The following is a 115,343-nucleotide window of genomic DNA, read 5'->3' on the forward strand; positions in this document are numbered from 1 at the left end:
AAGTTGTCTGGGTACAAAAGGTGTAAAAAATGAGAAAATCACTTGGAAAAAAATTAGTATTGTTTTTTCTATTGGTTTTGTCTTATTCTTTCTAAACGCAATCCTTTTACAATTTGCCAGCAGCTTTACTCCTGTACTTTATATTCTATCTACCGGTTCCGGTTACATCTTCCTGATGCAGGCAGGAATCTGGATAGGCCGTTTACTCAAAACAAACTTAATGACCGATGTTTTTAACAATGAGAATGAAAGCTTTCAGCAGGAAACCCGATTACTCTATAATGAATACTCCGTTAACCTTCCTACACAATTCTATTATCATGGGAAGTGGCATCAGGGATGGATTAATGTGGTGAATCCTTTTCGTGCCACAATTGTCTTAGGAACTCCAGGCTCAGGAAAATCCTATGCTGTTGTCAACAACTATATAAGGCAACATATTGAAAAAGGATTTTCCATATATATCTATGATTTTAAATTCGATGATTTGTCTACTATTGCTTACAACCATCTTCTCAATCATTCTGATGCTTATACCGTGAAGCCGAAATTCTACATCATCAACTTTGACGACCCAAGAAAAAGTCATCGATGCAATCCCCTAAATCCCGATTTTATGACAGATATATCGGATGCATACGAAGCTGCCTACACCATTATGTTAAACCTTAACAGAAGCTGGATACAAAAACAGGGCGATTTCTTTGTTGAGAGCCCTATCATACTGCTAGCTGCCATCATATGGTTTCTTAAGATGTATAAGAACGGCAAATACTGCACTTTTCCACATGCTATTGAACTGCTTAACAAAAAATATGAAGAGGTATTTACGATATTAACCTCTTATTCTGAGTTAGAGAACTACCTATCTCCTTTTATGGATGCATGGCAAGGGGGTGCCCAGGATCAATTGCAAGGACAAATCGCTTCCGCAAAGATTCCTTTGTCAAGAATGATCTCACCGCAATTATACTGGGTAATGACCGGAGACGATTTTTCTTTGGACATCAATAACCCCAATGAGCCTAAAATTCTTTGTGTCGGAAATAATCCTGATCGTCAGAACATTTATTCTGCTGCTCTTGGGCTATACAATTCAAGAATTGTTAAGTTAATTAATAAAAAAGGGCAATTGAAGAGTTCAGTGATTATTGATGAGTTGCCTACCATTTATTTTAGAGGACTGGATAATTTAATTGCTACCGCAAGAAGTAATAGAGTTTCCGTATGTCTCGGATTCCAGGATTTTTCTCAATTGACAAGAGACTATGGAGATAAGGAAAGTAAAGTCATTCAGAATACGGTCGGCAATATTTTCAGCGGTCAGGTGGTTGGGGAAACAGCCAAAACCTTATCTGAACGTTTTGGAAAAATACTGCAAAAAAGACAGAGTATATCTATCAATAGGAATGATACGTCCACCTCTATTTCTACTCAATTGGACAGTTTGATTCCTGCTTCGAAGATCTCTACCCTGACCCAGGGATTTTTTGTCGGTGCTGTATCTGATAACTTTAATGAAAGGATTCAGCAGAAGATTTTTCATTCCGAGATTATTGTAGACAGTGTTAAGCTTTCTGAAGAAATGAAAAGCTTTCAGCAGATACCACCGATTCGGTCCTTTATTGATGAGGACGGCAATGATTCTATGACCAGGCAGATTCAGGATAATTACAGAGAAATTAAGTCAGATATTCTCAATATCATCACAGATGAAATGGATCGGATAAAAACCGATCCTGGTTTGCAGCATTTATTGAAATCGGATTAAAGAATGAAACCTCAAATACCATACGATTTGAGGTTTCTATTTTTTTTTATGTTACTCAGCATCACTGGTTAAAAAATATTGATTCAAATTATCACTCACCAATTGAAGGAATTTGGTTGGCCCCTGTTTTCGGTTACGGATTTCAAAAATGGTTTTATGAAAGTTACCTAAATCGCAATCCAATGATTTTTCTGTAAATTTTATCACTTCGCTTAACTCTATATTACCACCGTTAAAACAACGCATCTGGTAGAGCGCATAGATAAGCTCTATAAGTCCGACCTTTGATCCCGACCAGCTCAAAGGAGAAAATACTTTTGTGGTAAAGGTATCATTCGAATTTCCGATTTGCTTCTTTAAATACTGATCGAATTGCTCATTGGAAATAAATCTGGCGATCATATGATCGTGGGAAGTTGTAAAACTCGTATCATAATTATAAAAACCGGATGATAGTTTCATTTTTAGGTCGTAGGAATTACGAACAAATATTTTATGATCAAGATAGGTTGCTTCCCGTTTATAGTAACTGTAAAATTCAGAATGCTCTAAATAAAAGTCTTTCAATTTTTCCTGTTCTGCTTCATAATATTTTTTTAAGGTCTTATTTCCGGCAACCGGTTTATGAGATTCAATATCCAGTACTGCAGAATAATAAATAAATTTTGAGATAAACTGTGGTTTAAGTTTTTTAAAAAACAATACTTCTTCAGCAATATGATCAAAATGATGGTTGGAAACCAGAAGTTTTAATTTCCTAATCGACTCATCAATAATAAGTAATGCCTTTTCTGAAATTTTGATCAGATCATTTCCGTCAGCATTGACTTCGTTAATCTTTAGGTCCAGATCCTCCAATAACTTCGAAGTTCTTTTAAAAATAGTTTTTGTTACCATGTCCTTTTTTAAGGAATTTACAAAAATTACCTAAAGCACGACTTAATCAACTAATACCCAGCTCCTTTTTCCGATTCTTTATATAATCAGTAGGTCTGATCCCATTGATATCAAAGAACAGATTTGAAAAGTTCTGGCGTGCCGCTATACCGCATTCATCAGCCAGAGCCTCGATAGTATAATTTAAATATTTACTGTTGGTATTAAGTAGGTTAGTGATATAATTGATTCTCAGTTCAGCCATGTATTTATTAAAATTCATCCCTTTTTGTTCATTGATGTAAACCGAAAGATAGTGGGAATTGGTTCCCAGCTTTAAAGCAATACTTTTCTGCGTAATTCCTTTCTTTTTGAAATGTTGCTCCTGCTCGAACTTCTGAAGTTTTTCTTTTATTTCTAAGGCCATTTCCGGGGTAAGAGAAGTCTTTCTTACAGGCAGTTCTATCATTTCTTCTCTTAAAATATCATTCATATTATATTTTCCTTCAGCAATTCTCTTTTGAAGAAGCTGATATTGTTTTTTTATCTTTTGATCTCTTCGATACCGGACTACAAAAAAACCAAGAACTACACTTCCTGAAGCAATCAGTATCTGAGCCAATATTATTTTTTTAGTACTGGATCTCTCGATTTCTTCTTTTGCATCCATCAGTGTACGTCGGTCAAAATCTTTATGAAGTTTCAAAGATAAATAAGGAAAGTCTTTACTGATTAAACTGTCAGCTTTTAAAAGCTGATTGGTATAGTACAGTTGCTTTTCGACGTCCTTATCTTTATAATGATCCATAAGATAGTGATAACTCTTATAGACCTCTGGAAGTATAAAATCATGTTTATTGAAAATAGAGTCTATTTTGTTATAACATCCTACAGCCCTATTTATATTATCCTGTGCTTCATACGTTTTACCCAGATAATAATATACTACAGAAGCCCAGGCGAAATCATTTCTCTTTAGAATATTGGGTAAAGATTTTTGCAAGTGATCCTGAGCACCAACATAATCTTTATGATGAAATCTGGAAATTCCGATGCATTTTAGGAAATAGCTTTTTTCAAGCACAAAATCATTATTATTGGCAGTTAGCCGATAACCTAAATTGCTTAAACTATCACTCTTGGCAAAATGATGCAGATATCTGTTGAGGACAGTCAATTGATGTAAGCAGTTGAGATACGCCTTCTCATAGTTAAACTGTTCATTTTCATGATGGTTTTCATTCAGCTTTGACCTGTAAAATGAAGTACATTCAAGAAAATGCTTCATAGCGTCATCATAATAGCCCAAATGACTTTTTACAATTCCTAAATGGTAAAGGACTTTATACCTATGGTACTCATCTTTTGAGCCTTTTGAATGCGTATATGCTTTAATGTATTCATTTAAAGCCAGCTTAAATTTTTTTTGATAAAAATAATAGATGATTCCCTTGCTTAAATATTCTTTACTGATGTCATCTTGGCTTCCATGGCGCAAACTGACAGTAAGTGCGCTGTCAGCATACTTCATCTTGTTTTTATAATCAAACTGTCTTGCATCTCTATACCCTTGAATCAGCTTTGGAAAATTATTTTCGCTTTTTGCTTTCTCAATGTACAGTTTTACATAAGGCATTGCATGAATGTCATCTATTGCCATTTTTTCATAATGCTTTCTAATTTCACTGAAAGTTTTTTCCTCCTTCTTTTGTGAAAATAAAAATTGTGAAAAAACAGGAAATAAGATGAGAAAGCAATAAAACTTTTTCATAGACTGATATTTAGAACCTCACCATCTCAAAAATAAACATTTATGTTTTAAATAAATCAAATTTCAATGAATTAAATAACAGAAACATAAAAACCCTGTAAAACATGCAAATACAGCCACTTAAACTCTGATACCCGCATGTAGTAATTTTAAAATTGAGACGTAACAATTTTAAAATAGAGCCATATAACAGTTTTTTTTAGCTCATAAGCCGGATAATTTTGACATCAGAATTCTAATATAATCCGGCCGGGATAACCCAATTAAAATTATCAAAATGAAAAAGTTTATCCCATTTTTAAGCATAATCATCGCAGCAGTTTGTCTACAAAGCTGCACCCATCGAGATGAAGATATGATTTCAAATAGTGAATATATTGAAAGATCAGAGCCCATAATAAATGGCGTAGTAATGAAACAGGATTCTGCTAAATCCATAGAAGTCATTGAAGATCCTGGAACAAAAGATCCTCCTGTCAGAGACGGTGATAATTGGCGGCTTATTCAGGATTAAAAACAAAAAATATGATTCCCCATATCTCCATATCAGTTGTTACAGGCTTACCATGTCCAAAGAGTGGCATCTGGGAAAGTATGGGGAATTTCAAAACAACTGTGACCCTCTTTAAGGGTGAACCGATGCCTGAATATTGCGGATGGAAAATCAAATGGAGACTGGTTCAAATCTGTTAAACATAATGACAACAAAGCATGAAAAATTTTTCCAACATATTCCCTACTATTGTAAGTTACTTTTTTATTGTATTATTGGTGTACGCGAGTGTAAGTAAACTTTTTGAATTTGAAAGATTTCAGATTCAATTAGCACAATCACCACTTCTCAGCGCTTATGCAGGTTTTGTTTCTTACGGCGTCATTATGATAGAATGGATTGCTTCCATCTTACTGTTGGTTCCCATCTGCAGACGATCAGGCTTATATCTCTCACTTTTTTTAATGTCAGCATTTACAACCTATATTTTCATCATTCTCAACTATAGTGACTTTGTTCCCTGTTCCTGTGGAGGAATTCTCGAAAAACTGGGCTGGACTGAACATTTAGCTTTTAATGTAATATGTGTATTACTTATAATTATTGCCTTATTCTTAATGGAAAAAAAGATTCCTGTCCAGAAATCAAAAACTACTATAACGGTATCAACATCAATCATACTGAGCATTATTTTAATCATTGGTATGTTTCTTTCTTCGGAGCATGTAATTAAAAAAGAAAATAATTTTACAAGGCGGTTTATCAAGCACCCTGTCATCGAGCATCAATCAGTACGTTTGGAGAATAGTTTCTATTATTTTGCTGGGTTTGATGATCATAACATTTATCTGTCTAACCAGAAATATCCGCAACAGCTCCTCACAATGGACTCTTCAATGCACCAAAAAACGATTACCTCTGCCCGAATAGAAACAGATCATCCTTATAAAAATATCAGGCAAATAGTATCTGACAATCATTTCTATATTTATGACGGGTCGGTACCTATCTTATTTAAAGGTAAACTTGGGACCAAATCTACTATAAGAATAAGTTACAAAGATGCTTATTTTAATGATCTCAAGGTCATTGACTCTTCCCGTTTTGCCATTAGGACACAGATACGTCCAAGCAATCACCTGGTTCTGGGATTACTTGATATTGACAGTCCTGAGAAATTACAATTAAAAACAACTGTTTTAAAGAAACAGACCGATGGTCTGTTTGACGTCGACGGAAGCATGGCCTACGAATCGCATACGAAAAAACTATTATATACATATACTTACAGAAATCAGGCAATTGTCATGAACAGCAGTATGCAGGTGCAAAAATTTCTAAAAACTATTGATACCGTAAAAACTGTCCAGATTAAAACAACAAAACTTTCTGACGGCACTTACAAGATGAAAGCACCAGCACTAAAGGTCAATATCAGATCCGTGGTGTACAAAAATTTACTTTTCGTTCAATCCAACCTGATGGGCAGACACGAATCGAGAAAAGCCTGGAAAAAATCAGATGTATTGGATGTCTACGACATTGATTCCCAAAGCTATGTAGGCAGCATCTATATTTTCAAGAAAGATGATCATACACTCAATGATATCATTGTAACCGAAAAATATCTATACACCATCCATAATAATGAACTCACCCAATATAAAATGACAAAAGCATTATCTCAATATATTAAATCGGGGAAGCCGAAAACCGATCAACAGAGTAGGCAGCACTAAATATTTCATTCTATGAAAAAAATCCTTTTCCCTGCTTTACTAGTGGTACTAGGAACAGGAACAGCATTTGCCACTAAGATGGCAAATCAGACAAACAAAGCTATTGTACCGGGATACGTTATGGTTCCGGATGGTAATGGAAATTTCACTTGTGAGCAAGCAGGTAAAAACTGTAGTGACATTCCGACAGGACCGATCTGTGAACTATCAGACGGCACCCAGCTGAAAGAACAGGTCTCAGAAACTTTCTGCGATAATGTTCTCAGAGAAATTCCACAGTAAAAAAAGAGGATGCCTTACAGGGCATCCTTTTTCATTTCTTTATCAATCCAGGGAATATCTTTTTTATCTTTCAAAAAGTAATCCCACCATTCCAGGATTCTTAAATGCAGATCTATGCTCTCCACACTGTTTTTTGCCAGGTCATGATCCTGATTTTTATAATACAGTACCACCGCCTTTTTTTGATTTCGCAGCAAACCCGTATACAATTCTTCGGTATGAGTATAAGGGACATTTCCATCTTTCAGTCCTGTCCACAGAAGGATCGGCTTATTAGCTTTCTCTACATTGGCAATAGGGCTGTTATCATAGTAAAGCATTTTATTCTTAGAAAACGGCACCTTCATATCAAACTGCCCATTTTCAAAGCGGGGGTAATTGGGAAGCTTTCTTTCCTGACTGAAGGAAAAATAAAATTTAACAAGATCGGTAACGGCTGCTCCAGATATATAGGCCGCAAAACGATGGGAATGGGTCGCTATAAAACTGGTGCCGAACCCGCCAAAGGAATGCCCCATCAGTCCTACTCTATTGCTGTCAATATTGGCATATCCTTTTAGGACATCCAATCCTGAATGCACACAATCCAATGCAGCGAACCCAGGTCCCCGGCTATCCAAAACCACATCGGGAAGAAAAACAAAATAGCCATTATCAATGAGTGACCGGATATTAATTCCTATTCCCGAAAAATAAGGATAGGGATATACCGATGCACTTTTATTCTGAACTTCATAGATCGACAAAATCAGGGGATATTTCTTTCGGGCATCAAAGTTAAGTGGATAATACAATACACCTTTGATTTGTACTCCCAAACTATTCTTGTATGAAAGTGTTTCCTGCCTGGCCATAGTGATCTCATGATCATGCCTATTGCTTTGATACACTTCTTTCTTATGACCGCTATGATATTGATAAATTGCCTGAGGGCTGTTAAAATTCTCTTCCAGACTGAAAACCGCCTGGCTCAGGAGATTTATTTTGAAATCACTTACCCTATTTTTAGTAGACGGAAGAAGTACTTTTATTTTATTCTGAAACCATTGAGCATATGATGTTTCATTGTTGTTTTGATCATACTGCTCAAGGATAATAGGCTTCCTGGCATTAATGCTGCGGATTCTAAAATCTGCGCCTAACGTGCCATAGATCACATCTTCTTTGACATTGAGAATAGCAATTTTTTTATTCGCTGTTAAGGGCAGTTGTTCCAGATTTTTCGTCCGTACATTAAGCCTGTATATTCCACTCTCGCTCTCAAAAAAAACATAATGATTGTCATCGCTAAAAGTTGGCCTCCCAATATGAGGGTTTTCAATCGTCATTTTTCCGGATAGTAAAGTATTATACAGAATCCATCGCTTTTCTTCTTCACTGAATCCCACTATATATTTACCCTGTCGGCTAACTACAAGGTTGGAGATCTGAGAGAGTATCTTTTTTGAAGTTTTACTATAGCGGTCATACAAATAAATGTCAAACCAAGAAACAGAACTGACGTAGGCATTCCTTTCCTTTCTGTCAAAGCTCAGAAAATATCGTTCATGATCCATAGCAGCCACAAACGCAAAACCAGTATCTACCTTTTGAGACTGCTCTGACTTTACATCATACACCCAATACTCATGATACTGCTCTCCCATTCTATAAAGCCATAAATCGGGATCGGTACCATATTTTACTTCCGGCTGGGCGGTAGGAGCAGGTTTTGGCCGGCTCTTAAAATCCAGAAAAAAAGCAAGTCCGTTTTTGATCTCACGAACCTCAATATAATCAGACTTAATAAAACCATTGCCAACTCTTGAAACTTTGAGTGATTTGGTATCGATTATTACAAGCTGTAATCCATCAGAAGATTTCTCCTGCTCTGTAACTGCCAGAAATTTCTGCGAGGGTGAGAGCATGATTTTTTTTATATTCTGTTCAGAGGTATAGACTTTATAAAATTCTTTGGATTGCAAAGACCAAACCGATGAGAGATTGCTTCGGTTAACTATTACATATAATTTATCCTGTTTATTACTAGCCAACTGTGTCACATCAGAAACTGAGGCAACAAGTTTGTTATTGCTGTCAAATACTTCCAGAAAACGGCTCTTGTACCAAACAGCATAATATCCCGGAGCAGGCAGTATTTCTATTTTGCTAACTTCCTTAAAATCTATCGTATCTCCGTTTCGAAGATTGATAAGTTGTGCCTTGCCATTACCCAGCCAGAAAAAATGATTATCCTTCAAAAAGTAGCTTTCGGAAACTCCAGTCAAAACAGCTTTGACAGATTGCTGTTTGTCCGCAGTGGCAATAATGGTGGTATCTGTATTTTTCTTGTAAATCTTTGAAAAGGAAACCCATCGGTTATCATCTGATACTTTTAAATGAGCAATAGTATAGAATGCAGCATATCTCTGTTGTATAGAATCAATATTATATTGTCCCAAAAGCCTTTGGCTGCATATACAGATAATCATTATGCATAACAGCGCTTTGATTCTAATAGCCTTCATTTTGAGGTTTTAAATTGGGATTTAACAAAATATCCTGCTGGGGAATTGGCCATAGTTTATGAAAAGACTTCCAGTTAGGCTTTCCCTGTATAGATGTATCCAGCTTTCCGACTCTTTTTAAATCGAAGAAACGATGTCCCATTTCTGTAAAAAACTCTCGCCGGTTTTCCCGTATGATCTCACTGAGTGCTTCTTCTTTTGATAAAGGCAAAGCTAATGGTGCTATTGCTGCCCTCTGTCTGGTTTTATTGAGGTAAAAAAGGGCTTCATCTATTTTATTTTGCTGTACCAAAGTCTCGGCTAAAAGAAGATATACTTCTTCCAGCCGGGCAATAATTGAATACTCCGTTGTATTGGCTGTCCTGTTTTTATATTTCTCAGCTCTGTACCAGGTTGTTCCGTTAAATGTTACCGGTGCCATCCAGTATTGTTTTCTGAGATCTGTGGGATAAAATGCATTGACAAGGCCAGTACTGAGAGCGGTCATCGAAGGTGCTGAGTTGTTAAAATAATAGATTCCGGACTCTTTGGTGCCGTCACCAGAATTTTTAGGTTTCAACTGCCAGAGAATATGCGAACCGGATTTGTTAAAGACCTTGGTAATATCATTCTGAAACTGGTACAGCGGACTTTGAATAATGCCCTTTAACAGTAATTCAGCCTCTACCCATCTTCCCTCCAGCAGATAGACTTTCGCCAATAGCAGTTCAGCCATTTTACGGTTAGGAAAAATCCTCTCCGTATTTCTGTAGCTGTCCTGAAGCAGGCTGATGGATTCTTTAAGATCTTCACTCAGCTGTATAAGCACCTGTACCTTATCACTTTTTGAAATCGACTGATTAACCTGATAATCGGTAGTAGTCGGATAAGGAATATCTCCATATACCTGCTGAAGGTATAACAGAAGCATGGATCTGACCATTAATGCCTCTCCTTTTATTCGGTTGCGGTCTGCCTGGGAAATAGACTTTGACTTTTCAATGCCTTCCAGTATGGCATTGGCCACATAGATCTGCTTATATGAAGTTGACCAGTCTGTATAAATACTGCCATTGGAATCGTTCTGAAGGTTTTGGGATATCTCCGGTAGTCCATTGTTTGCCGTAGTGGAATAAAAATCCAAATCATCAGCGTAAAGCCCTAATAGTCTGCCCGATTGATCTCCTGCAAACGGTGAGTTGTCGCGCAGTCCAGAATATAATCCAGCCAGAGCAGCATCCGCCGTCTGTACATCTACAAATACCTGATCTGAAGCAATCTGATTGGAAGGCAGTTCTACTTCGATCAGTTTTTCACAGGAACTCATATTGTTTAGTATTAAAAATCCTGTTATGATATAGAATTGTTTATAAAGTTTCATTGTACTGGTTTTAAAAGTTAATCTGCATGCCGAAAGAATACGTTTTTAGAGGCGGCAGAAATCCTAAAGATGAAAACTCCGGATCCAGCCCGAAATACTTGGTCCAGGTATAGAGGTTCTGGCCCTGAAAATAGATCTTAGCTTCTCTGATGAGCTTCCCCTGCAGAGGAATCCGATAGCTGAGCTGAATATTTTTCAACCGGATGAATGACCCATCGGACACGGTGGCATCACTCATCTGAAATAAACTGTGCAGTGGTGATGCGGTAGCATGATACGGCATATACAATCCATTCGGATTATCAGGTGACCAGACATTCAGGGCCTCTACCGGAAGATTCCGCATCAGTCCGGGGGAAGACATCTGATAATTAAAATTGCGGCTCTGCTGTTTGACAAACTGGACAAGAAGTGACAGCGACCAGTTTTTATAGCTGAACTTATTGCTCCAACCCCCGAAAAACTCTACGCCTATATTTTTAATAATCTGCCTGTCATCAGGGGAACTGATCCTGCCGTCGCCATTGTAATCCGAAAAGATATACTGACCGTTCTGAGGATTGATACCTTCCAGATGATACAATTTTATAATATTAACGGACTGCCCTATGGCATATGAGTTGGCATAGGTTGATCCTTCCAGCCCCGGAAACGACAGAAGTTTATTCTTCGGAATGCTCAGATTGGCAGATGTTTCCCATTTAAAAGCTCCGGTAAACGGACGCCCTGCGATCTCAAATTCCCAACCCGTATTTTGAATGGTGGCATCCAGATTGGCCAGCACTGAAGTAAACCCTGTTACCGATGGAAGCTGATAACCTACCAGCTGGTTCGATGAACGGTTGCGGTAATGGGATGCCGTAACATGAAATCTGTCCTTAAAGAATCCCATTTCGAGTGCGGCTTCTAATTTGACGGTTTTCTCCCAGCTGAAATTAGGATTGAAAAGTTTGGAAGGAACCAGTCCTGTTACATTATTATATCCTAAGGTAGAAGTGATAAACGTATCGTTATACTGGTAGTTCCCAATATTATCAGTTCCGGATGAGCCATAACTTCCTCTCAGCTTTCCAAAGGAGAGCCAGGACAGTTCTTTCATAAAGTTTTCGTTGGAGAACAGCCAGGCCGCTCCCACCGCCCCGAAGTTCGCAAACTTACGGTTGGTTCCAAAACGGCTGCTTCCGTCTCTTCTGCCCGTAATATTAATGATATAGCGATGGTCAAACTGATAATTAAGTCTTCCGAAGACGGCTGTATACTTATATTCTGTTTTGGTCTGGTCCGAGATCAGTTTTGTGGTAGCTGCGGCAATATTTTCAATAAATGCATTACTGGTAAAACCATATCCCTGTATGGCACCCTGAGTATTCAGATCGCTCTGATAGGTACCTCCGGCCAGGACATCCACCTGATGGCTACCTTTTTTAAAGCTCCAGTTCAATTGCGGTTCCAAAGTGTAGGACATTCTGCTTTTATTGCTTTGTAACGCCCTGGAATTGGCAGGGCCTATACCCAATGATGGGTTATAGGTCGTACTGGGCTGCAATGACAGTTCATCAAAGGTCTGGTAACTGATTCCTCCATTGAGTCTGACCTGTACATTTTTCATAAGTTCGTAATCCGCCGTGAAATTATTCATGAACTGAATATTGTTGTTGGAATAGGTACTGTTATAGGCAGCCAAAGGATTATCAAAGGTATTGTTCTGCCAGTTGATATTCCCTTGTGAATCATACAGAGCCGGAGCGTTAGGTGCGAGAAATAAAGCACTGCCGGTATTGTCAAGGCTGATTACATTATGTTCCAGCTTGGAAAAAAGTGTTGACATGGTAAAGTTCAGCCGGTTGTCTAATGAGCGGTGTGACAGGTTACCCAGTAAGGTATTGGTTTTATACCTGAAATCTTTGGCAAATACTGTAGTCTGCTCATTGTGTCCGTAACTTACCAGAAAAGAGGTCTTTTCCCCGCCACCCGATAAAGACAGTTGGACATTGGAAGTTACCGATGTATTACCGAGAAGTGTTTTGAACCAATCCGTATAACGGGACTGGTCCCATGTTCCGTTGATATCATACGCAGTGGCCGGATATACGGTAATTCCATCATTCGCATAAGCCTGTCTGCGCATTCCCAGATATTGCTCCGTATTCATCATGGTAAGATTGGAAAGGCTGTTGCTTAGTGCATACGAAGTATTAACGGAAAATCCTAAAGAACCCTTCTTCGCCCGTTTAGTGGTCACGAGTACCACTCCGTTGGCTCCTCTTGAACCGTAGATCGCGGTCGCATCTGCATCTTTTAAAACCTCAATGCTTTCAATATCATTGGGGCTGATATTGCTTAAAGGATTCAGGTTGGCATCTGACAAAATATTGGCACCATAAGTAGCAGTCATTCCGCTTCCCACGGGGACACCATCCACTATATATAAAGGCTGGCTGCCATCGACTTCACTGTTGGCATAAGTTCTCAGGCTGTTACGTCCCCGGATTTGGATGCTGTAGCCACCTCCCGGAACTCCTGAATTCTGGGTGATATTTACCCCTGCCATTCTTCCCTGTACGGTTGATAAGACATTGGAGACAGGCTGGTTTTCTATATCTTTTGCTGAAACTTTGGCGATACTACCGGTTCTTTCTTTGTCTTTAACCTTGTAGTAGCCAGCGTTGAGAATAACTTCTTCGATTCCCTTTACTTTTTGTTCTAAGCTGATATTAACGACCGTCTGATTAGTGACTGTGAATTTTTCTTCAGCATAATCAGGGTGTCTGAACAATAGGATGGTATTTTCTGCTGAAACCTGTAAAGTATAGGTTCCGTTGTTGCCGGTCTTCGTTACCTGATCACTGCCCTCTTGGGAGATTATAACTCCCTGTAAAGGTTTGCCTGATGAGGTTACGGTACCGGAAATGTTGCGTGTCTGGGCTTTTACAGTAATGCTTACAGTTGTAAACATGAGCCCAAAGAAAATGCCTCCTATATTGTAATAGGAATTTTTCATAGATTTGTAAAGGTTTTTAATTTAATTAATTACTGAATTATGCTCTTTCCCGTAAGTGTCCAAACTGCATGGGAAGGGGCTTTTTTCTTTCTTCTGATTTTTAAGTTGAGTAGTTTTTTGATTCATTTTTAAATAAAGACTTTCCTGATGCCCTTTGGTGTGAAAAAGGACTGGTGAGGTTCTGTAAGCAGTGACCTTTAGTGCACCGGAAAGAATTTAATATGAATGAAATCTGTGTTCCCGTGAAAGCTTTTTAAAGCCGCAATAGGTTGTACCCTCCTATTGTATCGTGTAGTCTGATACTATGTTTAGGAAGCGGGCTTAGATTTTAACGTAAAGATAAAGCGTACTGCATTGAAAAAAAACGGCATGGGTACTCTACATTATCCAATTCGGGGTACTGGTATACCTTGTATACAGATAAGAGAGCCCACGCCTAGGTCGTGAGCTTTCTGCTTATCATCTCGTATACTTAAATTACCAGTTTTCGAATTGAGATTCTAAGCAATAGCTTCTATTATTCTTTGAAGTATCGCAAAGTTACATTTTCTGTAACCTATTTTACAAATATAATAAAAATTTAGCATTTGTTATAAGAACTTATAACATTTATTTTATTAAAAATTCCGCCTTTTGTAAAAATATAGTAATGGGAACAAAAAATGAGGAATTAATCAGATTTGGTATTCACATAAAAGATTTAAGAAAAAGTAAATGTCTTAGTCAAGATGATGTTGTTGTTAACAGTAATAATCTTACAAAATCTACAGTAAGTGATATTGAAAACGGAAAAAGAAATTTAGCATTCACAACTTTTTTAGATTTAGCTCGAGGTTTGAATGTATCGCCTTTAGAATTAATAAAATATTTTGAAAAAGAAAATAGTTACAGTTAAAAATAAACTCCTGACGAAACGTCAGGAGTTTATTTTTACTTTTTAATCTGTTTGTAGTAGCGGCCAGAACTTTGCTGAAGAATCTCTTCTGTTTCTGTTAAGAGTTTTGTTTTTTGTTGCAATTCCATTTCTTTTTGTTTTAGGTTCTTTTCAACATTACTAAGTTTTGTATTATTTTGATAAAGAAATACTGATAGTGTGATGATTGCGAGTACGCTGTAGATTTTTAATGTTTTCATATTTGTGGTTTTTGTAAAGTCAATAACAATCACAAATATCTATAGAATGCTAAAATTTTGTATATTTAGACAAACTAAACCATGATGATCACATTTTTTGTTGGGACTTCGACTCATATTCGTAATAGAAGAAAATACGAGCTTCCACACGTTATTTTATCACATAACTCTTGGAATGACTGGTGGGAATATCAGACTCTATATTATGCAGAACTTATTGATAATGATGGAAATTCCCATGATTTAGGAGGTATTAAAATTGGCAAATTTAATCTACAAAATGGGGCACCTCCATTACCTAATATATTTAATGAATTACCTGCTGATTTTTTCTCTCTTGGACAAGATGTAAGTTATTATGAAGAAATCCAAGAGCGAGGAGATGACTTTCGTGAAGAAATACTTGAAGCATTGAATGACATTTCTTATAACGAAGATTTATACAATGAAGCACTTAATGAAAAAGTTACGTACCGTTCTTTACTAAGATCTGTGTCGACGAGATCTGTTATCGGGCAGTTTAATAGATTAGCTAATGGGAATGCAACATTAACAAATTATGATTTCACTTATAAATCTTTTTCTAATCGAAGAGGAGTACCAGCATTAAATATGAACTTTCGTGTCGATCCTCAATCATATCCACCATCTAACATACATGTTATTATTGGTAGAAACGGTGTTGGCAAAACACATTTAATTAATAATATGATTGAGTCATTACTAGATGATAACGCATTAAAATTTGGTAAGTTCACTTCTCCAATTTCTGATCTGTCATCAGAAATTTTTGCAAATTTAGTATCTGTAACATTTAGCGCTTTTGATGAGACTGAACCTAAACCTGAGAGAAGAGATAAGAGAGCTGGAATTTCATATTCCTATATTGGTTTGCGTGAGGAAAGACGTGACGTAAGATTTGCAAAAGAAAATTTAAATGATGAAAATAAACCTCAAAAAAAATATTATACAACCAAAAGCCCTACAAAACTCAAGAATGAGTTTGTAAAAAGTGCAATAGCATGTAAAATATCAGGCAAATTGAAAAGGTTAAAGTCTGCAGTTCATGCTCTTGAAACTGATAGTATTTTTAATGATTCAGATCTTAATTCTATTTTTGACATTAAAAATACAGATGATTTTGAAGAAAAAGCAGGCATTGTTTTTAAAAAATTTAGTTCGGGTCACAAAATAGTCTTAATTACGATAACACGATTGGTTGAAACGCTTCAAGAAAGAAGCCTAGTACTTTTAGATGAACCCGAGGCACATTTACATCCACCACTATTATCCGCATTTATTAGAGCTTTATCTGATCTTTTAGTAAAACAAAATGCAGTTGCAATTATCGCAACACATTCTCCAGTGGTTTTGCAGGAAGTGCCTAAATCATGCTGCTGGAAACTTAATAGAATTGGTAGCTTTGCTAATGCTGAAAGATTGGAGATAGAGTCCTTTGGAGAGAATGTGGGGTCACTTACTCAGGAAGTTTTTGGACTTGAAGTAACTGACGCAGGTTTTCACAAGATATTAAAAGATTCTGTAAATGAACTTGAAACATATGAAGATATTGCTGAAAGATTTAACAACCAACTTGGCTTTGAAGCAAAGGCAATTCTTAGAGGCATGATATTAAACAATAATCGATAATCAATGCGACATATTCCTTTACCAAAAGATGAACATTCTGAAGCATTTGATGCTTGTCTAAGTAATATGACAGATCAAAATAGCATCAAAAATCTTCAAAATTCTAAAAAATATATTTTAGAAGCTGGGGATATATTTATTGAGAAAATTAATGCTGGTACTCTATCAACAATATTGCCGTCGCCTATAATAAATGGAATTAGGCTGAAAGAGTCGATGGTAAAACTTTACAAAGATAAGCTTTCTAAGAAAGGACAACCTGGCAGGGAATTTTATGATAAATGGCGCTCAATCTCTCCGAATAATCGCTGTCCTTTGTGTAGTGTTCAAAGAGTATATACACTTGATCATTATCTTTCTAAAGCGGATTTTCCTATATATGCAATTTTTCCTTTAAATCTCATTCCAGCCTGTCGAGATTGTAATACGGAAAAATTGTCACATATTGCTACAAAATATGCCGAAGAAACATTACATCCATATTTTGACAATATTGATAATGACAGATGGTTACATTCTAAAGTTAACGAAACAATTCCAGCAACATTTTCTTTTTATGTATCAGCATCGCCCAATTGGAATAGTGAAATGATACATAGAGTTAACAAGCATATGGAAGTATTTAACTTACATGAACTATTTACAGATCATGCGGCAGAAGAATTATCAAATATTATTTTAAGACTTAACAATTTATTCTGTATCGGTGGAGCGGAAGCAGTTAGAATACACTTAGGTGAATGCTTAGCGGGTTGTGAGAATGCTAATCTTAATTCATGGCGATCCGCAACTTACAGAGCAATGTATAAAAGTACATGGTTTCATTCAAATGGTCACCAGGTGTAAATCTAAATATAGTACTAAAAGAAAATGTGTTTATGAAAAATTCGAGAAATCGCAAAATTTACTATATATATGGGAAGTAGGTGAATTAAAATTGCAAGTTGGAAAAATATTTCAATTTCATAGATTGAAGGGTAAACCTTCGCCTTTACAAATTGAAGCTTCTTAACTAAACTTATAATTTTGAAAAAACATTTATGTACGTGGCAAAATATAAGTTAGAATTTTAGCAGAAATATCCAGGGAATATACTGAATATTAATAAAGAATTCTTATTTACTTTTGTTTATAAAAAACTAAACTAACATTTCTAAAACTGTATGCAAAATATAACACGAGAAAATTACAATGAGATACTTCGCAATTTTATTTTTGAGCATAACTTGAACAAAAATAAAATTTCAAAAGTCATCGGCTGCTCTTCAGCAACATTAGAGCGTCTTTTAAATGGCAATAGCCTTCCAAGTGATGAAATGTTAAAGCAGACAGGAGTACTAATAGCCATAGGCATTGATAGATATCGTAATTTAACTCGTAAAGAAAAAGGTAAAATTTCAGAAGTCATAGGAACAGTTTGTGGTGGAGGTTTAGGGCTTGCATCTTTAACGGCTATTGTTGGCGAATTGGGTTTCGTAGGACTTTCTGGAGCTGGTATCATGTCCGGCCTAGCGGTTTTGGGAAGTACAGTTGGTGCTGGTGCAGCGGCTGGAATTGTTGTGGCAGCGGCAGTTCCAATTGCAGCAGGTGTCGCAGGCTATGGGATTGTTAAAGGCGTAAAAGCGCTAACTAAGAAATATAAAAACAAAAGTAGTTTCATTGACAATAGATGGGAAATTGCAAAGGTGGTTTTTATATCATAAAATTATTAACATACTGTCATATTAGAATATTAGCCACTTTAAATTATACCAAATGGAAGAAAACTTAATAGCTTATTTTGATTTATTGGGATATAAGCAATTTATTGAAAACAATGAGGAAGAATTAACTGCATTACGAGTTGGTCATATACTGAGAGATATTGAAAGCTCCCTTTCATTAAGGAAAACAAAACCAATTAATCCTGGAAAAGTAATTCCTGATCTTGAACATAGTAAAGTTAACTGTCTAAATATATCGGATACCATTATTCTATGGACCAATAATTATTCGGATGATAGCACTGAGAATTTTTTGGATGTCTGCTTTAACTTAAATTTTATGCTTAACAAATATACTTTCCCCTGTAGAGGTGTGCTGATGTCTGATAAGTTTCAAATGATCAGTGGAAAAGAACATAATTCATCTGGATTTTCTTATAGCCCAAATATAATGTATGGCCGAGGTCTATTAAATGCACACGTAAAATCAGAAAGCTTTAATTTAGCAAGTACAGTTATTGACAAGTCATTTGTTGAGAAATTCGCTGGTAATTTTAAAGTGATTGAAAAAATAGAAAGTTTAGCGCTTAAATATTTAGTTCCTTATAAGGAAACGTATGATGATCAAGAACTTGAATATGTTCTTAAATTCTCAACAGGTAATATAAATCAAACTTATTTTGACAATGTAAAAAAAGAAATCGTTCATAATTTTCATAAAGATAATAAGCGAGTATCTGCAAGTGTACAGGAAAAAATAAATAATACCATTGACTTTTTAAATCATCATCCTTGGGAGTAATAAGTTCTATAATTATTGATTTAAATCGAATTAATTCATTAACTGATCAAAGCTAAAACTTTTAATATCTGACGGATAAACTATTCTTTTGTTGATATTAATACAAATTATAAACTTCGAAAAAACATTTATAATTTTATCTAGCGACTAACCAAAACGTATTACATATGCAGTATCTTGGAGACATTCCGGACATCCTTTATAAATATAGAGACTGGAGCGATGATTACCACAAAAAGGTAATTACTGAAAATCAACTGTTTTTATCATCTAGAAGAAGGTTTAATGATCCTTTTGATTCATCAATACCTTACCGATATGATGAAAATGAACTTACACCAGAAAATATATTCCTCAAACTACGAGAAATTGAAAAAAAAATAAACCCATCTCTTTCCGAGAATGAGATAATCAATCGCTGTTATGAAATACAGAAAAATGATCGTTTTACAAGTGGGGCATACTGGAAAGATAATTACGAAAAATATTTAAATGATATTGATGTAAGATTTGGAATTCTTAGTCTCACGACTAAGCGTGATAATTTATTAATGTGGTCACACTATACAAATTCGCACAAAGGTTATTGCATAGGCTTTGATAAAAAGATTCTTTTTGAACTCATTGAAGGCACGTTGGGTAAGATAAACTACGAGAAAAAAATGCCATATATCCCTTTGTTCGATGATACGGGATTGGGAGCAAACAATATTTTGTTTACAAAATCTAAGGACTGGGAATATGAAGATGAATATAGAATCAAAAAACATTTTGCAGCGGATAAAGTATATATATTTCCTAATGAAGCTGTTAAAGAAGTTATATTGGGTATGAAACTGACCGAGGAAGAAAAAGACGATATACTAAAAATTATTAAGAGTAAATTTTTGAATGCTAAATTTTACGAATCGACAATGGATTTATCAGAATTTAAGTTAAATATTATTCCAATTCTTTAGTAATCATACAGAATAAATTTAAAAAAAAATAACTAATGAATCGAGCATATATAAATGCGGCAAATGATTTTGAAAAGGTAGAAAGGTTAATTATTTACTTCAAGACGAGTAAATATTTAATCAACAAAGATTTTTAAATTGCGCAAAATACAATAACCGAATTAAATAACTCTCTTTAGATTCCTGATACAAACGAAAGCAATTTCGATAAAGAAACTTTAGATATTAATTTCTATGAGATGTCATTGGGCACTATGATGTATATAAAGATAGTAGATAATTTTCAAAATTACTTTAAAGAAATCTTATCTGAAATTGTAAAAATTAGACCTGAAATTTTAAAATCGAAGGAGACAGAAAAATTGGACTTTATTTTATCATTCAATTCCCGAGAAGAGATGATCAACGCCATTTCTGAAAAGAAAATTAACAGCCTTTTTTATTTAGGAATCAATGATCTAAAAAAATATTTCTCTAAAAAATTGAATGTCGAAATATTTAAAGATAGAGAGTATGAAATTAATTTGATAGTCAAACAGCGGAATTTGGCAGTCCATAATAGAAGTGTTATCAATAAAGAGTTTATTACAGAATTTCCTAATGAGAAAGATTTGACATAAGGTCTTTCCTTAAAATTTGATTTTACTTATGTAGAAAAAATTAATCATATTATTTACAGTATTATCAATGACATTGATAAAAAACTATCCCAAAAATACAACCTCACGATTTTAAAATTTTAAATCTACAATTAAAGAAATTAAAAGCATGGGCTCCTACTCACAAGTCACCGTAGCAGATTACCCGATATTCTCTGCTAAAAACAGTTTTTTCGATGAGATCATAAGTCTACTTTTTCTTCCAGAAGATTTTATTATTGAACAGAGAAGAAATTCTTCAAAAAATGAAATTGTTTGGGGTGACATCTATACAGACGATAGTGATGATTTTGTTTTTAACGGCTATAAGCAAAACGTTAAAGTTTGCAAAGAGCGACTTGAAATATTCGGGATGACAGCTGAAAAGGCAAGAAAAGAATTTCATGCGGCGAAGAAAATTGCTAAGGAAGAAGGATTTTATGATTTTCCACTGTCTAAAATCACTTATCATCAATATCTTGAAGAGATATCAGATATTATCAGAACAAATGATCACAATTACGATCAATTATATACAAATTTTAGAGACGCTTTAATTGCTGGAGAATTAGGTATTTTTGGACAAGCTTTGAAAAGCCATATCTATTCCATTCTGAGTGTAGCTCCTGAAGATGCGATAGTCGAATATGATTTATCAGATGTAATAAACAATGGCTGGGTTACTGAAAGGGAAGCAAGAAAGATAGATTTTCAGAAAATGCTAGTATTGACCGAAGGCAGGACAGATGTCGAATTTATTGGAGCCTCCATTAAAAAGCTACATCCGCATTTATTTCCTTATTTTCACTTTATTGATTTTGATGAATATAAAGTCGAGAGCAATGCTTCGGCATTAGTTAAATTAGTGACCGCATTTGCTGCGGTTAATATTACACATCCCATAATTGTACTTTTTGACAATGACACCACAGGTCTAATGGAAATGAAAAGATTAATGCAAGTACAAATGCCAAGTAATATCAAAGTTTTGAAACTTCCGGATTTGAAATTAGCAAAAAGATATCCTACTTTAGGTCCAACAGGTGTCAAGAGGATGAATATTAACGGATTAGCTTGCGGTATTGAGATGTATTTAGGTTCTGATGTTTTAATTGAACAAGAAGCTTATATACCTATCCATTGGAAAGCATTTAATGAGAAAGAAAATAAATATCAAGGAGAAATTTCAGATAAAAAATTGGTACAAGAAAAATTTCGTAAAAAGTTAAAATCCGAAGGATCTTCAAATTTCGAAGAGATGGAGCTCATTTTAAAATCAATATTTACAGCGTTTCAGCTTCGAGGAAATGAAGAAATGTAATGATGTAAGAAAGAAGTTTCACAACAGTGATTTTCCGGCGGCAACCTGAGTATAAATTCTAAGGTATATATGTTAGATTCTAAACTAGATGTTGAACGATTGCGCACTTACCTAAAATCAAAGAGCAAACTAGAATTATTGAAAAATATTTGAAAATTTATCTACTTTTTAAATAGGATTTATATGAATTTCGGCTTAGGAACAATGTTTTCTGGTAAAGTCTGAGCAGCATTTCCACAAATGTAATATATAATTGTAGCAATAAATATTAGAACGAGCACTACAATCCAAAGAGTAGTATACCATTTTTTCTTTTTCTTGATATATAATAAATCAGAATTATGTTCTTCATCATTATTAAGAATACGTGTGATATCTTCCTCTGTTAATAAATCAGTATACCTCTTTTTAAAATCTTCGTAACTTTTTTTAAATCTACTTTCTTGCTCATTCAGTTCATATCTTGAAATTATCATGTAAACCAGCGTTATTCCAATAAAAACCAACGTTATCAAAGTACTGTACATGATAAAATCTGAATTATTTTTTGGTGTAGCAAGAATTCTCGTGACTATTAAAGAAGAGAAAAATGTAACTAACGAAAGTGCAGACTTTTGAAAACCATTTGCAAAATTGTCTGTAAAACTTGCTACTCGCTTGCCATAATCTAATATCTGGTCAGACATTTTATTTCTGACTTCAATGTATTGCTTTACATTCTGTTTTTCATAAATCTTGTAGCTAGATTTTAACGATTCAAATACGTCGCCTTCAAGCTCTAAGGTAGAATTCTTTCTTAGATGTAAGGATATTAGGTTTCTAGCTAATCCAATTTTATCTAATATACTACCGCTACTATATATCCATAAATATATATTGTAAAAATCATCTAAATTTTTAATATTAATATTATCGGCGTCTACTGATTCACTTATTGACTTATAGCCATTTAATTTATAGTAAAAATTTTCTTTTGTTAAATCTGTGATATCAAAAATTGATGATATCACAAGAATTTTGCCTACCCTTTTAAATCGCTCCAATGTTGACAATTCCATTTCACCATTACCGTTGAAAATGAAATCTTCTGGAAGAACCTTTAGTTTACCAAAAAATGATGAATGATTATTAGAAGTAATATTAGTAATTCTCTTTTCACGATAATCATAATCCTCTTCTTCTACTTGATATTGTGCAGCAATAAAGAATTTACTACTATTTAATGTACCAACAAAATCATTTATTAATATATAAATCTTTGAAGTATGATTAAAAACACTGCTGGAGAAAAAGTTTGCTAAACTTAAACTGTCAAATGAATTTATATAATTGAAAAAACAGTCTTTTGAATAAAAGTGGAATTGGTTATTGGTTGAAGTCTTATAAATATTGATTTTAACGTTGATTTTTTCTCCCTCTTCATGACTTGACAATAAATTATTTAGATCATTGAAACTTGATGAAAAATTATTATCATCTTTGATTATAATAGGTTCACCTTGATCAATAGATAAATAGACAGAACAAATATCCGAGTTTTTGACTTCCGCAAGAATATTTTTGACAGTTTCTTCTGTAGGCAATCGGATTGTCGAATATGAATATTCTAGTGTAAATTCATTGAAATCTTCTTCAAAAATTTCAATTTTGTTAGCAGTTCCAATGCTATTAAAAAAATCATGATACCTCATACTTTTGTAGATTAACCACCAAATTCGTTGAAGCCCGTTGAGGTCTTGATAAATATACCTTTTTCTTGTCTATCATTACGAGCACTTTCTATGGTACCAGGATTTATTTCTCCTTTGAGAACCAAATCGATACTTTCATGTAAAGTAATAGTTCTTTTTATTTTTGCAGTTATGGCATTTTTAACTAAGCTAAATTGTGGGTCAAAAGCAAATTTTGCAGGAAGTTCTCTAGCTTTATCTATATATTGAACCATATTTAAACCTTCTTTTTCCGGATCATATCCTTTTAAACATCTTTCAATATAATCTTCCATCACAAATTCTTCATTTGAACGAAAATAATGAATTGTAGTATTTCTTAAGTTCCAAAAATCAATATTTGATTCTTTTCTTATAGCATTAAGAATTTTCGATTCAATTACAGTAAAAGCTTTTTTTGTATTTTCCTCATCTTCATACTTTTTTGTAAGTTCTAAGAAACTCTCACTCCAATATTTTGATATTGATGGATTAATATCATTAACATAAATATCTCCTATATTTTTGTCCTTGTCAAAAGTAATTTGAACAGATTTAAAAATCTTTTTCTTTAATGGAAATCCATCTTGTTGAGTAAAGGTTTTGCTTTCTATATAGGAAAGCGTTTCAGCTTTACAAATTATTATTTTTTCAATATCTCTATCAGTAATGTGTGAAATGATAAGCAACCCTTCATGCAATTGCTTACCTAATTTCAAAATTTTTTCCTGAGCCTCCACTTCAACTCTTAGTAATCTGTCGGCAATTGCATCTACTTCACTGAAATCTATATTACCATTCACAATTTGGCTGACAATATTAATAACCTCAGTATGCATACTATTATATATGAACTGCCTCCCCTCTCTAGTTGAAATTTCATGAACAATACCATGTATAAAACTCATATAATCCCCTTCATTGTCATTTACTTCCAAACTTGTATGGTTGTTAGCGTTTAAATCTAAGGTATAGGAACCAATGTTATGAATCTGAAGGTCACGTTGTGGAAAAGCTCCTTCCTGCTGTAAATCGTTGTTGTCTGCCATTTAATTAATAGAATACAATTCTATTGTATATAGTTAATAATTTTTTCTAATGTTGTCATTAATAACATTATTGCCAAATATATTAAAAATACATTATCGGTAGTTACGTGTTTCCGTAAATAAATGGAGTCAATAAATAAAATACTGCTATTAAAATTCAAACAATTTCCTCTCTATATCACTTAAGAAAATCAAATGATCTGGTTCAGACATAAACCAGGCAAAACTACCCCAGGCTAAATCAGGAATTGTTTTACGAAATGGTTGTACCTGCCTCTCTTTATAAGCTGTAACAAATGCTATATGTTTACGATCAAATCCAGCCTTATCACTTATTTCATATAAGGCAGATTTTCGTCTTTCAGAAATAGGGCCATCTGTTGCTACAACTTCAATAAAAATTAACAGAGGTTCAGTAGTTCCAAGATCAACTAAAATAACATCCGGCAGGTTTTTATCCACTTCAATATCAAGACCAATAGCTTTGGCTACTACATCATCAACAAAGGTAACTTTAGCATCACTTGTACTCAACCACAATACAGCAGGCTTTTTAAGAAATTTATGAGCAAACACTTCCACCACAGCCTTTGATATTATTGAACTAAGACCCGCACTGAGATTTCGTGCTTCCCCGTTCGGAAATGTTACCAAAACACGTTCAGAATTTTCATCAGCAGTTCTTGAGGCAAGGGTGATTCTTGCTCTGGCGGCGGCAGATAAGTTTTTCTCCTGCCAGCCTTTAATTGCTTCATCGAGTTCCTCGTCTAATAAGTCAGGATCAAACAATTTAGCAAAACCTTTCTGTAAAGCATATCTTGGACGACTTGACGTAGTTGGAAGACCAGCTTTTGATGTAACAGCTCCCACCTGTATAAGCCCCTCCCGTAAAGTTTCATCTCTAATGGGTTCTCTAGTGTTATCTGCATACCATCTCTTACCTTCAGGTTGAAAACCTTTAGACATTGCTTTTTGTCCATAATCCTTACGGCTTTTCTCATCAGCTAATGCTGACTGTTCGGTGGTCATTCTATAAACATGGACTGGTCCAATAAAAGTCTCTTCGCCCTCAACAGCGCCAATATAAAGCATCGTAAAAATGGTACTAGCAGCCATCTCTCTTATAATATAATTTCTATTGGTGGTACCTTCGGGGAATATTGTTGGTAGACGTTCATGGATTAATTCTCTTGTTACATAAGGAGGGAGTTTACTCATGGATTAGTTTTCGTAAAAATTTTTGTACATTCCTTCTCAATAAGATCAAGACTTGCATTTTTGTTAATTAGTATTTGTAAACGTTTTAATTTTGATGGCTCGGGTAATGGTAATGATTCAAGTTCATAAGCTGATACCGCAACACTCCCACTGATTGTCCGGAATGCATCATTTACCACTTTGCTATTTAAGAAAGTCGATAGGGTTTTAAGATTGACTAGAGGATCAGAAGATATTGGAATAATCATATTCAAGTGATTTTCAATAAGAACAGCTTTATATTCTTTAAATAATTCATCAGGAAGTACAGCTGTAATTAGTCTTTTTTCCTGTTCTTTCGAAGTGGTTCGCTGAAGCAGTACGCATGATTTCTTGGTCAACAAGAAGTTATTATCTTCTTTAAAACTAAACCATTTTTTATGATTCTTTTTCTCTGATTTCAACTGAAAATGACCATCTTTGGAAACAGCTTCTGCCCAAATTATAGGAAATGAGCTTTTACTCTTTTTATCTGACAATTGTTTCTTATGTCTATTCCAAACCAACTGACCAGTACTTACTTTATATCCATAAGTATTAAGAGTATCTTTCATATTTGACATTGCTGCTACAATTTTAGCATGCTTATTATCTCTTGGTAATATCCAAGGAGAGCTCGTGCCGATAGGTAATTGATATTTACCAGCCGAAGAAATCTTTAATTTTCCATTAGGTAAAGTCGCAATCTCATTAATCTCAACTCCAAGACTTTCAAAGTATAATTTATTTTTTCTTTTATAGACTGCCAGTAGTGTTTCTTGAAGTACATCTTCAAATACTCCTTTTCTTCCAGCAACAAAGTCAATTGTTAAAGGACTTGTTTCTTTTCGAATGAACATTCTCAAATTTTTAAAATATTCACCAGAAAGAAAACTGGTAGGTGTTAGATATCCCACAATTCCATCAGCTTTAACAAGCTTAATAGCTAAGTGAGTAAACAATCCATAAAGATTCGCATGTCCAAATAGGCTTTCCCTGTATTCTTCTCTAATTTCTCTAGTTAATGACAATTTACCATAAGGAGGGTTGCCAATAATAACATCAAATTCCCTATTATTCGTTTTATCAGCAAAATATGCAAGTGTATCACATATCGTTACTATAGATTTAATACGACGCCCAGCTAAGCTCATAACGTCCTTGACTGCGACTTGTAAAAATACTTCTGTTAGCCATGCAGAAAAGGGATCAATTTCATACCCCTTCAGATTCTGTTCCAAATGTTGTAATTGTTCTTCAGGTGACAGAAAATGAATTGCTGAAATCATGCGAAGAGCTATTGGCGCTAAAAAAGCCCCACCCCCACATGCCGGATCAGCAACAGATGAGGATGCCCAATCTACTCCAGCTTTTTCAACAGAATTCAATAGTCTATCCGTAAGTGCTGGTGGAGTATAAAATACTCCGTTATCTGATCTCAACTTTTCCGGGAGAATGCTGGTATATAAGTTTCCTAGCTCATACGAAGCTTTAATGACATCTAATTCAGCTGCTGCTTGGCCAATTACACTGGCGAGAGCCTCAATACTATTGTCAAATTCAACAGAAACGATATTAATTTGACCAAGTTCTATAGGAAAGGATTTTATAATTGAATTCCAATAAGAATTGATAACACGCTGCATAAAGTATTGTACATTACCTAACCTTATATCATCTTCAAATTGTTTTGCCCAAGCTTTAGCCATAATTCTACCACTCGACAACGTTTTAAGCGGGTCGTTGTTTTTGCTATTTAAAATAGCTAGGATTTCTTTTGTTATTGCAGATTTCACTGCAACTCTTTTATGGCTTAATGTCGTGTTCATAATATATTTTCAAATATAATTAAACTGTAATTTTTATACAAGAAACTTTTTCATCACAATTCTCATTGACATAGCTAAAAAGTTAATACGACAAATCATGTCGTATTAAAATTGATTTATTGCAATATGAATAATGTACTGAGATCATCTTTTAAAATTAAATAGGCATCAAACTTTTTACCGTTTTTGCTTTTCATGTTTTTGATTAATGATGTTTTGTTTTGGGTTAATAGTAAAGTAAGATCTTTTATGCTAAGTTGTATTCCGCATATGGTTCTAAAGAGGATCCAGTTGCATTGCTCATCTGGGCATTTGACAATTTTATCCTTGATAATAACATTATGTTGTTGGCATTTGGGGCATTTTAATTGTGGGATGTTTTCTTGAGGAATATGAAGTGATAAGAGTTCGTTGGTGATTTCAGTTGTATAGTGTTGGATGTCGTTCATGAATTGGTTTTTACTGAGTTCACCTTTTTCAATTCTTTCCAGTGCGAGTTCCCATTCTGCGGTCATTTGGACATTGGCTATTTTTTTGTCTTTGACAAGGTTGTAAACCTGTAAGCCTTTATCGGTAGGAATTAATGTTTTACTTTTTCTGATGATATAGTTTCTGCTAAGCAAGGTTTCAATAATGGAAGCTCTGGTGGCTGGGGTTCCGATGCCGATATTGGAGAGTGCTTTCTGTTCTTCTTTATTTTCAATAGACCGGCCTGCATTTTCCATGGCTGATAAAAGATCTGCTTCTGTGAAAAGCTTGGGAGGCTGGGTTGTTTTTTCAAGTAAGTCGGTTTTTGAGATCTTCAATTCATCTCCGATTTTGAATTCCGGAAGTTCTGTAAGGACTTCATTTTTATTATTGGAATTTTCATTGTCAGATAGAATTCCTTTGATGGCACGCCAGCCCATGTTGAGTATTTTTGATCCCTTGATCTGGAATTCGTAATGATGGACTTTGATAATGATGTGGCTGACTTGTTTGGAGCAGGCATGGGACAAGGATTCTAATAAACGGTAAGCAATCATATCATAAATGGCTTTTTCCGTAGCGCTAAGTGCGGAAGGTATTTTGGTTGTTATGAGTAAACCATGATGGTCTGTCACTTTTAGATCATTGACTATTCTCTTGTTGAAGTTTCCGAATTTTAAATGGGTTACGGCGGCTTTGAAGGCTTCGGTCTGATTCAGTATTCTGACCAGCTCAGGGATATCAGTCCACAAATCTTCAGGAATATACTTGCTTCCGGTTCTGGGATAGGTAATGAATTTCTTTTCATACAAGCTTTGGGCAATCTGTAAAACCTCATCGGCAGAAAGACCCAACTTTCTGTTGGCTTCTTTCTGGAGTTCCGTGAGGTCGAAAAGTAAGGGAGATTGCTCCTGTACTGTTGTAACAGATACATCTTCTACAACAGCTCTTCCCTCCCGCTCTATGGATTTTTGGATTTGTTCTGCCTGCTTTTTTTCTTCCCATTGTAATTGTGATAGGCTGGTGAAGTCTGTATATTCTTTTCTGTGGCTCAGCTGGATTTGAAAGTACTTTTGCTTGGTGAAGTTTTGATGCTGAAGGAATCGTTGACAGATTAAAGCAAGCGTTGGGGTCTGCACTCTGCCTAAAGAATAAACATCTTGGTTTCCTGCGATAGTTAATGCCTGGGTAGCATTGATTCCTACCAGCCAGTCCGCTTCACTTCTGGCTTTAGCTGCTTGATACAAACCGTCAAAAGCATCACCTGGCTGAAGGTTTTTAAAACCGTCCTGTATTGCTTTTTCTGTCAGGGAACTGATCCAGAGTCTTTCAAAAGGTTTGTTGCATTGTAGGTAGTAATAGATATAGCGGAAGATCAGCTCTCCTTCCCTTCCTGCATCTGTTGCGACAATAATACTGCTGCATTGGCTGATGACTTGTTGTATGGTGTTGAGTTGTTTTAAAGCGGAAGGATCAGGCTCATAGCCTTTTGCTTTCTTTAGCTTTTTGGGAGTTAGAATAAAAGGGTTCGGAAAGATAGGCAAAGAGGCTTTGTTAAAGCCTCTTATACCATAATCTTCCGGCATTCCTAATGCGATCAGATGCCCTAATGCCCAGGTGACACAATATCCGTTACCGAATAAATAACCATCTTTCTTTTCATGGGCTCCTAATAATTGTGCGATTTCTCTTGCGACGCTCGGTTTTTCTGCGATGATTGCTTTCATATGATGGATTTAGATGTTTATTATAGTTTTCGTCCTCTTGGTTTTCTAACCTTTTTTTGCTGGTCTTCCTGCTGCTTATTGGCAGGCTGCTGCTGTTTTGATTCTAAAGGCTCCTTCACATTTTTAGTAGCTTCATTGGTTTTACCCTGCGTATTAACCGCAGTTTGGGTTTTATGATCTTCTGTAGGTTTTGCCTCTTCTTTAAGTTTATTAGGATGAGTGAATGAAAAGTCGATTTTGGAAGTTTCTTTGTTGAAGGTAATATAACCTTGATAAGCTTTACCTTTAGCATCGGTAAGACCGTCAACGTAAACGGTTTGCCCGGCTTTGAACTTTTCATACTGTGAATCGTCCAATTCTTTTCCTCTGAAGACTTTGGGTACTTCTTGATCCGTAGGTTGAGTTTGTTGTTGGTTATGATGATATTGACTTTGTTGTTGATTCTGATTATTATTGAACAGAAATTCCACATACCGCTTATCTGCATTGAATTGTACGGTGGCATCGAAAAGCTCACCTTTTTTTGAGGTCATGCCTTCAAGATACAATGGTCTTCCTTCCAGTAGGGTTTGTTTCTGCTGTTCATCAAGCCTAATTCCTTTTATTTCATCAGGGATTTTCATGTACTCTGCCCGATACGCAACAAGCTCATTGGTAAGCCTGTCTCGGCTGATGACTGATGGAATGATTTCATCTGTTTTAGGATTGACCAGATCTACTACCCTGCCCATATTCCCGGTTTCTCTAAGGTTCTTTTTGTCTTCATCACTGAACTGGTGACCTAAGAATTTATTATTGAGACTGGGCTCCTTTCGGATTCCATGCAGATGAACGGCAACCTGCCCAGTATCTCCTGTTTGAAGGGATAATCGAACATCCATTTTGCTTACTGCCGTTCCCAGGTTAATAGTAATCGGGATTAATGTATTGGTTTTAAAACCTCTGAGTAATGCATCCATCGCATTCATTTTTTCGAGCTTTTCCTGGTTAAGTCCGAACTTTTCCATCGTTTTCCAGTCGATTTGCTCAGGCTTAAAACGATATTCCTGATTGTCTGTGTTGTTGTCCATTGTATTTTGGTTTTTTGGATTGTTGTTGTGTTGAGGTAAAACTTCGTAGTCTTTCAGCTTTTCTTTTTCCTCAGGTGATGCCTGATCAACATATTTCTGAAGATCATTGGCGGTATTAACAGCATCGTATTCTGAAACTTTGAAAAAGTTGAAATGCGTGGGATTTTTAAGCTGTCGGTAGAAATTAGAAAAGAAATTGGAGAATAGATCGCCATGTTTATCTACCCTGATCAGCTGTTCATTATCCTTTTTTTCTTGTGGAGGAACCTTTTGAAGATTCCCATCCTGATCAACTCCCTTGACCATCTCAACCTGGTTGGTATGAATGTTCAGGACAAGGAGTGTGTCTGTTGTTGGTTTCAGTTCTTTGGGTTCCTGAGTGTTTATCAATTCATTTTCCATTGTATTTCATTTAATGGAACCAAGATATTGGCTCAATTAAGAAAATCCTGAAGATTGGAATGGTGATGAATGGTTTGGCTGTAGATGTCTTGTTACTATCAAGAGTTTAAACAGTCTCTGATCAATTGATGGACATCCGAAAGTTTATAGTACAGCTTTCCGCTGATGGTATAGTAAGGAAGCTTTTTATCAGTCCGGTACCGCTGTAATGATCGGGAACTTATTTTTAAAAGCTGTAAAACATCCTGGTTATCCAGAAGCTGTTCCCCGTCTACTTCTATAAATCTGGATTGGTTCTTAAGCATTTGTTCTTTCAGAAGATCAAATCTTTCCATGATTCTCTCCATCCAGGCTATAAATTCTGTTCTTTCAATATCCATAATTGTGATTTTATGATTGTTGGTGATGTAAAATTGGACAAGAGGAATGAAATAAAATCACTAGTTTTTCGTAGTAACGAAAAAGAAATTATCATGTGTTAATAAAAAATCAAGAATTTTTGATTATCAGTGGTATGATAAATTACAAACAGGCAGAAAGAATATTGGCAATCAGTAGAACATATTTAGCTGTTTTTTGGGGAAAAGGAAAAAATAAAACCTCTCATAAATAAGAGGTAGCATGATTAAGTAAGCGGCAATTTTCGCTGGCTTTTCATTAAATGTAATAAAATATCAACAGAAGGATATTCAAAATATTTCTGATTAAAGATACTGATTTTAAGAAATAATTGTATATTTAATTGTTTTTAGAATGTTTAACAAAGAACATTTTTTACCTCCTGGTCATGCGGGAGGTTTTTTATTATCACTAGATCAGTAATCCTTAAAATGGAAGATGAATAGAACAGCTTTACAGAATCTTTGCCAATATAAAACCTATGATCAAAGCTGCTATAGCTGCCACTGCAATCTTCATATAATCCGTTTTGCTGTTCTTTATTTCAGTATTCAGTCTTGTATTTTCCTGCTGTAAAGATTCCATTCCAACCTTTAAAGAAGCCGTTTTTTCATTAATAGCTGCCTGTAATTTTTTTTCATGCAATGCAGCAAGCTCCTTATTATAGTTTTCAATCTCCTGCTGTCTCTCTTTCTGCTGGCCGGCAAAGTTCTTCTGCATTTCCTGAACCTGTTTTGCTGAAGACTCCTGGAACTTTTGAAATTCTTCAGTTCTTTTTGATAGTTGATCTGTTAGGGTTTTTACCTGCTCACCGTGTTTCTCTGAAAGATCTTTCTTTAATTTCTCTACCTCTTCATTACGAACCTTAAGCTGTTCAGTAAAAGCTTTTACCTGATTTTCAGATTGCTCTTTAAAGGTCTTTTGAGCTTCAGTGAATTCATCATTTTTCTTTTTAAGTTGCTTCTCCAGTGTCAGCACCTGCTCTGCAAACTGTTTACCCACATCCTTTTTAACTTCATCAATCAGTAATGCACGTGAATTTGATTTTTCATGGGATAATTTTTCAACAATGGAATGAAGACCAGCTCCATAATCATGCGGTAGATGAAATCTTTTATCAGCCAGCTTATCCAGCAGAGTTTCATCTACTGTATGACCTATTGCCGTTACAGTTACCGCTTCCAGAGCAATAAATAATTCTGAAAGAACTATATCATTGAAAACTTCCATGCTTTGCCGGTCGCCTCCTCCCCTTACCAGCGCGATAATGTCATACCCTGATTCAGAAACCTCCTCCAATTTTTCAGCAATAGAGGTTGATGAAGTGATACTGCAGCTATATTCCGAGACCTGGAAATACTTCTCTGAAATATCCAATCCCTCTGCAAAGTCTTTTTGTACGATTGCATTATTTCCATAAATATTGGCAATTCTGACTCGTTCATCTTTGAGAAGTTTATTCCTGATTATGGACTCAAGATCTTTGGATCCTTTTTCAAGTTTTTTCTGGATGAGTTCATATCTCTGTAGTTCTTCTTCTGAAATTGCCCGTTCCTCTTGCTGGATAATTTCATCTACAACGAAACGCAATTCTACAGAGGAGTTTTTAATGCTTTTCTCAATATACCCTCTAAGCGTATAGATATCATTGTTTTCAATTTTACTTCTCAGTAATGCTGATATTCTAACACCAATAGAAATAGTATCAGATTCTGAAAACAGATGATCATAGTAATAATTCCCATAGGCTTTTCCTCCGCCGAAGGAATATCTTCCCTTAAGATAGATTAGATTAACGGTCGCATTAAGCTTTAATGCATTGCTAAACAGTCCCAATACTGATCCCGGAGAATAAATCTGATAAGTGGGTTCATTTCCCTGCATACTTCCTCAAAAATTAAATGATGCTAAAGTTATTGCTATTTTATAGAATATAACTTGCCTCTTAGTGTGGTTATTATTACTTTTATTAACAAAGTGATCTTTGACTCTAGTGGCAGTCATTGTATTTAGTTTAATAAAAACTAAAGATTTTGAATTAACCTGAACGTTAGATTAATCCGTTCTTTCATGGGTACGTTTGATTTGGCAATCCTGTGCTCCCACTCTTCCTGAAGATTACCTTTCATGATCAATAAGCAGCCGTGAGGAAGAGGAAGACTGTATTTGCTTTGGTGGTGGTCTTTTTTTCTGAAATCAAAGTTTCTGGTTTGTCCAAGGCTGATGGACGCAATAACCGGACGCTTACCATATCGGCTTTCCCTATCCCGATGCCAGGCAACGGAGTCATTATGATCACGGTATAGATTTAACAGAACCCCATTGAATTGGCAGCCAAATTCTTTTTCAATTCTTTGTTTTAAGGAGAACAATTCAGGAGTCCATGGGTTCGTTGGCTTTTTAGCTTCTTCTGAATCGTTATATTTTGGATCTCCATACCAAGCAGTCAATCTTGGAGTAAGCACCATCTTATCATACATTTTTTGAGTACGCTGTTGCCAGGGAGCAGTTTCCAACAATTTATTTTTAAGCAGATCGGCTTCTTCCCTACTCATAAAACTCTCTCTGTATTCCAGAAGATCTTTTGGAAACTCATAGAGTTCTTCTGAATCAAATAAACTCAGCTGGATCATTTAACTTTAAATTAAAATATTTATCTTAGCAGTATCCCGTTACTTCGGGATTTTTTTTCATCATTTGTGTTTTTTGCTTCCCTTCGGGGAAGTTTTTTGATTATACCATGTACTCACATAAATTCAATTCTTATCTCCCATTTTTTCTTTAATCTGTTTGATATCAGTTTTTATTTGTGTGATAAAGTTTTGAATATGATGTTCTGCAAATTCATCAGGATCATATTCTTTGGTATTAATACTACAGGCAAATTCCCAGATTTCTTTAATTTCAGGTAATGGAATTTTATAGGGCTCATAAAATTGATTGTCAGCCTTCACCCATATACCATCTGCTTCATGAAACTGAAATCTTTTGTAGCTGATACCATCATTGGTGGTAATGAAAACATACGTTCTGTCCGTTTTCAAATCCGATAGATTTTCTACATATTTTCCGACGATATAGGTTCCGTTCTTATAGGGTGGCATTGAATCTCCATCAGCAGGAAATGCCCTGAACTTACCCCCTTTTAAAAAAGGTAATGATATGGTCTCCAGACTTTCTATGTATTCCGGATCTCCATAGCCATTCAGGTAGCCCATAGAAGCTTTTTGGGGGATAATCTCAATCTGATTGTTTCCATCCTGATCAACCTTTATAGGCAGAATGATTCTATTGTCAGGAAGCTCCATGAGTTCATCGATAGAAAATTTTCTGACATCTACAGTCAATAGTAGGTCGATGCTGATGTTATAGAATTTTGAAATTCTAAGCAATATTTCAATAGGAGGTTCCGTTCTGCCATATTCATAGGCGACATATCTGGATCGGGTAAGAAATAATAGATCTGCCAGTTCTTGCTGAGTCATATTTTTCTTTCCTCTCAAAAACACGATGTTATCAGAGAATTTTGACATTGTTACAATTTTAGACAACAAAAATACAAAATTTGTTTCAAAAAGTGACTAATTTTGTCACATGGAAAGAGCAATTGTACATATGGATCTGGATACGTTCTTTGTTTCCTGTGAAAGGCTGAAAAACTCCGAATTGGAGAAAAAGCCTGTCATCATAGGAGGTGGAGACCGTGGTGTAGTGGCGTCCTGCTCTTATGAAACCCGTTTTTTCGGAGTCAGAAGTGCCATGCCGATTAAAATGGCTTTACGGCTGTGTCCCGAAGCTAAAGTAATTAAGGGAGATATGGAAATGTATTCCAATATGTCCCATATGGTAACGGAAATTATCCAGGAAAAAGTTCCTGTTCTTGAAAAGGCAAGTATCGATGAATTTTATCTGGATCTTTCCGGGATGGATCAGTTTTTCGGATGCTATAAATGGACCCATGAAATAGCAGAAAGCGTGCAGAAAAATACAGGTTTACCGATAAGTTTTGCATTGTCTGCCAATAAAACAGTATCCAAAATCGGAACCGGAGAATCAAAACCAACCGGAAGATTGGAAGTGAAACAGTCTGACATACAGCCGTTTTTAAACCCGCTTTCGGTAAAGAAAATTCCGATGGTGGGCGATGTTACTTTTCAGCTGCTCTCAAGACTGGGGATCAGAACGATACAAACGCTTTCAGAAATGCCTGTTGACGTTCTTCAGCAGCTGATTGGTAAAAATGGAAATGAACTCTGGAAAAAAGCACACGGAATTGACGAAAATCCTGTGGTTCCTTATTCGGAAAGAAAATCTATTTCTACAGAAGATACTTTTGCCCAGGACAGCATCGATATTCAAGGGATCAAAAGTATTCTTTCCGGAATGGTTGAAAAACTCTGCTATCAGCTACGGGCAGAGAAATGGCTCGTATCGGTAGTGGTGGTAAAACTCCGCTATTCCAATTTTGATACGGAAACCAAACAATGCAGGATTCCTTACACCTCAGCTGACCATACCCTGCTCAGGTATGTTTTAGAACTTTTTAAAAAAGTATATACAAGACGTATGAGAATAAGACTGGTAGGCGTAAAATTTACCGGGCTGGTTCACGGATGCCATCAAATGGATCTCTTTGAAGATACGGAAGAGTTGATATCACTGTATCAGACAATGGATAAAATCAAGAACAGGTTTGGAACTTCAAGTGTAGGAAGAGCCTCAGGATTATTAAAATAAGTATAAGATGTTTCTGAATTGTCATTCTTACCACAGCCTTCGGTATGGAACTATTTCTATTAAAGAATTGGTTAAGCAGGCTGTACGTTTTAATATTAAAACCGTGGCTCTTACGGATATCAATACCATTACCGGGATCTATGATTTTTATAAGCTTTGCCAGGAGTATAATATCAAACCGATTGTCGGAGTGGAAATACGGGTTCAGGATGAACTGTATTATATCTGCCTGTCCAGAAATCAAAAAAGTATCGGAGAGATCAACAGGCTTTTAACCGCATATAACTGTGAAGGCATTGAAATTCCTAAAGCAAATCCTGATTTTACAGATACTTTTGTTATTTACCCACTGGAGAATATTCCTGAAAAATTAGCAGACCATGAATTTATAGGCATCAGACAGAACCAGTTAAACCTTTTGATTCAACCGGAATTAAAACAGTTCATTCATAAAATGATTATTCTTCATCCAGTAACCTTTACCACCCCTGAAGAATATGAGCTTCATAAAATACTAAGGGCTATTGATAACAATACATTGATCAGTAAGCTTAAAGAAAGTGACTACTGTAAAGACAACGAAATGTTTACTGATAAAAAAGAGCTTCTGGCTCAATTTTACCATGAGCCACAGATTATTGAAAATACTAAGTATATGGTCAATAGCTGCCATTTTGATTTTGATTTTTCAACACCTAAAAACAAAAAGCATTTCACTGACAGTAAGGAAAATGATTCTAAGCTTTTAAAACAGTTAGCCTACCAGGGACTTTCAAAAAGGTATTCCGATGATAATCTACAGGCCAAAGCAAGAGTGGATAAAGAATTAGGGGTTATTGAGCAGCTTAATTTCTGTGCTTATTTCCTGATCACCTGGGATATTATCCAGTACAGCAACCGGATGGGATTTATGCACGTAGGAAGAGGCAGCGGAGCCAATTCAATAGTAAGTTACTGCATCGGAATTACTGACATATGTCCTTTGGAGCTGGATCTGTATTTTGAACGGTTTCTAAACCTCAACCGCAAAACGCCTCCGGATTTTGACATAGACTGGAGCTGGCAGACCAGGGATATTATCCTTGAATATATTTTTGATACATATGGAAGAGACCATGTTGCCTTCTGTGGAACCAATGTTGAATTTAAATATCGTTCAATTTTCCGGGAAGTAGGAAAAGTATTTGGTCTTCCAAAGGAAGAACTTGATACGCTGGCAACAAAACCTATCCAGGAACATGATAATAATTCAGTATCCAGACAGGTTCATTACTACGGAAAGCTTTTAGAAAAGTTTCCTAACCAGAGAAGCATGCACTCCTGTGGAATTCTGATATCAGAAGAACCTATCACCAATTATTCAGCACTCGAAATGCCTCCTAAAGGTTTTCCGATTGTACAGTTCGATATGTACACTGCTGAAGAGATTGGCCTTGAAAAATTTGATATTCTCTCACAAAGAGGGTTAGGTACCATTAACGACACGGTAAAGCTGGTGAAGGAAAAAAGAGGCATTGATATCGATATCCGGGACACTTCTCTCTCAAAAGACGAAGCCCGATGCAATGAATTCTTAAGTTCCGGAAAAACCATCGGCTGTTTTTATATTGAATCTCCTGCTATGAGGGGATTACTCAGAAGACTGAAATGTGACAATTACAAAGTGTTGGTTGCTGCCTCCTCCATTATTAGACCCGGCGTGGCTCAAAGCGGAATGATGCGGGAATATATTTTCAGGCATAACCATCCTACAAAATTTGAGTACTTCCATGAGGTTTTTGAAAAGGAATTAGGAGAAACCTATGGTATTATGGTATATCAGGAAGATGTTATTAAAATTGCCCTGCATTTCGGAGGGTTATCCGCACCTGATGGTGATGTGCTGAGAAGAGCAATGAGCGGTAAGGGCCGTTCTTTATCAGCTTTACAGAAAGTAAAAGATAACTTCTTTGAATCCTGTAAAAAGCTGGGACATCCTGAACAATTATCCATGGAAGTATACCGGCAGATCGAATCATTTGCGGGATACTCATTCTGTAAAGCACATTCTGCTTCTTATGCTGTGGAAAGTTATCAGAGTTTATTTCTCAAGGTCTACTATCCTATCGAATTCATGGTCTCTGCCATTAATAACGGCGGAGGTTTTTACAGAACTGAGGTATATATTCATGAAGCCAGAATGTCGGGAGCTGCCATCCATAATCCTTGTGTCAATTTAAGTGAATATCAAACGACTGTTTATAGCTGTGATGTTTATTTAGGATTGATGCATATTGAAAGGTTGGAACTTAAATTAGCGCAACTTATTCCTGAAGAAAGAGCTCAAAATGGAAATTATACTTCCCTGGAAGATTTTATTAAGAGAATTCCTATCGGTATCGAAACATTGCAAATTTTAATCTTTATTGGCGCCTTCCGCTTTACCGGAAAACAAAAACATGAACTGCTGATTGAATCAAGATTTCTTTTGGGAACTCATAAGGTTCCTTTCAGGCATCTGACTTTACTTGAAGAGCCTCAGAAAGATTATCAGCTTCCTTCTATAGAAAGAAACCGCTTTGAAGATGCATTTGATGAAATAGAAATATTGGGATTTCCTGTTTCATTCAGTCCTTTTGACTTATTACAAACCCGATACAGAGGTTCTGTTTTGGTAAAAGATCTATTGAAGTTTCATAAACACCAGGTTAAAATGCTGGCCTATTTGATTTCAAGAAAGCATGTACCCACAAAGAAAGGTACAATGTATTTCGGAACCTGGGTTGATGCTGAAGGAGAATATTTTGATACCGCTCATTTTCCAAACTGCCTTGAAGAATATCCTTTTCAGGGTGGTGGCTGCTATTTATTATTGGGAACGGTAGAAGTAGATTTTCACTTTCCTACTGTTACTATTCATAAAATGGCTAAAATGCCCTTTATTTCGGATCCAAGATATTCCATGGATAAAGAAAAATCGCTGGAAGCTCAACGCAATTTACAGGAAGATATCAGCATGACCTGGCGTAAACCCTATCCACAGGAACATGAAATAGGGCTGCCAAGGCATAAAATGCTGTAAGGAAATACAATTAATGACCTCTAAATGTTGACTTTTCTCCTTAATTAAAGAGAGTATTGCGTTAATGTGTAAGTTATTAATGGAATATTACAATAATGCCTTTTATCCGAAATCAGATAAAGTACATATTTTATCTTTAGATATTTACGTTAAGACATCATTTTTTATATTTCCTTAAGATAATCGCTGTAAAGTTCAAATGATGTTGATTCAATATTAACTGCTTTTATTGCCAAAACCTTTTGCTATTATCACAAAGCCAGCCGTAAGTCCAATTAATAATGCTACTTTAACGCTTTTAGAAGTATTTAAAGGGGGCCTGCCGTATATTTTGAGTGGTTCTTGAGAAGGCTTAAGTATATTCCCGGATACTTCAGGACCTTTTTTTATTTTCATCATTATTCGTACACCCGCTGATGCTGTATTGATTACTAATTTGGGAAAAAGTCTGTAAATTGATGTAATGGCATAAGATCTGAAATCAGGAAATAAATCTTTTCTCGGTTTTCTTGCTAATTCAACCATTTTTGCAGCGGTATCACGTGGATCTGAAGCAATGATGGGTATATTCATCTTGAACCCCGAATATTTTGCAGAATGAAGATTCCCGGTAGATTTTTGAAGCTGAGGGTACAAACTACAAATATGAATGTCTGCATAATTTGAAACCTCACCTTGAAGACCGTCCATCATCCCTTTAATACCGTACTTAGTTGCTGAATACACAGAACTGTAAGGTGCCGGCATATATCCCCCTATAGAAACATTATTGATCAATATCCCCTCATTCTGTTTTTTGAAAATTTTAATGGCATTGTAAGCGCCATGCATATAACCAAATAGATTAGTTTTAATTACCTGTTCGTGAATCTCCATTGGAATCTCTTCAAATTTTCCACTTGCCATTACCCCAGCATTATTTACCCATATATCAATTCTGCCAAATCTGGAAAATGTCTCCTCTGCTACCCGTTCCATATCTGCGGCAACGGATGTATCGGCGGAAATTCCCAATACCTCTACTCCCATTTCTTTGCAAAGCTCAACCACTTCATCAATACCTTTCTGTCCTCTTGCTACGATAACTATATTACATCCTTGCAATGCAAAAGCCTCTGCAGCAGCCCTTCCTACTCCACTGCTAGATCCTGTTATTACTACTGTTTTTCGTAATAGAGTATTTTGAAATTGTTCTTCTTTTCTCATGTTTACTTTTTTTTGCAATTCAGTAACTGATAGAACATGTATTGTGCCAGATGAGCAATTTTTAAAATACATTGTATCCATTCAAGTTTTTACATCCAAGAATAATAGTGCTTTACCATAGGCAAATATTTAGAATCAATTCATTTAAAGTCTCAAGTCTGATTATTGATGTTCATGTATTATGTATTTATAAAAAGTACCACAAATCCACTTTTTACTGTGATTGGTCTTATTATTGAATACATTTTTTTAACCAATCACAAAAATATCCTTTTATGAAAAATACCTTGTCGTCACAGGAGGAGGTTTTTGCCGGTAATAATTTCATCAAAGCCATTGCCAAAAAGAGTTAATTAGCATGATCTCAGCTGACTGAAATAATTACTATTTCCTCTTACCATGTGACTATTAAGTTTTCACACATTAATTGATCTATAATTGGTTCAGTTTATTATGAAAAATTGATCTTCTATAATCATGATTTTTGCAGCCCTGCAAATAGTCAAAGTAATAAAAATTAACTTTAAAATAAATATTATGCTTAAAAAAATGTTAGCAGGTTTAGGTGGAGCTATCGCACTCAACCTACTCCACGAAATCGTCAGAAAGAATTTTGATAATGTTCCCCATATCAATGAGGTTGGAGAAGAAGCTTTAAAGAAAGTAACCGATTCTACAGCACTTGAAATAACTGATCCTGATCAATTATATGCCGCAACTTTAGCAGGTGACATTGTAAGCAATGCTATTTACTATGGAACGACTGCAACAAATCATAATTTTACCAGTGGACTTGCAGCAGGTATTGGTGCCATCGTCCTTCCGCAAAAGATGGGTTTAAATGATCAGCCTGTAGCTGAGAACAATAAGAAGAAGCTCATGACCGTAGGATATTATATTTTTGGTGCTATTGTTACGAAATTCATTTATGACAAAATTAAGTGATAGCAGCTATGCTTGCTCCCTATAAGCCGGGGTAACTGGCTATATTAAATAAGTAAACTACTGACTGATAATTAAAACTTAAGGATTGCCTTACTTTAAAGTTTGGAAACGTTATGAAACTAATACCATTGTACACTAAATAACGACTCCTAAAGGCATTTTACTGTAACTGTTTAACATCACCAACATGTAAAATACTGAAACGATTTTAGTACTCACTGAGCAGCTGTATATAACCATTGACAGAAGTAAAGGTTTTGAAATTGTGGAAAGAAAAGTTTGGGATAGCTATTCTGATCTACAGGGAGAATATGATAAGATGATCTCTCAGTCTAAGATAATGAAAGATGAAATTATCGATCTCATTACTGAACGAGGCGGAAATCCCGATAAAGAAGCCTCATTATTTTCCGGCAGCCTGCAACGGACATCGATACCCCTTAAGAATCCTATTCCGAAAAGTAATAATGATAAACAAACACTGGAAAATGTAGTTTTCGGTTAAAAGCATGCCATTGAAGCATATGATAATGCTTTAAAAAAGTGGTGACCTTTGTAATGAAAGCTCTAAGATAATTGCTAAACAGCTAAGGAAGCTACGTATCTCTTACCATCAATTCAACAATACCGAACATTATAAAAACAAAGAGTACTGATCTATTCATATCCAGCAAACTATACCATATTTTTTCTTAAAACAGTTCAAAATCCGAAATATCATCGGTAGTATAAAATACTGATTATGAAAATTTTTAAAAACAGCAATACGAGTTTCATCAATGGTTTTTGCCTGTAAATCGATACATTATGAAAACAGTAAATAATTTTTGGGAAATACTTAAAGATACATATAAGGACTGGAGTGCACGTGATTTAGGTACTGAGGCAGCAAGTTTAGCATATAATGCCATTTTTTCGATTCCGGGACTTCTCATTATAGTTATATGGGTTACCGGAATTTTCTTCGGGGAAGAGGCCGTCCGCGGGGAAATAACAAAGCTTATCGGGAGTATGCTGGGAAAAGATGTCGGGAAAAGCCTCGAAGAAATAGTGGTTGCCGGTATGGTGGATAAAAAGAATATTTTCATGAAAATTATTGGAATTGCTACCCTAATATTTGGTGCAACATCACTTTTTTTTCAGTTTCAAAAATCTTTAAATAAGCTTTGGGATGTCGTTGCAGCGCCTAAAAAAGCCTGGGAAAAATACCTTCTCGATCGTGCCAACTCTTTAGGGATGATCATTGTTATTGCCTTTCTTATGCTCATTACATTACTGCTCAGCTCCTTTATAGGTCTTGCTAATGACTGGTTTATCCATCGTTTCGGTATCGAAACTTTAGTTGCCGTGAATATTATTAATATCGTGATCGGTTTTATAGTTACCTTATTCCTCTTCGCAGCGATGTTCAAAATCCTTCCCGATGTTGAAATGCAATGGAAATCGGTGTGGGTAGGTGCGGCAGTGACTTCCGTTCTTTTTACTCTTGGAAAGTACATCCTGACTTTTTATTTTGAAACCTTTAATCCTAGTTCCGCCTTCGGAGCTGCCGGTACTGTTATTTTATTGCTTCTCTGGATTAATTATACCTGTCAGATCATTTTCTTTGGTGCAGAATTCACTAAGGTATATGCTAAAAAGATGGGTCATGAGCTTAAGCCTTCCAAACATGCAAAATGGAGTCCGCAATCCGTATCCAAAGAAAATGAACCAAAAGTAATTGCAGGAGCAAAGCCTTCGGAAAAGCCCTTGAAGGATCCATGATTTAGTATTTATATTCTTAACTCATAAAATAACTGGGAGCTTACTTTCCTCTTTGAATTATAATATTCCACCGTTCTGCCCACCGCCATATTAAAAGTAATGGTATTGCCTTTTACTAAAATAAGCCTTTTGCCTGCTTGACCTTCCCGGATATTTAATCTCTTTTTAAAATAACCTCGCGCAGCCTGTCCTGATGTTCATCACCCCAATTTCCTAACGCCGAGATGACAGGGATTAGTGATTTCCCAAAATCCGTCAGGAAATACTCTACTTTTGGCGGAACCTGAGCATAAATCTTTTTCGTCACCAATTCGTGGGCCTCCAGCTCCTTAAGTTGAATATTCAGAACACGTCTGGAAGCGTCTGGAATTTTACGCTGCAGCTCACTTGGCCGCAAGTGTCCTTCATTTATAAACCATAACAAACGGATTTTCCACTTTCCGTAAAGCACCTCTCCGATCAGATCGAGTCCGCAGTTTAAATTTAAAGGTATTTTTCTTTCATGCATACAACAAATGTAGCCCAATGTACCAAAATGTACAATAGGGGAAAAAATTATCCCTATGCAATTCGATTTTCCGTTATTGCTTAAAATCGAGATACTTCTCAAATTTGTATCAAAGAAAATCGAAATGAAACATCAATTTAATTTTAACAACGAATTAAAAGGCAAAACAGCCTTGGTAACAGGTGGAACAAAAGGTGCAGGAAGATCAATCGCAGAAAGACTTCTGGCTGCCGGAGCAACAGTTATTATTACTGCAAGAAATCCACCCGAAGAAAAAAATAGTGATCTTTATTTTATCGCGGCTGATCTTAGTAAACCGGAAGGAACTCAGATTGTGGTTGAAGAAGTACTTGACAAATTTGGAAAATTGGATATTCTCATTAATAATATGGGAGGATCCGAAACCAAAGGTGGCGGCTTTGCAGTTCTGACAGATGAAGAATGGCTAAAATCTATTCAAACAAACTTATTGTCTCCCGTGCGGTTAGACAGAGCTTTTTTACCCCAAATGATTGAAAGAAAAACGGGAACAATTATTCATATTGCATCCATTCAGGCAAGATTGCCTTTATACGACAGCACACTTCCTTACGCTGCTGCAAAAGCTGGCCTGTTAAACTATAGTAAAAGTTTATCCAATGAAGTTGCAACAAAAGGAATCAGGGTTCTTACTGTCTCTCCAGGATGGATTATGACCGATGCTTCGGAAAGAATGATGGAACGTATTGCTGAAAGCAGTAAAAGCACGATTGAAGAGGCTACAGAAAGTGTTATGAATGCCTTAGGAGGAATTCCTTTTGGCAGGCCTTCACAGCCTGAAGAAGTTGCAGAGCTTGTAGGATTTTTAGTATCACCAAGAGCAAACTACCTAACCGGTACTGAATTTATAATAGACGGAGGGACCATCCCAACAATTTAAGATTTTTTAATAATAGAATATGAACTTACCGAACATCATCTCAGAATTAGTGAAAGCACAGGAAAATTTTGACAGCCACAGATATGCTGAATGTTTTACTGATACTGCCGTCGTATACGACGAAGGAAAAATACATCACGGAAGAATTGAAATAGAAAATTGGATTAGACTAGCTAATAATGAATATCAAACCGTTATGAAGCCTCAAAATTTTAGTCAAGATGAAAATATTCTTGAAGCGGAAATTTCAGGAACATTTCCAGGAAGTCCTCTTGTTCTCCAGTATCATTTTGATCTCAGAGACGGCTTGATACAAACACTGAAAATTACAGATTAAAATAAAAGAAGCTGTTTAGTTTAAACAGCTTCTTTTACACATTTCTATTGACAGTATGTAATAATATCAATCTCTACACTATTCCAGTCTTCAATCACAATAGTTCTGTCTCTATTCTTTATTCCTAATTTCAATTGTTCTCAGTCAATCCCTTATCCAAGTTATCAATATCATCCACTTTTACTTCTAAGATATCCCATGCTAAAATGGCTGTTGAAAAAAGGTTGTTTGGCTGGGAACATATATTTTTATCTTTTAGGCAAGTTATTTCGCAGTGCATGTTCAGCATTTTTGAACGCTTTTTTCTCCTTCCAGTCCATATACCTTTTTTTAAACCGTGCTTTCATAAAATTATCAAAAGTTCTCTGGACGGTAAGATTCCATAAGCTGTGAGCTTTGACCTCCCAGGATTTGTCCCACGCACGAAGTGATATTGAGAAGCTTCCATCCAAATATTTCATCCAATGCCACCAGCCCGTAGGCATAAATAGGGTATCTCCATGTTCCAAGACACACTCAATACCTTCAACTCCTTCAAGTGCCGGAAAGTCCGCAAAAGACGGATTTTCAACATTATAATCTTCTAATGCATAGGTCGCAAATGGAAGCTTATATAATCTTTCTTTCCATTTATAATCAAAAAGGATTATATGCTTTTTTCCGTTAAAATGCGTGTGAAAGATATGAGCCATATCGATGTCGTAATGCAAAAATGTTTCTGACCCCTTTCCTCCAAAAAACATATTGGGATATTTGTCAAGAAACCCTCCCATTAGTTCAGTAGGAGCGATATAATCACCTAGCAATTTAGGAGCGAACTTAATCGGATCAAAAAGAAATATTCGCAAATCAGTAGGTTCCCGCTGAATTAAGTCAATATACCTGTTGAATTTCATTTTTGCTGCGGATGAGTTTATAGGAGCAGAAGGGTCTGCTTTCGAACTATCATAAAGTGGAACTTCCACATCTCCAACTATTTTCTTCATATAGTCCATCGTCCATTTTTGGTACGCAGGCCATTTTTTAGCCATATTTTTTATAACAAGTGGCTTTCTTGCCTTGAGATAATTCTTTATGAATTCTTCTTTGGTTATATCATCAACAATATCTATAGGTTTTAAAATCATACCCTTTTTACATATTAGACAGCAGAGTTCATTACACTAAATTAAAATCTTGCTCTGCTCACAAGAATTCACCTGTAAAGTAATAAAAAAAATAGTCTAGCACGGCTGGTTATTTATGTGAAAGGTCTAAAATTATATGTGAAGTGTCAATTATAAATATTGAATTGTCTTAGCTTAACCTAGAAATAATAAAAGTTATTACTGCACAAAATAATAAATTACACAATGATACCGAACAGATTGATGCCAGCCTTGAAAAGAGAATGCAGAAATAGATCTTTACCGCGCTTTGGGCGAAAGGACAAATTAAATTTTTTAGAAAAACCGACTCAGCAAACTGAGTCAGTTTTTTTATTTTAAAAGAAATCTATTAAATAAGTTGGAATTATTCAACGTGATGGTCATATTTCGAAAATAGTAAAATGATTGAAAAAAGAATTATGTAAAATGTATGAACTTTAAAGTACATCAAATGCTCATTAACGCTAAATTGTGAAAGTTAGAATGCAAAATAGGATTGGCAGGTGCCAATCCTATAGCGTGGTTAATAAAATTTGACTTTTCATGAAGTAATTAACCATGCATTATATATCAACATTCATTTGTAGTCTAATAAGAATCCTAATAACGACAACTTTTAAAATACTCAATAACAAAACGGCATTAAATGCCTCAGTTAATTTTAAACTGAGACTGTAACACTACAGTCTCAGTAAAATGCTTAGAAAAACGCTAACGATGCAGGTTTGGGGACTAATGTTATGCTTTGTAAAATTTAGCATCCGAATCTCTAAGCCTTGAAAAAGGATAATTCTCTTAGCGAAGATAGTCATTGTATTAGCATGCCGTCATAAAAAAGTTAGTAAAGCGTATAAAGAAGGTGATGAAACAACATTTTTATCAATTAGAACGTTACAACTACTAAAATACATCAGTAAGTTATACATCAATCCAAATACTATTAAATGCTTACTTTAAGCTATTTAAATATTATGTAGACCATTAGCGGCTTAATAACTGGTATGATATGTCGCGGCAAACATTAAGAAATATCATTATTGTTTAAATAAAAAAAAACGCCCTAGAAAATCTAAGGCGTCGGAAATAACGAAGTGTAAAATTGCAGGTACTGCAAAATTTTCATTTATATAGAATATTATTTTCAAAATTAAGGTACCTTTATCTAAAAGTCTAGTTTATGATAACCAACATTTCAAATGTACTTCATTAATTTTCGACTTGTAAAAAAAACAATGCGAAGCGTTTAAAATGGATGCTCAAAAGGCCATTTTAGACTATGAAGTGTATTATAGTTTTACATGCAGTAAAGAATCAAAACGCTATTTTAAGAATTGCTTTTCGGTTAATAAATTCTATACCATACAATAATGATTGCTATTGCCAGATATTAAAGGTGTACCTATTCTATTCCCACTATTGTTGTACAAATAAAAAAGCTCTTTATTAAAGTGTATTGATAATGTTATGTTGTAGCAGTGCTATTAAGGAAAAATTTGCTAAATAATACAAAGTGCTTATGTCAACCCTGTATTTTTAATTATAATAAAATCAGTAAGGTAAATTTTATCTTGATAATTATACATCTACATAACTACATTAATTAATAAGTGTCATAAACTTAAAATTCATTAAATTTTAAATACCAGCACCGTTTTAAATGTAAGAGTTATAAATTTGTTTAAAATAAATATCCAAATAAGATGATCAAGCGGGTTGCAATTCTATATCAGGCGCAGGAACCACCTAAAATAGGCGGGATAAAAAAACCTATGAAACCGGGCGGTTATTCTGACAGTGGTGCAGATATAGCCTACTCACTACTTAAACAGGGCATCGAAATTATAACTAATCACCTAAATCCACAAGTAGAAAACGACTTTGACTGGGTTTTCCCCGATACAGAGGATGGTATCCAGGAATCAATAGATAAAGGAGCAAACATACTATGGCTAAACACAGTTCTCTTCTCAGGACATCCCATTGAAAAAGCTCTCTCAGAAGGTATTTCTGTTGTGGGACAAATTCCTTCCGACGCCGAAAGATTTGATGACAAATGGAAAACCAACCAATTACTATCAGAATATCAAATTCCAATTCCGAAATCAATATTGATTACTCAAGATAATTATACCAATTATACCTTAAATTTTCCATTTCCTGTTGTAGTTAAGCCCATTCGAGGAAGAGGCAGTCAAGGTGTTTCTTTAGTGAATACTAAGCAGGTATTAGAATCGGTCATCAAATTGATGTTTCAATCTCATCAGTTTGGTAATGCTTTATATGTAGAAGAATATCTTGTCGGTGAGGAAATTACCATCACGGTAATGCCACCGGGAGATTATATAATAGAGAATAAAATTATAAAGAAAGATAGATATTGGTCGCTCCCTCCTGTTAAAAGGTTTAATCACAAAGATGGAATTGCTCCCTATAATGGAACTGTTGCAGTCATTAATAATAGTTGCGTTTTGACAGATCGAGAAATACAAAGTACTACAGTTCAAAAAGCAATAATGCAATGTGAAAAATCCGCAGCTATAGTTCGTGCAAAAGCACCAATACGTATTGACTGCAGGGCAAATTCTAATGGTGAATTTCTTTTATTTGATTTAAATATGAAACCCAATATGACGGGGCCTTCTCGTCCCCAAAGGCAAGACCAGGATAGCCTGACAGCTCTTGCAGCCCGCAAAATAGGCTGGACGTTTGACGACTTGATTTTAAATATACTGAATCAAAACTGGTCTATTTCATAACCAAAAAAAATACTAGATGTCATTTTCTTATAATAAAACATGGCAAAATTTTATGAAAAACTTTTTATATACTATCCTCTCCTTTTTTTTACTGTCAAGTTGTGTTTCTCAGAATAAACAAAATCTGATGCAAAACATCTTAACCTTAAAAAACAGCTACTGTCAACCACCAGACTCCTACAATTACAACTATATCTTACCTTCTAAAAATGCAGACTCAATCCTCAACTCTAATAATGACCTTAAGCCTTATTTTAAAGATCAGAGTATTTTGATTCTCAATGCGCTAAACAGCCTACAAGATGCCAAGGCAATTGTCGAACTAAAAAAAGACTCTAATCCTAATTCACAACTTGAAATTCTGACTCTTAAAAGCCAAATCGATGGAAAGGTTAATATAGCTTTGACTGAATTGAGTGCTGTAACAGCTGAATTTGATTGTGAAGGAGAACGTGTTGAACAAATGGCTCGTTATGTTGATAATTTAAATCAAACAAGGAATAATAAAATGATAATTGCATCAATAGTTACGGGGGCAGTCACATCTGTCGTTGGTGGAATTGTGAGTAATAATTCTTGGAAAGACGGTTATCAAATTGCTGGAGGCGTGATGGGAGCGGGCTTTGGACTGGCTACACTTAGTCCGAGAGGACGTAAAGTTGAATTTTATCATCATAGAAATATATTGAGAGATATTTGGACAGAAAATTTGAACGATAAAAACTTCCCGCCATTCATTTGGTATATGTATACAGAAAAAAAATTCTCGTCCCACACCGGAAAATCAATGTTGGAAAATATTAAAGGAAGATGGCTTCAATATCAGTTTGACGATAAAAAAGAACTTGCGGATCATTCAGTCATCTTTTCTGATGGAGGAAAGTACTACTCTGAAGAACTTCACAACCGTGTTCAAATGCTCAACCAAATGCAATCAATTACCCGAACTATTAACCAAAGCATTAACTATCTTTTATTAGATCTAAATAGAATGCTTTACAAAAATTAGAAGAATTTTTTTTCAGTTTACTGATAGATGTAATATGTATTTCCAAAATATATTCTCAGCGAATTTTCTTATTCTGTTGGATAAAATTATTCCATGATGTATCTAAATGTACAAAAGTGATGTTTTTCTTTTGGTATGGAAGTACAACAAAAATTATGCTTCCATCACTGTAATAGTAAAAATACCTTTTATACTCAGTATCATAGATCTGGAGTTTACAATTGCGTAGCCGCAGAATTGCACGAGAAAGTGTAAAAACAGAATTCGTTTTCTCATTTATAAGCTGCATAAAAAATTGCCCCTGTAAGATTATACCTGTTATTATTTACAGCTTCATTTATCTTTCCAGAACTAATGAGATATGGTTACTAATAATAAATTTTTCCTTTTTTAATTTTTAGTTTTTGGTCTTTTTCCATTTTTTTTATTGATCTAATAACTGTTTCTACTCGTAATCCTGTGAGATTAGCTAACTGTTTTCTTGTGAGTGGAATTTTATTTGACTGCTCACTATCATTAAAATTATAATCCTGGTAATAATCCAGTAAAGCTTTTAACTGTTGCGAAGGATTATGTGATGAAATGTTGTACAGCATAATATATTTGTAATAAAGTCTTTCCGAAAGGCATTTGAAAATACTTAAAGATACTTCTGGATTTTGTTGCAATAGCTCAAGAAAAATTCTTTTTGACAATCTTAATATTTTGCAAGGTGTTTGAGCAACAGCCGTCATTGGATAAGTTCGCTCATTAAACAATAGAGATTCTCCGAAACATTGTCCTGAGGATAGAATATTGTGAATAAATTCCCTGCCCTCCTCCTGATAATTTTTGAGCTCAACAATCCCTTCTACTACCTGATAGTAAAACTTTGGGATATTTCCTTCATCAAATATAATTTGATCTACTCCATATTCCACATAATGGGCGCCGTATGTTATTAGAAGATTTTCATTAATACTCATATTAGTAATTTTTTGTAATGATATTCTGAAAATCTTAGTAAAAATTACATTATAAATATGCAATTATTAAGCCATAAAGTATTATTTTTTTTGAGAATTACATTTCAAGATTGATCTGGACCCTCAGCCCAGCTTCCGGAACACATTTTTCTGTTTGTAGTTGTATTTTTTGTCTGCGGTTATGTATATTTGTCATTGTCTGCTTTTTCGAAATTATTATTCTTTGCATATGCATTTTTTCTAAAGACAAACAATAAGCATAATTTTTACTCCGTCTTTCTGATTTTCCATCTAATTCTAAACCAATCAAGTCAAATTCATAAAATCCTTGCTCATCAAACCCTCTTGCTGGATAATATTTTGCAGGAATTGTTCTGATCCGCTTGGAATTATATTTTCTTTGTCGGTAATATTTTCCTTGATGTCTTCAAGTCGATATTCTAAATAGTCAAAACTAGAGATACAAACTCTATTAAGCTTTCCAACTCTAAATAAAAATCCTTGTGTAGTCTTACAATATGACGTCTTTATTTAATAAGTTAGAGATAATTGTGATATAAAATTTATTTTATAATAAAAACGAAAAAAATAGGACTGGCTGATGCCAATCCTAAGTCACAACTTGATACAAAATTAATTGTGATAAGCAATTAATTATCTTGAAATTAAGAATAATTTTTAGTTCAGCTAATAAAGTTAAACACTCTTCTGACCCCTAATTTCATGTACAAAATTATATCACAATCACCAACTGTTATTAAAAAATTAGGTGAAGCATCATTAATCGATAACAAAACAGCAAAATTGCCAATTGAAACGTAAAAATAATCCAGCGTGTAGTCTGATGGAGTCCAAATAATTGGTCAAATTACATTTCAACGTTAAGTATCTTCACTTCAACAACGATTATTGTCGTTTCGTTACTTTTATCTATTATTTTGTATACGTTAAGCATAATTTTGTGAAAATACATTAAACAGAGATATTATAAATGGATATAACTAAGATAAAACTTGAAAATAGAAAAGACTTTATATTGTATTTTTTGATAGCTTTTAGTACTTTTTTAATTGTCTACATAATGTTCTATATCATTGACTTTTACTCTCACAATAATATATTATCTAAAACTCCAACTAATATAAACAGATCACAAGATAAGTTAGCACCCAATGAATTGGGAGATACAATTGGTGGTATACTCAATCCAATTATTGCTTTCTGCGCGTCAATCCTGACCTTTCTAGCCTTTTACATTCAATATAAAGCCAATAAGGAACAGAGAGCAATTTACAATAAAAACCTACTAAAAGAAAAACAAGAAAAAGATGATAATCACCATGTTAATCTCGAGATATTTAAAACACTTATATTATCTACCGTTGATCATTATGAAATATGTAATGCAGCAATTATTGATTATTGTGAAAATGAAAAAACAGATCCACTGTCAGTACACACCCTTGGCCTGACTCCAAGTTCAAGTTATTCAATCTTTAAAAGCCTTGATTTCAAAGACATGTATTCCTCAATTGTTTTTAACTTTAGAGAAAGTGACTATGCATGGGAAAGAGAATTTATAGAAGTTTTAAATACTATCGATTTTTTTGAACATACGCTTACACAATTAAGTTCAGATATTAACTCATATAATACAAGAAAAGAAAACAAATTTAACCAGATCCTAATTCATATTTCCGAAGAGGTAGAGAAATTGTTTACTGATCCTCAACTGAATCATTCAAAGATACTTGAAAATTACACTGCAATATTTAACAATAATAACAGGCATTTTGCACCCGACAGGCAGTTTACAAACCCTGATTTACATCTACTTTACGATAACTTACTGCCATTTGTTATGGAAAGTTTATCTGTATCAAAACATGACATTAATAAATTTTCCTACCAGAAAATCTTAAAAAATTTAGAACACCAATATATTATGCTGGATACTGCAAAGATTCTGGCAGAAAACTTTGCTTCAGATTTAGAAAAAAAAGCTAATGAAAATTTTGAACTCAGTAAAAATTTCACTGAAGTACGTATATTTCTCGATAAAATATATAATAGATTACGGGAAGTTTCAAATCATTCAGATTCAAAATTATACATAAAAAAATAGGATCGGAACAAAACCGACCCTACAAACAAGACTAATTATAAATACAAGGCCATGAAGACCGATTGTAAAACAGATTTTTATTGGTAATTAATCATTGTTTTTACTTTCTAGGCGGAAGAAGTATTTATCTGATAGCGTAGCTGACAGGTTCGTATCATTAATAATATGGTTGAGTACAGAATTTTTATCGGTTAAAAATAAAATAATATCAGGCATCATACTATTTATCTCTTTATTAAGTGAATCAGTAATCTCTTTTGTGATTGCTCTCCTACTTTCATTAATAAATTTATTTTCAAATTTTAACTGCTTTTCTACATATTCTTGAAAAGTTTTAATCCGCTCGCTGATCATAAAAAAATCAACTTCACAATTGAAATTGGATATAAAATCATAAATACGGTTGCACGACGATAAATTTATCTTTCTTTCGCTTAATATAAGTATTCTTCTTATTTCATGATCCTGGAATGTAAATGGTAAAAACATATTAAAGCTATTAGTTTAAGTTTGGATTTAAAATGATACCAGCCCTTTAAGTTCAGGCTTTATAATTATCTTAATAATTTGCTTTGCATTGTGAATCTGGTTTTAAATATACTATTGAATATATTTTATTCTCTCTAATTTATTAATAGTTATTGCTGGAATACAAAAATACGAAGTGATTATATTTACTAAAGAAAAATGATAGTGACAATGATTTTATAGGGTTTGAAATGTCATTTTAAGCGGGTGAAGTGTAAAACCACTTTAAGTAATTAAATATACGTTTCAGAAGTATTTTTTACTGGTTGACCTAAAAATAAAAGCAATTGAAGTTTGCAATACTTACCTTTACAATATGATTAATATCCTGTATAGAATGATCAGAAGTATAAATTTCTTTAATAAAATGACACGAAGAATTGTAATTTGGATCATTGCTTTTCTTTTGTTTTATCTATTCACCTACCTTATTGATCCATTTGCATATAAAGAATATATTGATGAACCGTGGTCTACAATTATCGAAGATTTTCTTTGGGTTTTACTGATATCTGTGCTCATATCAGAATTCAGTATGTATATAGATAATTTTTTACATAAAAGACTGTCTTGGGATATAAGAAATGTTAAAAGATTATTGGTTCAATCTCTACTACAAATTGTTGGCAGCGTATTAATTGTTATCATTTTTTATTCTATTTTTTATACTTATGGACCAAATGATATAAGCTACACTTCTAAACAAGAATTTACATTTTTAGGCCAGTGGATTGCTGTAAATATAGCAGTATCATTCATTATAAGTGCTATTAATACAGGACGCTATCTTCTTGAAAGCTGGAAAAAAACTGCCATAGAAGCTGCACAGCATAAGCTTAAATCCTCAGAGCATAAAAGGATTGCAATGGCTGCCGAACTTCAGGCATTAAAGCTTCAGATAGATCCGCATTTTATTTTCAATAACCTGAGTGTTTTATCAGAAATTATCTTGGAAGATCAGCAACTGGGATATGAATATTCTGAAAGTTTTGCAAAAGTTTATCGTTATCTGCTTGTCAACTCAAAAAAGGACAATATAAGCCTGGAAGAAGAGCTGAAGTTTCTTGATTCATATATATACCTTATTACAAAAAGGATAGGAGAAGGTGTACGTTTTGATATTGCCATTAATAATTCATTTAAAAATATGTTGATTCCCCCATTAACTTTACAGTTTTTGGTCGAAAATGCTTTAAAACATAATCAGACATCCAAGATAAATCCTCTTATCATTAAAATTTACACAACAAAAGATCAATATTTAGTGGTTCATAACACCTTGGTTCCTCTTGTTAATAAAGCCAATTCTTCAGGAATTGGTATTAAAAACATAATAAGCAGATTCGAATTTATGGGTCAGAAAAAGCCGTTAATTTTAAAAACAGATACCGATTTTATAGCTAAAATTCCATTATATGAAGTTTAAAAAAATATTAATAGTCGAAGATGAAAAACCAAATGCTGACCGTTTAAAGCGTTTATTACTAAAATTAAGACCAACAACAGAGATTTTATCAATTGAAGATTCAATTGAGTCATCTGTTTACTGGCTAGAAAATAATCCAATGCCAGACCTTATCATGATGGATGTTCGTCTATCGGACGGATTGAGTTTTGAAATATTTAACAAAGTTGATATAAGATGCCCGGTAATATTTACAACAGCTTATGATGAATATGCCGTAAAGGCATTTAAGTATAACAGTGTCGACTATCTTCTTAAGCCAATCGAAGAAGAAGAGCTCAATACTGCGCTCCAGCGCTATGAAGGATTTATGGAAAGTATTCCATTTGTCGGCAGCGCATTGGAAGGCCTCTTAAATTATATCCAGCCAAAAGAATATAGAAAAAGATTTCTCATTGCAAGCAAAGATGGTTATAAAGCCTTATTAACCGATGATATTTTGTATTTCAGTACAGACCTGGGAATTACAAAAGCTCAATTAGAAAGCTCTTCTGAAATTATACCGCATACTCTGGAAGAACTTGAAAAACAGCTAGATCCCAAGTCATTCTTCAGAGCTAACAGGCAGTTTATCATCAATATAAATTCTATTGCAAGTGTTATTAATGATTTCAATGGCAAATTAAAAATAGAGTTGATCAACAATCCTGATACGGAATTGATAATCAGCCGTGAAAAAGCCTCCACGTTTAAAGCATGGATGGATTTTTAATTATTTTAATCAGAAATAAGAGCCTGTTTCATTTGTTGAAACAGGCTCTTTATTCGTAGGTATACTAAGTGACTGTATAACAGCAAACAACTTGTAAAACTTTATGCTGCAAGCAACAGATCATATTTCAATAAAACTGATAATCACTTTAATTTATAGAATATGTTTCCACCTGCCATCTGCTATAAAAAACATACAAAGGTACTCCACAGTTATAAAACAGTGGAGTACCGGCAAACAAAAAAGATTAATTATAAAAATATAGAGTACCCTAACGATACAGCAAATCCACGGTTTTTAATATCTGTTCCCTTAACATCAGATATATTAGTTAAACCAAGATTATATCTCGCATCAACTATAAAATTACCCGGTCCTGCAGGTATTGCTACTCCCGCACCCATCTGAACGCCGAAATCGATTGACTTTGTCTTACCATACACAGCTTTAACAGCGTTATTTTTTCCCATTAAAAAGCCAACTGATGGTCCGGCATTTACATAAACAGGTCCAAAAGCGTATTTCGCTAATACCGGAACCTCAATATAGTTAAAGTTAAAACTTTGGTTAGCAAAGGAATTCTTGAACTTTGTACCTTTACTTACAAAATTAACTTCCGGTTGTACAGAGAAATTTCCAGCTCCCGTAGGAATATTTACAGCAAGACCAGCTTGAAATCCTACCTTGGATTTTTCACCACTAACCCCTTTGATTGCCTGGTTATAAACACTAATTCCTGCTTTCGGAATCAGTTGAATGCCCCCTGTGTTTTTTTCTTTTGTCTGTTGTGCACTTAAGCTTAAAAACCCTAACAAAAATGTTGTTGTTAACAATACTTTTTTCATTACAATTGTTTTAAATGTTATTATTTTACTGATTGTTTTCTAGTGCGAAATTATGACTGTATCATCATATGTTTTGTAATTATCATTGTGAAACGGAAAAATTAGACGGTAAAGCGTTATTTTGAAATTGTCAAGTGACAAAACTGTTAAATTGCCCCTTAAACCCTCATTAAATGGCGGTTAACGCTTCATTTTAATTATCCAACGCTTCAAGTACAATTATGTACGGTTCACTTCATTTAGTCAAAATCTTCACTATGTTATTGAGTTACTTTGCATCAAATAAAAAAGTATTATGTATTTCAAAAGTGGATTTTTGGCTGCATCAATGAGTATTGCAATGGTGATGTATTCCTGCAACTCAAATAGTAATAAAGAAGAAACAGCCTTTCAGATGGCAGCCGTGCCTACAGATTTTATAGAGTTAAAAAAGAGTGATGCTGACATAAGCACTGCATATCCCGGCTCAATTGAAGGTCAGGATAACGTGGAGATAAAGGCACAGGCTACTGGTTATCTTGAAGCTGTCTTTGTAAAGGAAGGACAATATGTCAATAAAGGTCAGACTTTATTTAAAATTAATCCTTCTGTTTATAATGAGCAGGTCAATACAAGCAAAGCAGGATTGAAATCCGCATTAGCTAATCAAGCAAGTGCAAAACTTGAGATCGAAAAGTTAAAGCCGCTTGTAGAGGGAAAGGTAGTATCAGAAATGCAGTTAAAAACTGCTCAGGCAAATTATGAGGCAGCTTCAGCACAGGTTGCCCAGGCGAAATCAGCACTGGGTTCTTCGAATATTAATGCTGGTTTCACCTATATTAAGGCACCTGTAAGTGGTTATATAGGAAGAATTCCTAATAGAATAGGGAATCTAATTTCTCCCTCAGACGCTTCACCATTAACAACCTTGTCAAATATTAATACAGTTAATGTCTACTTTTCAATGAATGAAGCTGACTATATAAGTTTCTTAAAATTAGCAGGCCAAGCGGAGCATAATAATGTTGATTTAATTCTGGCTGACGGTTCTAATTATGGCTTAAAAGGAAAATTGGAAACAGCCAGCGGGAATTTTGATAAGAGTACAGGAAGTATACAAATGAAAGCTGTATTTCAGAATCCCGAAAAACTGCTTAGATCAGGAGGTACCGCAAGAATTGTTTTACATAAAAGCGCCGAAGGCATTATCAAAGTTCCTAAATATAGTGTAAAAGACATTCAAGACAAGTTTTTTGTATATAAGCTTAATGGTAAAGATAAAGTACAAATGATTCCAATTGAAATTGAAGGAGGAACTTCTATGGATTACTTCGTAAAAGCAGGAGTTAAACAAGGTGATAAAGTTGCGATCAACAGCATTGATATGCTAACTGATGGCGGACAAGTCGTAGCGAAAGTAGTATCAGCTAAATAAAAAAATTAAGAAATGTTGCAAAAAATTATAGACCGCCCGGTTTTGGCAACGGTTATATCCCTAATCATTGTCATCCTGGGAATTATTGGATTAAATCAACTTGCCGTTACGCGTTTTCCTGATATTTCCCCACCAACAATTATGGTCTCCGGCTCGTATCCCGGCGGAAACAGCGAAACGGTGATAAGATCTGTAGTTACTCCACTCGAAGAACAGATTAACGGTGTTGAGGACATGCAGTATATAAAGTCTAACGCGAGTAATGATGGTACATTTTCAATTTCTGTCATTTTCAAACAAGGCGTAAATCCTGATCAAGCAGCCGTTAATGTTCAGAACAGAGTACAACAGGCTACTCCTATCCTGCCGCAGGAAGTGATACGTATGGGCCTTACCACGTCAAAACAGCAAAACAGTATGGTTATGCTGTTCAATCTCTACACGGATGATAATAGCAAATATGATGAAAAATTCTTACAGAATTATGCTAATATTAACCTGATACCATCGATTAAAAGAGTAAAAGGTGTTGGACAGGCACAGGTATATGGAGCCAAAGATTATTCAATGAGAATTTGGCTTAATCCACAAAGGATGTCCGCATACGGAATCGAGCCGGCCGATGTTTCAAATGCAATTGCAGAACACAGTCTAGAATCGGCACCCGGAAAACTGGGCGAAGAGTCCAATGCTGCATTAGAATATATTATAAGATATAAAGGTAAGAAAAACACGCCTGAAGAATATGAGAAAATTATAGTAAAAAATGATGCTGCAAATATTATAAGACTAAAAGATATAGCACGCGTCGAATTTGGTTCAATATCTTACAGCGGTAATAACTTATCTAACGGTAAAAATGCCGTTACTATCGGAATTATGCAAACTTCCGGTTCTAATGCTAATGATATTGAAATCGGTGTAAATGAATCCATTGAACGTTTGTCAAAGTCATTCCCTCCTGGAATTAAGTACAGTAAAGTTATTAGTACCAAGGAAAAACTTGACGAAGCAACAGGGCAGGTAAAGTCTACACTTATTGAGGCATTTATCCTTGTATTTATTGTTGTATTTATTTTCCTGCAGGATTTCAGATCAACCATTATTCCGGCAATTGCAGTTCCGGTCGCTATTATCGGTACATTCTTTTTCCTCTTGGTGCTCGGTTTTACAATCAATGTGTTGACACTTTTTGCTCTTGTACTTGCCATTGGTATTGTGGTTGATGATGCTATTGTTGTGGTGGAGGCCGTTCATAGTAATATGGAAGGCACTAACCTGACCGGGAAAGAAGCAACTCATAAAGCAATGGGTGAAATCACCGGAGCTGTAATATCCATTACACTTGTAATGTCAGCAGTATTTATCCCTATCGGTTTTATGTCCGGATCTGCCGGTCTATTTTACAAGCAGTTTGCTTATACCTTGGCTATTGCCATCATTATATCTGCAGTCAATGCATTGACATTGACACCTGCTCTATGCGCAGTATTTTTGAAAAACCACCATGCCGGTGATGATCATGGTAAAAAGCAGGGATTTGGAAAAAGATTTGCTACAGCATTTAATGCCGGTTTTAATAATATGACAGGTAGATATGTAAAGGGTGTCAGATTTTTAATTTCTAAGAAATGGCTTTCAGCAGGGCTTATTGCACTCATAATAGCAGCTTCAGCCTGGATGATGACCAGTACACCTAAGAGTTTCGTACCAATGGAAGATGACGGTCTTTTCATGTATAGCTTGACCATGCCTCCTGGAACTGGTCTTACCGAAACAACAGAAGTATCAAAAAAAATAAACACCATCATAAAAAAACTACCTGCTGTTAAAGAAAATACTTCAATTACAGGTTTTAATATGTTAAGTAACAGCTCAGGATCAGTGTATGCAATGGGCTTTGTAAAGCTTAAAGACAAAAAAAACAGGGGCGAAGTGAAGAATATTGATGAGATTATGGAAATCGTTAATCAGGAGTTAGCCGCTATTAAGGAAGGAACAATACTTACTTTCAGAATGCCCCCGGTTGAAGGTTACGGTATGACAAATGATGCGGAAATTATTCTGCAGGATCGTATGGCTAGAGATCCTAAGTTTTTAAAGGCTAAAGCAGATGAAGTAATTGGACAACTGATGCAGGTTCCGGGAGTAGCATATGCATATACTATGTTTAGAGCAGATTATCCTCAACTTGAGCTGGAAGTTAATGAAGATAAAGCTGATCAATTAGGGGTTAAGGTATCAAATGTTTTAGGAACCATTCAAACCTACTTCTCTGGTGATCAGTCACAAAACTTTTCACGATTTGGAAAATTTTATAGAGTAAATATAAAAGCAGACGGAGTTTTCAGAATGGACGAGAATGCTTTTAATGATATTTTTGTGAAGAATTTGAGTGGCCAAATGGTTCCTGTGAGCACATTGGTGACTTTGAAAAAAGTATATGGACCGGAGTCCGTAAGCAGATACAACCTTTATAATGCTTTAAGCATTAATGTTACTCCACAACCAGGAGTAAGTAATGGTGAACTGATTAGCAGGGTGGAGAGCACACTAAACACTCTGCCTTCAGACTACAGCTATGAATGGACGGGTCTAAGCTTGGAAGAAAAATCAACTGGTAATCAGACTATAGCCATTTTTGGTTTATGCTTACTCTTTGTATATCTTCTATTATCTGCTCAGTATGAAAGTTATATACTCCCATTAGCAGTAATGTTATCTATTCCTACAGGTATATTAGGGGCATTCTTGGGTATTACTGCAATAGGCTATGACAATAATATTTATGTTCAGGTCGGATTAGTTATGTTGATCGGACTTCTAGCAAAAAATGCGATCTTGATCGTAGAGTTTGCACTGCAAAGACGAAAGAATGGACTTTCAATTTTAGACTCAGCACTGGAGGGAGCAAAATCAAGATTAAGACCAATCATTATGACCTCTTTAGCATTCATTGTAGGAATGATTCCTCTAATGCTTTCTGCGGGAGGAATGGCTGCAGGTAATAAATCCATTAGTACAAGTGCTGCTATGGGCATGCTTACCGGTGTGGTTCTTGGGGTATTTGTAATACCGGTACTTTATATGTTTTTTCAGTTTCTTGATGAAAAATTATCTTCCAAGAAGAAATACTCCACTAATGAAAATGTACAGATCAATGGAAACAATTAATTTAAAAAAATACTTTTTTACAGTCGTAGCGGCATCAATAATGGTGTCCTGCGCTGTAGGAGAAAAATATAAGAGAACAGATCTCAATCTGCCTGAAAATTACAAAGACGCAACTACAGTAACGGCAGATACCATTACGCTTCCCTGGAAAACATTTTTTAAGGACCCACAGCTTTCAAAACTTATTGAAACAGCACTGGATAAAAATAATGACGTTCAGGTTGCCCTTAAAAACATAGATCAACTGGACCTTGCATACAAACAAGCTAAAAACTCAATACTTCCAACGGTTGATTTATCAGGATCCGTAACCAGAAGCTGGGCATCGAATAATAGTTTGAACGGATCACTAAACCAGCAGTTTGCCGGAACTAAGTATATAGATGATTTCAATGCGACACTTCAGGTGTCATGGGAAGCTGATATCTGGGGAAAGACAAAAATGCTCAAAACTTCTGCTGCTGCTGATTATCTTGCACAAAAAGAAAATCTTCAGGCTTTAAAAAGCAGGATTATTGTCCAGGTTGCTCAATCTTACTACAATCTTCTTGCGCTGGACCAACAGCTCAAAATTGCTAAGCAAAACATTGAATTAAGCGATAATATGCTTAAGATGATGAATCTGCAATTTAATTCAGGGTTAATTAATGCATTAGCTGTACAGCAATCTGAGGCGCAGAAAAAAACGGCCGAACTACTGGTACCGCTATCATTGCAGAATATATCAGTCCAGGAAAATGCGCTAAGCATTCTGTGTGGAACGTATCCAACTGCTATAGAGAGAGGCGGAACACTGGAAGAAGTATCGGAGAATAATATATTATTGAATGGCGTGCCCGCAAGCTTGCTTAGCAGAAGACCAGATGTTAAGGCAGCAGAACTCGCTGTTGTCAGTTTAAATTCTAAGACAGGTTTAGCTAAAGCGGCGATGTATCCTACCTTTAGCCTGACACCGCAAATCGGTGCGAACTCATTCAAATTTAATACCTGGTTCGATTTACCAGGCTCATTAACCAAAACAATTGCTGCTAATCTTGCGATGCCGCTACTTCAGAAACGCCAGCTTAAAACGGCGTATGAAACTGCAAAAATAGAACAGGAAAAAGCTGCGATAAATTTCCGCCAGACAGTGATGAACGCAGTATCAGAAGTTTCCGATGCAATGGCAAAATCCAAAGGAACTTCAGAAAGACTTGGCTTGCTTGAACAAAGAACTAAGATATTAGATAAAGCCATTAGTGATGCTACGAAGCTTTATAAAAGCGGAATGGCAAATTACCTTGAAGTCATTACTGCACAAAATAATAAATTACAAAATGATCTAGAACAGATTAATGTTCGCCTGGAAAAAGCGAATGCAGAAATAGATCTTTACCGCGCCTTGGGCGGAGGAACAAATTGATTTCAAAATTAGCTGACTTAGTAAGGTATTCTGAGTCAGCTTTTTTTATGATGATGAGGGATAAATATTTAGACCTTACATGTTTTTGAAAATAGTATCTAATTGTTACGAGATATGTAAAATGTATTGATTTAAAACATTATTTTGTATATCAATTTGTGAAATAGTTAGACGATGGGATGTCTTTCAAATATCGTATTTTCATCAAAATAATATCTATACGTTGATAGTTTACGCGTTACCGTTGAGTTAAGGCTTTCTGCGATCTTTATCATTTTAGGATTAAAATCACCGATCCATTGTAATTCAATAGTTTCAAAATCAGTAAATTTTAAAAGATGTTCGGTACCTTCGCATATCAGATACCCTTCAATACCTTTTTTTTGCCATTCGGGAACTACTCCAAATACCATTCCTACCATCGTATGATTGGTTCTGAATTTTTTTAACCATAAAAATTTTAATTTCTCTATAAAACCAAATTTACCTTTAAAACTTTTTAACCATTGATTTAGATCAGGTATGTTTAGCCATACTGCGATCGGTTTATCATTTTCATAAACAAACCAGGATATATGTTCATTGATGATAGGCTTCATCATTTCGAACATTTTGATTGTTTCTGTTTCAGTTAAATGCTTTCCTTCACCATGAGAAATCCAAGCCTTGTTATAAACCGTTGTAAAATCTTTCGCATATTTTTGTAAGTTATTCTTTTTTAATGCTACGGCCTTGATAGCCGGATTTAGCTTATGTTTCTGATGCATTATCTTAAAAACTCTTGAGACTTCGCTATCGGTCCTACGGGAATAGCAAAGCTGATTAAAATAACTTTTAAAACCATAGTTTTCAAATAATGCCTTATAATAAGGAAAATTATAATTCATTGAATACAGCGGCTCTCTGAATCCTTCGACAAGGAGTCCCCAAAACTTATCTCTCTCCCCAAAATTGATAGGGCCATCCATTGCTTCCATCCCTCTTTCCTTAAGCCAGTTTTTACAATAGTCGAATATAAAATTTGCAATTTCCTGATTGTTAATACAATCAAAAAAGCCAATTCCTCCTGTAGGCTGTGTCTGCTGGTAAGATCTGTTGATAAAAACTGCGACTTTACCAACTGTTTCATCATCTATCTTGAACAATAGTCTTTGACACTCACCGTCTGCAAATAAATTATTTTTAGTACTATCAAAAATACATTCAATATCTTGATCTATCGGACGGATGTAATTCTTGTCATTAGCATAGAGTCTTTGAGTAAAATTTAGAAACTCCTTCTTTTGCATATTGTCCTCCACAGTTATTATGGTAATATTCTTCATACACTTAACGGTCTAATTATTAATAAAATTAAAGATTTTGAATATGTATTTTGCTGTATTATTCCAACTTTCTTATCTGTCGGGAAGTTAAAGCGAATAAACATATGGCACCACCCAATATGCCCATTATGATAAATATTATATTTACGCTCATTAATTCTCCTATACAAAAAGCAATACCAAGGCCCAAAGGAGTGGCAAGCCCCTGAATTGCAGTAAGAAGAGACAACGCTCTACCTTGCAATTGATTAGGAATCGTGAACTGTAATAGTGCAGTAAGAGGTGCATTGCCTAAAATAAATGACACACCGCTGATTGACCAAAAAATGACAGCAAGCCAAAATAAACTAGGAGCAACGAAAGCTGTTGCTGCCATCGAAAAGCATGAAGCAGCAAAGCCAAAGATAATCCATAAAATTTTACGCTTTGGAGTAAAAAATGTCACAACAAGTCCTCCTAATACCATTGCCCCCCCCGAAATCCCTTCGATAACCGCAACCTCAGGAGCCCCACCATTGAAATAGGTTTTTACCAACAATGGAACGAAAGTAAAGCAAGGCATAATGACCAAAATCATTGCACCCAGTATAAAATACAAATACCTTAGTCCTTTATTATTCCAAACAATTTGTACACCTTCTTTGATTTCAATTCCAATATTTTTAATGCTTTTACTTTTATTTATATGCTGTGGTATAGTGAATATAAGAAGTGGCAGAATTCCTACCAAGGCAGTAAATATATCAATGCTAAGTGCCCATTCAATGGGTAATAGTCCAATAGCTAAAGCTCCCAAAGGTGCACTGACTATCGTAATTACACCTCCTAAAGTCTGGTTGAGACCGACGGCATTGCTGAGAAATGATGCAGGAACCAACATCGGAATGCTTGCATCGGCGGCTGGATCCTGAATCGTAGTTAAAATTCCCCTGACAGCTACAAGAACATAGATATGCCAAATATTGATGAGATGAGTATAGAAAAGATAGACTAATATGATGATACAGAACATACTCAACAGATCAGAAAAAATCATCAGCATTCTCCGGTTATACCTGTCTGCAATAGCTCCTGCGATAGGACCTAATAATGCTTGAGGTAGAAATGCCAGTACACCTGCTGTGGCTAAAGCTGATACCTCACCAGTTGTATCAGTAATCCACCATAATAAAATAAATTGCGTTACTGCTGATCCAATTTGGGAAAAAGTCTGCCCTACAAAAATAGATACATAACGGGTTTTCCAGTTTTGACCGGTTTTAGAATGAAATTCCTGCATGTTGATAAATAATTGATTGGATAACTAATGACCAATCTAAGCTAAAGTATCATTATTTAGGATGATATTTGAAAGTTTATCGGCGAAGCAGTAAAAACTATGTTTGAATTAGCTATTTTCGATAATGAAACGTCTTAGCATATATTATATTTTAAATTTCATTCTGTTGCAATAAATCTTTAATTCTTTTACGACAGCTTAAATTTTGATATTATTATCATCACAAATAACAGTAAGGTAAGTGATATTTTTTACAGCGCACTGAATTTGAAAACATATCTACAAACCATCATTTCTATTTTCAGAAATGCATTGATTCTGCTGCAAACCTAATTTTCGATTTAAAATAGACATTGTGATTGCCACAAGTGATATTTAGTAATGCTATAAACTCAGAAATGTGTATTGCTGCTGATTCTTTTTTACTACTCGCTGATCTTTTAATCGGGTCCGTGTTTATTTCGGCGGTATATATCGCATAGGCGCTTGTTAAAATTGTTTTACGGAATATTTACCTGAAATAATTGCGTTAATGATATCTTCATCTTCCTTATCCGTATCTCCTTAGAAATGAAAAGTGTATTGTATTCCTAAACCTTCCAGAGATACATGCAAAAAATTAATAAGCCTGATACAATTAACAATTATCTAAAGATAATGGCGCCCTTTATGAAACATCAATACGTCCTTCTCCTTGCTTTTAGAGAGCCTGGTTTCGTCTTTCAGTTGTAGTGTACCGTTAGTAATATACTTATTCCTCTAGTTTATAATTGAACTTGTGAGTAGAATGCTAAAAAACAAACCCAAGCGCACAATTCATTGAGTCAGTAAACTTTGAATCAAAATAACATAGTAAATACAATACGATTTCCTAGTATATTTTAGTTTAAATATCTAATATGTTTACCTCAACTATTGTGATGCAAAAAAATATTTTAATTAAGAACAATTTCACTAAATAAAAAAGGCTTAGACTTTACATCTAAACCTTTTTAACGATTTGAATGACAATTTTAAATTCCTAACGCAATCAAGATTTAAAATTCAGTAAGATGTTATTCAGTAGCAATAATTTTAATTTCCACCAGCTGCCCTGGTAAGGCCAACCCTGTAACACCAATCATAGTACTCGCTACCAATTGTGGATCATCATAATATTCTGCTTTAAAGCTTTTTCTTGCTTCAAATGCAGTTGCCATATCCATAGCATAGATTACCTCTTCTACTACATTATCCATCGTCATCCCGTATCTTGAAAGTAATTCTTTAATATTGGCATACGTTTGCTTCATTTGTGCCTTCATACCTTCCGGCAGTTCTCCTTTGTCGTTGTGACCAAGCTGTCCGGAAATCCAAACAGTATCGCCTTTTTTAACTGCTTGCGCATAACCATAAACTTGTTCCCAAGGCATTCCGAAGCCCTCTGCTTTTTTGTTTTGCTGTGCCATTTTCTAGTAATTTTAATGTTTATTTTATTTGGCAAATTTAAAGTGTGATATTCTACTGCGCATTTAACTGGTTTAATAAATTAGAATATTAAACTGCTTCTCCTGTAAAATAATTGACATTCGCAAGTACATTCAGTGCAACTATAAAAATAATTCATTTTATAACCATTTAATCAAAAAACTGATTGCAAGTCACTTAAAAAATTACTAAAGAATCCTATACTATTATATTTCGTATTTTTATAATTGAAGTATTTAAATTTAGCGACATTAAAAATATGAATATCTTGTTTTTAGAATTTGAATACTTTTAGCGAGAATTAAATTATAAGATTTATAACCGTTTTGTCAACTTTGATAAGTATTTCTGGCACATAGAATATCCAGCGTAAAATTTATTGACTGATATTTCTGGAGTGTGTAAATTGATGAACCATTGTAGTCAGTTTGCGTTTTTCTATAAACCTCAGTTAAGATATTTCGGCAACATTAATTATTGTTGTAGAAGTAAATATAGTGTTAGGTTGGATAAACAGCCTTTTTTTTATAAATAATTTGCAACTATTTTACATAAAAATTAATAGCTTTTTGACTCAACCTATTTTAATTTCCGTCAAATAAAAATCTCTAGCTCAGCCTGCGACAAAACTTAAACACAAAAGTCTGCAAAAAACTAGAGCGGTAAATCATTTTTATTTCCGTACTATTAAACCTTACCAATCACAACAATACCCTCTCCCTTCTTAATTGGGGGCGTTGTCATAATCATCATAATAAAACCATCATTTTCTGCATAAACCGTTTGGATAATTTCTCCAAAATAATTGGTAATATGCCCTAACTTTGTACCTTTTTTCACCAATTCCCCGGCTTTTTTTGAAGGATAGAATATTCCGTCAAATTCAGAGTCAATGTAGTCTCTATCAGAAATGGTAATAATAGCAGCTCTTTTGCTCATTTTGTTGTAAGGCAAAAATGATAAATGATCTAATAGCCTGAGAACACTGTCCTCCACATTGTTTACGTTGGTATATTCTACCAATCCTAATCTTCCACACTCGATATCTACAGAAGGAATTCCTCTTTTGAACGCTTCAGCCGTAGTATATAAGCTCGGTTCATTCTTTTCCATATATTTTTTTCCATTTGTATTGAAAATTACATTGTAGTTATATCCCAGCGCTTCTGCCATTTTTCTGCCAGTTTCAGAAACTTCCGGCATTGATTTATTACTGTAATAAGCTGAATAAGGCATTAAATCTTCCGGTGCATCGCCTGAATGTATATCGAGGAAATAGTCTGACCTTGCGATGATTTTCTTTGTAATGAAATCTGCTACTTTTTCTGTATTTGTACCATCTGCTTTACCAGGAAATGTTCTATTTAGATTTTTTCCATCAATTGGGCTTTTATAAGCTGTTCTTCCCAAAAAACTTTCCAAATTTGCAATCTGAACCAAGATGACTACTCCACTTAATTTTTTGACATCAATAGAATTTATTAATTTTTGAGATGCTATAATTGGTGAATATTCATAACCGTGTATTCCGGCAGTTATACCTATCGTTTTTCCATCTTTAATTCCATTAAAAACGGTGATGGGGACAAAACTCGAATCTTTGCCTGTAGTGATTGGTATTAAAAAGTGATGCTTTGAACCTGGCTTTATTTTCTGATTCTGGAAAATAAAAGAGGATTGAGCATTTGCATTGATTAAACATAATAAAATAAAAATAATACTGATTTTTCTAAACATATTTTTTTATTAGGTGATGAAAAATAATAATTTTTTACTAAATAAAAAGAGGTCAATATCACTTGGAGAAAACCGCGCCACCAGGAATGTGGATGGCTTTAACAAGCAGGACCTATTAGTTAAAGACCTATATATTGATAGAACATATAAATGATTATTGCGGTAATTTAGGGGGAGTTATCCTTTGATTTTTTGTATTGAGTGTTCCGAGAAATGCTTCTAGCTGAGCTACTTCCTCATTGGTAAGATTCAATGCTTTCAGCATATTGGATTTCTGTGAATTTAATGCTGTTCCTTCATAAATTGTAGACCGTTTTTTAGGAGGTTCTGGATTTCCCTTATTATAGAAATGGATTACATCCGCCATGGTCATAAAAGCACCGTTATGCATCCAGGGACCTGTTCTGGTAACTTCTCGTAATGACTGTACTCTGAATTTTCCGGCATCTGCAATATCCTTTGTTATCAAATATCTTCCGAGATCTTCCTGCTTTGAACCTAGTAGCGATGTTCCGATATTCTCAAAACGATTATTTGAAAAATATCCTGAATTATGGCAGTTTATACATTGAGCTTTGGTTCTGAAAAGATGTAAACCCATAACTTCATTATCTGTAAAAACATCAGATTTCCCATCAATAAACTGATCAAATTTACTTGATGGACTTTTTACAGTTCTTTCAAATGTTGCGATTGCTTTTGCAATTTTCTCCTTTGTCACGGCTCTATCACCAAAAGCTTTTTCGAATAGACTGGCATATCCTTTTATATTGGCAATCTTTTCTGTGGCAAGATCAATATGTTCATTCATTTCTTTTTTGTCCTGAATTGGCATGTGCGACTGTTCTTCCAAAGATCCCGCACGTCCGTCCCAAAATAAAGTTTTAGCATAGGCAACATTTAAGATACTCATAGCGTTTCTTGAACCCAGCTGACGGTCATGCCCAAAAGAAAAAGTACGGTTATCCGACCAGCCCAATTCAGGATCATGGCAGGATGCACAGGCAATCTGGTTAGACCCTGAAAGACGGGGATCATAGAATAGTGTTTTTCCTAAAAGTACTTTTTCTGTAGAATAAGGATTATCTTCTGGAAACTGTATTTCGGGTAAATGACCTATTTCCGTAAAATAAGGAACTGCTTCAGGGTTCAATTGCGGTTTGGGCCATCTTGAAATATCCCCTGACGAATATAGCTTTCTGAGTTTCGTCATCAGAAAAGTCTTATCATTAACTTCTTTATTAACTCCCGTACTCAGACAATTATTAAACAGAAAAACTGTCACAAAAAAAACAAAAATCCAACTTATTATATTCTTCATTATTCCGTAGTGTTATAATACAATAATTATTTTTAAAGAGTTTATATTCATTGAGAAGCGACTCAGGCATTAATACCCAGGATTCTGTTTCATATTACTATTGATCATCACCGATTCCTGCGGAATGGGAAGAACAAATCTATTGTTGGGATATGACGGGCTGCAGTTATTGGCAATACACCCATTATTACGGATAATATTTTTATGATTTCTCATAAGATCAAAAAAATATTGATTTTCAAAAACAAATTCTTTTCTTTTTTCTTCCAGCAAAACATCCATGGAAATTTGTGTTAATGAAGGTAATCCCGCCCTGTTTCTTATAGCATTCACATCCTCTAAAGCCTGAAGAGCATTTCCCTGATGAAGAGAAGCTTCTGCACGGATAAAGTAAACGAGACTTAAGCGATATACAGGACTATAATTTTGGACTTTATACTTTTTCGTGAAATAATAAGGTAGATTAGACTGAGAGCTTCCTGTAACGGATGTTTTCAGATTTTGGGTCTCAAAGAGCTGTTTTCTCAAATCATCGGAAGTATAAAGGTTATAGATATCTTCCGAAGCTACATAAGAGGATCTGTTTGTACTTGTTTTAAAATTATAGAGATTAGCAGTATGTGATTGATTTTCAGTCGTATTTGCAAAATACAGAATCATTTCTGAAAGGGCCCATTTTGAAAGGAATTCATTTTTCGGAGTAAGGGAGAGCCCGGATTCTGTAATAATTTCTCCCGCATACTGATAAGCTTTAGACCAATCATTCTTCCACAATGCGATTTCAGCAGCAAGAGTTTTTACAGCAGCTGGATTCATAAAATTGATGCTTTCTCCTGCAGGAATAGCATGCTGGGTCTGTACCAATGATAAAGCTTCAGTAATATCTTTTTCCAGTAAATCAAAAGCTTCCGCAGTAGTTCTTCTGCTTGGAAAATCAACTCCAACTTTCAAAGGAGCAATATTGTAAACAATTCCCAGGTGAGATGCATCAGGAGTATAAGTATAATTCTGGCCATAATATTTCAATAATTGGAAATGGACAAAAGCTCTTAATGCCAGGGCTTCCGCTTTGATTTCGTTAATTTCCTGGGAGGTAGCATCGGTAAGCTTATCCACATACTGCAAAATAAGATTAAGATTATTAATAACCTGATAAGAGTTGGTATAATAGTCCTTTAGCTTACTTGCCGACGGCTGGTCATCAAACTGATAGGCATTGTCTACCCTAACCGGTACTGAAATGGTTCCTGATGTATTGGGAGGATACTTAAGGTTTCCTGATTGTAAATCGCCGTAGGTGTAGGCTGCTTCAGTAAAATGATTGTCACGAAGCTGATTGTAAGCGCCATTCAGCGCTTCAAGAACTCCTTTTTTTGTTGCTAGCTGTGTAGTGATAGAAATAGCCTCTACCGGTTCATGCTCAAGAAAGTCTCTGCACGAAACAGCAGAAAACAGTACTATTGCCAGAAAAAATATTTTTTTCATTTTCTTACTTTTAAAAATTTGCTTTAAAACCAAAGCTGAAAGTTCTCATTTCAGGATACATATATCTGAACTCCCTGATCCCGTTTTTACCGGCCGGAGATTTTTCTTTATACCAGTACAGTACATTAGAGCAGTCTAAAAATATGCTCGCACTTTTGATAAAACTGTTTTTGATCTTATGTAAAGGGAGCTTATAATTAAGATTAATGTTCTGAAGTTTGATATAGCTGTTATCATATACATATTTGCTATTATTCGACATCGAAGGCTTATTTGTAGGCTTTCTATTGGAGGCCATATCTCCCGGAGCCTGCCAGTAATCCAACGCGTTAACACTTACATTACGGTTAATAAGAATGGTATATTTATCAATCAGATCACTAGCAATCAGCACGTTTCCACCCCATTCAAAATTCACTAAGAATGAAAGACTCAGATTTTTGTATCGGATGGTATTACTTAAACCTCCGGTAAAGTCAGGCTGGGTATCACCTATGATGGTATAATTGGTGGCATCCAGAGGAGTAAACTCTCCTGAATCCATAGGAACTCCTTTTACCATAAATCTGTCTAGACCATTTGCGGGATTAACTCCCAGCCATTCATATCCCCATATCGCTGAAGTTGAAGTTCCAATTTTTTGGGCACGGGCATACGCAGCTGTTGAAAATTTTTCTTCAAGTCCGAAAAGAGCGGTTACTCTGTTTTTTACGGTAGCAATATTGAAACTGCTGTTCCATGTAAAACTTTTTTTATTAAACCAGTTTGCTCTTACAGAAACTTCAACTCCCTGATTATACATTTCAGCGCCATTGATTTCTGCAGATTTATAGCCGGTTTCGATGGGAACATCTCTGGATACAATCATATCTGAAATATTATTCCTGAAAAGTTCTATAGTGAAATCTATTTTTTTAAATAAGCTAAAATCAATTCCCAGGTTATATTTTTCGTTTTTTTCCCAGGTGAGCTCGCGGTTCTGCGGTGAAGTCACTTCAGGGTATGCATAATCATAGTCATAAGTAAACCCGTTTCCTGCAACGGTATACAACCCTGATGAGCGGTAACTTCCAATTCTGGAATTCCCGGTAATTCCCCAAGATGCACGAAGTCTCAGAAAACTTAATACTGAGCTATCCTCCAAAAATCTTTCTTTGGAAATCAGCCATGAAGCACCAATCCCTCCATTTACGGATGCATTCACATCTTTTCCAAAAGCAGAGCTTTCATCTCTCCTTACACTGGCAGAAAGAAAATATTTTTTATTAAAATCATAATTCAGTTGAGAAAAGAAACTTCTTCCGCTATCTTCCTGGGTGAGAGCTCTGAAAGTAGTTCCGCCCAAAGCATTATAAGGATCCTGGTACGTAGCATACTCTTTAAAATTACTTCCGAGGATAGCTTCTTTATAATCTTTTGTATGACGAAGCTCCATTCCAACCAGTAAGTCAGCATGATGTTTTTCCCAGAAAGTCTTTTCGTAATACAAATGGGTGCTCCAGTTCCATTTTTTACTGTCTGAAGTATTGATACGGCTTTTCCCAAAGCTTGTTTTCGTGGATCCGCTTTCATTAAGCCCGGATTTCCAATCTGTATTTTTCTTATCTGAGATATCAAGTCCGAAAAGGGTACTCAGCTTTAATCCTTTTACAATTTCATAGCTGATATTTAAACTTGAAAGCAAAGAATTATTTTTAACGTTGATCACATTTTGGGTGGCTGCAGCAAGAGGATTAGCAATACCTGAAGTACCTGTTGGTCTGAAGCCTCCATCCTCATCATAGATTGCTTTATCTGGTGACAGAATAAAGTTGAAATAAGTATTAGGCTGCTCTTTAAAGAAATTATTATAGGCCGCATAGAGACTAATATTCAATTTTTTATATTTGAAGCCTATGGTAGCATCTATCCCTTTTTTTTCCAAAGAATTCATGACCTTGGATTCATTATTTTTTGAATAATCCAACCCTACCCGGTAAGTGAAATATTGTCCACCACCACTGGTGGTAAAGTTGGTCCTGTAAAAATCACCATTCCTGTTCATTACATCAAACCAGTTGACATCTACTCCATTCCATGGATAAGCTACAGGCTTGGGAAGGTTTTTAGAATAATCATTATAAAGCTGAGCATACTGCTGTCCGTTCAGGTATTTAATTTTATTAATACTCTGAGAAACTCCATATTGGGTAGTAAATGAATAAGTCGGTTTTCCTTTATGTGCTTTTTTAGTGGTAATCAGGATCACTCCATTGGCAGATTCAGCTCCGTAAAGTGCTACTGCTGCTGCATCTTTCAGGATATTAATACTTTCAATATTATCTGTATTGAGCCTTGCCAGTGGATTAATATTCATCTCGGAATTGGATTCTGCACCATTAAAGTAAGTCTGAGCAAAGGGATTGTCTTCTCTCATAATGACACCATCTATAATGATAAGTGGCTGTGTAGAAGTCCCAAAAACTGCTGAAAGCGGAACCAGAGAGCCTAGTCCTCTAATATTTATATTTACAGGCTTTCCCAGTTCTGTATTATTTACAATCTGTACTCCGGGAGCCATCCCTGCAATCATCTTATCTATACTTTCATAAGCTTGGGAAACATTAATATCTTTTTCTGTAAGCGTTACGATGGATCCCACAACTTCTTCTTTAAGCTTTTTGGTTCCATAGGAAGATGTCACAACAACTTCCGCAATCGATTGCACATTTGTAGAGTCTTTTTTTTCAGTTGTTGAAGTCTGGGCATTGGCACTAATAGCACCACAAATCATCAGAATACTGGTGACAGATTTATTCATTACTGTTGAAATAGGAATTATTTAAAATAAAAATAAGGAGGTTTACGAACTGTATTCTTTATCAGAATTGAAACTTATGGGTATAATAGGAATAAAATACAGAAACGTACATTGTTTAATCGCCATCCTCATAAAAACTTAATTAGAATTAATAAAAATAATTGCAAATTTAAGTAATTTAAATAGAAACAAAGAATTCATCCTTCATTATTAATGTATCCATATGAGTAAACGGATTATATGAAAACGTAGAGAAAACACAGAATCAGTAGATGTACTTTTTTTTTTTTAGGTTGGCTTTGATATTCCCTGATAACAGCTACTTTTTTTAACCAATATACATTATATCAAGTTATAAAGCCTTTACTAATAAATCCTTGTTTCTGCCAATATGATTAATACGCTATTCTTTTACGCATTTTCACATAGGTTTCAATCCTTGCTTTGTATTTTCAATAATGTCATGATCAATTTCTATAAGCATCACGATTGTCGAGCCTCCAACTGCAAAATATCCCATCTCCTGCCCTTTTGAGATTTCTGAATATGGGCTAAAAGTATTCATAATACTTCCAAACATGGTCGCTCCCACAGCAGAAATCAGTATTTCACCTTTCTGAGAAGTTGACAAAATGGTATATTCCGTTTTATTTTCGCAAAAAACTCTTCAAAAATCTTTAATCAAGGCATAAGGTGATACCGACAAATAATGTCCTTTTATCTTTACAGGTTCCGATGGGATACCGTCATAGGAAATGAAAGCGATGATAAAGATTAGGAGAAAGCCTTTAAATAAAAATTGATGAATTCTCAAAAGACCGTGCTAATTCCTTATTTCCAAGAAAACCTTCCAATGTAAAACGCTGTCCTTTTAAATAGAATTCGTATACATGTTTCCGAAAGTGATTATTTTTCATCAATTCCTACGCTATTCATATATTTTTCCTTCGGCTCATAATAACAAAACGTATGTTACGCAAAAGAGAGCACTTCATTTGTCATTTCCTTTCAGTTTGGATTTTTTCAAAAAAAGAAGATATTATGATTCAAATTATAAAATAGAATTCATCAATTTGGTACTTTTACTAAGTACGGATACCATTGAATTGTAAGGTCTTTAACAAACACCACTCACAAATCTTAAATAATATGGAAAAGGACATCACACGAAGAAATGCTATTGGAAAAATAGCAGCAACAATCGCGGTGGCAGCTGTTGCTCCGGGATCTTTTGCCCAAACCCAAAAAAGCATCAAAAACAATATAGATCCGGGTCTTACAGATCCTACAAAAAAGTACCCTCAACCGCCATTCAAAAGGCAGTTCCAACCCTTTCCCGGCCTGGCAGGAAAAATGGTGCCTGTACCGGACCACGGAGAAGAAAGCTATATCGGATCCGGAAGACTTAATGGTAGAAGAGCATTAATTACAGGAGGAGATTCAGGAATTGGACGTGCTGCAGCAATTGCTTATGCGAGAGAAGGAGCAGATGTGGCCATTAATTATCTTCCGGAAGAAGAACCGGATGCCATACAGGTTATTGAATTGATTAAAAAAGCGGGACGAAAAGCGGTAGCCATTCCCGGAGATTTACGGGAAGAATCATTTTGCAATAAACTTGTAGCACAGGCTGTAAAGCAATTAGGAGGCTTGGATATTCTGGTTAACAATGCAGGACATCAGAAAACACATGAATCTATTCTTGACATCAGCACTGAAGAATTTGAAAGAACAATGAAAACCAATATCTATGCGCCGTTTTGGATTATTAAAGCAGCACTGCCCCACTTAATGCCAGGCTCATGCATCATAGGCTTATCATCTGTACAAGCATACGATCCATCTGCTGACTTGTATGACTATGCACAGACAAAAGCAGCAACAACAAGCTATATAAAATCCCTGGCCAAACAATTAGGACCAAAGGGGATACGGATCAATGGCGTTGCGCCGGGACCGGTCTGGACGGCTCTTGAAATCAGTGGCGGTCAAACTCAGGAGAAGATTGAAAAGTTTGGTGGAGAAACCCCGTTGGGAAGACCGGGGCAGCCCGCTGAGCTTGCATCTATATTCGTTCAGCTTGCTGCCAATGATGCAAGTTTTGCAACTGGACAGATTTATGGGGCAGCAGGAGGAAGCGGTCAACCTTAATTAGCATTTACATTTGAATAATAAAAGCCACCATGATGAGTGGCTTTTTATCATATAGCAATTTGATTTACTGTCACAAAGATAACGTCAAATCATGATTCACATACCTACAGATCGGGCATTAACTGTAAACCCGTCTTTCCCATTTCCATCTATGTGGATTTCATCATCTCCATGCTCCGTCAAGTCCTTGTATACAGAATCCGCATTTTCCTTTCCCAAATCAATATCTTTATATCCTGCTTCACTATCAGATATAATCACTGCACAACCTGTATGGTACTCAGCACCTTTTATCTCTCAGGCAATACAATTTGAGTAGTAAAATAGTTGACCTGCTCACTACTTATTGTAGGGTTCCAATCTTTACCATATTCATTATGGATCTTGACAATACCTTTCAGCTCTGAGCCATCTTTCTAAAAACTAACTATTCCTTTAAAACAAGTATAATCCCATATAAATTGTGAACATTTCCTTTTCCCATTTTTTCAAAATCTCAAAAAATTGAAAAGCATTTTAATTTTCGGTTTATACTAAGAGAAACACAATCGATAATCAAAATTGTGTCTTCAAGTTGGCATATAGCAAAGTAGTTTAATGTTTATTTTGTGTGATATATTACTCGATCGATTTAAGGGAAATCAATAATTATCGAAAAACAAACATTACAATAATTCTATAGCAGTTGTGATTCTCATCATAAAACTTTCGTTTTTTGATCGCTAAGTTTGATCATCAAAATAATTATTATGAAATATGTAACACAATACCTTTTCTTACTATGTACAACGGTATTAGCGTGTACAAAATCCGAAACACAATATATTAACCAGGATAATAAAAGAGAAACGGTGAATGATAAAGCTTCCGATACAATCCAAACACTAAAAGTAATATCAGATACAGCAAAGCTCCAAAAAGAGAATCATGTAAAAACTGCTAATGAATAATTAAGTATGATTTCAAAAGGCAGAATAATTATTATTAGTGGTAATGATAAAATCACTACTGATGAAGCAGAATGTGAATTAACATCATATCAACTGCTAGCCAAAGCTTTTGGGTTACTGTCTGTACAAAAAGATGTCCGTATTGAAATCATTATGGAATCAAGTTTAATAGCCGGCAGAAAAAAGAACTATTCTACATTCCTGAATAAGTAATTCCTATTGTATTCAGCTCTAATATGAGATCACTCATAAAAACTATAGTGGTATTAATTATACTTTACTCATCAAAATTAAAAATGCTATGAATACTAGAAAATATTTATCACTTACCTTGAAAATCTGGCGGCAGAAAAATAGAAAAAGTAAAGGCAAATTTGAAATATATAAAATTTCAGGTATTTCTACCGATTTATCCTTTCTGGAAATGCTGGATATTCTTAATGAACAGCTAATTGATGAAAATAGAGTTCCCGTTGCCTTTGATCATGACTGTCAATATTGCTTTAAATATGGATGGAACTCTCTGGGCATGGGGAGAAGCACCCACTAGGATATTTGGAAATGGCACTAGCGGTTTATCAAATTATCTTTTTTACCAACTAAGGTAGGCGCCGCTGCATACGAAAAGTTATTTAAAACATTTTTTACAGGTTTAATCTCCACTTGGAGATGGGGATTAAATTAGTAACAGCTGCTACAATATTTTTTATCTACATATTCTTTATTTCCTGAAGTATTAACATAATAGCATCCTCCTTTTTCACCAACATGTAGAGTATGTCCATTGTACGAACAAGCTGCGGAATCTGGTCCGCCACTACTACAAGAGATTACAGCAACAAAAAAACCAGTAAGTAAAATTATTTTTTTCATGATATATTATTTAATTGATCCAAAAATACACTAACATATAATAAGCAAAATACTGCAAACCGTAATATTTATATATTCTTTCTATTCGCTGTAAATCTCCTTTAAAAAAAATCGAGAAATTATCCGTTTGGGCTCCAGCAAATAGTTCAACAATTTGCTAATAGATGGTAGGTGACCAAAAGAGGCAACTAATGAAAATTGAAGACAAATTTTCATACTTTCAGACTTGAGAGTTAAACAACATAAAACCTAATCTATGAGAAATTATTTGATACAAATGAGCTTTGTAATTCTTGCTTGATTTGACTTAAACGAATTAAATCATCGATAAAAGTGTTTGAAGATACGCTCGTCTTGGTCACCAAAAGCCAAAAAGCGCCACTTTAGACAAGTGGCGCTTTTTTTTATTCTTCTAATTATGAATTTAAATATTTTATTTCTAAAAATATGAAGGCGCAGCTTCGAATGAAATATTCTCAAAATATCTTCTCACTAAGAATAGTTTTAACATATCAATCAAAATCTTTTCGAATCTGAAAAGATTTTGTATTTATTGCTATGATATGAATTTAATATAACTAAGGGTATGAACAATTTCTAAATATTGGATAATTTTTTTTTAGCCTGTCGGTTAATTTTCCCGTACGATCTTCATATTGGGAGTGTTTTTTCTCACTAACTATCCACCATTTACTGTAGCCATCATAATAGATAGTATCATTTAATTTTTTATTGTTTTTGTGTAAAACAAATGAATAAATAATATGATTTGAATATTCAGGACTTTCATTCCCAACCAGTTCCAATTTTTGAACAGAGTTAATTATATCAGTATAATTTAATATGCTGAAATTTTGAGTGATAAAACTATTGTTTTTTTTATTATCCTCCCAAAAGTATTTCTTTTCAAAACTCAAGTCTGCATCATCAGAAATACTAACTTGTTTATATAGAATAACTGAATTACTACTTTTTGTTCCCCAATTTGAGCATGATATGAATGAATACATCAAAAATAAATAAATTGATGAGATTATAATCTTTTTATACATAATTCTACTTTTTTAAAGTTGTACTTTTAATTGAACTTGTAGGAACCTTAATTCCCCAATAAACCTTTCTTTGAGGTTCACCTAAGGCTTCATTTACTTGATTTGACAAAAATGTTGTTCTTATTTCTTCATTGTTGGTAAAACCATTGCTATCTAATTTATCAAACGGTTTTATCCTTTGAAAATAGTTTACGTTATCAAACATAAAATTTCCTGCGTGAATAATTTCATGACCTAAACCTGAAATTACTGATTTATTTTTATCATATATATTAAATTTTTCAATTAACACCTTCGAGCGCACATTATCAACAACATTCATCTCTACACCATATTTCTCGGAGATTTTAATAGTTGAACAACCGATAAAAACGAATGGAAATAAAAATATTGTTAAATAACTTATTCTTATATCTATCGTTTTAGAAACAATAAGCCTGAAGATCATATAAATGTAAGCAATACTTATTTATTAGGCATATATGAACATTCTCTAAAAAAAGGATAGGTACTTTTTAAAAACTCAGCTGTTTTACCTTGTTCATCATAGTAATATTTTTCTCTTTTGTTTCTAATTAATATCCATGATTTTAAATTATAGTCAGAATATAATGTATCTTTTTTTGATGTAATAAATGCAAAAATATACTCCTGCAGTGTACTTTTCGGTAATTCTTTATAGGTTTCTATTTCAGAGAGAAAAGCAACCTTATTCATAAATAAAAACATATGTTCATCAGTTTGGTTCCAAAATATTTGAGGGTTAATATTAGAAGAATAACTATCAACTCCCATAAATCTTACAATTTTTACGGGTTTTATAAAATCGGAGTCAGTATTCTTAATATGACATGATAATAAAAAAAACAATAGGCAAAATGAAACTAATCTTCTCATACTTATTTCTTTATTTTATTTGACAATACTCCAGTTGTTTTTATATCATAACCTTGATGGTTGCTTCTTGGAGCTTCTTTTAGATTAATATTTATTTTTATTGAAATTTCTGTAGTATATTTTTCTTCCGCATTTTTAAAATATGGAGATCCTTCTCGAGTGGAAATATCATTTACTCTTGCTGCATATTCATTTGTTGTTTTTGACCCATTTGTACTAGTGGTGAAATTATATGCATGAACCAAATCATGTCCAAAAAGTGATGTTGGCGAATTAACTTGTGAAGTTTTGGAAAATTTCCCACTTTCGACTTGTTTTTTTAGATCATTATATGAAGCATCATTAACATCATCAAATAGGGCACCTCTTGTAGTTGAAAACTTCAAGGTTCCTATGCTTTTATAATCTCTATTATTATTTCTAATATCATTGATATTTCTACCATAAGAAAAAGATGTAGAACACGTTTCACAAGCCTCTATTATTGAAAGCTCTCTTTTATCAGAAATTAATGTTTCCAAAACATTAACTTGTTCCCCATTTATTTCAATATTTGAAGCTGTATATAATGCATCAAGTGCTTTATATGTATCTGACAAAAAAACATCTTCTATTTTAGAATAATCCCTATTTTTCTGATAAGTATATTCTTGCTGATTTTTATTATCACTTCCACTATAAATAATGATCTTATTTCCATCAGGATCTATAAAATAAATAGGATTATTTACTGCATAATTATATCCACTCAAATCAGTATGTTTTTCACTATATGCATCTTGGCCCCCCATCTTCCAAGATCTGGCATATAAAACCTCGCCCCATAATCATACATTCCTGTCTCCTGTAGTTCCTTCCCGTTGTATTTATAATTTTTATAACCTCCCAACAATCCTTTATTAGTACCAATATGATTCATTCCAAATGCATAATAATTATTGGTGTCAGTTATTTCAAGAGCCCCTGTACTTCCTTTCGTAAAACTTAACCTGCTATTTCCAAGGTGATCCTTATACTGATAAATATAACGGTTTTCCGTGAAACTGTAAAAACCTTCCGCCGTAGAAACAAAGTCTAGTATCCACGAGGGCTGAATTGGCTTTAGAACATTGGTGTCATTTTCGTTTTTAAAAGCTTCCTGCTCAAATGCAACACTTGTCCGGCACCAAAGGCATGTTGATATTTCTGAATACTGGTATTGGAAACCATCCAGATAATCTGTCATATTGGTGGATCCTTCTTCTAATCCAACAGTTTTATTGCCTGATCTTTCAGATCTGGATTCTCCGCCGATAATGAAACCATTGGAAGTTAAAGCCAGGGTTCTCAAATGATCGTCTCCTTTCCCTCCAAAGTTCTTTTCCCATTCTACCCTTCCGTTTTTGTCCAATTTCACGATCCAATAGTCTCCCTCACCAAAGTTTTCAGTTTTCTTTGTTCCTCCCAGCAAACTTCTGGAATACATTCCCAATAGTGCTCCTCCGTCTCTCGTTGGAATCATCTTCTCGACTTCATCCAATCCTTTTCCCCCCAAGATTATTTGGGATAACTCTTTTCCATCTTTATTCAGTCGGGTAATGAAGACATCTTTAGAACCATAACCTTTTGAGGAACTCTGTACGTTACCCGCAACAAAAAATCCTAAATCAGTAGTCTGGATAACTGCTCTTGCTTCTTCATCAGAAGAACTACCTAATGTTTTCTGCCATAGTTCATCACCGAATTCATTGATTCTGACCAGCCAGATATCTGATCCTCCTTTGGAATCCTCTTTCTTATCCAACCCTTTGGAAGAATAGCTAGTGCCTGCTACTAAAAATCCTCCATCTTGTGTAGTAACAGTTGCTAACAAATAATCATGGTTTGATCCTGAGAAATACTTTTCCCAGACCTATTCTCCCTGTTGATTTAACTTTATTAGGTGAAAATCGTAACCGTTATTTTGCTTTTGACTGCCAGCCACTTGTGACTGGCTTTTAGACCGTAAAGAACTTCCTGTGATAAGATACTGCCCGTCGATGGTTGTGGTAACCTGGCTTAGAAAATCCTGGGTAGAGGATTTGATGTCTTTCTGCCATACCACTTCCTGAGCAGGGATACCTAAGACCATGCATAAAGTGAATGCACAGAGTGAGAGTTTTTTCATTTCCTTATTGTCGCTTTTTGAGTTATTAATTAGTTTTTATTAAAATGCGAGTAATTTAATATTTTTTAAGAAACAAATAATAAAATATTTTCATTACAACTCAACTTCAATTTATTTGACAAAAATTGGCTGCAGAAACGACAAAACTATTATATTTAATAACTTCACAAAATGAAAGGAAGTATAAAAAAGTCTTATTCTTTTAGACAATCAACATAATTAAGACTTGATTATAAAGAAAATTATATTTCTCAAAATAAGTTATATAAACTCAATCTTAACCTCACTTAAACGAACCAAATCATCGATAAAAGTGTTTGAAGATACGCTTGTCTTGGTTACAAAAAAACAAACAGCGCCAACTGAAAACAGTTGGCGCCATTTTTTTCTAATGACCTGAAAACCTTCTAAGCTTACATTTTGGCCATGATATAGTTATAGGGATCAGCTAGTTTTTATTAGAGAGTTTTGATCCTATTATGTAAATTTCTTTTATAAAATCTGAAATTAATCTATCTGTAGAATTGGTGCTTTTAAGTATAGTATCACCATATTTAAATAATCAGCAAACAGACATTAAATTAACCTTCAAGACAAACCTCCGCCGATCCATTTGAGGTTAAATTTCGTAATAGGCTATTGGTTCTGTAGTCATTATAATCCAACTTCCATTACAAAAATATTCTCCTCCATTTGGTTATTGAATTTTTACTTAATCCAAAGTGTTTAGCTATCTGTGAATTATTCATATTATGTGTTTTCTGATAATTCAGAATCTTCACAATATCAGATTTGCTATATGAACGGTGCCTCGGGTTCAGTTTTTCTTTTTCTTTATCTATTGTACCAAAAATCCTTTTATTAAGTTCTAAAATGTCAATTACTGACAGATATTGTTTTCTTAATAGTTTTTCACATTCCTTTCTCTTATGGGGGAAACTTCTTATAATAATATCAGAATAGATTCGTTGATAGTTTGGCTGACTGTATTTTTGCATCTTTAATGTATGTTTATTAATTTTTTTTATTTTCTAAATAGTATTGTATTTGTTGACCCATTTATTTAAAGTACTATTAGGTATACCATATTCGTCTACGATCTGCCGTTTGGTTTTTTCTCCTGTCTTTATGAGTTCAAGTACAAATGCTATAATTTCCTGGGTATAGAGATTCTTTTTAAATTTTGGCAATTTTGAAACTTCCATTCCGTTGGATATGGCGGAAGGTGGTGCATACAATATCAGATGCTGAGAATAAATTCTAAAGAAGTCATATTCAAGCAGTTTACTCCACCGCATCAGAATATTGGTGGGTAGATCTTCTTGTGAATACATTTCTTTGACATCCTCCTCTGTACAGTTCAAAAAGCGACATATACGAGAGAGGTCAATTTTACTTTCCGAAACTCTAAAATGTATCAGTTTCCCAATATGGATATTTCTAAAATTTGTATTCATATTTTTTAAATTATAAAAAAACAGTCTTGTTAAGAGTTATCAACAAGACTGTTATGATATATAAAGCCTTCTGTGAAAAGTCTTTTTGTTTATTAATTTAGTCCGGACAGGTCTGCGTAGATATACAATGCCATGCCATAGAGGCATCCCCCTCTTTCAAAGTATACATTTTGATACATTTGTTTGTCGTATCATATACCATCATTCCTTCCACAAAATTGGCAGCCGGAATACCTACCGGATTTCCTGATGCATCAAATGCAACCCTGTTAGGAACGAAACCTTTGCTTTTAGCTTCCAGCGCAAGCCAGCCTCCTTTTCTAACCATCGGCCAGTTATCGGAGTTGGCTCCAGCTCTGTTAAGAGCGGTAATACCCATTTTGGTATCTAATGCAGTCCCTGTTAGAATACCCGGTTTGTAGCAAAGGGCAGAAGCTGTTGTTGCTCCACATAGATCAAGAGGAGATATATAAAGGTATTTATCCGTATCATGCGGAGTACCACTGTAACCGTCTCCCATAATACCATAACCACCTATACCTATAAACCCAAAGCTCGTGGAGCTCTCTTTAAAGTTGATGACATGATATCCTCCATCTTCTACAGCTATTACTTTATCATTTAGTCCAAGCTGATTAGCAGCTGTGCCGTTACCCGGCATATACCGTGGATCAACATAATAAGGACTGCTGCTACTACCTAATTGCTGACGAAGATTGTATCCCCATCCCCATTGTTTTCCATCTGTAGTCAATATATTAATAGATGGATAATCATTAACATGCTCAGCCGGTGAGATCCAGGCGATATTACCACCCAAAGAGTGGGTAACGCTATTGGCATCCGTAGCAGTAGCAGTTATTTCTACCCAGTTATTACGTTGGGTAACAGTACCATCCCCCAACTGTCTTTCGCTATTATACCCCATAGCATAGAGCTTACCATTAGTAGCCAAAAGATAATAAGAACTTTCTCCTTCACCAACTCCTTCAGTCATCCCTATCATTTTTGGAGTTACTCCCGTAGGAACACTAATTTCTGTTGCGTAATTAGATACAACCGGGTTATTATTATCATTAAGGAAAGTTCTATACCCCCAAGTATAAAGCTTACCATTGGAAGTTAAAGCGAGCTTAGTATTCCAGATGCCACGTACAGCAACTACATTGTCCAGCGTTTGGGTAGCCGATGTCATCACACGGTGCCATCTTGTGTTATTAGCCGTACTCACAGGAGCATTATCTCCGTAATAACCTGTATTGTAGTTCCATACTGCACCGCTACAGGTTGTAATAGTTAATGAACCTTGATTAGCAACCATCATTTTTACATTGGTCGGGCTAACTCCCGGTGGCAGACCGTCTGCCTTACCGTTAACCGATTGCTTACCAAATCTGAAGTCACCCGTGCTTCTTAAACTTATAGGAAGAATAGTATGTCCCCAAGTATAAAGCCCGTCAGTGGTCAATAAAACCAAAGCATCAATACCACTACCACCACCGCTTGTTGTTGCTTTTAACGGTGTGCCGGTATAGTTGAATCCTGAGCCTGAACCTGGAAGTGATGTAGCAGGGTCTATTTTCGTTGGTGTAAGAAGGTTCAATACTACATTAGAGTTCGAAGTAGATACATTAGGTGAAACTCCATATCCCCAAACGTAAAACGAACCATCTTTTTGTTTTACTATAGTAGATCCTTCAGATGCAACAATATTATCATACTCTATAGTATTAGGATCTGTTGCAGTAAGATAAGTATTGTTGTTACAGCCTGTTGTACAAGATGTCTCATCTACTGTTACGTAAGTAATATACTTATTTTGACCCGCAGCGAAATTATAAGGATGTACCCATTTTCCACTGGTGGCATCATAGGTTCCGGCAACGTATACTACATTAGTTGTAAATGCGGCATCATCTGCCACCATCATTTTTACAGGAGCACTATTTCCAAAACCTGCCCCATAAGAACTAAGGTCTACCCCGAAATTTACCGTACCGACAGCATTGGTAGGCTGCGCCAGCCATTGTCTCTGGACACGTGAACCTCCTGTAAAGCCGTTTACCGTAATGCTGTTTAGTGCAAGATTCGTATTGTTATTATCTCCTAATACCAAATACGTTTTATCCTGGGCAAATCCTGTACGTGCTACATCCTGGTTTGGATTAACAAAATCATTAGTCGTTGCCACGGCAAGAATGGTTCCTGCATTGACACTTTTTGATACTTTCTGTTCCAGAATCTCAATATCATCCCTTCCTACTCCAAAGATATTATTATTGTATGTTGTATTGGTTGTTCCGTTCCATACTATATTTCCGGCAGTATCCAGATAGTGGTCAGTATTTACCTGTCCCAGGGTAATACCATACTTGATGGCAAGATAGGAATCTACTCTTCTACGTTCCGTAGTTGTAAGAGTTCCTGCACCATATACAATAGTTTCCCCGATATGCCCTGTAAATCCGGCATTGTCACTTCCATTACCTGAAAAAACAGTATTTCCGAAAATATGTCCTCCGTATTGAGCATTTACCGCTGCATAATTAACGGCTGTATTCATGGCAGCACCATTTAATCCTTTCGCACTCGTAGTATTGGTATTTTTGAAATACATAATACTTGGAATGGCAGCATCAAATGCAGGGTTTACTCCAGGGAATTGAGTGCCTGCACCATAAGGTCTTCTCTCCAAATTGGTTGTATTAGGAAAAATACCGAATGCATCCCAGTTGGCAGACCCGGTAGTCGTATTATCCATACCGACACTGAATAACCTTGGATTACCTCCGCCAGAAGCCAAGCCTTCTTTAGTCAGAGTGAATACATCAAAGTCCAGGCTTGTCAGGGTACGCACTGTATTATTTCCTAAGGTTTGTGTACCTACCGTGAAGTTAATTCCCGGGTTGAAGTTGAAATAATTGGAAGCCCCCAACACATATTTCGGCAGGGTATTCGTTCCTAACTGTGCTACTGTAGTTCCGTTCCAGACATCTGTCCATCCGGTTACATCAGTTCCTGCACCAGTATTTACAGTGTTTTTATCAGCCCGGTACCAGTAAGATAGCCCATTTGCAACTCCTCCCGGAGCATTTCCGAAACCTGCAAAAGTGAAGAATTGCCCATTCCCCAGCGTAACGTTTGCTGTGTTATAAACGACTCCATTTACAGTAACCTCTGTAATCATAGGAGTAAAGGTATCCGTTCCGTCGAAAACAGCATCCGGAGATTGTACCAGGTAAAGATTCTTTAGCCCTTTAGGCCATGCCACCGTTACGGTTCCTACACTTCCTGTATTTTGTACTTTCCAGATGGATTCAAAACGGTAATTAGTTGTACCGTTAGAACCTGCGGTATAAACCAACGGAGTTTTTAGTCCCTGTAAAAGGCCGTTATCTCCTGTCATCAGGAATTGTCCATCCGCAAGAGTATTGGTATTGGATGCATTGGTATTGGCCAATGAGTTTCCTGCCCCGATAATCAGTCTTTGTCCTACATTGATACTGTTAGACTGGATTTGATTCAGGTCGGATAACTTATCATTTGCAATACCGAATATATTATTGTTATACCCTGTATTGGTTGCTGACGCCCATACCGGAACAGAATTACTGCTCAGATAATCAGGAGTATTAACAATGTCCAGTGTAATTCCTCCTTTTATAGCCAGATAAGAATCTACCCTGTTGATTTCATTGGTTGTAAGTGCTTTATCAAAAACAATGGTTTCAGACATCGTCATTCCGGTACCATTATCATCACCGCCATCATTTGCATTTCTTCCCAATACGATTCCTCCGTCTGGCCATGTGGTAAGAGGAGTCATCACCATGCTGGAAATAACCGCCGCACCATTCAATGCTCTTTGAAATTGGCTATCGGTAAAACTGTTTCTTACAATAGTTGTATTGCTTAGCTGTGTATACTGAGCCGTAACTGGTGCTACAGCAGCATTAATATGGGAACCTGAAGTATTATCCCTCATGTTAATATAAACAGAAGCAATTCCCGGACTATCATATTTATTACCACCTGTAAGCGCTGAATAATTTAACCCGACTACTCTGTCATAGCCAGATCCTGTAACCGGTGTGGTACTGGTATAAATTGAATAATTAGTGCTGGAGACAGCATTCAGTATCGATGAATTTCCTAAAGCATTTGCTGGTACAAATGTAACCCCCGGGTTAAAGTTCAGGTTTAATCCTATTCCGTCTACCGCAGCAGGTGCAGATGTTGTACTAGCTAAGTTAGGGGTAACAATTACCGAACCAGCCGAATAATCTGTCCATGAAGTAACCGCACCACCTGTTGGAACTAAATTTTTATCTGCACGATACCAAAGAGATGAAACTACTCCTCCAGGAGCATGCATGTATCCTGCAAAAGTAAAATACTGCCCATTTGTCAATGTCACATTAGCTGTATTGTACACCACTCCGTTTACAGTAACTTCTGAACTCATCGGAGTAAAGGTATCTGTTCCATCAAAAACCGCATCCGGAGATTGTACCAGATACAGATTCTTTACGCCTTTAGGCCATGCCATCGTTACGGTTCCAACATTTCCTGTATTCTGTGCTTTCCAGATCGATTCAAAACGATAATTAGCTACCCCGTTAGACCCTGCTGAGAATGTTAACGGTGTCGTAAGACTTTGCCTCAGACCGTTATCTCCTGCTAAAAGGAACTGCCCATCTGTCAAGGTATTAGCATTTCCTGCATTGGTATTAGCCAATGTGCTTCCAATTCCTATGATCAGCTTCTGATTAGGATTTTCACTTCGTGACTGTTTCTGGTACAACGTGGAAATATTATCCCTTGCAATCCCCAAAATATTGTTCTGATAGGTAGCAGAAGTATTCCACACCACTGTATTGCCAGAGCTTACATAGTCTCCTAACAAGGTTGATCCCCATTTAACGGATAAATAAGAATCCACACGTGCTTTTTCTGACGCAGTAAGAGGAGTTGCAAATACAATCGCTTCATTCATCTGCCCATCGTGGCTTCCCCAGTTGGTATCACGACCTAGTCTGAAAATACGGGCGGTAGTTTCAGTTCCCGCTACGTTGGCACGATTATTATAAACCGATTCGCTGCCATTTAACCATATTTTTGCCAATAGGTTTGATGCAGTGGCCCCTGCACCATTCAGCCATGAAGAACCTGCTACAAAAGGATTTTTAGCAGCAAACGAATTCGTGGATAGCGTTGAATAATTACTGTTAGCCGTATTAGCATAGAATAACAGCTTATCGTATGGTGAAGTATTATTCGTGTGCAGTCCCGGATAATCCATTGTTGCGTCAAATCCTGCTAATCCTGCAGCTCCAAGGCTATTCATGTTACCCGCAATATAAATACTTCCCTGAGTACGGTTGATGATGGCATTACCTGTTCCAGGATCTGCTGCCATAAAGCCACCCTGCAATGTTCCATGGCCTGCTGAAATAAATGTTACGGTAGGGTTAAAGTTAGCCAGTGTACTCTGGTTAGAGAAAGTAGGTTGCTGTGCAGCGGTAGTCTGAACAAGGTTGTATCCTGTTCCCATCTGGTCATTCCACTGATTCAGCAATGTATTATCAGAGAATGTAATAGCATCTGCTTTATACCACACGGCAGCTGTTACTCCACCGGGTGCGGCAGCCATTACATTTACTGTCAAATCACTTGTACTGGTACAAGTACCTGTGGTCACGGTCCATCTGAAGGTATACGTTCCTTGGGTATTAAATCCTGTAACACTGGTATTGTAGGCCGATGGTGTTGCAATTACCGGGTCGGTAGCGCCTGCAGGTTTGGTCAGCAGTGTCCACGCACCTGTAGCTGCTACTCCAGGATTGTTTGCATTGAACGTGGTTTGTGATGTTCCTACCAATGTCTGGGCTGATCCAGCATTAGAGCCTACCTGTGCGGATACAAATACCGAAAATGTACCTTCCAAAGAAGTTCCGGAGCAGGCATATTCCTTATCCAAAAATGTACCCACACTTGTGTTATAGGTATCTGCTTTTATTTTAAATACATATTCACCCTGCGTAGTAAGATTGGAAATCGTAGTAGATGTATTCGTAAATAACGTACTGGCATAGGGCTCGAATACAGGATCAGCGGCACCTGCAGGTTTTGAAACCAATGTCAGCCTGTAACGCCCGTCAAAATCCTGGAAATAGCTGCTGTTTACGACACCTTTATATACCGCAGGCAATGGTATAGTTGCCGTTACAACACCGGATCCCGGATAGCATACTGTCGTTGCAGGAACTGTTACGTTAGGACGGCTGCCGTCTGAAATATGGATATAATAGCTCTGTGTTGCCAAGCAAGCCCCGGCATTGTCTCTGGTAATCGTAAACCTATAGGTTCCTACGCTCCACCCGCCTGCAGGTGGTGTTACGGTAGCACTTCTTGTTGCCGTACCCGCTCCTCCGTTTACCACGACAACCGCGCCACCTGGAGGTGGAGTACCTGACTGAACTGCAGCCGTATTGATGGTAGCCGGATTGTCAGCCGGATTGATGGTGTAATAGAATGTAATAGGTGTAGACTGTCCTGCATACCCGCAATGAACTTCTCCTCCGGAGCTTCCACCATCATAAATCATCATCTGCTCAGGTCTTGAGGCAACCAGAAAGTTTACCGGATTAGGCTGTATTCCATTATAGGTATATGTGAGTTCCGGTGTTGTATAGGTTCCGCTGGAGTTAGTAATCGTGAGAGTAAATTTGTAAACCCCTACAACATTTACCCCTGTAAAAAATATATTATCATCATAAATATTGGCATAGGCAATATTTCCTCCTGCCGGCTGGCTGGTAACATTCATAGTCACCGTCGTCCCAAAGTTTCCTGAGGAACCGGGTGAGGAAGGATATCCCTTGGAAAACTTAGGTGATGTATTCTGAAGTGTAATAAAATGATTTCCAGTATTGGAAATACATCTGGAAGTTGATACTGTAGGCAGTATCTGCGGATTCGGAATAAAACGGACAATAGCCGTATCTTCATACCAGCAGTTCGGATTATTTGTAGAGGTTATCCTCAACGTTACTACATACGCCGGATCAATATCATGATTGGCTTTATTGACAAGGCTGAACGTTGTTGTCGCCGATGTTGTAGAGCTAAACTGAGAGTTTTGGCTGGTCTTTATACCGCTGCGCTCCCATCTGTAAATATTATAGGCACTCCACGATGCCGTATATCCATTCGGTACAACACCATTCAGTGTAACGGTACCTGTGGTGGCATTAACATTGGTAATATCCGGACCTGCAGTGAAGGTAGACACCTCTCCCGGCGCCGTAATGGTTACCTGTGATGTTGCCGTACCTACAGTGCAGTTTTGGGCAATCTGAAATATATAGCTACCGGGAGATGTCATCCCAGTAACATTGGTATTATACCCTGCCGGATTTACGATGACCGGATCCGGTGCACCCGCAGGTTTAGAAACCAGTGTCCAGGTTGGGTTTCCTGAAATACTCCCCCCAGGACTTCCTGAGAGGCTGGCAGACGTGCCACATATGGTGACATTGGCACCTGCATTTACACTGCAGTTCTGTGCCCTGGTTATCATATTGCCCAAAATAAGCAATATGAAAAAAAGGATAGTCTGTTTTTTCATGGTTTAATAGTTTAATCCAGTGTCATTTTAGGAAACTTGAGGTTAATATTTACAGGGTTATAAGCAATCATGCTTATAAAAACGGGAATTAATAAAACTGTATTTTTTTTCATTTTTTTAGGGATTATGAGTTTTTTGATCAAAATGAATTATTTAAAAATCCTATTTAAGGTTTCCAGAAAGTCCATACTTTACCATTATAGACTGCCAGCTGTCGTTTTGCAGTATCATAAACCATCATTCCTGCTGCGGGATTGATAATGTTTAGGTGTGGACTTGCCACTTTAGGCAAAATCATAGCTTTATCTGATGCTTCCAGTACAAGTATACCTGGTGTTGGAGAAAGAATTCCTATACCTGCCTTTGCTGTTATTTTCTCTTGTTTATCAACTCCCTGTATGCTTAAATCTGCAAGGCCAATTGTTGCGGCTGTTCCATCATCCTCACTCAGGTTGGTCCATTGGGAATTATTTTTAAGATATTTGACCTTATGATCTGTAGTATCGTAAATAACAGTTCCTTCAAAGGTTAATCCGGATTTGTCATCAATATATGGAAGGATAAACCCTCTGTTTTCAGCAGATGAGAACTCTAATGATACGGAAGAATTGGTTATATTTTCTTTTCCGATTGCCACTTGTGATTTTACAGTACCAACTACTAAAATGGCTATTATCAGTAATGCTTTTTTCATTGTATTTTGTTTGAATTATTAAATGACAGTAACAATTCGCTCCGGATATTTCCGTCGAATAGGTATAAATCGCGTTTAATTTTTCTTTGAAAAGATTGTCTTAAACGGATGTCAGAAATATAACATGATTATCTGGTGGCGGGCGTTGATAATTCCGGAAGAAATTAAAAGTAGAGAACCAATGGCTCTTATAAGTATTTTTAAAGCAGATATCAGATAAACATATTGGAACATGAAAGCTATTTTCCGGTTTTATCTGTTCTTTTTTATTTTGATCAGGGTTTATAACCTGTTTTTGTCTGTCTGAAGATATCAATAAAGATGTTTCTGATGTTGGGGCTTTACGGAAAAGAAACAGAGCTCCAGAATACTTATGAGCTACAGAAATATGGAACTTCTTCCTCCTTTTTTTTTTACCCTGAACAATAGCTCCTTTTTTCCTAAGCTTTGAATCTGACCTTTTTTTGTCAGGATAAGAAATATTTACGTTTTCTATTCCTGTAATCTTAGTTCCCTCTACTATAAATATTATATCTGTCTGTATTGGATTATCTGATGAGGTTTCCTTATTGCATCGGGAGACAGCTTTTATGATCTGAAGATTACAAATTAACAGAATGAACAAAAGAAATCTTCTCACTTTGGTGAATGTAAGGGAGAAGATTTTAATCATCATGTTATTTTTAGAATCGGTTATCATTTCATGCAATATTATGATTACATCAAAATCTTCACAAGTTTAGCAAGGGAACAATTCCGAAAGTTTCATATGCAACCCAACCTATTTTACAAATATGCATTACTGATTATCAACAAATTAAAAAAACGCTCTGTTTTTTTAGAAGATAAAAATGTGGAGGTAGGTATTTGTTTAAATCGAAACTATATTTAAATTAAATTTGCTCAATCAGTTATTTTTTAAAATTTAAACTATAATCATGAAGAACTTCTATTACCTCATTCTCATTCTATTTCCTTTTCAAGGCGCATATTCTCAAAATAATTTTCATACAAAACAACAAATTGACAGTGTATATAAGACTAATGAAATGATTTATCCGGACGATGAACAGGATGTCAAAAAATTAGAAGAATTAATTAAAGCTTCTCAGAAAATCAATTATAAAAATGGAGTCATAGATGGTAAAATGAAAACCCTTTCCTATTTAAATTTCCGCTCCGATTACAAAGGAATGCTTAAACTCATCAGGGAATTAGAGGCCCTGGGATTAGAGAATGACCATCTGCAACTTAACAGACTTTATATGAGTAAATCAATAGCAAATAATGCATTAGGTATAGAACGAGAAGCACGTCAGAATCTGCTGGACGCCTTAAAACATGCTAAAAAACTGCAGGGAGATAAGGGACATATGGAAGTTTCATATGTATATAATACTACGGCAATATTTTTCGATGGTAAGTCTATTGATTCAGCATTCTATTATCAGAAAAAAGAATTGAAAGAACTTGAGCAAATAAGTAACAAAGAGACCAAAAAAGTACAGATGTCCATTGCACTTAGCAAACTCAATATTGGAAAATATTATCTGACTATAAAACCACAGCGACTGGATCTGGCAGAACCGTATTTTATGGATGCTTATAATTATAAAACTACAAATCCGGACATTTTTGAAGAACTGGATTTACCAATATTGTGCGGTCTTGCTGATTTTTATCTTTATAAGCGGGATTACAACAAATCTATTGAGTTTTCAAATGAAGTTTTGCAAAGGGAAAAAACAAAGAAAAATTACACTTACAAATCTTATGCTTATTCGGTTCTTGCTGATGCCTATGAGGGTTTGGGAAACTCAAAAGAGCAGGCTAAATATGCAAAATTATATGCAGCATTAAACGATAGCATCAACCTGGCTTCTAAAAAAGAGGTAAGCCAGCAATTTGACAAACTGATAACAAATGCTGAAACTAAAAAGGATAAAGAATATAGTTCTAATTTAAAAAGAATACTCACAGGCATTGTCTGTTTTTTATTAATTTTATTATTGATAACATGGTTTTTCTGGAAAAGAAATAATAAAATTATTCATAAAAAATATGAAGAACTGATTGCAAAAATCAGCAATGAACGGAAGGATACTCAAACTAAGGATCCGGAAGCCTCAGAAAACACAGATGCAAAATCATCTGTCAATATAACAGATGAAACCATAAAGATCCTACTCCTTAAACTTGAAAAATTTGAAACTTCAGAGAAATACCTTAGGAAAGACCTCAGTCTCACATGGATGGCTAACAATCTGAACACCAACACTAAGTATCTTTCAGAAATTATTAAGGTACACAGAGAGCATAATTTCACCAGCTATATTAATGAACTCCGTATCAATTATATCATCAGAAAACTCTACGAAAATCCTGTCTACAGAGAATACAAAATAGCTTATCTTTCTGAAGAGTGCGGATACTCAACTCCACGAGTATTTGTTAACGCCTTTAAAAAAGAAACAGGTTTTACACCGTCATATTTTATAGATCAACTAAAATCTGCATAATATTTACAGAGACATAAAGCACCTTATTTATTTGGTAATAAAATACTTTATGCTGAAGTATAAAAGTTTTGATAATTGATTTCTAGATCTGATGAACTATTGGCCATTCCCCGCCATTCTTTTTAAAATTACTGTTCTCAGCCGGTTTTCATTTTCATCAGCCCAATATCCTAATGCAGAAATTACAGGAATTAAAGTCTTACCAAAATCGGTAAGGGAATATTCAACTTTTGGCGGAACCTGGGCATAAATTTTCTTTGTAACAAGTTCGTGCTCTTCAAGTTCTTTTAACTGGATATTTAAAACGCGTCTCGAAGCATCCGGAATTTTACGCTGTAATTCACTTGGGCGCAGATGACCTTCATTGATAAACCACAGCAGACGGATTTTCCATTTACCGTAAAGGACTTCACCGATAAGGTCAAGACCGCAGTTTAAATTCAAGGGTATTTTTCTTTCATGCATACACAAATTTAATCCAATGTGCCAAATTGCACAATAGGGGAAAAAATTATCCCTATGCAATTCGGTTTTCCGTTATTGCCTGAAAAAGTGATACTTCGGAAATTTGCAGCAAAGAATTTAACAATGGAAAATCTATTTAATTACAACAACGAACTTCAAGGTAAAATTGCCTTAGTAACAGGCGGAACAAAAGGAACCGGCAAAGCAATAGCAGAAAGACTGCTGCAAGCTGGTGCAGCGGTTATAATAACTGCGAGAAACGCGCCTGAAAAAGAAAACAGCAACCTGCATTTCATTCCTGCCGATTTGAGTAAAGCAGAAGGAACACAAAAAGTCATCAGCGAAGTGCTGTCGGCTTATGGGAGACTGGACATTCTTGTGAACAACCTGGGTTCTTCATCAACACCCGCTGGTGGATTTGCAGCATTAACCGATGAAGATTGGGAATCAACCTTACAAGCTAATTTGCTTGCTCCGGTTCGACTGGACAGAGGTTTTTTACCACAAATGATAGAGCGAAAAAATGGTGTAATTATTCACATCGCTTCCATCCAGGGCAAATTACCCCTTTATGATTCAACCTTACCTTATGCAGCTTCAAAAGCAGGACTGAGAAACTATAGTAAAAGTTTATCGAACGAAGTTACCCCAAAAGGTGTTCGGGTATTGGCTGTTTCACCAGGATGGATCAATACAACAGCTTCGGAAGCCTGGCTGGGTGAAATTGCGAGAAACGCAAACAGTACTATAGAAGAAGCGCAAAACAGCGTTATGGATGCATTGGGCGGAATACCTTTCGGAAGACCTGCCGAACCGAAAGAAGTAGCTGAATTAGTTGGTTTTCTTGTTTCACCAAGAGCCAGTTATTTAACCGGAACTGAATTTATAATCGATGGTGGTACAGTGCCAACCATTTAATCATCTTAAAATACTATGCAATGAATTTACCAAACATTATTTCAGAATTGGTGAAAACCCAAAACGAATTTAACAGTGCAGCCTACGCAAATTGTTTTGCTGAAAATGCGGAGGTATTTGATGAAGGCAAAACCTACAACGGAAAAGCAGAAATTGAAAGCTGGATTGACAAAGCCAACAAAGAATACAAAGCCAGTATGAAATCACTAGATTATAACGAAAGTGAAAGCATCTTATCGGCGGAAGTTTCGGGAACATTTCCGGGCAGCCCAATTGTTTTGAAATATCATTTTCAATTGTCTGACGGACTCATTCAATCTCTGAAAATAACGGGTTAATATTTCAATAAACCTGAATGTACTGGTTTATATTTCAAAGTACCACATCTTAATGATTTACAAATGATTACCGAATTCCAGAATCCCCTTTGAAGCGTAAGCACAGCTTTCTGTAAAATCTACTTTTGACCGTTTCATTTCCATTTGATATATTTTAATTTCGATGTAGGTAACTCAATTATTATTTTCTTCCCTATATTTATTGTTTATTCAATCAAAATCAAATGAATTTAGACTTTGAAACATTTAAAAAAGACATCAATTGGTTTATCAGGCCAAATGATCTTGTTACATTGTATGATACAGAATCAGTTCTGAATCTTTCCGATAATTTTACATCAACATTCCCTAAATTATCTCAACTTATTCAAAAGGCCAGAAAGCTGGAATTTAGTGTAAATAATAATCCCTACCGATTGTTCTCATGGACCAATAAGTACAATAAAAGCTGTGGATGGTTAACCAAAATCGAGTTAGAAGATACGGATAATATTGTGTTAGCAAAAGAACATGAATTATTACTTAAAGAGATTGGCGGGATTTCAGAATCTTATCATCAGCCCGAACCGGCCCTGACTAATAATCAGGACTATTTATTCTTAAAATCTGCCTGCATAACGGGAATCGGCGAATGGGAAGAATATTATGAAAATCTTTGTGAAGAAGAACACAAACAACCGGTACAATATAATGACTTCATTTGCTTTGCCCTGGAAGCTAATGGCAATATGACAATGTATGAAAAGAATTCAGGGAAGGTACTTTTATTTGCACATGATCATTGGTTTGAGAATGTTGATCCCCTTGAAGATCAGCCTGAATACACTTTTTACACAATACAAGATGTTGACAATTTTGTAGATTATGTTGAAAAGATAGCTGAGGAATGGTCAGAGGCTGTATTATAATGTAATTGAGACTGTTCTACATTTTAAAACTTAAACAGGAAATGATTAGAACTGCAACAGCAGCCTTATACAATATCAAAATTGCAAACAAAAAAATCCCGGACTAACCGGGATTTTAATTTCTTACGTATCAATTTATTTGATCTCTACAGGAACTGAGATTTTGTCCCAATCCATTGTGAATCCATTACTGTTTATTTTATAAACTAAAGTTTCCTGTGTTGCTGGCAAAGCCTTTGTTTTTACATCAACACGTAAAGCATCTTTAGCCTGTTCATATTTATAAGCTCCCCATTGTTTTGGTTCTTTGTTAAAAATGGCTGTCCAGGTTCCGCTTTGTTTAGGGATTAAGAAAAAGCTGTATTTTCCTGCAGGCAGTTTTTTACCCTGAACGGTAATATCTTTATCCGTTTCGAAGGTCGTTGCTTCATTCGCGCCCGCTCGCCAAACTTTATCATAAGCTTCCAGACCGCCCCAGATTGTACGTCCTTTCACAGAAGGGCTGCTATAGTTTATGGTAATGTTGGCATCTTTAATTTTTCCCGTAGCCGTAGCCGGAGGGCTGGCAGGTTTTTTAGCCTCCTGTGCAAAGGCATTCATTGAGATCGTCATCGTAGCAACAAGTACAGTTGCAGATTTAAGAATCGTTTTCATAATATTTTTATTTGTTTGTTTTTAATATTGTTCGTTTACGAATTTACTGTTTTCTGCTTATAAAACAGCAAACCGATTGCAGAAAATATAATGACTGCTGCTGCCCCGATTACATTAAGCCAGAGGAAAGAAACGACATCGAACTGATACACGGCAATAACCGTAATTTCCGATACAATGGCAGCAATAAATACATTCGGACCGTTGATCTTTTTATAGTAAAATGCAACAAGGAAAATCCCCAATATCGGTCCGTAGAAAAGAGAGCCTAATACATTAACCGCCTCAATAAGTGAACCCATTTGCGTAGCAAACATAGCTACACCGATTGAAAAAATACCCCAGGCTAAAGTATGTAGGCGGCTGTACTTCAATTCGGTTTTATCATCAGGAATTTCTTTGCTGTATAGTAAATGAACATCTTTTAATGAGCAGGCGGCAAGGGAATTCAGTGCTGCCGAAATGGAACCCCAGCTGGCCAGAAAAATAACGGCAAACAGCAGCCCGATCATTCCTGCAGGCAGGGTATTTTTTACGAAATACAGGAAAATATAATTCGTGTCCGTTTTCTCTGCATCATAGTTTGAATTATTAATCGCTTCCTCTACCCTTCCGTGCAGTGCTTTTATCTGGGATTGTGTGTTTTTAAAATCCTGAATTGTTTTGGTAAGCTGAGGAGAATTTTGTTCTTTCAGCTTTAAAATTTCTTTCGATTCTGCATTAAATTTTAGTTGTAAATCCTGATGCTCTTTTTCAAAAACTGCCGCCTGCTCAGGTTGTCTTTCCTTTAAATACTGATAGGAGCGTTCGTTAAAATAAATCGGAGCCGGTTTCAAAGAAAAGAATGCGAAAAGCAAAGCACCAATCAGGAGAATAGCAAACTGCATCGGAATTTTAACCAGTCCGTTCAACAGCAAACCCATTTTTGCATTGGTATTATCTTTCGCAGTGATATATCTACCGACCTGGCTCTGGTCCGTACCAAAGTAAGAAAGCGCCAGAAAAAAACCGCCAATCAAGCCACTCCAGATATTGTATTTATCTTTCCAGTCGAATTCTGTGGTGATGACATTGAGTTTTCCGGATTTCCCCGCCAGATACAGCGCATCATTAAAACCAATTCCATCCGGCATATTCTGAATAAGGAGATACCCTGCAAAAGCCATGGTCCCCAGAATAATAAGAAACTGTAATTTCTGGGTATGAGCAATAGCTTTTGCCCCGCCAACATAGGTATAAATCAACAAAATACCACCTGTTAAAACATTAGTCAAATAAATATTCCAGTTTAAAACACTTGACAAGATGATACTCGGAGCATAAATACTGATCCCCGTTGACAAGCCTCTGGAAAAAAGAAAAAGCAGTGAAGTGAGTACCCTTGTTTTTTTATCAAAACGATTTTCTAAATATTCATAAGCAGTGTAAACATTTAAGCGCTGAAATATCGGGATGAAAGTAATACAGATCACAATCATCGCCAGAGGCAGTCCAAAATAATACTGCACAAAGCGCATACCGTCTGTATACGCCTGTCCCGGAGCTGAAAGAAATGTAATGGCACTCGCCTGGGTAGCCATAATACCGATAAGCACAATATACCAGGGCATTTTGTTATCTGCTTTCAGGTAGGATTCGTTGCTTTTCTGGCCACGGCCGATGAATACGCCGTAAACCACCACTGCAACAAGTGTAATAACGAGAACGGTCCAATCTATAGTACTCATGCCCAGAATTTAGTAAACCAATAATAAAATGCAATCTGCAAGATTAATGCAGCTGTTAATAACAGATACCAGGTATTCCAATTTTTAAGTTTTTTGTTCATTAGTTTTTCTGTGCAGATAAAAAGTTTAAAAATAAACGTGCCGCTCCGGCATTTCCAGCGGGCAGCTGTCTGAAAAATGCCAGTGGCGTATAAATAAAATTACCTTTACCGTATTTCGCGTATAAAGTTGAACCCTGAAGAGGCTCTTCATCTGTATCGTGCATTTCAAAAAGCGGTTCATACGCTGCATCCCATTGAGCAGGAAAATAAGCACCGCGCTCCTGTACCCAGCCCTTAAAATCATCCGCAGTGATTTTATTCGGAAAGTTCAGTAATTTATGATTGGGATTTAAAAACTTTACCGCAGCATTTTCTTCCGTAACCCGTTTATTGGCAATACTGAAATTGTACATTCCCAATTGATCAACGGTGGTATCCTGGTTGGTGTTATACTGCATCACCAGATTGCCGCCTGCTTTTGCATAAGACCATAAAAAAGGCATCCAGCGTCCCAGTTTTTTCTCCGTATTGTTGGCACGAACACCAAGCACAATGGCATCATATTGCGACAGCTTGTTTTGACTGCCGTTTCCACCGGATTCATCTAAGTTTCCATAAAAATCTCCGTCTTTCAGGATATCTACCTGAACACCTGCAATGCGCAGAAACTCGGGAATAAAATCACCCGCACCTTGTATATAACCTACTTTTTTAACTTTAGCCTGAATATCGCCTTTCATCACTGTCACAGTGGCAGGCGCAAAATATTGCAGGGAAGGCAAATGCGGATACTGAATTAATATTTGTTTTTTATTATAGGTAGCCCCATCTGCAACATAATCAGCGTCCAGCTGCAAACGGTTTGAATTTATGGAGGCAAGTTTAGCTTTTGGAATAACGTAATCGAAAGTAAAATCTTTCTCTTTTACAGCTCTTACCTCAGCGCTTCCTAATCGTTCTCCATTGTACATCAGGTTTAGAATACCTTTATTGAACGGTTTGTTAGAATTAACCTTAAAATTTAAACTTACCTGCAGATCTTCATTTTCTTTGACCAGATAAAGCGGCTGTGTAAATTTCAGTTCCACAGCAGGAACAATACGCAAGGCTTCAACCACATCACCTCGCACAGGGTCTAATTTCTTGAAAGATAAGGGAAGTTTAACCTGAAACTTTTCCGGGCCGATTTTTAAACCGACCAAAACATTCAATGGTGATTCTGCTTCAGGCAGACCAACTAAAGTTTCATCCGGAACAGCGAAAGTTGCTGCGTTCACGGGTGGTTTTGCCAGCCAGTAAGGTTCTGTAAGTGCTGCATCTGCAGGAATCTGAATATCATGCTGAATGGTAATTAAAGAATCTTTTGACAGTTCCCTGTTGAAACTTTCTGATTGACTTAACCATTTAACATTCTCTAAAACGACAGGATTTACAGTTCTTGAAATCAGATTTAACCTGAAATTATAATGATCTCCGGCAACTGCTTCAGCCTGATTGGTAACCACCTCTCCCATAAATCCGGCGCAGCTTAAAATAATGTTGTCAAGAGATTTAATTTTATCCTTTTTCTGGTCCGAATCCCGCAGTGCCATGACCTTTTTTCTTAATGCAAGCAAAGCAGGCAGGCTCTGATCAGGGTTATTGAAATTGAAAGCGGAAATAATCTGATCTAATGACTGATCAATATCAGCATTTCCCTGTGAAGTCCATGTTTTAGTAACTCCGTCAAAAAGAGTTGCTTTTGCAGGCTCACCGGCAACATGGGCAAAATATTCTGTTCTGATGCCGGCTACAGACTGGGTTCCCGCACCCTGACTTTTATGTAAACTTCTGCTTAATCCTGCCAGCTCTCCATAGCCCATTCCCAGTTGCGCATCATATTGCCCGACGGTAACTTTCAGTTGATTTTCAGCCGTAGTATTGACTCCGCCAAACCGGAAAGTATTCCACAATACACGTTTTGGCTGCCATGTATTCACATATTTCAACTGATCCGGGAAAGCATTTTTATCTCCTGCCAGCTTAAAAGCTTTTTCCGCAACTACCGCCGAAGCCGCATGCTGTCCGTGGCCAGCTGCTGCCGTAGGAGGAAAACGGCAAATGATAACATCAGGCCGGAATTGGCGGATTACCCAAACCACATCCGCTGTAATGCTGTCTGCATCCCATTGCTTAAAAGTATCGGTTGTATTTTTAGAAAATCCGAAATCAATAGCGCGGGTAAAAAACTGTTGGGCACCGTCTAACTTTCTTGCTTCCAAAAGCTCATGTGTTCTGATCAATCCCAATGCAGCCCCCTGCTCCGTGCCTAATAAATTCTGCCCGCCATCACCTCTGGTTAAAGATAAATACCCCGTTTCTACATTTTGACTGTTGATTAACCAGGAAAGCAATCCTGTATTTTCATCATCGGGATGCGCCGCAAGATATAAAACTTTAGGCAGGTTTTTAAGGGTTTTGATTTCGCGGTAAATTTCAGATGATTTTGATGGCCGGACCTGCTGGGCCGAACAAAATACCGTATAAAAGCCAAGAATAAATACAGTGCTTACTTTTTTGAACATTTGAATTTGCTTTGCAGGCAAATATAAGTAAATCATCTTTCTTTCAACATTAAAAGAATCAGGCTGTGAATTTTACAGAAAAGTTTTTCAAAATTAATCACAAAGGCAGAAAAATTTGAAGTTCAAAAATGAAAATTTCGATCCTCTACAATACTTTGGGCACTTCTTATTTTCAAAGTAAATAGCTTACATAACTAAAGTGCTTAAAAAGCTTTTTGCCTTTTATTGCACGTAACACAACAAAAATTAAACGGTAAAAAAAATGAAATTTTTATCTTAAAAACATATCATAATGAAACTGAATATTACCAATTAGTTAATTTTTATCAATCACAAAGGTTTTTTTTTCATTTTTCACAAAAAAAAGAATTATATTTGGTACACACAAAATAACACCCTCATATGAAAACAAAATTTACACTCCTCACTACTATTCTTATTTCAGGAGCTTCCTTTGCCCAAGTAGGGATCAACACAGCCTCACCTAAAACAACATTGGATGTATCTGCCACAAGGGATGCTTCAGGGCTGATTACGAATAACACACAAACATTCGGATTACAGGCCCCAAGGCTCACTAGAGCTGAGCTTACAGCCAATACCGCTACGTATGGCATCAATCAGACCGGCGCATTAATTTATATTACGGACGTCACCGGCGGAGATGCCACAGGGCAACGTGTCAATGTTACTGCTATGGGCTATTATTATTTTGACGGTACAGTATGGCAAAGACTGACACAGGCAACCAATGCCATAGCTCCGGCAATTTCTGCTTTACAATGTACTACAGCTTACTTAAGTCCTTCTACTTATACTTCCGGTACTCCTTACACCGGAAACCTGAGAGTTACCTATAATGGAGGAAACGGCGGAGCATATAATTCAGGAACTCCTTTTACCATCAACGGATTGACTTTCCAGCTAAGACCCGGAACTTTAGAGTTTGGTGATGGAGAACTGGTATTCTCAGTAAGCGGAACTCCCACCACTGCTAATGACATGACTATCCCAATGACCAGCAGTACGGTTTCTTTCCTAACAGCAGCACAAAACTGTACCGCAACAGTAGGAAATAGCAGCCGCGCAGACATTGCCTCTGTAGCTGTGATGGGATATCCCACCCTGACCACCGATCCCAATGGGAAACAAGCGTACACCTTCCCTCTTGCTACCCCGGATGGCAAATATTCGATCAGAGTAATATTTGATACCACAAGTGGGACAACCCTTGCCAATCCTAATGTACAGTTGTTTAACAATACAGGTGCTACCGTAAACCTGTACTGGAATTACAATACCGAATATGGCGGTTATATTGGAGCAGCTCAAACTACCAACAATATTACTTCAGGAGTATGGGGCGGTATGGGAGATGCAACAGCTACCTGGTTTCCTCAGGGTACAGGAGCAATGGGAAGTGCGTACTGGGGGAACATAGGAATTATAGATGGTTCCAGCGGCGGACCTGAGCATAGAAGATATACCTGGATAGACAGTAATTCTTCTTCTAAAACCGCTTATACTGCAACTATCATGGCTGGTGCTCCTACTTCAGGCAATGCCCAGCCCAACCTTACTAAAATATTCATCAAGTTGGAGCAGGTAAAAGCTCAATAATATAATGCCCCTGAAAAAGGGGCATTTTTTATTTTTAATTGGTATCAATCATTTTATTTTCTCTGCTCTCCGATGTCTCCTGACTTTGGAACAAACTTAAAGTTGGGCTTTGCACAGCAGAACACAATATTTGAAGTTATTTTTTGAAAAAAGATGAACGCAAAGTTCATTAATAATTCTGTTTTATTTTAAGTGGGCAAAGCGATGCGACTTTGTCGCTGATGAAGCGGCATGCTTATCCATATGCTTCAGCGAATCAACTTCGTTGATTCTTTCCTTTGCACTCTTACAATCAACAGTTTCAAAAACAAAACCTTTGCATTTAAAAAAACACGTCACCAGTTCGTATTTAAATTATTCTTGAGTAGAAAGATGAACGCAAAGTTCATTACTAATTCCGTTTTATTCTAGTGGGCAAAGCGATGCGACTTTGTCGCTGATGAAGCGGCATGCTTATCCATACGCTTCAGCAAATCAACTCTGTTGATTCTTTCCTTTGCTCTCTTACAATCAACAGTTTCAAAAATATAAGCTTTGCGTCAGAAAAACAGGCCATCAGCAAATTAATCAACTGTATCAACAGCTCCCAACCTTTTATTTACCAACAAACTTCTTATTCTAAACTTGTTTCAGTTATCTTCTTTTCCCTTTTTCTCTGAAGAATAAGATGTGCCGCATCCAGCATTTTCACCGTATGAATATAGGGCATCACGATATTTCTTTCCGGCAGATTTTCATAGACCCCCAGTGAAAAATAGACGATTCCGGACATAAAATAATCAAATTCTTTGAGGGTGTAGGCACTGAAGGCTTTTTTGAAAACCAGCAGAGGGTTCCGGTATTCTTTCTCCGAAAGCAGACCAAGAACCCAAGGGGAAATCTTTTCCGGCCGGGTATCGACCGTCCATTTTCTGTCCTTCAGCATCATGAGATAGCCCGCCCGGATCAACGACCGCATCGATTGATGAAACTGGAAGATCACCGCCGGATCTTCATGGATCCAGCTGTTTCTCTTTACCGCATAATTCATAATATTGCTGAGCCTTTCTTTGGAAACATCCAGCTCATTGAACTGAAAGAAAGTTTCTATCAGCTGCAAGCCGGAGTTCTTCTTTTCTGCCCGAAACCGGGGATCGAAGTTTGTTCTGCTTTTTTTCATTGTTTGTATTTTTTTATAAATGTAAGAAAAAAAACAATAAAACACATATATGTGTTGATGAAAAATTTTAGAAAACTCAAACTTTACTAAATGTATAAATGGCAAATAGAAGAATTAAAATTTCAAATTGGAAAGCTTATTCAATTATATAGGCTTAAAAAGGGACTTTCACAGTTTCAACTTGGAAATGAGCTCAATATATCTAGTAACCATGTTGGTAGGATCGAAAGAGCTGAAACTAATCCAACTATTGAAAGTCTTGTTTTATTTTGTAATTTTCTTGAAATTGATCTGTTACATTTATTCACAAAACTCAATGAAAAAGAATTAAAGAAGATTGAAAGTGAAATCGACCGATTACAAAAAGAATTTAAAAATCAAAATAAGAGAAAATTCTGACAAAACTGATTTCCTTTTAGTTTTAGAAATTTTAATTAAAAATCCCGAGTGCTTACTCAGCGGCTCGGGCAAACTTAGTTTATATTAGTGAGGATGCCGAAGCAAATAAGTATACCTATCTCTGATCTTTCAAATATATTTATCCTTATTTCATTATACCTTCCCTCCAAAGGAAATACAAATTTAGAAATTTAAATGAATATAAAAATTAAAAACATAAATCAATCTAAACTTGACTTGTCAAACTATGGTTTAAGAGAAATTCCAAAAGAAGTTTTTGAATTAAAAAACTTAAGAAAATTAATATTAAGAAATAATAAAATAAAAGAAATTCCTGCCGAGATTGAAAAATTAAATAGGTTAGAAACTTTAGATTTATCAGGGAATCGTATTTCATTATTTTATGCAAAAATTTGTTCACTTAAAAATTTAAAAATATTAAATCTAAATAATAATCAATTAAAAAATACTCCCTTACAATTAATTAATTTAAAAAAATTACGCAGTCTACATCTATCCAATAATAAGTTTAAACAAATACCAAATAATATTTTTGCTTTACATAATTTAAGAGAGCTTGATATAAGCAATAACCAAATTGAAATTATTGATTCTCGGATTGAAAGTTTATATAATCTACGAAAGCTATGGGTAAACAACTTGAAAATCAAAAACTTTCCAAGTAAATCAATTGGAAATCTTAAAAGTTTAGATGCACTATATTGTTATTCTAAAGTAAATGTAGATGATTTGGATTTGGATTTTGATACATGTTTTAAAGAGCTATCATTGACAAAAGGTAATTCAATAAAGAAATTAAACGCACTGATTGCTAATAGTAAAAACAACGAAAGCACTTCAAATAAAATACTTATGGAAAATAAAATTAGAAATATTAAAAAAATTTTTGTTACTTATGCTTGGTCGGATGAGGTATTTAATACAAAAATAATTTCATTTGTTGACTTCTTAAGAAAGAATGGGTTTGATGCAACTCTTGATAGGAAAAAAAGTCAAGAATCAGTCTCAATAAATTTTAATAAAATGATGATTGATGGAATCATGAATAGTGATAAAGTTATTGTAGTTTTAAATAAAAAATATAAGGAGAGAGCTGAAAAATTTGTTGGGGGTGTTGATGTAGAGTTTCAGATTATTTTTGAAGATAAAAAAGCGAATCCTAATAAATATATTTTTGTTTCATTTGGAGACGAAAACATAAAAGATATTTTACCATTGCCAATTGGTGGTACTGAAATTCTCAATCTTAAAAAAGATCAAGATGATAATAATTTTAATGTATTATTTAGCAAAATTAAAGAAGAACCTATTATAAATTTTTCAAATATTCATGATGAAGAGGTTGAAGTCAGCAAATTTAATATAGAACCATTTAAATTGTAACATACTTTTACTTTTGGTGGATTTTGGAATAATTTTAAAGTTAATAATATTATTCACTGGCTTAAAGTCTGGAGACTTTGATTTAATACATATCTCGGATCCAAGTCATTTTTACATTAAATCGCATTGCTTGTAAAGTTCTAATTTTGTCCTCTAAAGCCATTTTCGAAAAAAAAGTTAATCTATCTTGTGACTTATCGTTAAGAATAAGATAATGAACTGTAACATTATCAGGATGATCAGAAAGGTGATTTGTAATATCTGGTATGTGTACATTGACTGCTTCTGCATATTTACTAGTAAATTCCGCGTATGATTTGGCGGACACATAACCTTGATTAAATAAGTGACTCAATGCCGAAGCACCATAATTATATTTTACATGAAAAAATGTATTTTGATGAAGCACATCGCAGACTTCAAATCTATCTTCATAAAGATTAATTTGCTTAGCTGCTTCATCAAATAAATAACCATGAATATAATTTGATAAATGTATATTAAAGATATTTTCTTTATTAATTTTTTGATTTGAATTTTTATTTTGAATAATGCCTTGTGCAATATCTTTTTTTATATCGTCTTTAATATGATCAGGAATACCAAAAGAAGTATTAGTTATCTCATCAATTGCAACACTAATACGCTCATATTTATCCTTTGAAACTTCGAACCACTCACCACCAGATAAGATGTAATTTGTATTGTTTTCTTCAATTTCGCCATACAAGCACTCCAAAATTGACCACTCCTTAATTATATCACCATCCTCATTTAGAAAAAAGATTTTGTCTTCAGTGAGGTTTTCAAAACTTGGTTGAGGATTTTTGCCTAGATAGTCAGATAGGGACAATTCATCATATAATTCATCTTCAATTTTAATCGCTGCAACAAGACTAAGATCATAATCTATTTCAGGTTCAAACAAAAAAAATGTGTCGGTTGACAGAATTAATTTATTAGGTAATTGTGTATTCAAAGGCTCTGCTTCCATACTACTAAGAGGATAAATTCCCTTAAATAGCTTTTTAACATCATCAGGAGACACAGACTTATAAAGATCTAAAAGCCTACTTAATTTTGGTTGAAGATATTGAAAACAAGGTATTTCAATATTATTAAAAAGAAATTGGACATTTAACGAGCTATATTTCCCTATCATTCTTGAAAAATCTTCTGATGAATAACTAATTACAGCTAGTTCTTTAAGAGCTTCGTTATCCTCCATTGAAAGGAAAAGTTGATTATTTGATATATCGGCCCCGTATTGGCGTTGCTTATTAACAGGATTTGTTTCATTTACTCGACTATGAGCACTTTTTATTGTTGCTGTTAAATCATTGTTTAACAATTTATTAGCAGTATATATTCCAAATGTTTTCTCTATTGTATTTTTATTTATATTGAAACGCCCCAGCGTTCCAAAATTAATTGCAAAAATTCTATCTTGTACTTCAATAAATAAAGTTACCCCTGAACTTTGATTAGATGGAAAGTCATTAGTAAAATCCCCAACAATTTTATTTTTTAAATTCTCAACCCATTTAGGTTCACTATAGCTACCTAACTTTTTATAGAGAATAGCATTGATATTTCCTTTATTGAAATTGATTTCGTTGTCTTGCAAATAATTTTCAATAAATGTTTCAGGAGCTGCAATATTTAAATTATTTTTTAAAAGAACTACATTTAATTTTATTTTTTTTTTAGCCATTTAATTACTGATTTAATTGATTATAAACAATACTCAAGAATTAACGATTAACAAATTAAAATCTTTATTAATTAAGACTTATACTTGAAATTTAAAAACTATTACACAAATATCATTATATAAAATGTATTTACTTTACGGTTTTCCGTAAGTAAAACCAAAAGAAAGTTTTTAGTATATTCTTATCTAACTAAATTACAAATTCAGCTATTTAGCTATTGACTTTTCTACATTTATGACTTTGTTACTTTTCTAAAGCCTGATGTTTTGTTTCAGTACCATCTTAAGGAATTAAAAAGATGTTAATTTAATAGCTTGAAGTCAGCTCCTCGCTCTCCGAAGTCTCCCGACTTCGGAGCAAGTTCAAAAAAAACCTTATTCCACCAGCTTAAAATCAGGATCATTTCCATAGCACACATCAAAACAAAAAAAATCCCAGCTTTTCGTTGGGATTTTTAAGCAAGTCTTGACTGATGTGAAGTTTCTAAGCTATTTCATCAAGCTAATAAGCAAATCCAAGTCTATTTTTAACATGCTTACTTTCTTCCTCTCTTAATTTCTGATTGGTCATGATTTCATGTTCTTTATTTTTTTGGATAACCTTAAACCAATGTATTGCGGGAATCAGCCCGTTGGAATGTAATTCAAGCCTGATGATGAACTCATCTGTCGGCTTCCGATGATTATTAATATATTGGCTAAGTACAGCTGGCTTCACATCAACCTCAACAGCAAAATCCTTATCTTTTTTCTCTTGTCTGCTTACGTACTCATTTAAAAAAAATCCAAAACTAAAAGCTTCCAGATATTGACTGCTATCTATATAGTCTTCCAATTGAAACTTTAGCTGCAACAATTTTGAATACATTTTTTGACGATGAGTACGATTTTCAAATTGTTTCCGGCGAGCTGCCCAGAAGTCCTCCTCCTCTTTTTTCTCTTTCGCATTCAAAATTTGATCAGTAGGAAAGACAAAAGCATCCGCAAGTTCTTCACCTGTCAATTTTGAAAAATCTGTTTCCTTAATTTCCTTCCTGTTTGTCTTCATAATATTCCTGAATTAATTGTAATGAATTTTCACCTTCAGTGATCAAATATATTTTGGTTGACTGTAATCCATATTGCCGCATATAATGTTTTTCAAGCTTTGTTTTTGGCTTTAGGCATACATACCCTTCAAATCCTTTTTTAAATGCTTCTCTGCATGCAAATGCAATAAGACAGCCTGCAATCCGGCTATAATTCTGCGATTTACCAACATTTTCTTTGGAGGCCGCCAGAAGTATGATTTCCAAAGCATAATCCTGTGGCCGTTCTTGTATTGATAATAGCCCTATTGATTCTTCTCCCCCGTAAGACTAATATAATTAAACATACAAAACGTCGCCACTGCCCCGAAAGTATGCCACAAAAAGTGGGTTCCGAAGCTGAACCATTCCCATTTATCAGCGATACGGAAAGTCAGTGCAAAAACAAACGACAGCACCGCAAAGCCTACCCATTTGCCGGCCTTCCATTGGGTGTACATCAGATACCTGAGTACCGAGAAAACTACCAATAAGGCCATGATGGCATAATTGACGTTGATAAAAAGGGAAGGATTATCGATCAGAATCCAGTTTCTTAAAGCAAACATCAGAGCGACATATCCCAGAACCATTACAGCAGCATAGTACCATCGGGTGCTCTGCGCTACAAAATAAAACCCTGCAGACAGGCATAATAGCATAATCGGAAGCCAGTCCATCATAATAAAGACGGGCCATTGTCTGAAAGAATGGTAAACCGTTCCCCCAATGGCACCAATATATAATAAAACCAGGCAGTAGGTTAAAAAAGGATATTCTTTGAAGTTACCCTTCAGTTTAATGGTCCAGAAAATGGCTATGGCCAAAAACAATAAGGCTGTTGATGCATTGAAAGGCTCAGGGAACAACTGAGTCATATCTGTTTCTTTATATAACAGACCTCCATCCGGAGGTATCGGGTTTATTGGCATTGTCTTTTTTATATTATAGGCCTGTTTTGGAATGTAAAATACAAACACAAGCCATTTTTTCTAAACATGAGTAAATCATACACTTACTTCTTCTAAATATAGAAAAAATTATGGCATCATCTATCTGCGTGCCCAATTTATATTTTATTGCAACGGTCCTCCTACTCCATTAAAAGAAGCCAAAGCTGAAACTGTTATCAATTCTTTTGCAGATCAAATAGCTGCCGGTAAATGCTTTTTCAGGGAAGCATTTATTCGCAGCACAAAACTAATAAACCTCTGTGGTGCTTTTGATTATGGAGTTCTTTGCAGTTCTTCAGGTATTTTTAATTAAGATTTGTTTTCAAAATTTTAAGTTTTTTTTAAATACCACATCTTTGCAGATATCCCGTTTGAGGCACAGCACTTGCAAAGTTCATAGTACCAATTTAAAATATAAAAATATGAACAACGAGAAAACAGTTTCAGTATTGAATGATTTACTGAACATTACCAACGACAGAATTCAGGGATTTTCAAAAGTGGAAGACAAAGTATGGGATGAGTATCCACAGCTGAGAGCAGATTATGATACCATGGTAGCCCAGTCTCACAAGATGAAAGACGAATTGAGCAATCTGATTACAGAAAGAGGAGGCACACCGGATCAATCGGGATCTACTGCAGGAGCTATCCACAGAGCATGGATTGATGTTAAAAATTCTTTTGCCACAGATACAGCCGGCTCTACGTTAGGAAATGTTGTATATGGTGAAAATGCCGCTATAGATGCGTATCAGGATGCATTAGACAGCGGTGATCTTTGCCCGGAAAGTTCCAGAGTGGTACTGGATCAGCTTCATCAGCTTAAGGCTTCTCATGATAAATTTGAAGTTCTTGAAGATTTAAAGAAGTAGATATCCTCTTTCTCATGGGGGAAGTTTTTATTTAATCATCACACAACAATCGGACGTTGTAATCGGAGGTCATAGACCTTCCGATACTTAACACAAAAAACAGTAATATGTCAAAGAAAATCGCAATACTGGCCACACATGGCTTTGAAGAGAGTGAATTAAGTTCACCTAAAGAATATCTGGAACAACAGGGATGGACCGCCCATATCGTAAGTCCCGAAGCGGGAAGTATTAAAGCCTGGGCAGAAAAAGACTGGGGAAAGGAATATCCTGTAGATCAAACGCTGGACAATGCAGCTGCTTCAGATTATGATGCGCTGGTATTACCGGGAGGCGTTATTAATCCCGATCAGCTGAGAACCAATGAAAAAGCACTCACCTTTGTAAAAGATTTTTTTGCTCAGCATAAACCTGTAGCAGCCATTTGCCACGGACCGCAGGTACTGATCAACGCGGGTGTGGTAGAAGGCCGGAATCTGACTTCCGTCAACTCCATCAGCCAGGATTTAAAAAACGCAGGCGCACGCTGGGAAGACAGCGAGGTGGTAGTAGATGAGGGACTTGTTACGAGCAGAACACCAAAAGATCTTCCTGCCTTTAATGCCAAAATGGTAGAAGAGATCAGGGAAGGAAAACATAAGGAACAAACGCTCTGAAACTAAAAAGTCTGGTTCTGCCAGACTTTTTTCTTCTCTCCAAATTTGATAAGAGCTATGTAAATACTTAAAAAGTACCACATTTCTCTCCTATGGCAAAAAATTTGTACCTATTTAAATCCAAATCACAATCGTATGAACAATATAGTAAAAATTACATTGGCTCTTGCAGCAGGAAGTTCTTTGCTTTATCTGGGCCTGCGAAAAAAAAGCAAGAAAAGCAAAGTATATCTTGCTCCTGACGGAAATACTTATAAAGAAAACCAGATTTACCGTACTTATGATAATAAGCTTTATAAGAACGGCAAGGAGTTTCATTATTCCATGCCACATTTAGAGGATGATCAGTCTTTCAATAAAAATTACAGTACGGTTACTGATACTGTTTATTCCAACTATAAAACCGATCACAAAAGCACCCAATATCACCATAAAGGTGTAAGGCATCAATAAAACGAGGCCGCTAACTATACACTACATCACAACACTAACCACAAAAAAATAATAGTATGAGAAATTTATTATGGCTTGTTGCAGTCATCTGCATCGCAGTCTGGCTACTTGGAATGCTTGGAATCATTCCCGGTATGGACACAGGAAGTTTAATCCACACCCTTTTGGTGGTTGCCATTATTGTCGTTCTGATCAATATTTTTACCGGCAGAAAGCCTCTTAATTAAAAACAAAAAAATCAGAGTAGAAAATCCATCTACTCTGATTAATATTTAATAGCAATTACATAAAGACCATCTACGAATGATCTACCGGACAGAAAGTAAAGTTGAGTCTTATTTGATTCTTTTTGTTGAAACTGTCTGTCATCACTGAGGATCCATATATTTTTTCAGGTCTGAAATAGTTTTGATTTTAAGTTCATCTGCCTGTTTCCTCCGCATCATCAAAGCATATGCATTATTAAAACCAAGTGGCTGCAGCCATTCAATTCCGTACTGTTTCCGGAATTCCCGGTTGACATAATCCAATGTTTTTTCCGGGCTCCCAGACACTTCTTCTATCATTTTTGCCGAAGGTTTCAGCAAAACCAGCAGTCCGGTTCCTGTGTATTCAGGATATACATCAATGGCGTCATTCATCAGAGCATCAAAGCAGATTTTCGTTCCGCCAAGCCCTGTTTTTGTTTCTACTTTATAATCTGTGTAACCTTCAATGAGCATTTTGTACATTTCAGCTAAAATATATTGCTCACCAAAAATTTTGGATCCGATTTTTATGGTTTGGGAATTTCCTTTGCGTGGATCTTTATATAAATTTGTTTTCATTAAAAAATCTTTAGCAATTTTTTCGGGAGTCTGTTTAAGATAATCGGCTTTGTAATTCAGTTCAGTCATGATAGAATCATTGAATTTACCTGCCAAAAGGTTCAGTGTTTTTTCCAGTCCGGGAAGTTTTTCCAATGTTTTTGTTTTGATCACCGGGGCCGCAAAATAAGGAGGAAAAATCTTTTTGTCATCTTCCAGAACATACAAATCAAAAGCTTTGATCCTTCCATCTGTTGAATATCCGCTGATGAGGTCCAGCTCTTTTTCGTAGGCTGCTTTGTACATAATGGCATCGCTTACAACCAGTGGATGTGCATCAAGCCCATATACCGAACGTAGTCCCAGATTTCCGTCCTGCCGGCCCATAAACTCAGGGGTAAAACCTGCCTTAATCTTATGGTTTGAAACAAAAGTTAAAAGATAAATAATCCCGATAAATGCCAAAACAGCCGGAATGATATATTTTAATTTCTTTACAGACTGATAGCTTAATTTCTGTAAAACGGCAATGGTCTGATCTAAAAGAACAGCCAGTAAAGCGGCGGGAATTGCGCCGGCCAGAATCATATTGGTGTTATTGAGGGAAATTCCGCCAAAAATAAATTCACCCAAACCGCCTGCCGCCACAAATGAAGCTAAAGTTGCCACCCCAACATTGATCACCGCTGCCGTCCTGATTCCTGCAATAATAACCGGCATAGCCAAAGGAAGCTGAACTTTGAAAAGCAGATGTTTTCTATTCATTCCCATTGCTTTTGCAGCTTCTGTTACCGCCGGATCTACTTCCGTTATTCCGGTGTACGTATTCCTGATGATCGGTAAAAGAGCGTAGATCAGCAATGCAACAATGGCCGGAACTGCTCCAATCCCGAAAACAGGAATCATAAAACCAAGCAGCGCAATACTGGGAATGGTCTGTAAAATTCCAGCTACTCCTAAAACAGAACCTGATAATTTTCTTTTCCGGGCAATGAGAATTCCTAAAGGCAGCCCGATTATCATGGCCAGAAACAGAGATAAAAAAGTGAGTCCCAGATGCTGTACAACCTGAGTAAGCAGTTTTTCATGCTGCTCTGTGATAAACTGCCAAAAACTTTGTTCGCTCATACAGTCTGGAATTTTCGGTATTCACTAAAGGCTTTAACCAGATTTTCGTACTCTGCGGAAAACAAAGTATCTGCACTCAACTGTTGCAAAGCATCCCAAACACTCGTATGGTCTGAAAACTGAAGTTCTTCATAAAAGCGGCTGCCTTCAATCAGAGAGTTCAGATCTTTCAGTCTGCCTACTTTGTATTCCAGTAAAAGCCGGTTTTTAGCAAAAAAATTCTTAACAAAATCATTTTTGGGCTGATACAACATTTCTCCCGGAGTTCCTGACTGAATAATTTTCCCCTGATCCATCAGGCAGATTTTATGACCTAAATCGAAGGCTTCCTGAACATCGTGAGTCACCAGAATAATGGTTTTATTTTTAAGTTCTTCGAGTGATTTGAATTCTGAATGAATATCACTTTTGGTAATATTGTCCAGCGCTCCGAACGGCTCGTCCATCAGCAAGACAGGGGCATCGGCAATCAAAGCCCTGGCAATTCCCACTCTTTGCTGCTGTCCGCCGCTTAATTCGTTGGGAAACCGTGTAAGCACGTTTTCAGAGAGATGGAGTTTGTGTAATAATTCAAGGGTTCTTTGGGTTGTCTTTTTTTTATTCCATTTCAGCAAATCGGGAATAACTGCTATATTCTGTTGTATGGTATAATGGGGGAACAACCCGGAATGCTGCATGACAAATCCAATTCCCATGCGAAGCTCTTCCACTTTTTGGGAAAGAATATTCTTGCCATCAATCAAAATAGTTCCGGAATCTACTTCGATGAGGCGGTTTATCATTTTCAGCATG

The 115,343-nt window shown here is 35.6% G+C and carries 96 protein-coding genes and 1 pseudogene (2 of these 97 cut by a window edge); 43 read left to right on the top strand and 54 right to left on the bottom strand.

Annotated elements, in window-relative coordinates; all coding sequences use genetic code 11:
• Window positions 1-1,771: the 3' portion of a conjugal transfer protein MobC gene (mobC, locus tag V0410_RS07555; RefSeq protein WP_330746963.1), read on the top strand. It extends 230 nt beyond the left edge of the window; the window shows 1,771 of its 2,001 coding nt (coding positions 231-2,001); its start codon lies off the left edge, out of view; it ends in the stop codon at window positions 1,769-1,771.
• 51 nt (window positions 1,772-1,822) lie between these two features.
• Here the strand turns inward: mobC and V0410_RS07560 are convergent, their stop codons facing one another.
• Entirely contained in the window at window positions 1,823-2,668 is an 846-nt protein-coding gene (locus tag V0410_RS07560; protein WP_330746964.1) for an RteC domain-containing protein, read from the bottom strand.
• A gap of 46 nt (window positions 2,669-2,714) precedes the next feature.
• On the bottom strand, window positions 2,715-4,418 hold the full coding sequence (locus tag V0410_RS07565) for a helix-turn-helix domain-containing protein (RefSeq protein WP_330746965.1): 1,704 nt from the start codon (window positions 4,416-4,418) through the stop codon (window positions 2,715-2,717).
• A 277-nt stretch (window positions 4,419-4,695) separates the two neighbouring features.
• Between V0410_RS07565 and V0410_RS07570 the strand changes: the two genes are divergently transcribed.
• From V0410_RS07570 to V0410_RS07585, 4 genes are read left to right on the top strand one after another with little or no spacing between them, the layout of a single operon-like run.
• Window positions 4,696-4,932, top strand: a complete 237-nt coding sequence (locus tag V0410_RS07570) for a hypothetical protein (protein ID WP_330746966.1) — start codon at window positions 4,696-4,698, stop codon at window positions 4,930-4,932.
• Window positions 4,933-4,943: 11 nt separating this feature from the next.
• Window positions 4,944-5,111, top strand: coding sequence for a hypothetical protein (locus tag V0410_RS07575; RefSeq protein ID WP_172625630.1), 168 nt, complete (start codon window positions 4,944-4,946; stop codon window positions 5,109-5,111).
• An 18-nt stretch (window positions 5,112-5,129) separates the two neighbouring features.
• Window positions 5,130-6,650, top strand: a complete 1,521-nt coding sequence (locus tag V0410_RS07580; protein WP_330746968.1) for a MauE/DoxX family redox-associated membrane protein — start codon at window positions 5,130-5,132, stop codon at window positions 6,648-6,650.
• Between the two features lie 12 nt (window positions 6,651-6,662).
• A complete protein-coding gene (locus V0410_RS07585; protein ID WP_076597476.1) occupies window positions 6,663-6,932 on the top strand; it encodes a DUF6520 family protein in 270 nt (89 codons plus the stop codon).
• A 14-nt stretch (window positions 6,933-6,946) separates the two neighbouring features.
• Here the strand turns inward: V0410_RS07585 and V0410_RS07590 are convergent, their stop codons facing one another.
• From V0410_RS07590 to V0410_RS07600, 3 genes are read right to left on the bottom strand one after another with little or no spacing between them, the layout of a single operon-like run.
• Complete coding sequence (locus V0410_RS07590; RefSeq protein WP_330746969.1) at window positions 6,947-9,439, bottom strand: alpha/beta hydrolase family protein; 2,493 nt, start codon at window positions 9,437-9,439, stop codon at window positions 6,947-6,949.
• Complete coding sequence (locus V0410_RS07595; RefSeq protein WP_330746970.1) at window positions 9,426-10,799, bottom strand: RagB/SusD family nutrient uptake outer membrane protein; 1,374 nt, start codon at window positions 10,797-10,799, stop codon at window positions 9,426-9,428. The genes V0410_RS07590 and V0410_RS07595 overlap by 14 nt, the downstream gene beginning before the upstream one ends.
• A 10-nt stretch (window positions 10,800-10,809) precedes the next feature.
• The gene (locus V0410_RS07600) at window positions 10,810-13,800 is read right to left on the bottom strand and encodes a SusC/RagA family TonB-linked outer membrane protein (RefSeq protein WP_330746971.1); all 2,991 of its coding nucleotides are present in this window, start codon (window positions 13,798-13,800) and stop codon (window positions 10,810-10,812) included.
• Window positions 13,801-14,449: 649 nt separating this feature from the next.
• Here V0410_RS07600 and V0410_RS07605 point away from each other — a divergent pair.
• The gene (locus V0410_RS07605; RefSeq protein ID WP_330746972.1) at window positions 14,450-14,695 is read left to right on the top strand and encodes a helix-turn-helix domain-containing protein; all 246 of its coding nucleotides are present in this window, start codon (window positions 14,450-14,452) and stop codon (window positions 14,693-14,695) included.
• Window positions 14,696-14,730: 35 nt separating this feature from the next.
• On the opposite strand, the gene V0410_RS07610 is transcribed toward V0410_RS07605, so the two are convergent.
• Entirely contained in the window at window positions 14,731-14,934 is a 204-nt protein-coding gene (locus V0410_RS07610) for a hypothetical protein (RefSeq protein WP_330746973.1), read from the bottom strand.
• 81 nt (window positions 14,935-15,015) lie between these two features.
• On the opposite strand from V0410_RS07610, the gene V0410_RS07615 reads away from it, so the two are divergent.
• The 7 genes from V0410_RS07615 (at window position 15,016) to V0410_RS07645 (ending at window position 22,007) form a co-directional block, all read left to right on the top strand.
• Window positions 15,016-16,584, top strand: a complete 1,569-nt coding sequence (locus V0410_RS07615; RefSeq protein WP_330746974.1) for an AAA family ATPase — start codon at window positions 15,016-15,018, stop codon at window positions 16,582-16,584.
• Window positions 16,585-16,587: 3 nt separating this feature from the next.
• Window positions 16,588-17,430, top strand: coding sequence for a hypothetical protein (locus V0410_RS07620; RefSeq protein ID WP_330746975.1), 843 nt, complete (start codon window positions 16,588-16,590; stop codon window positions 17,428-17,430).
• A 317-nt stretch (window positions 17,431-17,747) separates the two neighbouring features.
• Entirely contained in the window at window positions 17,748-18,287 is a 540-nt protein-coding gene (locus tag V0410_RS07625; protein ID WP_330746976.1) for a hypothetical protein, read from the top strand.
• Between the two features lie 52 nt (window positions 18,288-18,339).
• Window positions 18,340-19,089 carry a hypothetical protein gene (locus V0410_RS07630; protein WP_330746978.1) on the top strand — a complete coding sequence of 250 codons (750 nt, stop codon included), beginning with the start codon at window positions 18,340-18,342 and terminating at the stop codon, window positions 19,087-19,089.
• Window positions 19,090-19,256: 167 nt separating this feature from the next.
• Complete coding sequence (locus tag V0410_RS07635) at window positions 19,257-20,048, top strand: DUF2971 domain-containing protein (RefSeq protein ID WP_330746979.1); 792 nt, start codon at window positions 19,257-19,259, stop codon at window positions 20,046-20,048.
• A gap of 239 nt (window positions 20,049-20,287) precedes the next feature.
• The gene (locus tag V0410_RS07640) at window positions 20,288-20,668 is read left to right on the top strand and encodes a hypothetical protein (protein ID WP_330746980.1); all 381 of its coding nucleotides are present in this window, start codon (window positions 20,288-20,290) and stop codon (window positions 20,666-20,668) included.
• 148 nt (window positions 20,669-20,816) lie between these two features.
• On the top strand, window positions 20,817-22,007 hold the full coding sequence (locus V0410_RS07645; RefSeq protein ID WP_330746981.1) for a HEPN/Toprim-associated domain-containing protein: 1,191 nt from the start codon (window positions 20,817-20,819) through the stop codon (window positions 22,005-22,007).
• A 179-nt stretch (window positions 22,008-22,186) separates the two neighbouring features.
• Here V0410_RS07645 and V0410_RS07650 read toward each other — a convergent pair whose 3' ends face one another.
• The 10 genes from V0410_RS07650 to V0410_RS07695 all read right to left on the bottom strand — a co-directional run bounded on the left by V0410_RS07650 (window position 22,187) and on the right by V0410_RS07695 (window position 35,429).
• Complete coding sequence (locus V0410_RS07650; RefSeq protein ID WP_330746982.1) at window positions 22,187-23,698, bottom strand: hypothetical protein; 1,512 nt, start codon at window positions 23,696-23,698, stop codon at window positions 22,187-22,189.
• 11 nt (window positions 23,699-23,709) lie between these two features.
• The gene (locus V0410_RS07655) at window positions 23,710-24,765 is read right to left on the bottom strand and encodes a hypothetical protein (RefSeq protein WP_330746983.1); all 1,056 of its coding nucleotides are present in this window, start codon (window positions 24,763-24,765) and stop codon (window positions 23,710-23,712) included.
• A gap of 150 nt (window positions 24,766-24,915) precedes the next feature.
• On the bottom strand, window positions 24,916-25,983 hold the full coding sequence (locus V0410_RS07660) for a BsuBI/PstI family type II restriction endonuclease (RefSeq protein WP_330746984.1): 1,068 nt from the start codon (window positions 25,981-25,983) through the stop codon (window positions 24,916-24,918).
• On the bottom strand, window positions 25,980-27,830 hold the full coding sequence (locus tag V0410_RS07665) for an HsdM family class I SAM-dependent methyltransferase (RefSeq protein ID WP_330746985.1): 1,851 nt from the start codon (window positions 27,828-27,830) through the stop codon (window positions 25,980-25,982). The genes V0410_RS07660 and V0410_RS07665 overlap by 4 nt, the downstream gene beginning before the upstream one ends.
• 116 nt (window positions 27,831-27,946) lie before the next feature.
• Window positions 27,947-30,025 carry a type IA DNA topoisomerase gene (locus V0410_RS07670; protein WP_330746986.1) on the bottom strand — a complete coding sequence of 693 codons (2,079 nt, stop codon included), beginning with the start codon at window positions 30,023-30,025 and terminating at the stop codon, window positions 27,947-27,949.
• 20 nt (window positions 30,026-30,045) lie between these two features.
• Complete coding sequence (locus tag V0410_RS07675) at window positions 30,046-31,497, bottom strand: DUF3945 domain-containing protein (protein WP_330746987.1); 1,452 nt, start codon at window positions 31,495-31,497, stop codon at window positions 30,046-30,048.
• A gap of 98 nt (window positions 31,498-31,595) precedes the next feature.
• Entirely contained in the window at window positions 31,596-31,877 is a 282-nt protein-coding gene (locus tag V0410_RS07680) for a helix-turn-helix domain-containing protein (RefSeq protein ID WP_330746988.1), read from the bottom strand.
• A 472-nt stretch (window positions 31,878-32,349) separates the two neighbouring features.
• Window positions 32,350-33,780: an exodeoxyribonuclease VII large subunit gene (locus V0410_RS07685; protein WP_330746989.1), complete on the bottom strand. Its 1,431-nt coding sequence runs from the start codon at window positions 33,778-33,780 to the stop codon at window positions 32,350-32,352.
• Between the two features lie 140 nt (window positions 33,781-33,920).
• Window positions 33,921-34,529, bottom strand: coding sequence for an alpha-ketoglutarate-dependent dioxygenase AlkB family protein (locus V0410_RS07690; protein ID WP_330746990.1), 609 nt, complete (start codon window positions 34,527-34,529; stop codon window positions 33,921-33,923).
• A 123-nt stretch (window positions 34,530-34,652) separates the two neighbouring features.
• The gene (locus V0410_RS07695) at window positions 34,653-35,429 is read right to left on the bottom strand and encodes an XRE family transcriptional regulator (protein ID WP_330746991.1); all 777 of its coding nucleotides are present in this window, start codon (window positions 35,427-35,429) and stop codon (window positions 34,653-34,655) included.
• 61 nt (window positions 35,430-35,490) lie between these two features.
• Between V0410_RS07695 and dinB the strand changes: the two genes are divergently transcribed.
• Window positions 35,491-36,633: a DNA polymerase IV gene (dinB, locus tag V0410_RS07700; protein ID WP_330746992.1), complete on the top strand. Its 1,143-nt coding sequence runs from the start codon at window positions 35,491-35,493 to the stop codon at window positions 36,631-36,633.
• Between the two features lie 7 nt (window positions 36,634-36,640).
• Window positions 36,641-39,694, top strand: coding sequence for a DNA polymerase III subunit alpha (locus V0410_RS07705; protein WP_330746993.1), 3,054 nt, complete (start codon window positions 36,641-36,643; stop codon window positions 39,692-39,694).
• A 216-nt stretch (window positions 39,695-39,910) separates the two neighbouring features.
• Here V0410_RS07705 and V0410_RS07710 read toward each other — a convergent pair whose 3' ends face one another.
• Window positions 39,911-40,900 carry an SDR family NAD(P)-dependent oxidoreductase gene (locus tag V0410_RS07710; RefSeq protein ID WP_330746994.1) on the bottom strand — a complete coding sequence of 330 codons (990 nt, stop codon included), beginning with the start codon at window positions 40,898-40,900 and terminating at the stop codon, window positions 39,911-39,913.
• A 537-nt stretch (window positions 40,901-41,437) separates the two neighbouring features.
• Between V0410_RS07710 and V0410_RS07715 the strand changes: the two genes are divergently transcribed.
• The 3 genes from V0410_RS07715 to V0410_RS07725 all read left to right on the top strand — a co-directional run bounded on the left by V0410_RS07715 (window position 41,438) and on the right by V0410_RS07725 (window position 43,609).
• Window positions 41,438-41,845 (top strand): hypothetical protein, encoded by a 408-nt coding sequence (locus tag V0410_RS07715; RefSeq protein ID WP_330746995.1) that lies wholly within the window; start codon window positions 41,438-41,440, stop codon window positions 41,843-41,845.
• Between the two features lie 265 nt (window positions 41,846-42,110).
• Window positions 42,111-42,350 (top strand): hypothetical protein, encoded by a 240-nt coding sequence (locus V0410_RS07720; RefSeq protein WP_330746996.1) that lies wholly within the window; start codon window positions 42,111-42,113, stop codon window positions 42,348-42,350.
• A 299-nt stretch (window positions 42,351-42,649) separates the two neighbouring features.
• Window positions 42,650-43,609 carry a YihY/virulence factor BrkB family protein gene (locus V0410_RS07725; protein ID WP_442879200.1) on the top strand — a complete coding sequence of 320 codons (960 nt, stop codon included), beginning with the start codon at window positions 42,650-42,652 and terminating at the stop codon, window positions 43,607-43,609.
• Between the two features lie 154 nt (window positions 43,610-43,763).
• On the opposite strand, the gene V0410_RS07730 is transcribed toward V0410_RS07725, so the two are convergent.
• A complete protein-coding gene (locus V0410_RS07730) occupies window positions 43,764-44,006 on the bottom strand; it encodes a winged helix-turn-helix transcriptional regulator (protein WP_330746998.1) in 243 nt (80 codons plus the stop codon).
• Window positions 44,007-44,241: 235 nt separating this feature from the next.
• On the opposite strand from V0410_RS07730, the gene V0410_RS07735 reads away from it, so the two are divergent.
• Together V0410_RS07735 and V0410_RS07740 are read left to right on the top strand one after the other, a co-directional pair.
• The gene (locus V0410_RS07735) at window positions 44,242-45,036 is read left to right on the top strand and encodes an SDR family oxidoreductase (protein WP_330746999.1); all 795 of its coding nucleotides are present in this window, start codon (window positions 44,242-44,244) and stop codon (window positions 45,034-45,036) included.
• Between the two features lie 19 nt (window positions 45,037-45,055).
• Entirely contained in the window at window positions 45,056-45,373 is a 318-nt protein-coding gene (locus V0410_RS07740; protein WP_330747000.1) for a nuclear transport factor 2 family protein, read from the top strand.
• Between the two features lie 248 nt (window positions 45,374-45,621).
• On the opposite strand, the gene V0410_RS07745 is transcribed toward V0410_RS07740, so the two are convergent.
• A complete protein-coding gene (locus V0410_RS07745; protein WP_330747001.1) occupies window positions 45,622-46,500 on the bottom strand; it encodes a cupin-like domain-containing protein in 879 nt (292 codons plus the stop codon).
• A 1,721-nt stretch (window positions 46,501-48,221) separates the two neighbouring features.
• Between V0410_RS07745 and V0410_RS07750 the strand changes: the two genes are divergently transcribed.
• Window positions 48,222-49,277, top strand: coding sequence for an ATP-grasp domain-containing protein (locus tag V0410_RS07750; RefSeq protein WP_330747002.1), 1,056 nt, complete (start codon window positions 48,222-48,224; stop codon window positions 49,275-49,277).
• 16 nt (window positions 49,278-49,293) lie between these two features.
• Complete coding sequence (locus V0410_RS07755) at window positions 49,294-50,286, top strand: hypothetical protein (protein ID WP_330747003.1); 993 nt, start codon at window positions 49,294-49,296, stop codon at window positions 50,284-50,286.
• A gap of 368 nt (window positions 50,287-50,654) precedes the next feature.
• On the opposite strand, the gene V0410_RS07760 is transcribed toward V0410_RS07755, so the two are convergent.
• A complete protein-coding gene (locus tag V0410_RS07760; RefSeq protein ID WP_330747004.1) occupies window positions 50,655-51,251 on the bottom strand; it encodes a Crp/Fnr family transcriptional regulator in 597 nt (198 codons plus the stop codon).
• Between the two features lie 991 nt (window positions 51,252-52,242).
• Between V0410_RS07760 and V0410_RS07765 the strand changes: the two genes are divergently transcribed.
• The gene (locus V0410_RS07765; RefSeq protein ID WP_330747005.1) at window positions 52,243-53,376 is read left to right on the top strand and encodes a hypothetical protein; all 1,134 of its coding nucleotides are present in this window, start codon (window positions 52,243-52,245) and stop codon (window positions 53,374-53,376) included.
• 87 nt (window positions 53,377-53,463) lie between these two features.
• On the opposite strand, the gene V0410_RS07770 is transcribed toward V0410_RS07765, so the two are convergent.
• Window positions 53,464-53,865, bottom strand: a complete 402-nt coding sequence (locus V0410_RS07770; protein WP_330747006.1) for a hypothetical protein — start codon at window positions 53,863-53,865, stop codon at window positions 53,464-53,466.
• Window positions 53,866-54,241: 376 nt separating this feature from the next.
• Here V0410_RS07770 and V0410_RS07775 point away from each other — a divergent pair, with 376 nt between their 5' ends.
• Together V0410_RS07775 and V0410_RS07780 are read left to right on the top strand one after the other, a co-directional pair.
• A complete protein-coding gene (locus V0410_RS07775) occupies window positions 54,242-55,330 on the top strand; it encodes a sensor histidine kinase (RefSeq protein ID WP_330747007.1) in 1,089 nt (362 codons plus the stop codon).
• Window positions 55,320-56,081 (top strand): LytR/AlgR family response regulator transcription factor, encoded by a 762-nt coding sequence (locus V0410_RS07780; protein WP_330747008.1) that lies wholly within the window; start codon window positions 55,320-55,322, stop codon window positions 56,079-56,081. Before V0410_RS07775 ends, V0410_RS07780 begins: the two co-directional genes overlap by 11 nt.
• Before the next feature lie 251 nt (window positions 56,082-56,332).
• Here V0410_RS07780 and V0410_RS07785 read toward each other — a convergent pair whose 3' ends face one another.
• Entirely contained in the window at window positions 56,333-56,926 is a 594-nt protein-coding gene (locus V0410_RS07785) for a porin family protein (RefSeq protein ID WP_330747009.1), read from the bottom strand.
• A gap of 295 nt (window positions 56,927-57,221) precedes the next feature.
• On the opposite strand from V0410_RS07785, the gene V0410_RS07790 reads away from it, so the two are divergent.
• From V0410_RS07790 to V0410_RS07800, 3 genes are read left to right on the top strand one after another with little or no spacing between them, the layout of a single operon-like run.
• The gene (locus V0410_RS07790) at window positions 57,222-58,340 is read left to right on the top strand and encodes an efflux RND transporter periplasmic adaptor subunit (RefSeq protein WP_330747010.1); all 1,119 of its coding nucleotides are present in this window, start codon (window positions 57,222-57,224) and stop codon (window positions 58,338-58,340) included.
• 12 nt (window positions 58,341-58,352) lie between these two features.
• The gene (locus tag V0410_RS07795; RefSeq protein ID WP_330747011.1) at window positions 58,353-61,514 is read left to right on the top strand and encodes an efflux RND transporter permease subunit; all 3,162 of its coding nucleotides are present in this window, start codon (window positions 58,353-58,355) and stop codon (window positions 61,512-61,514) included.
• The gene (locus V0410_RS07800) at window positions 61,501-62,916 is read left to right on the top strand and encodes an efflux transporter outer membrane subunit (RefSeq protein ID WP_330747012.1); all 1,416 of its coding nucleotides are present in this window, start codon (window positions 61,501-61,503) and stop codon (window positions 62,914-62,916) included. Before V0410_RS07795 ends, V0410_RS07800 begins: the two co-directional genes overlap by 14 nt.
• Before the next feature lie 167 nt (window positions 62,917-63,083).
• On the opposite strand, the gene V0410_RS07805 is transcribed toward V0410_RS07800, so the two are convergent.
• The 8 genes from V0410_RS07805 to V0410_RS07840 form a co-directional block, all read right to left on the bottom strand.
• Window positions 63,084-64,241 carry a hypothetical protein gene (locus tag V0410_RS07805; RefSeq protein ID WP_330747013.1) on the bottom strand — a complete coding sequence of 386 codons (1,158 nt, stop codon included), beginning with the start codon at window positions 64,239-64,241 and terminating at the stop codon, window positions 63,084-63,086.
• 58 nt (window positions 64,242-64,299) lie between these two features.
• A complete protein-coding gene (locus tag V0410_RS07810) occupies window positions 64,300-65,520 on the bottom strand; it encodes an MFS transporter (protein WP_330747014.1) in 1,221 nt (406 codons plus the stop codon).
• 1,055 nt (window positions 65,521-66,575) lie between these two features.
• On the bottom strand, window positions 66,576-66,968 hold the full coding sequence (locus V0410_RS07815; protein WP_330747015.1) for a Rid family hydrolase: 393 nt from the start codon (window positions 66,966-66,968) through the stop codon (window positions 66,576-66,578).
• 706 nt (window positions 66,969-67,674) lie between these two features.
• Entirely contained in the window at window positions 67,675-68,724 is a 1,050-nt protein-coding gene (locus V0410_RS07820; protein ID WP_330747016.1) for a succinylglutamate desuccinylase/aspartoacylase family protein, read from the bottom strand.
• A 154-nt stretch (window positions 68,725-68,878) separates the two neighbouring features.
• A complete protein-coding gene (locus V0410_RS07825) occupies window positions 68,879-69,937 on the bottom strand; it encodes a cytochrome-c peroxidase (RefSeq protein ID WP_330747017.1) in 1,059 nt (352 codons plus the stop codon).
• 177 nt (window positions 69,938-70,114) lie between these two features.
• On the bottom strand, window positions 70,115-71,530 hold the full coding sequence (locus tag V0410_RS07830) for a RagB/SusD family nutrient uptake outer membrane protein (protein ID WP_330747018.1): 1,416 nt from the start codon (window positions 71,528-71,530) through the stop codon (window positions 70,115-70,117).
• A 10-nt stretch (window positions 71,531-71,540) separates the two neighbouring features.
• Window positions 71,541-74,330, bottom strand: coding sequence for a SusC/RagA family TonB-linked outer membrane protein (locus tag V0410_RS07835; RefSeq protein ID WP_330747019.1), 2,790 nt, complete (start codon window positions 74,328-74,330; stop codon window positions 71,541-71,543).
• Between the two features lie 421 nt (window positions 74,331-74,751).
• Entirely contained in the window at window positions 74,752-74,961 is a 210-nt protein-coding gene (locus tag V0410_RS07840) for a phosphatidylserine decarboxylase (protein WP_330747020.1), read from the bottom strand.
• A 518-nt stretch (window positions 74,962-75,479) separates the two neighbouring features.
• Here V0410_RS07840 and V0410_RS07845 point away from each other — a divergent pair.
• On the top strand, window positions 75,480-76,481 hold the full coding sequence (locus V0410_RS07845; RefSeq protein ID WP_330747021.1) for an SDR family oxidoreductase: 1,002 nt from the start codon (window positions 75,480-75,482) through the stop codon (window positions 76,479-76,481).
• A gap of 99 nt (window positions 76,482-76,580) precedes the next feature.
• Here V0410_RS07845 and V0410_RS07850 read toward each other — a convergent pair whose 3' ends face one another.
• Window positions 76,581-76,745, bottom strand: coding sequence for a hypothetical protein (locus tag V0410_RS07850; RefSeq protein WP_330747022.1), 165 nt, complete (start codon window positions 76,743-76,745; stop codon window positions 76,581-76,583).
• A gap of 488 nt (window positions 76,746-77,233) precedes the next feature.
• Between V0410_RS07850 and V0410_RS07855 the strand changes: the two genes are divergently transcribed.
• The 3 genes and pseudogenes from V0410_RS07855 to V0410_RS07865 all read left to right on the top strand — a co-directional run.
• Window positions 77,234-77,434: a hypothetical protein gene (locus V0410_RS07855; RefSeq protein WP_330747023.1), complete on the top strand. Its 201-nt coding sequence runs from the start codon at window positions 77,234-77,236 to the stop codon at window positions 77,432-77,434.
• 6 nt (window positions 77,435-77,440) lie between these two features.
• On the top strand, window positions 77,441-77,647 hold the full coding sequence (locus tag V0410_RS07860; protein WP_330747024.1) for a hypothetical protein: 207 nt from the start codon (window positions 77,441-77,443) through the stop codon (window positions 77,645-77,647).
• Window positions 77,648-77,735: 88 nt separating this feature from the next.
• Window positions 77,736-77,930, top strand: a pseudogene (locus V0410_RS07865) (succinate dehydrogenase/fumarate reductase iron-sulfur subunit); the annotation flags it as partial.
• 185 nt (window positions 77,931-78,115) lie between these two features.
• On the opposite strand, the gene V0410_RS07870 reads toward V0410_RS07865, so the two are convergent.
• The 12 genes from V0410_RS07870 to V0410_RS07925 form a co-directional block, all read right to left on the bottom strand.
• Window positions 78,116-78,307: a hypothetical protein gene (locus V0410_RS07870; protein WP_330747025.1), complete on the bottom strand. Its 192-nt coding sequence runs from the start codon at window positions 78,305-78,307 to the stop codon at window positions 78,116-78,118.
• A gap of 578 nt (window positions 78,308-78,885) precedes the next feature.
• On the bottom strand, window positions 78,886-79,359 hold the full coding sequence (locus V0410_RS07875; protein ID WP_330747026.1) for a hypothetical protein: 474 nt from the start codon (window positions 79,357-79,359) through the stop codon (window positions 78,886-78,888).
• A 4-nt stretch (window positions 79,360-79,363) separates the two neighbouring features.
• The gene (locus V0410_RS07880; protein ID WP_330747027.1) at window positions 79,364-79,681 is read right to left on the bottom strand and encodes a hypothetical protein; all 318 of its coding nucleotides are present in this window, start codon (window positions 79,679-79,681) and stop codon (window positions 79,364-79,366) included.
• Window positions 79,682-79,824: 143 nt separating this feature from the next.
• Window positions 79,825-80,154 carry a hypothetical protein gene (locus V0410_RS07885; protein WP_330747028.1) on the bottom strand — a complete coding sequence of 110 codons (330 nt, stop codon included), beginning with the start codon at window positions 80,152-80,154 and terminating at the stop codon, window positions 79,825-79,827.
• Between the two features lie 104 nt (window positions 80,155-80,258).
• Complete coding sequence (locus V0410_RS07890) at window positions 80,259-81,008, bottom strand: hypothetical protein (protein WP_330747029.1); 750 nt, start codon at window positions 81,006-81,008, stop codon at window positions 80,259-80,261.
• The gene (locus V0410_RS07895) at window positions 81,005-82,108 is read right to left on the bottom strand and encodes a hypothetical protein (RefSeq protein ID WP_330747030.1); all 1,104 of its coding nucleotides are present in this window, start codon (window positions 82,106-82,108) and stop codon (window positions 81,005-81,007) included. Before V0410_RS07895 ends, V0410_RS07890 begins: the two co-directional genes overlap by 4 nt.
• Before the next feature lie 39 nt (window positions 82,109-82,147).
• Entirely contained in the window at window positions 82,148-82,402 is a 255-nt protein-coding gene (locus V0410_RS07900; RefSeq protein ID WP_330747031.1) for a hypothetical protein, read from the bottom strand.
• Window positions 82,403-83,073: 671 nt separating this feature from the next.
• Window positions 83,074-83,400: a helix-turn-helix domain-containing protein gene (locus V0410_RS07905; protein ID WP_330747032.1), complete on the bottom strand. Its 327-nt coding sequence runs from the start codon at window positions 83,398-83,400 to the stop codon at window positions 83,074-83,076.
• A gap of 33 nt (window positions 83,401-83,433) precedes the next feature.
• Complete coding sequence (locus V0410_RS07910) at window positions 83,434-83,736, bottom strand: hypothetical protein (RefSeq protein WP_330747033.1); 303 nt, start codon at window positions 83,734-83,736, stop codon at window positions 83,434-83,436.
• A 220-nt stretch (window positions 83,737-83,956) separates the two neighbouring features.
• The gene (locus tag V0410_RS07915) at window positions 83,957-91,489 is read right to left on the bottom strand and encodes a hypothetical protein (RefSeq protein WP_330747034.1); all 7,533 of its coding nucleotides are present in this window, start codon (window positions 91,487-91,489) and stop codon (window positions 83,957-83,959) included.
• 166 nt (window positions 91,490-91,655) lie between these two features.
• Window positions 91,656-92,183: a hypothetical protein gene (locus V0410_RS07920; RefSeq protein ID WP_330747035.1), complete on the bottom strand. Its 528-nt coding sequence runs from the start codon at window positions 92,181-92,183 to the stop codon at window positions 91,656-91,658.
• Window positions 92,184-92,283: 100 nt separating this feature from the next.
• Entirely contained in the window at window positions 92,284-92,883 is a 600-nt protein-coding gene (locus V0410_RS07925; RefSeq protein WP_330747036.1) for a hypothetical protein, read from the bottom strand.
• Between the two features lie 238 nt (window positions 92,884-93,121).
• Here V0410_RS07925 and V0410_RS07930 point away from each other — a divergent pair, with 238 nt between their 5' ends.
• The gene (locus V0410_RS07930) at window positions 93,122-94,702 is read left to right on the top strand and encodes a helix-turn-helix domain-containing protein (RefSeq protein WP_330747037.1); all 1,581 of its coding nucleotides are present in this window, start codon (window positions 93,122-93,124) and stop codon (window positions 94,700-94,702) included.
• Between the two features lie 96 nt (window positions 94,703-94,798).
• Here the strand turns inward: V0410_RS07930 and V0410_RS07935 are convergent, their stop codons facing one another.
• A complete protein-coding gene (locus tag V0410_RS07935) occupies window positions 94,799-95,167 on the bottom strand; it encodes a winged helix-turn-helix transcriptional regulator (RefSeq protein WP_137904643.1) in 369 nt (122 codons plus the stop codon).
• Window positions 95,168-95,185: 18 nt separating this feature from the next.
• On the opposite strand from V0410_RS07935, the gene V0410_RS07940 reads away from it, so the two are divergent.
• The 3 genes from V0410_RS07940 (at window position 95,186) to V0410_RS07950 (ending at window position 97,331) form a co-directional block, all read left to right on the top strand.
• Window positions 95,186-96,085 carry an SDR family oxidoreductase gene (locus tag V0410_RS07940; protein ID WP_330747038.1) on the top strand — a complete coding sequence of 300 codons (900 nt, stop codon included), beginning with the start codon at window positions 95,186-95,188 and terminating at the stop codon, window positions 96,083-96,085.
• Between the two features lie 20 nt (window positions 96,086-96,105).
• A complete protein-coding gene (locus V0410_RS07945; protein ID WP_330747039.1) occupies window positions 96,106-96,423 on the top strand; it encodes a nuclear transport factor 2 family protein in 318 nt (105 codons plus the stop codon).
• A gap of 224 nt (window positions 96,424-96,647) precedes the next feature.
• On the top strand, window positions 96,648-97,331 hold the full coding sequence (locus V0410_RS07950; RefSeq protein WP_330747040.1) for a hypothetical protein: 684 nt from the start codon (window positions 96,648-96,650) through the stop codon (window positions 97,329-97,331).
• Between the two features lie 135 nt (window positions 97,332-97,466).
• On the opposite strand, the gene V0410_RS07955 is transcribed toward V0410_RS07950, so the two are convergent.
• The 3 genes from V0410_RS07955 to V0410_RS07965 form a co-directional block, all read right to left on the bottom strand.
• Entirely contained in the window at window positions 97,467-97,985 is a 519-nt protein-coding gene (locus V0410_RS07955; RefSeq protein ID WP_110010501.1) for a DUF2911 domain-containing protein, read from the bottom strand.
• A 35-nt stretch (window positions 97,986-98,020) separates the two neighbouring features.
• Window positions 98,021-99,712, bottom strand: coding sequence for a sodium:solute symporter (locus V0410_RS07960; protein ID WP_330747041.1), 1,692 nt, complete (start codon window positions 99,710-99,712; stop codon window positions 98,021-98,023).
• A gap of 100 nt (window positions 99,713-99,812) precedes the next feature.
• Window positions 99,813-102,317 (bottom strand): PIG-L family deacetylase, encoded by a 2,505-nt coding sequence (locus V0410_RS07965; RefSeq protein WP_330747042.1) that lies wholly within the window; start codon window positions 102,315-102,317, stop codon window positions 99,813-99,815.
• A gap of 402 nt (window positions 102,318-102,719) precedes the next feature.
• On the opposite strand from V0410_RS07965, the gene V0410_RS07970 reads away from it, so the two are divergent.
• Window positions 102,720-103,937, top strand: a complete 1,218-nt coding sequence (locus V0410_RS07970; RefSeq protein WP_330747043.1) for a hypothetical protein — start codon at window positions 102,720-102,722, stop codon at window positions 103,935-103,937.
• A 613-nt stretch (window positions 103,938-104,550) separates the two neighbouring features.
• Here V0410_RS07970 and V0410_RS07975 read toward each other — a convergent pair.
• On the bottom strand, window positions 104,551-105,096 hold the full coding sequence (locus tag V0410_RS07975) for a hypothetical protein (RefSeq protein WP_330747044.1): 546 nt from the start codon (window positions 105,094-105,096) through the stop codon (window positions 104,551-104,553).
• 90 nt (window positions 105,097-105,186) lie between these two features.
• Here V0410_RS07975 and V0410_RS07980 point away from each other — a divergent pair, with 90 nt between their 5' ends.
• Both V0410_RS07980 and V0410_RS07985 read left to right on the top strand, forming a co-directional pair.
• Window positions 105,187-105,495 (top strand): helix-turn-helix domain-containing protein, encoded by a 309-nt coding sequence (locus tag V0410_RS07980; protein ID WP_330747045.1) that lies wholly within the window; start codon window positions 105,187-105,189, stop codon window positions 105,493-105,495.
• Window positions 105,496-105,690: 195 nt separating this feature from the next.
• A complete protein-coding gene (locus V0410_RS07985) occupies window positions 105,691-106,899 on the top strand; it encodes a leucine-rich repeat domain-containing protein (RefSeq protein WP_330747046.1) in 1,209 nt (402 codons plus the stop codon).
• Window positions 106,900-106,981: 82 nt separating this feature from the next.
• Here the strand turns inward: V0410_RS07985 and V0410_RS07990 are convergent, their stop codons facing one another.
• The 4 genes from V0410_RS07990 to V0410_RS08005 form a co-directional block, all read right to left on the bottom strand.
• Window positions 106,982-108,613 (bottom strand): DUF6119 family protein, encoded by a 1,632-nt coding sequence (locus V0410_RS07990; RefSeq protein WP_330747047.1) that lies wholly within the window; start codon window positions 108,611-108,613, stop codon window positions 106,982-106,984.
• Between the two features lie 502 nt (window positions 108,614-109,115).
• Window positions 109,116-109,661, bottom strand: coding sequence for a hypothetical protein (locus tag V0410_RS07995; RefSeq protein ID WP_330747048.1), 546 nt, complete (start codon window positions 109,659-109,661; stop codon window positions 109,116-109,118).
• Complete coding sequence (locus V0410_RS08000; protein ID WP_330747049.1) at window positions 109,636-109,908, bottom strand: hypothetical protein; 273 nt, start codon at window positions 109,906-109,908, stop codon at window positions 109,636-109,638. The genes V0410_RS07995 and V0410_RS08000 overlap by 26 nt, the downstream gene beginning before the upstream one ends.
• A 38-nt stretch (window positions 109,909-109,946) precedes the next feature.
• A complete protein-coding gene (locus V0410_RS08005; RefSeq protein ID WP_330747050.1) occupies window positions 109,947-110,612 on the bottom strand; it encodes a hypothetical protein in 666 nt (221 codons plus the stop codon).
• 443 nt (window positions 110,613-111,055) lie between these two features.
• On the opposite strand from V0410_RS08005, the gene V0410_RS08010 reads away from it, so the two are divergent.
• From V0410_RS08010 to V0410_RS08025, 4 genes are all read left to right on the top strand, one after another.
• Window positions 111,056-111,508 (top strand): PA2169 family four-helix-bundle protein, encoded by a 453-nt coding sequence (locus V0410_RS08010; protein ID WP_330747051.1) that lies wholly within the window; start codon window positions 111,056-111,058, stop codon window positions 111,506-111,508.
• A 107-nt stretch (window positions 111,509-111,615) separates the two neighbouring features.
• Window positions 111,616-112,164 (top strand): type 1 glutamine amidotransferase domain-containing protein, encoded by a 549-nt coding sequence (locus V0410_RS08015; RefSeq protein WP_330747052.1) that lies wholly within the window; start codon window positions 111,616-111,618, stop codon window positions 112,162-112,164.
• A gap of 135 nt (window positions 112,165-112,299) precedes the next feature.
• Window positions 112,300-112,617 carry a hypothetical protein gene (locus tag V0410_RS08020; protein WP_330747053.1) on the top strand — a complete coding sequence of 106 codons (318 nt, stop codon included), beginning with the start codon at window positions 112,300-112,302 and terminating at the stop codon, window positions 112,615-112,617.
• Between the two features lie 56 nt (window positions 112,618-112,673).
• A complete protein-coding gene (locus V0410_RS08025) occupies window positions 112,674-112,844 on the top strand; it encodes a lmo0937 family membrane protein (RefSeq protein WP_047433678.1) in 171 nt (56 codons plus the stop codon).
• Window positions 112,845-112,985: 141 nt separating this feature from the next.
• On the opposite strand, the gene V0410_RS08030 is transcribed toward V0410_RS08025, so the two are convergent.
• Together V0410_RS08030 and V0410_RS08035 are read right to left on the bottom strand one after the other, a co-directional pair.
• Window positions 112,986-114,551, bottom strand: coding sequence for an ABC transporter permease/substrate-binding protein (locus V0410_RS08030; protein ID WP_330747054.1), 1,566 nt, complete (start codon window positions 114,549-114,551; stop codon window positions 112,986-112,988).
• Window positions 114,548-115,343 carry the 3' portion of an ABC transporter ATP-binding protein gene (locus V0410_RS08035; protein WP_330747055.1) on the bottom strand. It continues 125 nt past the right edge of the window, so only the last 796 of its 921 coding nucleotides appear in the window; its start codon lies off the right edge, out of view; the stop codon is at window positions 114,548-114,550. The genes V0410_RS08030 and V0410_RS08035 overlap by 4 nt, the downstream gene beginning before the upstream one ends.

The sequence above is a fragment of the Chryseobacterium sp. CP-77 genome (assembly GCF_036362765.1).
Taxonomy (GTDB): Bacteria; Bacteroidota; Bacteroidia; order Flavobacteriales; family Weeksellaceae; genus Chryseobacterium; species Chryseobacterium cupriresistens.

Coding starts and splice junctions, on each gene's coding strand:
- V0410_RS07875 (WP_330747026.1), bottom strand. CDS start 79,359: ATGTATAAAAAGATTATAATCTCATCAATTTATTTATTTTTGATGTAT.
- V0410_RS07715 (WP_330746995.1), top strand. CDS start 41,438: ATGCTTAAAAAAATGTTAGCAGGTTTAGGTGGAGCTATCGCACTCAAC.
- V0410_RS07915 (WP_330747034.1), bottom strand. CDS start 91,489: ATGAAAAAACAGACTATCCTTTTTTTCATATTGCTTATTTTGGGCAAT.
- V0410_RS07750 (WP_330747002.1), top strand. CDS start 48,222: ATGATCAAGCGGGTTGCAATTCTATATCAGGCGCAGGAACCACCTAAA.
- V0410_RS07675 (WP_330746987.1), bottom strand. CDS start 31,497: ATGGAAAATGAATTGATAAACACTCAGGAACCCAAAGAACTGAAACCA.
- V0410_RS07810 (WP_330747014.1), bottom strand. CDS start 65,520: ATGCAGGAATTTCATTCTAAAACCGGTCAAAACTGGAAAACCCGTTAT.
- V0410_RS07655 (WP_330746983.1), bottom strand. CDS start 24,765: ATGGCAGACAACAACGATTTACAGCAGGAAGGAGCTTTTCCACAACGT.
- V0410_RS07645 (WP_330746981.1), top strand. CDS start 20,817: ATGGGCTCCTACTCACAAGTCACCGTAGCAGATTACCCGATATTCTCT.
- V0410_RS07680 (WP_330746988.1), bottom strand. CDS start 31,877: ATGGATATTGAAAGAACAGAATTTATAGCCTGGATGGAGAGAATCATG.
- V0410_RS07635 (WP_330746979.1), top strand. CDS start 19,257: ATGCAGTATCTTGGAGACATTCCGGACATCCTTTATAAATATAGAGAC.
- V0410_RS07755 (WP_330747003.1), top strand. CDS start 49,294: ATGTCATTTTCTTATAATAAAACATGGCAAAATTTTATGAAAAACTTT.
- V0410_RS07765 (WP_330747005.1), top strand. CDS start 52,243: ATGGATATAACTAAGATAAAACTTGAAAATAGAAAAGACTTTATATTG.
- V0410_RS07920 (WP_330747035.1), bottom strand. CDS start 92,183: ATGAAAAAAGCATTACTGATAATAGCCATTTTAGTAGTTGGTACTGTA.
- V0410_RS07740 (WP_330747000.1), top strand. CDS start 45,056: ATGAACTTACCGAACATCATCTCAGAATTAGTGAAAGCACAGGAAAAT.
- V0410_RS07775 (WP_330747007.1), top strand. CDS start 54,242: ATGATCAGAAGTATAAATTTCTTTAATAAAATGACACGAAGAATTGTA.
- V0410_RS07735 (WP_330746999.1), top strand. CDS start 44,242: ATGAAACATCAATTTAATTTTAACAACGAATTAAAAGGCAAAACAGCC.
- V0410_RS08020 (WP_330747053.1), top strand. CDS start 112,300: ATGAACAATATAGTAAAAATTACATTGGCTCTTGCAGCAGGAAGTTCT.
- V0410_RS07835 (WP_330747019.1), bottom strand. CDS start 74,330: ATGAATAAATCTGTCACCAGTATTCTGATGATTTGTGGTGCTATTAGT.
- V0410_RS07710 (WP_330746994.1), bottom strand. CDS start 40,900: ATGAGAAAAGAAGAACAATTTCAAAATACTCTATTACGAAAAACAGTA.
- V0410_RS07925 (WP_330747036.1), bottom strand. CDS start 92,883: ATGATAACCGATTCTAAAAATAACATGATGATTAAAATCTTCTCCCTT.
- V0410_RS07785 (WP_330747009.1), bottom strand. CDS start 56,926: ATGAAAAAAGTATTGTTAACAACAACATTTTTGTTAGGGTTTTTAAGC.
- V0410_RS07885 (WP_330747028.1), bottom strand. CDS start 80,154: ATGGGAGTTGATAGTTATTCTTCTAATATTAACCCTCAAATATTTTGG.
- V0410_RS07955 (WP_110010501.1), bottom strand. CDS start 97,985: ATGAAAACGATTCTTAAATCTGCAACTGTACTTGTTGCTACGATGACG.
- V0410_RS07670 (WP_330746986.1), bottom strand. CDS start 30,025: ATGAAAGCAATCATCGCAGAAAAACCGAGCGTCGCAAGAGAAATCGCA.
- V0410_RS07560 (WP_330746964.1), bottom strand. CDS start 2,668: ATGGTAACAAAAACTATTTTTAAAAGAACTTCGAAGTTATTGGAGGAT.
- V0410_RS07625 (WP_330746976.1), top strand. CDS start 17,748: ATGCAAAATATAACACGAGAAAATTACAATGAGATACTTCGCAATTTT.
- V0410_RS07870 (WP_330747025.1), bottom strand. CDS start 78,307: ATGAAAAAAATAATTTTACTTACTGGTTTTTTTGTTGCTGTAATCTCT.
- V0410_RS07950 (WP_330747040.1), top strand. CDS start 96,648: ATGAATTTAGACTTTGAAACATTTAAAAAAGACATCAATTGGTTTATC.
- V0410_RS07665 (WP_330746985.1), bottom strand. CDS start 27,830: ATGAACACGACATTAAGCCATAAAAGAGTTGCAGTGAAATCTGCAATA.
- V0410_RS07975 (WP_330747044.1), bottom strand. CDS start 105,096: ATGAAAAAAAGCAGAACAAACTTCGATCCCCGGTTTCGGGCAGAAAAG.
- V0410_RS07605 (WP_330746972.1), top strand. CDS start 14,450: ATGGGAACAAAAAATGAGGAATTAATCAGATTTGGTATTCACATAAAA.
- V0410_RS07685 (WP_330746989.1), bottom strand. CDS start 33,780: ATGCAGGGAAATGAACCCACTTATCAGATTTATTCTCCGGGATCAGTA.
- V0410_RS07650 (WP_330746982.1), bottom strand. CDS start 23,698: ATGAGGTATCATGATTTTTTTAATAGCATTGGAACTGCTAACAAAATT.
- V0410_RS07590 (WP_330746969.1), bottom strand. CDS start 9,439: ATGAAGGCTATTAGAATCAAAGCGCTGTTATGCATAATGATTATCTGT.
- V0410_RS07825 (WP_330747017.1), bottom strand. CDS start 69,937: ATGACGAAACTCAGAAAGCTATATTCGTCAGGGGATATTTCAAGATGG.
- V0410_RS08025 (WP_047433678.1), top strand. CDS start 112,674: ATGAGAAATTTATTATGGCTTGTTGCAGTCATCTGCATCGCAGTCTGG.
- V0410_RS07935 (WP_137904643.1), bottom strand. CDS start 95,167: ATGCATGAAAGAAAAATACCCTTGAATTTAAACTGCGGTCTTGACCTT.
- V0410_RS07600 (WP_330746971.1), bottom strand. CDS start 13,800: ATGAAAAATTCCTATTACAATATAGGAGGCATTTTCTTTGGGCTCATG.
- V0410_RS08010 (WP_330747051.1), top strand. CDS start 111,056: ATGAACAACGAGAAAACAGTTTCAGTATTGAATGATTTACTGAACATT.
- V0410_RS07970 (WP_330747043.1), top strand. CDS start 102,720: ATGAAAACAAAATTTACACTCCTCACTACTATTCTTATTTCAGGAGCT.
- V0410_RS07705 (WP_330746993.1), top strand. CDS start 36,641: ATGTTTCTGAATTGTCATTCTTACCACAGCCTTCGGTATGGAACTATT.
- V0410_RS07745 (WP_330747001.1), bottom strand. CDS start 46,500: ATGATTTTAAAACCTATAGATATTGTTGATGATATAACCAAAGAAGAA.
- V0410_RS07565 (WP_330746965.1), bottom strand. CDS start 4,418: ATGAAAAAGTTTTATTGCTTTCTCATCTTATTTCCTGTTTTTTCACAA.
- V0410_RS07580 (WP_330746968.1), top strand. CDS start 5,130: ATGAAAAATTTTTCCAACATATTCCCTACTATTGTAAGTTACTTTTTT.
- V0410_RS07815 (WP_330747015.1), bottom strand. CDS start 66,968: ATGGCACAGCAAAACAAAAAAGCAGAGGGCTTCGGAATGCCTTGGGAA.
- V0410_RS07630 (WP_330746978.1), top strand. CDS start 18,340: ATGGAAGAAAACTTAATAGCTTATTTTGATTTATTGGGATATAAGCAA.
- V0410_RS07640 (WP_330746980.1), top strand. CDS start 20,288: ATGTCATTGGGCACTATGATGTATATAAAGATAGTAGATAATTTTCAA.
- V0410_RS07805 (WP_330747013.1), bottom strand. CDS start 64,241: ATGAAGAATATTACCATAATAACTGTGGAGGACAATATGCAAAAGAAG.
- V0410_RS07795 (WP_330747011.1), top strand. CDS start 58,353: ATGTTGCAAAAAATTATAGACCGCCCGGTTTTGGCAACGGTTATATCC.
- V0410_RS07820 (WP_330747016.1), bottom strand. CDS start 68,724: ATGTTTAGAAAAATCAGTATTATTTTTATTTTATTATGTTTAATCAAT.
- V0410_RS07760 (WP_330747004.1), bottom strand. CDS start 51,251: ATGAGTATTAATGAAAATCTTCTAATAACATACGGCGCCCATTATGTG.
- V0410_RS07690 (WP_330746990.1), bottom strand. CDS start 34,529: ATGATCCAGCTGAGTTTATTTGATTCAGAAGAACTCTATGAGTTTCCA.
- V0410_RS07985 (WP_330747046.1), top strand. CDS start 105,691: ATGAATATAAAAATTAAAAACATAAATCAATCTAAACTTGACTTGTCA.
- V0410_RS07595 (WP_330746970.1), bottom strand. CDS start 10,799: ATGAAACTTTATAAACAATTCTATATCATAACAGGATTTTTAATACTA.
- V0410_RS07695 (WP_330746991.1), bottom strand. CDS start 35,429: ATGTCAAAATTCTCTGATAACATCGTGTTTTTGAGAGGAAAGAAAAAT.
- V0410_RS07980 (WP_330747045.1), top strand. CDS start 105,187: ATGTATAAATGGCAAATAGAAGAATTAAAATTTCAAATTGGAAAGCTT.
- V0410_RS07575 (WP_172625630.1), top strand. CDS start 4,944: ATGATTCCCCATATCTCCATATCAGTTGTTACAGGCTTACCATGTCCA.
- V0410_RS07880 (WP_330747027.1), bottom strand. CDS start 79,681: ATGAATGTTGTTGATAATGTGCGCTCGAAGGTGTTAATTGAAAAATTT.
- V0410_RS07610 (WP_330746973.1), bottom strand. CDS start 14,934: ATGAAAACATTAAAAATCTACAGCGTACTCGCAATCATCACACTATCA.
- V0410_RS07770 (WP_330747006.1), bottom strand. CDS start 53,865: ATGTTTTTACCATTTACATTCCAGGATCATGAAATAAGAAGAATACTT.
- V0410_RS07930 (WP_330747037.1), top strand. CDS start 93,122: ATGAAGAACTTCTATTACCTCATTCTCATTCTATTTCCTTTTCAAGGC.
- V0410_RS07855 (WP_330747023.1), top strand. CDS start 77,234: ATGAAATATGTAACACAATACCTTTTCTTACTATGTACAACGGTATTA.
- V0410_RS08015 (WP_330747052.1), top strand. CDS start 111,616: ATGTCAAAGAAAATCGCAATACTGGCCACACATGGCTTTGAAGAGAGT.
- V0410_RS07965 (WP_330747042.1), bottom strand. CDS start 102,317: ATGTTCAAAAAAGTAAGCACTGTATTTATTCTTGGCTTTTATACGGTA.
- V0410_RS07860 (WP_330747024.1), top strand. CDS start 77,441: ATGATTTCAAAAGGCAGAATAATTATTATTAGTGGTAATGATAAAATC.
- V0410_RS07960 (WP_330747041.1), bottom strand. CDS start 99,712: ATGAGTACTATAGATTGGACCGTTCTCGTTATTACACTTGTTGCAGTG.
- V0410_RS07780 (WP_330747008.1), top strand. CDS start 55,320: ATGAAGTTTAAAAAAATATTAATAGTCGAAGATGAAAAACCAAATGCT.
- V0410_RS07800 (WP_330747012.1), top strand. CDS start 61,501: ATGGAAACAATTAATTTAAAAAAATACTTTTTTACAGTCGTAGCGGCA.
- dinB (WP_330746992.1), top strand. CDS start 35,491: ATGGAAAGAGCAATTGTACATATGGATCTGGATACGTTCTTTGTTTCC.
- V0410_RS07910 (WP_330747033.1), bottom strand. CDS start 83,736: ATGTATTCACAAGAAGATCTACCCACCAATATTCTGATGCGGTGGAGT.
- V0410_RS07790 (WP_330747010.1), top strand. CDS start 57,222: ATGTATTTCAAAAGTGGATTTTTGGCTGCATCAATGAGTATTGCAATG.
- V0410_RS07990 (WP_330747047.1), bottom strand. CDS start 108,613: ATGGCTAAAAAAAAAATAAAATTAAATGTAGTTCTTTTAAAAAATAAT.
- V0410_RS08005 (WP_330747050.1), bottom strand. CDS start 110,612: ATGCCAATAAACCCGATACCTCCGGATGGAGGTCTGTTATATAAAGAA.
- V0410_RS07845 (WP_330747021.1), top strand. CDS start 75,480: ATGGAAAAGGACATCACACGAAGAAATGCTATTGGAAAAATAGCAGCA.
- V0410_RS07900 (WP_330747031.1), bottom strand. CDS start 82,402: ATGAAAAAACTCTCACTCTGTGCATTCACTTTATGCATGGTCTTAGGT.
- V0410_RS07570 (WP_330746966.1), top strand. CDS start 4,696: ATGAAAAAGTTTATCCCATTTTTAAGCATAATCATCGCAGCAGTTTGT.
- V0410_RS08030 (WP_330747054.1), bottom strand. CDS start 114,551: ATGAGCGAACAAAGTTTTTGGCAGTTTATCACAGAGCAGCATGAAAAA.
- V0410_RS07830 (WP_330747018.1), bottom strand. CDS start 71,530: ATGAAAAAAATATTTTTTCTGGCAATAGTACTGTTTTCTGCTGTTTCG.
- V0410_RS07615 (WP_330746974.1), top strand. CDS start 15,016: ATGATGATCACATTTTTTGTTGGGACTTCGACTCATATTCGTAATAGA.
- V0410_RS07905 (WP_330747032.1), bottom strand. CDS start 83,400: ATGCAAAAATACAGTCAGCCAAACTATCAACGAATCTATTCTGATATT.
- V0410_RS07995 (WP_330747048.1), bottom strand. CDS start 109,661: ATGAAGACAAACAGGAAGGAAATTAAGGAAACAGATTTTTCAAAATTG.
- V0410_RS07585 (WP_076597476.1), top strand. CDS start 6,663: ATGAAAAAAATCCTTTTCCCTGCTTTACTAGTGGTACTAGGAACAGGA.
- V0410_RS07620 (WP_330746975.1), top strand. CDS start 16,588: ATGCGACATATTCCTTTACCAAAAGATGAACATTCTGAAGCATTTGAT.
- V0410_RS07945 (WP_330747039.1), top strand. CDS start 96,106: ATGAATTTACCAAACATTATTTCAGAATTGGTGAAAACCCAAAACGAA.
- V0410_RS07660 (WP_330746984.1), bottom strand. CDS start 25,983: ATGAGTAAACTCCCTCCTTATGTAACAAGAGAATTAATCCATGAACGT.